102 protein-coding genes, 1 tRNA gene, 1 pseudogene and 1 riboswitch (2 of these 105 cut by a window edge) are annotated in these 115,343 nt (G+C 33.3%); of the genes and pseudogenes, 48 read left to right on the plus strand and 56 right to left on the minus strand.

Annotated features, from left to right (window positions below; genetic code table 11):
* Positions 1 to 313: the 3' portion of a M3 family metallopeptidase gene (locus tag BC961_RS00265; protein ID WP_121923865.1), read on the plus strand. The gene continues 1,835 nt to the left of window position 1, outside the view; 313 of the gene's 2,148 nt are visible here — the last part of the coding sequence; the start codon falls outside the window, past its left edge; the stop codon is at positions 311 to 313.
* Positions 314 to 395: 82 nt separating this feature from the next.
* Here BC961_RS00265 and BC961_RS00270 read toward each other — a convergent pair whose 3' ends face one another.
* The 6 genes from BC961_RS00270 to BC961_RS00295 form a co-directional block, all read right to left on the minus strand.
* A complete protein-coding gene (locus BC961_RS00270; protein ID WP_121923866.1) occupies positions 396 to 758 on the minus strand; it encodes a nuclear transport factor 2 family protein in 363 nt (120 codons plus the stop codon).
* Positions 759 to 841: 83 nt separating this feature from the next.
* Entirely contained in the window at positions 842 to 1,750 is a 909-nt protein-coding gene (locus BC961_RS00275; RefSeq protein ID WP_121923867.1) for a pseudouridine synthase, read from the minus strand.
* Between the two features lie 271 nt (positions 1,751 to 2,021).
* Entirely contained in the window at positions 2,022 to 2,975 is a 954-nt protein-coding gene (locus BC961_RS00280) for a geranylgeranylglycerol-phosphate geranylgeranyltransferase (protein ID WP_121923868.1), read from the minus strand.
* A 112-nt stretch (positions 2,976 to 3,087) separates the two neighbouring features.
* Entirely contained in the window at positions 3,088 to 4,026 is a 939-nt protein-coding gene (locus tag BC961_RS00285; RefSeq protein WP_121923869.1) for a mevalonate kinase family protein, read from the minus strand.
* A gap of 50 nt (positions 4,027 to 4,076) precedes the next feature.
* Positions 4,077 to 4,271, minus strand: coding sequence for a hypothetical protein (locus tag BC961_RS00290; RefSeq protein ID WP_121923870.1), 195 nt, complete (start codon positions 4,269 to 4,271; stop codon positions 4,077 to 4,079).
* A 36-nt stretch (positions 4,272 to 4,307) separates the two neighbouring features.
* On the minus strand, positions 4,308 to 5,411 hold the full coding sequence (locus BC961_RS00295; RefSeq protein ID WP_121923871.1) for a diphosphomevalonate/mevalonate 3,5-bisphosphate decarboxylase family protein: 1,104 nt from the start codon (positions 5,409 to 5,411) through the stop codon (positions 4,308 to 4,310).
* 247 nt (positions 5,412 to 5,658) lie between these two features.
* Here BC961_RS00295 and BC961_RS00300 point away from each other — a divergent pair, with 247 nt between their 5' ends.
* Positions 5,659 to 6,138 (plus strand): TspO/MBR family protein, encoded by a 480-nt coding sequence (locus tag BC961_RS00300; RefSeq protein ID WP_121923872.1) that lies wholly within the window; start codon positions 5,659 to 5,661, stop codon positions 6,136 to 6,138.
* 50 nt (positions 6,139 to 6,188) lie between these two features.
* Here the strand turns inward: BC961_RS00300 and BC961_RS00305 are convergent, their stop codons facing one another.
* The 12 genes from BC961_RS00305 to BC961_RS00360 all read right to left on the minus strand — a co-directional run bounded on the left by BC961_RS00305 (position 6,189) and on the right by BC961_RS00360 (position 20,421).
* Positions 6,189 to 6,920: a carboxypeptidase-like regulatory domain-containing protein gene (locus BC961_RS00305; RefSeq protein ID WP_121923873.1), complete on the minus strand. Its 732-nt coding sequence runs from the start codon at positions 6,918 to 6,920 to the stop codon at positions 6,189 to 6,191.
* A 178-nt stretch (positions 6,921 to 7,098) separates the two neighbouring features.
* A complete protein-coding gene (locus tag BC961_RS00310; RefSeq protein WP_121923874.1) occupies positions 7,099 to 7,374 on the minus strand; it encodes a Txe/YoeB family addiction module toxin in 276 nt (91 codons plus the stop codon).
* Positions 7,356 to 7,577, minus strand: a complete 222-nt coding sequence (locus BC961_RS00315; protein WP_121923875.1) for a DUF2683 family protein — start codon at positions 7,575 to 7,577, stop codon at positions 7,356 to 7,358. The genes BC961_RS00310 and BC961_RS00315 overlap by 19 nt, the downstream gene beginning before the upstream one ends.
* A gap of 155 nt (positions 7,578 to 7,732) precedes the next feature.
* A complete protein-coding gene (locus BC961_RS00320; protein WP_121923876.1) occupies positions 7,733 to 8,941 on the minus strand; it encodes a BaiN/RdsA family NAD(P)/FAD-dependent oxidoreductase in 1,209 nt (402 codons plus the stop codon).
* A gap of 220 nt (positions 8,942 to 9,161) precedes the next feature.
* Complete coding sequence (locus tag BC961_RS00325) at positions 9,162 to 9,569, minus strand: GxxExxY protein (RefSeq protein WP_121923877.1); 408 nt, start codon at positions 9,567 to 9,569, stop codon at positions 9,162 to 9,164.
* Positions 9,570 to 9,861: 292 nt separating this feature from the next.
* Positions 9,862 to 10,539: a glycerophosphodiester phosphodiesterase gene (locus BC961_RS00330; protein ID WP_121923878.1), complete on the minus strand. Its 678-nt coding sequence runs from the start codon at positions 10,537 to 10,539 to the stop codon at positions 9,862 to 9,864.
* A 91-nt stretch (positions 10,540 to 10,630) separates the two neighbouring features.
* Positions 10,631 to 12,304, minus strand: a complete 1,674-nt coding sequence (locus tag BC961_RS00335; protein WP_121923879.1) for an alpha-amylase family glycosyl hydrolase — start codon at positions 12,302 to 12,304, stop codon at positions 10,631 to 10,633.
* 112 nt (positions 12,305 to 12,416) lie between these two features.
* Complete coding sequence (locus BC961_RS00340; RefSeq protein WP_121924487.1) at positions 12,417 to 14,531, minus strand: glycoside hydrolase family 97 protein; 2,115 nt, start codon at positions 14,529 to 14,531, stop codon at positions 12,417 to 12,419.
* Positions 14,532 to 14,564: 33 nt separating this feature from the next.
* Positions 14,565 to 16,862 (minus strand): glycoside hydrolase family 65 protein, encoded by a 2,298-nt coding sequence (locus BC961_RS00345; protein ID WP_121923880.1) that lies wholly within the window; start codon positions 16,860 to 16,862, stop codon positions 14,565 to 14,567.
* Positions 16,863 to 16,968: 106 nt separating this feature from the next.
* The gene (gene pgmB, locus BC961_RS00350; RefSeq protein ID WP_121923881.1) at positions 16,969 to 17,616 is read right to left on the minus strand and encodes a beta-phosphoglucomutase; all 648 of its coding nucleotides are present in this window, start codon (positions 17,614 to 17,616) and stop codon (positions 16,969 to 16,971) included.
* Positions 17,609 to 19,138, minus strand: a complete 1,530-nt coding sequence (locus BC961_RS00355; RefSeq protein WP_121923882.1) for an MFS transporter — start codon at positions 19,136 to 19,138, stop codon at positions 17,609 to 17,611. The genes pgmB and BC961_RS00355 overlap by 8 nt, the downstream gene beginning before the upstream one ends.
* Before the next feature lie 260 nt (positions 19,139 to 19,398).
* A complete protein-coding gene (locus BC961_RS00360) occupies positions 19,399 to 20,421 on the minus strand; it encodes a LacI family DNA-binding transcriptional regulator (RefSeq protein ID WP_121923883.1) in 1,023 nt (340 codons plus the stop codon).
* A 232-nt stretch (positions 20,422 to 20,653) separates the two neighbouring features.
* Here BC961_RS00360 and BC961_RS00365 point away from each other — a divergent pair, with 232 nt between their 5' ends.
* The 4 genes from BC961_RS00365 to BC961_RS00380 all read left to right on the plus strand — a co-directional run bounded on the left by BC961_RS00365 (position 20,654) and on the right by BC961_RS00380 (position 29,009).
* Positions 20,654 to 23,590, plus strand: coding sequence for a SusC/RagA family TonB-linked outer membrane protein (locus BC961_RS00365; protein ID WP_121923884.1), 2,937 nt, complete (start codon positions 20,654 to 20,656; stop codon positions 23,588 to 23,590).
* Between the two features lie 10 nt (positions 23,591 to 23,600).
* On the plus strand, positions 23,601 to 25,208 hold the full coding sequence (locus tag BC961_RS00370) for a RagB/SusD family nutrient uptake outer membrane protein (protein ID WP_121924488.1): 1,608 nt from the start codon (positions 23,601 to 23,603) through the stop codon (positions 25,206 to 25,208).
* 28 nt (positions 25,209 to 25,236) lie between these two features.
* A complete protein-coding gene (locus tag BC961_RS00375) occupies positions 25,237 to 26,058 on the plus strand; it encodes a SusE domain-containing protein (protein WP_121923885.1) in 822 nt (273 codons plus the stop codon).
* Positions 26,059 to 26,132: 74 nt separating this feature from the next.
* The gene (locus tag BC961_RS00380; protein WP_121923886.1) at positions 26,133 to 29,009 is read left to right on the plus strand and encodes an alpha-amylase family glycosyl hydrolase; all 2,877 of its coding nucleotides are present in this window, start codon (positions 26,133 to 26,135) and stop codon (positions 29,007 to 29,009) included.
* A gap of 193 nt (positions 29,010 to 29,202) precedes the next feature.
* Here the strand turns inward: BC961_RS00380 and BC961_RS00385 are convergent, their stop codons facing one another.
* Positions 29,203 to 29,634: a tellurite resistance TerB family protein gene (locus tag BC961_RS00385; RefSeq protein WP_121923887.1), complete on the minus strand. Its 432-nt coding sequence runs from the start codon at positions 29,632 to 29,634 to the stop codon at positions 29,203 to 29,205.
* A gap of 178 nt (positions 29,635 to 29,812) precedes the next feature.
* Here BC961_RS00385 and BC961_RS00390 point away from each other — a divergent pair, with 178 nt between their 5' ends.
* From BC961_RS00390 to BC961_RS00400, 3 genes and pseudogenes are all read left to right on the plus strand, one after another.
* Positions 29,813 to 30,406, plus strand: coding sequence for a HupE/UreJ family protein (locus BC961_RS00390; protein ID WP_121923888.1), 594 nt, complete (start codon positions 29,813 to 29,815; stop codon positions 30,404 to 30,406).
* Positions 30,407 to 30,408: 2 nt separating this feature from the next.
* Complete coding sequence (locus BC961_RS00395; protein ID WP_121923889.1) at positions 30,409 to 30,840, plus strand: deoxycytidylate deaminase; 432 nt, start codon at positions 30,409 to 30,411, stop codon at positions 30,838 to 30,840.
* A 69-nt stretch (positions 30,841 to 30,909) separates the two neighbouring features.
* Positions 30,910 to 32,478, plus strand: a pseudogene (locus BC961_RS00400) (S41 family peptidase).
* Positions 32,479 to 32,707: 229 nt separating this feature from the next.
* Here BC961_RS00400 and BC961_RS00405 read toward each other — a convergent pair.
* The 3 genes from BC961_RS00405 to BC961_RS00415 all read right to left on the minus strand — a co-directional run bounded on the left by BC961_RS00405 (position 32,708) and on the right by BC961_RS00415 (position 34,215).
* Positions 32,708 to 33,313 carry an FAD-dependent oxidoreductase gene (locus tag BC961_RS00405; protein WP_121923890.1) on the minus strand — a complete coding sequence of 202 codons (606 nt, stop codon included), beginning with the start codon at positions 33,311 to 33,313 and terminating at the stop codon, positions 32,708 to 32,710.
* A gap of 5 nt (positions 33,314 to 33,318) precedes the next feature.
* The gene (locus BC961_RS00410; RefSeq protein WP_121923891.1) at positions 33,319 to 33,519 is read right to left on the minus strand and encodes a hypothetical protein; all 201 of its coding nucleotides are present in this window, start codon (positions 33,517 to 33,519) and stop codon (positions 33,319 to 33,321) included.
* 117 nt (positions 33,520 to 33,636) lie between these two features.
* Complete coding sequence (locus BC961_RS00415) at positions 33,637 to 34,215, minus strand: MarC family protein (RefSeq protein WP_121923892.1); 579 nt, start codon at positions 34,213 to 34,215, stop codon at positions 33,637 to 33,639.
* 595 nt (positions 34,216 to 34,810) lie between these two features.
* On the opposite strand from BC961_RS00415, the gene BC961_RS00420 reads away from it, so the two are divergent.
* From BC961_RS00420 to BC961_RS00440, 5 genes are all read left to right on the plus strand, one after another.
* Positions 34,811 to 35,383 (plus strand): DUF3109 family protein, encoded by a 573-nt coding sequence (locus tag BC961_RS00420; protein ID WP_121923893.1) that lies wholly within the window; start codon positions 34,811 to 34,813, stop codon positions 35,381 to 35,383.
* Between the two features lie 256 nt (positions 35,384 to 35,639).
* Positions 35,640 to 36,617 carry a ribonucleotide-diphosphate reductase subunit beta gene (locus BC961_RS00425; protein WP_121923894.1) on the plus strand — a complete coding sequence of 326 codons (978 nt, stop codon included), beginning with the start codon at positions 35,640 to 35,642 and terminating at the stop codon, positions 36,615 to 36,617.
* A 325-nt stretch (positions 36,618 to 36,942) separates the two neighbouring features.
* Positions 36,943 to 39,357, plus strand: coding sequence for a ribonucleoside-diphosphate reductase subunit alpha (locus BC961_RS00430; protein WP_121924489.1), 2,415 nt, complete (start codon positions 36,943 to 36,945; stop codon positions 39,355 to 39,357).
* A 160-nt stretch (positions 39,358 to 39,517) separates the two neighbouring features.
* Entirely contained in the window at positions 39,518 to 40,540 is a 1,023-nt protein-coding gene (locus tag BC961_RS00435; RefSeq protein ID WP_121923895.1) for a toll/interleukin-1 receptor domain-containing protein, read from the plus strand.
* Positions 40,541 to 40,701: 161 nt separating this feature from the next.
* Positions 40,702 to 41,448, plus strand: a complete 747-nt coding sequence (locus BC961_RS00440; protein WP_121923896.1) for a hypothetical protein — start codon at positions 40,702 to 40,704, stop codon at positions 41,446 to 41,448.
* A 75-nt stretch (positions 41,449 to 41,523) separates the two neighbouring features.
* Here the strand turns inward: BC961_RS00440 and BC961_RS00445 are convergent, their stop codons facing one another.
* The 3 genes from BC961_RS00445 to BC961_RS00455 form a co-directional block, all read right to left on the minus strand.
* The gene (locus BC961_RS00445) at positions 41,524 to 41,823 is read right to left on the minus strand and encodes a type II toxin-antitoxin system RelE/ParE family toxin (protein WP_121923897.1); all 300 of its coding nucleotides are present in this window, start codon (positions 41,821 to 41,823) and stop codon (positions 41,524 to 41,526) included.
* The gene (locus BC961_RS00450; RefSeq protein ID WP_121924490.1) at positions 41,823 to 42,068 is read right to left on the minus strand and encodes a type II toxin-antitoxin system ParD family antitoxin; all 246 of its coding nucleotides are present in this window, start codon (positions 42,066 to 42,068) and stop codon (positions 41,823 to 41,825) included. Before BC961_RS00450 ends, BC961_RS00445 begins: the two co-directional genes overlap by 1 nt.
* A 147-nt stretch (positions 42,069 to 42,215) precedes the next feature.
* On the minus strand, positions 42,216 to 42,914 hold the full coding sequence (locus BC961_RS00455) for a carbohydrate-binding family 9-like protein (protein WP_121923898.1): 699 nt from the start codon (positions 42,912 to 42,914) through the stop codon (positions 42,216 to 42,218).
* A 259-nt stretch (positions 42,915 to 43,173) separates the two neighbouring features.
* Between BC961_RS00455 and BC961_RS00460 the strand changes: the two genes are divergently transcribed.
* Together BC961_RS00460 and BC961_RS00465 are read left to right on the plus strand one after the other, a co-directional pair.
* A complete protein-coding gene (locus tag BC961_RS00460; RefSeq protein WP_121923899.1) occupies positions 43,174 to 43,521 on the plus strand; it encodes a hypothetical protein in 348 nt (115 codons plus the stop codon).
* Positions 43,522 to 43,694: 173 nt separating this feature from the next.
* Entirely contained in the window at positions 43,695 to 44,168 is a 474-nt protein-coding gene (locus BC961_RS00465; protein ID WP_121923900.1) for an RDD family protein, read from the plus strand.
* A gap of 68 nt (positions 44,169 to 44,236) precedes the next feature.
* On the opposite strand, the gene metE is transcribed toward BC961_RS00465, so the two are convergent.
* On the minus strand, positions 44,237 to 46,561 hold the full coding sequence (gene metE, locus BC961_RS00470; RefSeq protein ID WP_121923901.1) for a 5-methyltetrahydropteroyltriglutamate--homocysteine S-methyltransferase: 2,325 nt from the start codon (positions 46,559 to 46,561) through the stop codon (positions 44,237 to 44,239).
* Between the two features lie 155 nt (positions 46,562 to 46,716).
* Between metE and BC961_RS00475 the strand changes: the two genes are divergently transcribed.
* Together BC961_RS00475 and dgt are read left to right on the plus strand one after the other, a co-directional pair.
* Positions 46,717 to 47,178, plus strand: coding sequence for an Lrp/AsnC family transcriptional regulator (locus BC961_RS00475; RefSeq protein ID WP_121923902.1), 462 nt, complete (start codon positions 46,717 to 46,719; stop codon positions 47,176 to 47,178).
* A gap of 104 nt (positions 47,179 to 47,282) precedes the next feature.
* The gene (gene dgt, locus BC961_RS00480) at positions 47,283 to 48,626 is read left to right on the plus strand and encodes a dGTP triphosphohydrolase (RefSeq protein ID WP_121923903.1); all 1,344 of its coding nucleotides are present in this window, start codon (positions 47,283 to 47,285) and stop codon (positions 48,624 to 48,626) included.
* 59 nt (positions 48,627 to 48,685) lie between these two features.
* On the opposite strand, the gene BC961_RS00485 is transcribed toward dgt, so the two are convergent.
* From BC961_RS00485 to BC961_RS00500, 4 genes are read right to left on the minus strand one after another with little or no spacing between them, the layout of a single operon-like run.
* A complete protein-coding gene (locus BC961_RS00485) occupies positions 48,686 to 49,723 on the minus strand; it encodes a DUF3078 domain-containing protein (protein WP_121923904.1) in 1,038 nt (345 codons plus the stop codon).
* A gap of 37 nt (positions 49,724 to 49,760) precedes the next feature.
* Complete coding sequence (locus BC961_RS00490) at positions 49,761 to 51,542, minus strand: 1-deoxy-D-xylulose-5-phosphate synthase (protein WP_121923905.1); 1,782 nt, start codon at positions 51,540 to 51,542, stop codon at positions 49,761 to 49,763.
* 59 nt (positions 51,543 to 51,601) lie between these two features.
* Positions 51,602 to 51,976 (minus strand): hypothetical protein, encoded by a 375-nt coding sequence (locus BC961_RS00495; RefSeq protein ID WP_121923906.1) that lies wholly within the window; start codon positions 51,974 to 51,976, stop codon positions 51,602 to 51,604.
* A 6-nt stretch (positions 51,977 to 51,982) separates the two neighbouring features.
* A complete protein-coding gene (locus BC961_RS00500) occupies positions 51,983 to 52,552 on the minus strand; it encodes a hypothetical protein (protein ID WP_147440523.1) in 570 nt (189 codons plus the stop codon).
* 94 nt (positions 52,553 to 52,646) lie between these two features.
* Here BC961_RS00500 and BC961_RS00505 point away from each other — a divergent pair, with 94 nt between their 5' ends.
* The gene (locus BC961_RS00505) at positions 52,647 to 53,090 is read left to right on the plus strand and encodes a nucleoside deaminase (protein ID WP_121923908.1); all 444 of its coding nucleotides are present in this window, start codon (positions 52,647 to 52,649) and stop codon (positions 53,088 to 53,090) included.
* 152 nt (positions 53,091 to 53,242) lie between these two features.
* Here the strand turns inward: BC961_RS00505 and BC961_RS00510 are convergent, their stop codons facing one another.
* From BC961_RS00510 to ahcY, 3 genes are all read right to left on the minus strand, one after another.
* The gene (locus BC961_RS00510; RefSeq protein ID WP_121923909.1) at positions 53,243 to 56,011 is read right to left on the minus strand and encodes an outer membrane beta-barrel protein; all 2,769 of its coding nucleotides are present in this window, start codon (positions 56,009 to 56,011) and stop codon (positions 53,243 to 53,245) included.
* A 365-nt stretch (positions 56,012 to 56,376) separates the two neighbouring features.
* Positions 56,377 to 56,709, minus strand: a complete 333-nt coding sequence (locus BC961_RS00515) for a DMT family transporter (protein ID WP_121923910.1) — start codon at positions 56,707 to 56,709, stop codon at positions 56,377 to 56,379.
* A 144-nt stretch (positions 56,710 to 56,853) separates the two neighbouring features.
* A complete protein-coding gene (gene ahcY / locus BC961_RS00520; protein ID WP_121923911.1) occupies positions 56,854 to 58,170 on the minus strand; it encodes an adenosylhomocysteinase in 1,317 nt (438 codons plus the stop codon).
* Positions 58,171 to 58,422: 252 nt separating this feature from the next.
* On the opposite strand from ahcY, the gene BC961_RS00525 reads away from it, so the two are divergent.
* Positions 58,423 to 59,055: a 4'-phosphopantetheinyl transferase family protein gene (locus BC961_RS00525; RefSeq protein ID WP_121923912.1), complete on the plus strand. Its 633-nt coding sequence runs from the start codon at positions 58,423 to 58,425 to the stop codon at positions 59,053 to 59,055.
* 654 nt (positions 59,056 to 59,709) lie between these two features.
* On the opposite strand, the gene BC961_RS00530 is transcribed toward BC961_RS00525, so the two are convergent.
* The 3 genes from BC961_RS00530 to BC961_RS00540 form a co-directional block, all read right to left on the minus strand.
* Positions 59,710 to 60,099 (minus strand): group III truncated hemoglobin, encoded by a 390-nt coding sequence (locus tag BC961_RS00530; RefSeq protein WP_121923913.1) that lies wholly within the window; start codon positions 60,097 to 60,099, stop codon positions 59,710 to 59,712.
* Positions 60,099 to 60,386: a hypothetical protein gene (locus BC961_RS00535; RefSeq protein ID WP_121923914.1), complete on the minus strand. Its 288-nt coding sequence runs from the start codon at positions 60,384 to 60,386 to the stop codon at positions 60,099 to 60,101. The genes BC961_RS00530 and BC961_RS00535 overlap by 1 nt, the downstream gene beginning before the upstream one ends.
* A 162-nt stretch (positions 60,387 to 60,548) precedes the next feature.
* The gene (locus tag BC961_RS00540) at positions 60,549 to 61,145 is read right to left on the minus strand and encodes a Crp/Fnr family transcriptional regulator (protein WP_121923915.1); all 597 of its coding nucleotides are present in this window, start codon (positions 61,143 to 61,145) and stop codon (positions 60,549 to 60,551) included.
* 95 nt (positions 61,146 to 61,240) lie between these two features.
* Here BC961_RS00540 and BC961_RS00545 point away from each other — a divergent pair, with 95 nt between their 5' ends.
* From BC961_RS00545 to BC961_RS00565, 5 genes are all read left to right on the plus strand, one after another.
* Entirely contained in the window at positions 61,241 to 61,978 is a 738-nt protein-coding gene (locus BC961_RS00545; protein ID WP_121924491.1) for a geranylgeranylglyceryl/heptaprenylglyceryl phosphate synthase, read from the plus strand.
* Between the two features lie 6 nt (positions 61,979 to 61,984).
* Entirely contained in the window at positions 61,985 to 62,608 is a 624-nt protein-coding gene (gene pnuC, locus BC961_RS00550; RefSeq protein WP_121923916.1) for a nicotinamide riboside transporter PnuC, read from the plus strand.
* Positions 62,569 to 64,680: a DUF4301 family protein gene (locus BC961_RS00555; protein WP_121923917.1), complete on the plus strand. Its 2,112-nt coding sequence runs from the start codon at positions 62,569 to 62,571 to the stop codon at positions 64,678 to 64,680. Before pnuC ends, BC961_RS00555 begins: the two co-directional genes overlap by 40 nt.
* A 14-nt stretch (positions 64,681 to 64,694) precedes the next feature.
* Positions 64,695 to 65,096, plus strand: coding sequence for an alternative ribosome rescue aminoacyl-tRNA hydrolase ArfB (gene arfB / locus BC961_RS00560; RefSeq protein ID WP_121923918.1), 402 nt, complete (start codon positions 64,695 to 64,697; stop codon positions 65,094 to 65,096).
* 248 nt (positions 65,097 to 65,344) lie between these two features.
* Positions 65,345 to 67,555: a TonB-dependent receptor gene (locus BC961_RS00565; RefSeq protein ID WP_121923919.1), complete on the plus strand. Its 2,211-nt coding sequence runs from the start codon at positions 65,345 to 65,347 to the stop codon at positions 67,553 to 67,555.
* 54 nt (positions 67,556 to 67,609) lie between these two features.
* Here the strand turns inward: BC961_RS00565 and BC961_RS00570 are convergent, their stop codons facing one another.
* Positions 67,610 to 68,023 (minus strand): Rieske (2Fe-2S) protein, encoded by a 414-nt coding sequence (locus BC961_RS00570; protein ID WP_121923920.1) that lies wholly within the window; start codon positions 68,021 to 68,023, stop codon positions 67,610 to 67,612.
* Between the two features lie 162 nt (positions 68,024 to 68,185).
* On the opposite strand from BC961_RS00570, the gene greA reads away from it, so the two are divergent.
* From greA to BC961_RS00590, 4 genes are all read left to right on the plus strand, one after another.
* Positions 68,186 to 68,662: a transcription elongation factor GreA gene (greA, locus tag BC961_RS00575; RefSeq protein WP_121923921.1), complete on the plus strand. Its 477-nt coding sequence runs from the start codon at positions 68,186 to 68,188 to the stop codon at positions 68,660 to 68,662.
* A 34-nt stretch (positions 68,663 to 68,696) separates the two neighbouring features.
* Positions 68,697 to 69,086 (plus strand): HIT family protein, encoded by a 390-nt coding sequence (locus BC961_RS00580; RefSeq protein ID WP_121923922.1) that lies wholly within the window; start codon positions 68,697 to 68,699, stop codon positions 69,084 to 69,086.
* A gap of 78 nt (positions 69,087 to 69,164) precedes the next feature.
* Positions 69,165 to 70,061: an SH3 domain-containing protein gene (locus tag BC961_RS00585; protein WP_121923923.1), complete on the plus strand. Its 897-nt coding sequence runs from the start codon at positions 69,165 to 69,167 to the stop codon at positions 70,059 to 70,061.
* 169 nt (positions 70,062 to 70,230) lie between these two features.
* Positions 70,231 to 71,403 carry a transglutaminase domain-containing protein gene (locus tag BC961_RS00590; protein ID WP_121923924.1) on the plus strand — a complete coding sequence of 391 codons (1,173 nt, stop codon included), beginning with the start codon at positions 70,231 to 70,233 and terminating at the stop codon, positions 71,401 to 71,403.
* On the opposite strand, the gene BC961_RS00595 is transcribed toward BC961_RS00590, so the two are convergent.
* Positions 71,395 to 72,549: a sensor histidine kinase gene (locus BC961_RS00595; RefSeq protein WP_121923925.1), complete on the minus strand. Its 1,155-nt coding sequence runs from the start codon at positions 72,547 to 72,549 to the stop codon at positions 71,395 to 71,397. The genes BC961_RS00590 and BC961_RS00595 overlap by 9 nt on opposite strands.
* Positions 72,550 to 72,724: 175 nt before the next feature.
* Between BC961_RS00595 and BC961_RS00600 the strand changes: the two genes are divergently transcribed.
* The 3 genes from BC961_RS00600 (at position 72,725) to aat (ending at position 74,801) form a co-directional block, all read left to right on the plus strand.
* A complete protein-coding gene (locus BC961_RS00600; protein WP_121923926.1) occupies positions 72,725 to 73,600 on the plus strand; it encodes a flavin reductase family protein in 876 nt (291 codons plus the stop codon).
* A gap of 28 nt (positions 73,601 to 73,628) precedes the next feature.
* Positions 73,629 to 74,006: a DUF3127 domain-containing protein gene (locus BC961_RS00605; protein ID WP_121923927.1), complete on the plus strand. Its 378-nt coding sequence runs from the start codon at positions 73,629 to 73,631 to the stop codon at positions 74,004 to 74,006.
* A 153-nt stretch (positions 74,007 to 74,159) separates the two neighbouring features.
* Complete coding sequence (gene aat / locus BC961_RS00610) at positions 74,160 to 74,801, plus strand: leucyl/phenylalanyl-tRNA--protein transferase (protein WP_121924492.1); 642 nt, start codon at positions 74,160 to 74,162, stop codon at positions 74,799 to 74,801.
* A 244-nt stretch (positions 74,802 to 75,045) separates the two neighbouring features.
* On the opposite strand, the gene BC961_RS00615 is transcribed toward aat, so the two are convergent.
* The 13 genes from BC961_RS00615 to rplM all read right to left on the minus strand — a co-directional run bounded on the left by BC961_RS00615 (position 75,046) and on the right by rplM (position 85,819).
* On the minus strand, positions 75,046 to 75,756 hold the full coding sequence (locus BC961_RS00615; protein ID WP_121923928.1) for a HesA/MoeB/ThiF family protein: 711 nt from the start codon (positions 75,754 to 75,756) through the stop codon (positions 75,046 to 75,048).
* A gap of 54 nt (positions 75,757 to 75,810) precedes the next feature.
* The gene (thiH, locus tag BC961_RS00620) at positions 75,811 to 76,968 is read right to left on the minus strand and encodes a 2-iminoacetate synthase ThiH (RefSeq protein ID WP_121923929.1); all 1,158 of its coding nucleotides are present in this window, start codon (positions 76,966 to 76,968) and stop codon (positions 75,811 to 75,813) included.
* A gap of 116 nt (positions 76,969 to 77,084) precedes the next feature.
* Positions 77,085 to 77,861 carry a thiazole synthase gene (locus BC961_RS00625; protein WP_121923930.1) on the minus strand — a complete coding sequence of 259 codons (777 nt, stop codon included), beginning with the start codon at positions 77,859 to 77,861 and terminating at the stop codon, positions 77,085 to 77,087.
* Positions 77,842 to 78,480, minus strand: coding sequence for a thiamine phosphate synthase (locus tag BC961_RS00630; RefSeq protein WP_121923931.1), 639 nt, complete (start codon positions 78,478 to 78,480; stop codon positions 77,842 to 77,844). The genes BC961_RS00625 and BC961_RS00630 overlap by 20 nt, the downstream gene beginning before the upstream one ends.
* On the minus strand, positions 78,470 to 79,228 hold the full coding sequence (locus BC961_RS00635; RefSeq protein ID WP_121923932.1) for a hydroxymethylpyrimidine/phosphomethylpyrimidine kinase: 759 nt from the start codon (positions 79,226 to 79,228) through the stop codon (positions 78,470 to 78,472). Before BC961_RS00635 ends, BC961_RS00630 begins: the two co-directional genes overlap by 11 nt.
* Complete coding sequence (locus BC961_RS00640) at positions 79,201 to 79,830, minus strand: thiamine phosphate synthase (RefSeq protein WP_121923933.1); 630 nt, start codon at positions 79,828 to 79,830, stop codon at positions 79,201 to 79,203. Before BC961_RS00640 ends, BC961_RS00635 begins: the two co-directional genes overlap by 28 nt.
* A gap of 17 nt (positions 79,831 to 79,847) precedes the next feature.
* Positions 79,848 to 81,671 (minus strand): phosphomethylpyrimidine synthase ThiC, encoded by a 1,824-nt coding sequence (gene thiC / locus BC961_RS00645; RefSeq protein WP_121923934.1) that lies wholly within the window; start codon positions 81,669 to 81,671, stop codon positions 79,848 to 79,850.
* Between the two features lie 192 nt (positions 81,672 to 81,863).
* Positions 81,864 to 82,070, minus strand: coding sequence for a sulfur carrier protein ThiS (gene thiS / locus BC961_RS00650; RefSeq protein WP_121923935.1), 207 nt, complete (start codon positions 82,068 to 82,070; stop codon positions 81,864 to 81,866).
* A 77-nt stretch (positions 82,071 to 82,147) separates the two neighbouring features.
* Positions 82,148 to 82,245: riboswitch (TPP riboswitch) on the minus strand.
* Between the two features lie 102 nt (positions 82,246 to 82,347).
* A complete protein-coding gene (locus BC961_RS00655) occupies positions 82,348 to 82,908 on the minus strand; it encodes a DNA-3-methyladenine glycosylase I (RefSeq protein WP_121923936.1) in 561 nt (186 codons plus the stop codon).
* A gap of 113 nt (positions 82,909 to 83,021) precedes the next feature.
* Positions 83,022 to 83,846 carry a translation elongation factor Ts gene (tsf, locus tag BC961_RS00660; RefSeq protein WP_121923937.1) on the minus strand — a complete coding sequence of 275 codons (825 nt, stop codon included), beginning with the start codon at positions 83,844 to 83,846 and terminating at the stop codon, positions 83,022 to 83,024.
* A gap of 140 nt (positions 83,847 to 83,986) precedes the next feature.
* Positions 83,987 to 84,802, minus strand: a complete 816-nt coding sequence (gene rpsB, locus BC961_RS00665; RefSeq protein WP_121923938.1) for a 30S ribosomal protein S2 — start codon at positions 84,800 to 84,802, stop codon at positions 83,987 to 83,989.
* 175 nt (positions 84,803 to 84,977) lie between these two features.
* Positions 84,978 to 85,364 (minus strand): 30S ribosomal protein S9, encoded by a 387-nt coding sequence (gene rpsI, locus BC961_RS00670; protein ID WP_072987959.1) that lies wholly within the window; start codon positions 85,362 to 85,364, stop codon positions 84,978 to 84,980.
* Positions 85,364 to 85,819, minus strand: a complete 456-nt coding sequence (gene rplM / locus BC961_RS00675; protein WP_121923939.1) for a 50S ribosomal protein L13 — start codon at positions 85,817 to 85,819, stop codon at positions 85,364 to 85,366. The genes rpsI and rplM overlap by 1 nt, the downstream gene beginning before the upstream one ends.
* Before the next feature lie 342 nt (positions 85,820 to 86,161).
* Here rplM and BC961_RS00680 point away from each other — a divergent pair, with 342 nt between their 5' ends.
* Entirely contained in the window at positions 86,162 to 87,187 is a 1,026-nt protein-coding gene (locus tag BC961_RS00680) for a LacI family DNA-binding transcriptional regulator (RefSeq protein WP_121923940.1), read from the plus strand.
* Positions 87,188 to 87,336: 149 nt separating this feature from the next.
* Here the strand turns inward: BC961_RS00680 and polA are convergent, their stop codons facing one another.
* Complete coding sequence (polA, locus tag BC961_RS00685) at positions 87,337 to 90,180, minus strand: DNA polymerase I (RefSeq protein ID WP_121923941.1); 2,844 nt, start codon at positions 90,178 to 90,180, stop codon at positions 87,337 to 87,339.
* 335 nt (positions 90,181 to 90,515) lie between these two features.
* Between polA and BC961_RS00695 the strand changes: the two genes are divergently transcribed.
* Both BC961_RS00695 and BC961_RS00700 read left to right on the plus strand, forming a co-directional pair.
* On the plus strand, positions 90,516 to 91,751 hold the full coding sequence (locus BC961_RS00695; RefSeq protein ID WP_121923943.1) for a metallophosphoesterase: 1,236 nt from the start codon (positions 90,516 to 90,518) through the stop codon (positions 91,749 to 91,751).
* A gap of 76 nt (positions 91,752 to 91,827) precedes the next feature.
* Positions 91,828 to 92,124: a thioredoxin family protein gene (locus BC961_RS00700; RefSeq protein WP_121923944.1), complete on the plus strand. Its 297-nt coding sequence runs from the start codon at positions 91,828 to 91,830 to the stop codon at positions 92,122 to 92,124.
* An 8-nt stretch (positions 92,125 to 92,132) separates the two neighbouring features.
* Here the strand turns inward: BC961_RS00700 and BC961_RS00705 are convergent, their stop codons facing one another.
* Both BC961_RS00705 and BC961_RS00710 read right to left on the minus strand, forming a co-directional pair.
* Entirely contained in the window at positions 92,133 to 92,774 is a 642-nt protein-coding gene (locus BC961_RS00705; protein WP_121923945.1) for a polysaccharide deacetylase family protein, read from the minus strand.
* A gap of 123 nt (positions 92,775 to 92,897) precedes the next feature.
* Positions 92,898 to 96,209, minus strand: a complete 3,312-nt coding sequence (locus BC961_RS00710; RefSeq protein WP_121923946.1) for a DUF2723 domain-containing protein — start codon at positions 96,207 to 96,209, stop codon at positions 92,898 to 92,900.
* Between the two features lie 237 nt (positions 96,210 to 96,446).
* Here BC961_RS00710 and BC961_RS00715 point away from each other — a divergent pair.
* A tRNA-Gln gene (locus BC961_RS00715) sits at positions 96,447 to 96,517 on the plus strand.
* 60 nt (positions 96,518 to 96,577) lie between these two features.
* Here BC961_RS00715 and BC961_RS00720 read toward each other — a convergent pair.
* Positions 96,578 to 97,402, minus strand: a complete 825-nt coding sequence (locus BC961_RS00720) for a universal stress protein (protein WP_121923947.1) — start codon at positions 97,400 to 97,402, stop codon at positions 96,578 to 96,580.
* 178 nt (positions 97,403 to 97,580) lie between these two features.
* Between BC961_RS00720 and rimP the strand changes: the two genes are divergently transcribed.
* From rimP to infB, 3 genes are all read left to right on the plus strand, one after another.
* Positions 97,581 to 98,045, plus strand: coding sequence for a ribosome assembly cofactor RimP (gene rimP / locus BC961_RS00725; RefSeq protein ID WP_121923948.1), 465 nt, complete (start codon positions 97,581 to 97,583; stop codon positions 98,043 to 98,045).
* 13 nt (positions 98,046 to 98,058) lie between these two features.
* A complete protein-coding gene (gene nusA / locus BC961_RS00730) occupies positions 98,059 to 99,312 on the plus strand; it encodes a transcription termination factor NusA (RefSeq protein WP_121923949.1) in 1,254 nt (417 codons plus the stop codon).
* A 112-nt stretch (positions 99,313 to 99,424) separates the two neighbouring features.
* Positions 99,425 to 102,340 (plus strand): translation initiation factor IF-2, encoded by a 2,916-nt coding sequence (infB, locus tag BC961_RS00735; RefSeq protein WP_121923950.1) that lies wholly within the window; start codon positions 99,425 to 99,427, stop codon positions 102,338 to 102,340.
* Between the two features lie 848 nt (positions 102,341 to 103,188).
* Here infB and BC961_RS00740 read toward each other — a convergent pair.
* Complete coding sequence (locus tag BC961_RS00740; RefSeq protein WP_121923951.1) at positions 103,189 to 103,578, minus strand: SPOR domain-containing protein; 390 nt, start codon at positions 103,576 to 103,578, stop codon at positions 103,189 to 103,191.
* Positions 103,579 to 103,793: 215 nt separating this feature from the next.
* On the opposite strand from BC961_RS00740, the gene BC961_RS00745 reads away from it, so the two are divergent.
* From BC961_RS00745 to ruvB, 9 genes are all read left to right on the plus strand, one after another.
* The gene (locus BC961_RS00745) at positions 103,794 to 105,122 is read left to right on the plus strand and encodes a c-type cytochrome (RefSeq protein ID WP_121923952.1); all 1,329 of its coding nucleotides are present in this window, start codon (positions 103,794 to 103,796) and stop codon (positions 105,120 to 105,122) included.
* A 29-nt stretch (positions 105,123 to 105,151) separates the two neighbouring features.
* Positions 105,152 to 108,208, plus strand: a complete 3,057-nt coding sequence (locus BC961_RS00750; RefSeq protein ID WP_121923953.1) for a TAT-variant-translocated molybdopterin oxidoreductase — start codon at positions 105,152 to 105,154, stop codon at positions 108,206 to 108,208.
* Between the two features lie 37 nt (positions 108,209 to 108,245).
* Positions 108,246 to 109,649, plus strand: coding sequence for an NrfD/PsrC family molybdoenzyme membrane anchor subunit (gene nrfD, locus BC961_RS00755; protein ID WP_121923954.1), 1,404 nt, complete (start codon positions 108,246 to 108,248; stop codon positions 109,647 to 109,649).
* Positions 109,642 to 110,166, plus strand: coding sequence for a DUF3341 domain-containing protein (locus BC961_RS00760; RefSeq protein WP_121923955.1), 525 nt, complete (start codon positions 109,642 to 109,644; stop codon positions 110,164 to 110,166). Before nrfD ends, BC961_RS00760 begins: the two co-directional genes overlap by 8 nt.
* Before the next feature lie 7 nt (positions 110,167 to 110,173).
* Entirely contained in the window at positions 110,174 to 110,719 is a 546-nt protein-coding gene (locus BC961_RS00765; RefSeq protein WP_121923956.1) for a c-type cytochrome, read from the plus strand.
* 27 nt (positions 110,720 to 110,746) lie between these two features.
* Complete coding sequence (locus tag BC961_RS00770) at positions 110,747 to 112,222, plus strand: quinol:cytochrome C oxidoreductase (protein ID WP_121923957.1); 1,476 nt, start codon at positions 110,747 to 110,749, stop codon at positions 112,220 to 112,222.
* A 19-nt stretch (positions 112,223 to 112,241) separates the two neighbouring features.
* Positions 112,242 to 113,402, plus strand: coding sequence for a cytochrome c oxidase subunit II (locus BC961_RS00775; RefSeq protein ID WP_121923958.1), 1,161 nt, complete (start codon positions 112,242 to 112,244; stop codon positions 113,400 to 113,402).
* 30 nt (positions 113,403 to 113,432) lie between these two features.
* A complete protein-coding gene (locus BC961_RS00780) occupies positions 113,433 to 115,229 on the plus strand; it encodes a cytochrome c oxidase subunit I (protein ID WP_121923959.1) in 1,797 nt (598 codons plus the stop codon).
* Positions 115,230 to 115,307: 78 nt separating this feature from the next.
* Positions 115,308 to 115,343, plus strand: partial view of a Holliday junction branch migration DNA helicase RuvB gene (ruvB, locus tag BC961_RS00785; RefSeq protein ID WP_121923960.1) — the 5' end (the start) only. It continues 987 nt past the right edge of the window; the window shows 36 of its 1,023 coding nt (coding positions 1-36); it begins with the start codon at positions 115,308 to 115,310; the stop codon falls past the right edge of the window.

A 115,343-nucleotide genomic window follows, 5' to 3' on the forward strand; every position in this document is an offset into this window, starting at 1 on the left:
TGATGCAATTATTCCAAGATACCGAAGCACTTATTTCAACCATGTCTTCGCTGGTGGATATTCTTCAGGATATTACAGTTATATATGGTCTGGAGTTTTAGATACAGATGCATTTGAAGCATTTAAAACAACTAATTTGTTTAATCCAGAGAAAGCGAAGTCATTCCGTGAGAACGTATTGGAAAAAGGAGGTACAGAAGATCCTATGGTTTTATACAAACGTTTTAGAGGAGCAGAGCCAAGTATCGAGCCGTTATTAAGAAAGCGCGGATTAGAGAAAAAGCAAGAGACTTTGAAAAAGGTAAGAGGATAATATAAAATCTATTCTATAAACAAGAAACCCTACATCAAAATTTTATGATGTAGGGTTTCTTGTTTTATTTGTATTGTAATTATTATCCGTGATATACTCTAGAGGCGATTATCTTTCCGTCTCTTACATCTAAGACTTCAGCGACAAGTAAATCTTGTTCTCCTACAACAGTTCTTGTATACTCCATAAAAACGCGATCTCCATTTGCAGTTAGCGATTTTACTTTGTAATTCAAACTCGGTAAGCGCTCAAAGGCATCTTTCCACCATGCTCTCAATTCTTGTTTACCAGTTACAAATCCTTCAGATTCTGGCTTGTAAATTTTCAATTTAGGACTAAAATGTACAGCGTCATCATCGTACAAAGACAATAATTTTTCTAGTTCTTTATTATTGAAAGTCTCAAACCATTTAAAAGCAATCGACTGTAATTTTTCAGGTGTCATATAATTTAGATTGGCGTTAAAATAAAAAATCCCATTCCGCATAACGGAAGGGATTTTCGTTTTTTTCTAATTTTCAGTTCGTATTATACGTTCTTCAAATTAATAATTTCTTGATCAGTAAGTAACCTCCAGTTTCCTCTTGGTAAGTTTTTCTTTGTCAATCCAGCAAAAGATACTCGGTCAATTCTTAAAACATCATAATCAAAATGTTCAAAGATGCTACGAACTACCTTTACGTTCGAAGAACGCAATTGTAAACCTATTTCACTTTTAGCTTCACCATCAATATAACTTACGTCTTCTACAAAAACGCGATGTCCATCAAGAGTTAAACCTTTATTTATTTTTTCTAAATCTTCATATTTCAAGTTTTTATCTAAGGAAACTTGGTATATTTTAGATGATTTCTGACTAGGTAAAGTAAACTTACGAATCATATCTGTGTCGTTTGTGAACAATAACAAACCAGTCGTATTCTTGTCCATTCTTCCTATTGCACCTATTTTTGCAGTAGTCGAACCTTTAACTAATTCTAATACATTGCGATATTCTTGACCTTCGTCCATCGCAGTTGTAAAGTTTTTTGGCTTGTTTAAAAGAATGTATACTTTTTTCTCTGGAGTCAATGTAGCTCCATCAAAGTTTACTACATCGCCTGGTTTTACCATATATCCCATTTCTGTAACTGGAATTCCGTTTACTTTTACAGTTCCGGATGTAATGTAAATATCTGCATCACGACGCGAACAAGCGCCAGAATTAGCTATGTATTTATTCAAACGAATTTCGTCTTTTACTTTTGGTCTCTTAGGTGCTTGATTCGGTTTTTTCTCCACTTTATCAGTAACAACTTCTGCAACCTTAGTATTTGGTTTATCCTTTTTTGGCCCTTGTGCCCGTTTTTGCATCGCAGGTTTTGGCTTGTTAGAACTTGGTCTTGAGCTATTTGCTCTTGGGCCACTTCCTTTATTGTTGCCTTGCTTATTATTCATAGTATTCCTTAATTTGCGCAAAGGTAGTATTTATATAATTGACAATCAATACTTGAGGAATATAAATAGGTAACTATCTAGCTAATAAGTCAATTAATAATTTGAGTTTAATTTTTTGGAGCTGCTTCCTGCTTTTCACTATATCTTTTTCTTTCGGTAAAAAAGCCTCAAGAAAAAGGATGCCGTTGCAATCAGGGCTAGGGGAGTTTTACAGTAAAAATCTTCCTGAAATTATAAGATTTAATATTTTAGAGGTATTAATTGACAGTATTTAAATCGTCAGCAGCATTCTTTTTCCATGCCATAACACGCTTGGATCTATCAACACAATACAAAATACCCCAGCTACAATTAAAAATTTCAATACATTATGTAGTAATAGGAATTGTGATTTACTATCTGATTTCCACAAGTATAACAAAAAGAATATCAATATAATAAGACAGGAATAAAAGTAGATATCCATAAATCCTACATCTGAAATTTCGATTAAAACATAAACGGGTAAAATAATTAGAACCGTTAAAACTGTTATAATTACTTTCGAAATTCGCTCTCCGTATACAATCGGAATTGTCTTATAGCCGTTTGCTAAATCTCCTTTTAGATTTTCTAAATCTTTAATCATTTCGCGAATAAGTAGCAGTACGAATAGGAATGAAGCATGCGAAAAAATAACTGCAAGTTGTCTTTTATAATTTTCAATATCTTCAAACGGTATGCGCGTGTAAAAATAAAGTAGAATAGCAAAAAACGGTAAAACAGCTAACAAAGCTGCCATCAAGTTTCCTATGATTGGGTATTTTTTTATTTTATGAGAATAAAACCAAATGAAAAATATATATCCAGAAAAGAATAAAAATACACGCCAAGAAACAAATAGAGCCATTAAGGCTACGATGAAATTAAGCGTAAAGTACACACTCAACTTCGTTTTTTGACTCACTAATCGATCGAGCATCGATTTATGAGGTCGGTTTATTAGGTCTTTTTGACTATCGTAAAAATTATTAATGATGTAGCCAGAAGCTATGGTCAATGATGAAGCGAAAACAAGTATAAATAAATTGAAATCCAGTAGAATGTCTAATGCTCTCTTTTCAGGAGCAAGAATAAATATGGCAGAAAGATACTGCGCTAAGATAATTATTGGAATGTTGTAGCCTCTAACCACAGAGAACAAACTTGCAATTTTCATTATAAGAAGTTTGTCCTTTCTGTTCATTGAAACATCTTTTTACCCACAAAGCCACAAAGGTGCTAAGTTTTTTATCTGTTAGTTATTAAACTACTATTTTTTGAAGTCTAGTGATTCGTGAATTAAGCAATCAGCGTTACTAAAATTGGTAAACAACTTCCAACTTATAGTCGCTTAAAGATAATCTAGCTTTTTCTAAATCTTCAGTAAAACCTAATATATAGCCGCCACCACCTGATCCACATAACTTTAAATAATAATCATTGCTGTCGATTCCTTTTTGCCAAATCCCATGAAATTGTTCTGGAATCATTGGTTTGAAATTGTTCAATACGACTTTTGATAATTTTTTAGTATTCATGAACAGCGATTTCATATCTCCACCTAAAAAGTTTTCTACACAAGCGTCAGTATGTTTCACGAATTGGTTTTTCAACATTGCACGAAAACCTTTGTCTTTTAGATTTTCCATGAAAATATTTACCATTGGAGCAGTCTCACCTACAATTCCTGAATCTAACAAAAACACAGCTCCTTTACCATCAAAACTTTGGGTTGGAATTCCAGTTGCTTCAATATTATCTTTAGAATTGATTAAAATAGGAATACTTAAATAGCTATTTAAAGGATCTAATCCTGAACTTTTCCCATGGAAAAAACTTTCCATCTGAGAAAATATATTTTTTAATTGTAGTAATTTTTCGCGAGTTAAATTCTCTAAAACTGTGATTTTATTTTGAGCATACTTATCATAGATAGCTGCTACAAGAGCACCACTACTTCCTACACCGTATCCTTGAGGAATACTAGAGTCAAAGTACATGCCCGTTTCAACATCATCATTTAAAGTGATTAAGTCAAAATTCACTAACTCTGGTTGTTCTTTTTGTAAATTTTGTAAATAAATTACAAAACGTTTTAAGTGACCGTTTGATTTTACAGCTTCTTCAGATGGGTTGTCCTCTTTTTTCAAAGCACCATTATAGAAATTATAAGGAATTGACAAACCCTTTGAATCACGGATAATTCCGTATTCTCCAAAGAGTAATATTTTAGAATAAAATAAAGGTCCTTTCATATGAGGTAGGTAATTAGCAACTTGGGATTGTTAATCTGGTTTTATATATTTTAAAAATCAGCTGTATCAGCTTGATTTTCTTTTTGTATTTCGATGTTTATTGCTGCTTGTTGTTCAGGCGATAATTTCCTCCAAGCTTCTTCCTTCTTCTTGTCAAAAATCGTCTGTAAAGCATCGATTATGGTTTGGTCATTAGTATCTACTACCAACTTTATCAATTCTAATTTCTGTAATTGAATATCCATAATCTAATATTGAAAAATAAAGGTATTGAAAAATTTCTAATTCTCAACCGCACCTTGTCCAATTTCGTCACAAATGTACTGACCATTTTGGCAAAAGCCAACTAATTCGTCCTGAATAAATTGCAATACGATTCCTTTGTCTTTATTTGGGTACAAAACATGCACATTTGCTCCCGCATCTAATGTAAAGCAAACAGGTATTTTAGTCTCAGTTCTAAACTTCCAAATAGCGTTTATGATTTCTAATGTATTTGGTTTCATCAATATAAAATACGGCATCGAAGTCATCATCATTGCGTGTAAAGTCAAGGCTTCACTTTCTACAACTTTGATAAATTCTTTTAGATTTCCGTTTTCAAAAATTTCAATCAATTTATCTAAATTTTCATGAGCCTGTGCAAATCGTTGTTCAGCAAATGGATGATTGTGCATTAATTCATGACCAACGGTGCTAGAAACTTGTTTTTCGCCTTTATCAACTAATAAAATAGTGTCTTGAAAATTTTTAAAATTATCATGAACGGCGTGTGGAAATTCTACTCCAAATAAATCAGAACTTCCAGGAATGTTTTGTTGATTTCCCCAAACTACTATTTCTCCTTTTATACTTCGGCAAGCGCTTCCGGAACCCAAACGAGCAAGCATAGATGCCTTCTGGAAAAAATAATCATCCGTGATTGCTGGATTTAATTCTTTTTCTAAACGCATCAAGTTCATTGCTAAAGCTGCCATCCCTGAAGCTGAAGATGCAATTCCTGAACTATGAGGAAACGTATTTTCAGTATCAATAGTAAAATGGTAGTCTTTAATGAAAGGCAAGTAAATCTCAATTCGCTCTAAGAATTTCTGAATTTTAGGTTTAAATTCTTTTTTAGGTTTACCTTCAAAAAGTAAATCAAACGAAAAATCATTTGATGTCGCATTAAGCGAAATTGAACTTTCTTTTTTGGCGAAAGCCAATTTAGTAACAGTTTTACAATTATTGAGTGTAAAACTTACCGATGGATTTGCAGGAATCTGATTGTCTTTTTTACCCCAATACTTTACTAGAGCGATATTGCTAGGAGCACTCCACTGGAAGTTGCCACTTTCAACAGTATTCGTATAGTTTGATGGAATAAAATCCTTTGCTGTAAACATGATTGATAAAATTTGTGCAAAGATACTCTATTTTTGACTTTAGATTTAGAGATTTTTTGAAGCGGTAAATCATGAAATTTTTTGAACTAAATTGTCGCGTTTCTCCTTTTCTAGCATATAAATATAATGCAGAGAGTTTTTATTTATTTTGAAAACGCTACCTGGAAGTTTTGGAATCGTCCTTTTTTATTTGTTGCAGATATAGATTTGTTTTTTCGTAAATTTGTGGATCTTAATACATCTCAAAATGAATAATGTTACCAGAATTTTATCTATTGTAGTTGGTTGCCTTGTTATCGGTTATTTTTCAGGAATCGTGACGAGATCTGCTATTACAGATTGGTATCCAACATTGATAAAACCAAGTTTTAATCCACCAAATTGGATTTTTGCACCAGTTTGGAGTGCTCTTTACATTATGATGGGAGTTGCTGCAGGTTTAGTGTGGAATAAAATAGAATTTCAAAAAGAAGCAGTCAAAAAAGCGCTAATCTTTTTTGTAATACAATTAGGTTTAAATGCACTGTGGTCGTATTTATTTTTTGGACTGCACAATCCTATGCTAGCTGGTTTAGAAATTATTGTTTTGTGGTTGATGATTTATGAAACGTATGTTCAATTTAGCAAAATCAATAAAATTGCAGGCTATTTGTTCTTGCCATACATTGCTTGGGTAAGTTTTGCTGCTGTTTTGAATGCTAGTATTTGGTGGCTGAATAAAGGATAGATTTTAGCGCGTAATTTACATTGTTTAGCGACTAGAGATTAATGGAAGATTTATAATTTTTTAAATTCTTTATTTTTAGTCATTAAGAAATCCATCATTGATAGAACGTTTACTTCTTTTAAAACCGATTTTGATCTAGGATCAGCATCACAAAATTGTAGAAAAAGTTCTATTTCGCTTGGCTTTAATTGCAACGTTTGTGTAAAAAATTTTTCTTCGCAAATGTTTAAAGCGACTTCTTTAAAATTAACTTCGATTACTTTTTCAGTTGGCCTTTCTTTTACTAAAAGATTAAATAAGGTTTTTCCAATTCGAGCAATATCAAGTCCTTTATCAATGGTTAAATCATCGATTCTTGTATTTTTGAGTCGTCTTTCCGCTTTATCAGCAGCCAGTTCGTCTCTCTTAATTTTTTCGTAATTAGTGTCAAGCTTCCAGTCAATTGCCACTGCTTTTTTAATAATAACTTCGTCTAATTCCTCAGCTCTTTTAGTCAATTGAACTGAAATTAAACTGTTTAAAAAGTTATTTATAGTCAGTTTTATTTCTTTTAAAAAATAATCTTTTTTGTAAAAAATTAATGTGTCGCCCAATTTTGAATCTATTGAAAATAGTCCTTGATCATTAGTTGTTGTACTTTTCTGAGTGTTTTTATTAATAACATCGACACTTTGTAATGTAAAATTCTCAGATGTTATTTTTCCGCTAATCAACTTCTCTGACTGAGAATAACCAGAATATAGGAATAGAAAAAATAAGGCAACGAGTAATTTTACTTTCATATAATCGTACTTAATTGAAAGTAAATGTATTTAAGTTATCTAAAGTAAAATATAATAAATACTTAAATTGTCGTTAATTGTAATTTTTATTATCTGGTAAAGAATAGGAAAAAGTTGGATATAGTTTCTTTTGAAAACAGATTTTTATTTTTTTTGAGGATGGGAAATATTTTTCAGTTTAATCGTAATGACCCATTGCAGATAAAACATAAACGGTCACTATATCTTCTTGAATTTCATAGATTATTCTGTCTTTACTATTAATTCTTCTAGACCAAAAACCTTTTAACTCATATTTTAATTCTTCAGGATTTCCAGTTCCAGAACGAGGATGTTCTTGTAGCTCTGACAGGATTTTCAGTATTTTTTTTATAGATGATATACTTCCCGCTTTTTTATGTTTTGATAAATCTTTTTCGGCAGTTGATTTAATGATTACTCGATACTTTCCCATAAATTTTCAGCATTGATCATTTCACGGCCTTTTTCGGCACTTGCCTTTTTAATTTTAGCGACAAAATCAGGATTGTAATGACTGTTATCCTCTTCTTCGATAAGTATAATTTCTGTAGAATTTTCAAAAAACACACGAGCCATTTCTAGAAATGCCTTTCCTTTTTTAGTGTTCTCATTTATTTTCAATGTTATCGTTGTCATAATCTGTTTTTTACAAATTTACGAAAACTTTCAATCTGTTATTGTTTCGCTTTGTGATTTTATAATAAGGTGATTTTCTGCTAGTTTTATTATTTATAGTTTTTTATTTTAACTATTAACTAAGATGATTTTTAAACACTATTTTTAATGTATGTTTAAACCGCATTAGCCACAATAAAGCCACTCGTCCAAGCATTTTGGAAATTAAAACCACCAGTAATCGCATCAATATTCACAATTTCGCCAGCGAAGTATAGATTTTCATGCAGTTTGCTTTCCATAGTTTTGAAATTGATTTCCTTTAAATCAATTCCGCCTGCAGTTACAAATTCTTCTTTGAAAGTACTTTTACCATTTACTTGAAAGTTTCCATTAATTAACTGATTTACTAAATTTGTTAATTGAATTTTAGACAAATCAGCCCATTTCGTTTCAGATTCAATTCCCGAGGCAAGCACTAAACTTTCCCAAAGTCTATTAGTTAACTCAAAGGGAGATTTTTTAGAAACCGCTTTCTTAGCATGTTCTTGTTTTAAGTCCTTTAATTTCTTCTCCACTTCTTCTTTTTCGAAATCATTTAGCCAATTAACGAAAATTGTAAATTGATAATTCTTGTCGTGCAAGATTCTTGCTCCCCAAGCGGATAGTTTTAAGATTGCCGGTCCACTCATTCCCCAATGTGTAATTAGCAAAGGTCCTGACGACGTTAGTTTAGTATCTTTAACTTTTACAGTTGCATAAGTAGCAACTCCTGGCAATTCTATTATTCTAGAATCTTTGATATTGAAAGTAAATAGAGAAGGAACAGGGCTCACAACTGCGTGTCCATAATTTTGCAACATTTCCCAAATTTTTGGATTACTTCCCGTCGCTAAGATTAATTTTTCAGTAATGTAATTTTCTGTTTGAGTTTCTATTTTCCAATGCTTTTCTTGTTTGAAAATAGACTGAACGCTTTGAGCAGTTAGAACCGCAATGCCTAGTTTTTGAGTGGCTAGAAGAAAACAATCTATAATAGTTTGAGACGAGTTAGAAACGGGAAACATGCGTCCATCTGCTTCAATTTTTAATTCTACGCCGTGTTTTTCAAACCATTCAATAGTATCTCCAGAACAAAATTGATAAAAAGGACCTCGCAATTCTTTTTCGCCGCGGGGATAAAACTTTACCAATTCATTTGGTTCAAAACAAGCATGTGTCACATTGCATCTTCCTCCACCAGAAATCCGAACTTTTTGTAATACTTCATTACCACGTTCTAGAATAGCGACTTTTAGTTTTGGATTTTTCTCTACAATATTAATTGCTGAAAAGAAACCTGCTGCACCACCACCTACTATTATTATGTCAAAATTTGAATTCATTTTTTTTTAACCATTAAGGGAGTTAAGGTTTTTTATATTTGTAATTTTCACAAAACGCTACTTTTTTTAAACCATTAAGAGAATTAAGTTTTGTTAAGTTTAGTCGTACGGTAGCATTGAAAATTTTTGGTTTTTTAAAATTTTTAAGTTTTGGCTAAATTTGTGTTTGTCAAAATCACACTCATTTTTTAAACATAAATAGCGCTAATATTTATTAATTTTATTCGTCTGCTAGCCTCTGAAAATATTCGTTAACCAAAGGTTTGCATGATTTTGAAATGTTAGTAGTATTAAAATTAATTAGCAATCCTTGTGGAACACTCATTAGTTTCATATAAGTCAATAATTTGGCTTCGTCAATTGGGTGAAATTTTTCAACTGTTTTTAACTCGACAATAATACAATCATTAACTAATAAATCTAGCCGTAGCGGATTCACTAATTGTATATCATAGTACTCAACTTCTACATTTAATTGCTGCTTTACATTATATCCATTTCTCTCTAACTCATATTTTAAACACTCTTCATAAATCTTTTCTAACAAACCGGGACCTAGCTTTTTATGAACTTTTATTGCGTAACCTATGATTTCGTATGATAATTGAGTTATTTCTTTTTTTGTCATAATCGAAACTATTTAGATTGCTGCTTTATTATCTTAAATTACTTTATGGTTTAAAATTAAATCTTTATCTAGAAAGAAAAGCTTAAAACTACTTAATCCTATTAATTTTTAATTTATCATTGGGAGAGGTAATACTTATCGTCCAACTAGGTTCAATACATATTCGCTAATAAAAACACTTCGAGCCATTTATAAAAAGCTACATACATCATTGCTTAATTAACTTAACTAACTTACTGGTTTAAAATTAAATTATCAATTAGTGATGCCGAACTGTTATTAAAATTTGTATTCATATTCTATTTGGGAAATCACTAATGATTCCGTTTACGTTATATCCTTTTATTTTTGCAATATCCTCTACTTCATTCACTGTCCATGGAAAAACTTGAATTCCTTTTTCCTGAATTTTCAAAACATTCTCTTTATTTAACAAATGAAAATGCGGATGAATGGATTTTGCCTTAATAAATTTAGCGAAAGCGAAAGCCAAGTCTAAATCGGTTTCTGTTAAAACACCAAGCTGAATTTCATCACTCAAAAACCGAACTTGCTGCAAGGCATTCCAATCAAAACTCGAAATTAAAAAATGGCTGTAATTCCAGTTTTTTTCTGAAACATGTTCTTCAATTAATTCAACTACTTTATCTGCCGTTTCGTAAGTTTTTAATTCGATGTTCATAAAACAGTTTTGGTTCACCAACTCAAAAACTTCTCTTAAAGTTGAAACCTGATGCTCCTCATTAATTCTTAAAGCTTTTAGTTCTCGACAAGATAATGCGTTTACTAAGCCAGTTCCATTTGTAGTGCGGTCTACGGTTTCGTCGTGAATTACAATGATCTCACCGTCACTGCTTAGATGCACATCTAATTCAATTCCATCTACTTCCATATCTAATGCTTTCTGGAATGAAATTAGCGTATTTTCAGGCTCAGAGCCTTTTGCGCCACGATGTCCTATTTTAAGCATTCGAAATTATTTTTGGCAAAGATAGAAATAAAAAAAACGCCTTTATTTCTAAAGACGTTCCTGAATTGTACTATTTCAAACTAGTTTAGTTTTACTTACTTCTAAATTCTAGTAAAACAATGTCAAATGGGGTATCGATAGCTATTATACCATCTTGCACCACAACTTCCTTATCAGAGTAGGTGTCATGCAAAGTAGTTCCATTTTCGAAAATGGTGCCAACAGTAATTTCTTTAACTCCAATAGGTAAATCTAAACCTACGATTACTTTATCTTTAAAATCATCTTTAGAAAAAATTCTCGAAAAAGTATATGGAAATGAAGCAATCTGCTGGTGTATTCCTGCGCCAATCGCGGGATGATTTTTTCTAAACTGTCCTAATTTTTGCCAATGGAGCAAAGTTGCTTGAGTTTCAGGATTTGTTTGGATTTGTTCCCAATTCATAAAAGATCGTAAGGTAGCATCTCCTTCAGTTCCGTCAATTATTAATGATCTTGCACTTTCGTCACCATAATATACTTGAGATTGTCCTGGAGAAAGCAGCAATTTAGTTGCTGTTTCTTTACTTCTCTCGCGCTTAGCATCAAATGGGCTTCCATCATCGTGAGACGATAAATAGTTTAATACGCTGAGACCTTTAAATTCATTGTTTAATTTCTCCGAATATTTAGAAAATATAAATTCATAGTCCTTTTCTGAGTCGTATTTGAATTCAAAATTGATCATACTATTAAAACCATTTTTGAAATAGTTTACTTTTTTATCTCCAAAATCAAATTCTTGACCACCACCAATTCCGTAATTATAAACCTCTGCAACTGTAAAAAAAGAATTGTTATCTAATACTTTAGTAGGATTGTTTTTCTTCCAAGTTGCGAATGCGTAATCGCATTGGTTTTTAAAATCAGCCCAAACATTTGCTTCAGTATGTTTTACCGTATCAGCTCGATAACCATCAATTCCATACTCTGAAATATAGTCAGTTAACCATTTGATGATATAATATTTTGGTGCTCTAGGATAATTTGTTCTAGCAAAAAAAGCATCTAGTTCTTTGATTTCTTGTTCGTAGCGACCTTCTTTTTTCCATTTTTCTATTAAGAACGGTGGTAAAGCAACATCTTGATTGTTCTCAGTTTTAATATCTGGAAGGTTTGCTACTAGTGTGCAAGCGGTAGTACTTTCAAAGGATTTATAATCGCAAGCAGGTCCTGTTCTAACCCACTCATTTGGCCAAACGCTATCTTGAGCAGTAACAGGTCCAGTGTGATTGATCACAGCGTCAAGTATAATGCGGATTCCATTTGAATGTGCTTTTTGAACTAATTCTGCTAAATCTTCTTTAGTTCCAAAGTTGGGATCTAAACTTGTCCAGTCCCTTGTCCAGTAACCGTGATAACCATAGCTCATGCCCGTTCCTTCATCAACGCCATCATGGATTTGTTCTACTATTGGTGTAAACCAGATTGCGTTGATTCCTAATTTATCAAAATATCCTTCGTCGATTTTCTTTATAATTCCTTTAATATCCCCACCTTCAAAACCACGAAGTTTGCCCGTTTTTTTAGTTCTGTTAAAGTTGAGGTCATTTGAAGTATCTCCATTATAAAAACGATCCGTTAAAAGGAAGTAAACAGTGGCTGCTTCCCAAACAAATGGAGTTTTAATAGATTTTTGGTTTTGATCTGTCATCTTTTTTGAACTGTTACAACTTGTTGAGATTGTCAATATAACTAATAAAAGAGCAATTGAATATTTATTCATTTTTATTACTTTTAATTAAGAGCGATTTGGTACCGCAGTTTACATGAAAATTTAAAAGAGTAATGAGAAATACAACTAATGATCTTTACAATCATTAGTTGTATTATTTCCTTTATTTATTCTCAATGATACTTATTGCATAACCGCCACCAGGAGCTGAAAGTTGAGACAATTTTGTCTTATTAGTAACTTTTATTTTTTTGATAGTGTAGGCTTGTGGATTAGTTTTGAAATGCGCGTCTTTAGCATCAGCGTAAATAGTGGCAGTATAATTTTTGCCTTTTTCTAAGAAATCAAAATTGATTTTTGAAGTACGACTATTATTTCCATTGACATTCCCTACAAACCAGTTGCTTTTACCTTTTGCTTTTCGGGCAACAGTAATATAGTCGCCAGGTTCAGCTTCTAGGTATTTACTCTCATCCCAGTCAATAGCAACATCTTTGATGAATTGAAAAGCATCTGGAAATCGATCGTAATGTTCAATTAAATCGGCTGCCATTTGTAATGGGCTGTACATTGTTACATAAAGCGCTAATTGATTTGCAATAGTGCTATTTACATGTGATTTATTATCAGGATTTAATTTACTGATATCCATTTCGAAAATACCAGGAGTATAATCCATTGGGCCTCCAATTAATCGTGTGAAAGGCAAGATTGTTACATGGTTCGCTTTTGAACCCCCAAAAGATTGGTATTCAGTTCCTCTCGCAGATTCATTTCCTATTAAGTTCGGATACGTTCTTGAAATTCCTGTTGGACGAACTGCTTCGTGTGCGTTAACCATAATTTTATAATCAGCTGCTTTTTCAAGCGCATATTGATAGTGATTGACTACCCATTGATTGTAATGATTTTCACCGTTTGGCAAAATTGCGCCAACATAACCACTTTTTACAGCGTCATATCCATTGTCATTCATAAATTGATAAGCTTTATCCATGTGACGTTCATAATTACGAACAGACCCAGAAGTTTCATGATGCATAATCATTTTTACGTTTTTTGATTTGGCGTAAGCGTGAATTCCTTTTACATCGAAATCTGGATATGGTGTTACAAAATCAAAAACATAATCCTTTGAATTTCCAAACCAGTCTTCCCATCCTTCATTCCATCCTTCAACTAAAACTGCATCAAAACCGTGCTTTGAAGCAAAATCAATATATTCTTTCACGTGCGCTGTATTAGCCGCATGCGTTTTATTTGGTTTTACTTTTGTGTAATCAGTAACGCCAAGTTGGATAGACGGAAGTTCATTTGTATATGCCCAAGAGCTTTTTCCAGTAATCATTTCCCACCATACGCCAATGTATTTCACAGGTTTAATCCATGAAGTATCTTCAATTTTACAAGGATCGTTTAAGTTTAGAGTCATTTTAGAATCTAAAATTTGTCGTGCATCATCGCTTACAATTACAGTTCGCCATGGTGAATGATTGGGAGCTTGCATATTTCCTTTGTCACCGTTTGCATCTGGTGTTAACCAAGATTCGAAAATCATAGTTTTATCATCTAAATTCAAATGCATACACGAATAATTAATTAAAGCTGCTTCGTGCAAGTTGATGTACAATCCATCTGCTGATTTCATCATTAAAGAAGTTTGCACTCCTGTAGTTGAAAAAGATGTTTGTGAAACATTTTCTGTATACGCTTTTTCAGATAATCCTCTAATTTCAGAAAGTTTAGATTCAGTATAATCGTACTCTTGTGTGTCATAATCGCCTGGAATCCAAAAAGCGTTGTGATCACCTGCCATTGCAAATTGCGTTTTCTCTTCCTTAATTATAAAATAAGTAAGATTTTTTTGAGTTGGAAATTCATAACGGAAACCCAATCCATCGGCAAATAATCGAAAGCGAATTATAACGGTTCTATCGGTCTCTTTTTGATTTAAAGTAACTGCAAGCTCATTATAGTGGTTGCGTATTTTATTAACTTCACCCCAAACTGGCTGCCAGGTTTCGTCAAAAGTTGAGGTTTTACTATCTACAATTACAAAATCATTTAGCAGTGATTTTTTGTCATTTTTTAATTCGAGTCCTAACTTACTAGGTTTAATAACTTCCTTGTTTTTATATTTTAAGTTATATGTGGGAGTTCCATCTTGCAGTAAAGAAAATTCCATTGTAAAATTTCCTTCTGGTGATTTGAGTTTTTGCGCGTTAGTGTTGCTGCAAATTGCAAAAAATAGTATTGCTGTAAGAAGTAAGTTGTGCATAGTTTTTATTTTAAAAAAATTATAGGTCATTATTTAATCATTTTCAATTTTTGTAGCTACAATTGGCTTTCCGTTCACTACGATTTCCAAGTCACTATCTCCATTTATAGAAAAGCTTGTTCCACTTTGTGTGACGGCTACTTTTAAAATTTGATTTCTGAAATTAATTTTGAACGAGTAGGCTTGCCATTCTTTCGGGATTTTTGGAGAAAAATGAAGTTTATTATCTTTTACTCTCATTCCTCCAAAACCTTCCACTATACTCATCCAAGTTCCAGCCATAGAAGTAATGTGACATCCTTCCTCTACTTCTTTATTGTAGTCGTCAAGATCTAATCTTGAAGTTCGTAAATAAAAAGTATATGCCATATCCATTTTGTCTAGCAAAGAAGCTTGTATGGCATGAACACAAGGTGAAAGTGAACTTTCATGAACAGTAAAAGATTCATAAAACTCAAAATTATTTTTCAACTCTTCTTTTGTAAAATGATCTTCAAAGAAATAGAAACATTGCAATACATCAGCTTGTTTAATATATGGAGAACGTAAAATTCGATCCCATGACCATTTTTGATTGATTGGTCTTTGACTTTTATCCAAGTCAGCTACCTGAACTAATTCTTTGTCTAGAAAACCGTCTTGCTGTAAATATACATTATACTCTTCTGAAAACGGAAAGTACATATTGTCTGAAACTTTTTTCCAAGATTGTAATTCTGAATCCGTTATTTTTACTTTTTCGGTAATTCTTTTATGGTCTAAAGGGTATTCAATAGATACTTTTTTGATTTGGTCGTAAGTATATTCAAGACACCATTTTGCTATATAGTTAGTGTAAAAATTATTGTTAACGTTGTTTTCGTATTCGTTAGGTCCTGTTACTCCCAGAATTACATACTGATTTTTATCGGTCGAAAAATTCGCTCTCTGATGCCAAAAACGAGCAATTGATATTAGCACTTCTAATCCTTTTTCAGGAATGTAACTGTAATCACCAGTGTATCGGTAGAAATTATAAATAGCAAATGCAATTGCGCCATTTCTATGAATTTCTTCAAATGTTATTTCCCATTCATTGTGACATTCTTCGCCATTCATTGTAACCATCGGATATAAAGCTGCACCATTAGAAAAACCTAATTTGGTAGCATTTTCAATTGCTTTCTCCAACTGATTGTAGCGATACGTCAGTAAGTTTCGAGCAACTTCTTGGTCTTTGGTAGCCATGTAAAATGGTATGCAGTACGCTTCGGTGTCCCAATAAGTGGAACCTCCATATTTTTCACCAGTAAAACCTTTTGGACCAATATTTAAGCGAGAATCTTTTCCTAAATAGGTTTGGTTCAACTGAAAAATATTAAAACGAATTCCTTGCTGCGCTTTGATATCACCTTCGATTGTAATATCTGACATTTCCCAAATTTTTACCCAAGAGTCAATTTGGTCTTGTAACATTTTATTGTATCCTATCGCTAAAGTGGACTGAATCACTTTTTCGGCAGCACTTTGTGTGTTTTCATGATTTAATGAAACAGTGTAGCCTCCTATTTTCTGTATTGATGATTTTTGGCCTTGAGCCACAATCACATCGTAACTAAACTGTATTTTGGTATTATTAGCGTCAATATTAGAAGGAGAAATAGCAGTTTTTTCACCATTTGATAAAATGGTATTTTGCATAAAAGTGGTTACTTTAAAATGCGTTTTAAAAGTTTGAGCAGTTACAAAAGCTTGATTTACTGATTTTTTAACCTCTAAAGGTTCCCAGAATTTTTCTTCCCAGTTTGCGTCTTCATTAGTGACACCTGCATCGATGTACGGTTTAAAAACTATTTTTGAATCCTTATTAAGTGGAGTAATCTCATAATTTATCAAACCAACCTCATCTAAAGTAAGGGAAAGAAACCGACAAACTTTTACTGAAATTTCGGTACCATTTCTTAGAGTAGCTTCAAAAGACCGAGTGTATAAACCATCTCTCATGTTCAAAACACGTTTGAAATTCTTAATAGAAGAACACGTATTTAAATCTAATTTTTCTCCGTTTATTTCGACATCTATTCCAATCCAATTTGGTGCATTCAACACCTTTGCGAAATATTCAGGATAGCCATTTTTCCACCATCCTACTTTAGTTTTATCTGGATAGTAAATTCCGGCAATGTAACTTCCTTGAAACGATTCTCCGGTATACGTTTCTTCAAAATTAGCGCGTTGTCCCATGGCACCGTTGCCAATGCTAAACAAGCTTTCAGATGATTTGACGCGTTCTTTGTCAAATCCTTCTTCGATGATGCACCAATTATCTGGTTTTATATAATTCTGATTCATTTGTTTTATCGTTTAAAATTGCTTGCTTTTACAAAATATTAAAAGTTATGTAAAGTGAGGCGCTAATTATAGTTCTTAATTAGTCTTGCGTTTAAAAGTTTCGGGGCTATAATCCTTTTAAAAAGTGTTCGCTGATAGCTGTAAAATTGTCAAAAACATATTTTGCTTCGTGCAAAATATTTTTATCTCCAATACCGATGCTTATCATATTTGCAATGTTTGCCGCTTGAATTCCTGCAACTGAGTCTTCAAATACAATAGCATTTTCTGATTTTACGTTTAGAAGTTTAGCAGCGATTAAAAAAACTTCGGGATCTGGCTTCGCATTAGTCACGTCATTTCCGTCAACAATTGCATCAAAATAAGATAGAATTCCTGTTTTTTCAAGAATAGGTCTAGCATTTTTACTTGCTGATCCTAACGCTATAGGTTGTTTATTACTCTTTAAAAATTGTAAGACATCAAAAACACCAGGAAGAATTTCTCTATGATCCATATCAACTAATTGAGATAGGTAATCTTCGTTTTTTTGAGTCAACCATTTATCTTTATCTTCTTGCGAGGCTGCTTTATTTCCTAATTCTAAAATAATATCGAGAGAGCGAATGCGACTAACTCCTTTTAAAAGCTCGTTGTTTTCCTCTGTAAATTCTATTCCTAATTGATTTGCAATTTTTTTCCAAGCTAAAAAATGATATTTAGCGGTATCAACAATTACTCCGTCTAAATCGAATATGAATGCTTTGTTATCCATTTACTGTGATTTTAGAGTTTTCAGAAATAGTTAGTGCAAGTACGCCTGCGATAATCATTGAAACGCCGCCAATTAAAAGCGCATAAATAGGTTCGCTATTAAAAAAAGTAGCGATTAGAAAACCTAATATTGAAGCAGCAACTAATTGTGGAATTACGATAAAGAAGTTAAAAACTCCCATGTAATAACCCATTTTATTGGAAGGGAGTGATCCTGATAACATCGCATAAGGAATAGATAAAATACTAGCCCAAGCAATTCCAACACCTATCATTGGTAGCCATTCCATTGTAAAAGTGGTCGGTTCTTTAATAAAGTAAATCGAAATTAGCCCAAGTCCACCGCAAACTAAAGCGACGAAGTGCGTAAATTTTGCGCTAGTGTATTTAGCTAGAACGGGTAGTAGAAAAGATGCAATTGCCGCAATCAAATTGTAATTAGCAAACATTTCACCTACTTGATTTGCTCCCGTATTATAAGCAAGTGATGTAGTGTCAGTGGTGCGATAAATATGCTGTGTAACCGCTAGAGTGGTATAAATCCACATCGAAAATAATGCAAACCAAGAGAAAAATTGTACCCACGCTAATTGCTTCATGATTTTTGGCATAAACTGAAAATCATTCATTATCGTTACAAATCCATTGCTCGTGCGATTTCCCTTTTGCAATATTCCAGAGATTAGCATTGCTATTCCACCAACACCTAATAGTCCTATTGATAAAACATAGAGATCTTTTTTTAGATCGTAGTGATAGATGGCAAATGAAAATATTAAACTGATAACGATAAAAAGCATTCCTTTAGAAAGATGAGATTTTGCATTATTTGTAAACCAATCTGTAGAATGTTCTTCTTTTACATACGCATTTTCATTGTGCTTTTCAAAAGCAGCTAATTCTTCTGGAGAATACTCTTTTGAGCGGAGTACAGTCCATAACACGGTTAAAAAAAACACTATTCCACCTAAATAGAATGAGCATTTCACCGAGTCTGGAATAATACCTAAAGGCGCCGTGTTCTGCACACCGTAATAGGTAAAAATCAAAGGTAATTTTGAAGCAAAGTAAGCACCAATACCAATAAAGAAGCTTTGCATGGCAAAACCTGCGGTGCGCTGCTTTTCAGGTAAATTATCTCCAACAAATGCTCTGAAAGGTTCCATTGAAACATTAATGGAAGCATCCATAATCCAAAGCATTCCAGCGGCAAACCACAATACCGGTGAATTTGGCATTATGAATAACGCAGCTGAAGCTAAAATAGCTCCAATTAAAAAGTAGGGTTTTCTACGACCCAATTTGTTCCACGTTCTATCTGAAAAATAACCAATGATTGGTTGAATAATCAAACCAGTTAACGGTGCTGCGACCCACAAAATAGGTATGTCGTCAATATTAGCGCCGAGAGTTTGAAAAATTCTGCTGACATTTGAGTTTTGCAATGCAAAACCCATTTGTATTCCTAGAAAACCGAAACTCATGTTCCAAATTTGCCAGAAACTTAACGTACGCTTTTCCATTATCGTAATTTAAAATTAATACGATAAGCGCTATGCTTATCAAAACTTGCCTTATTTTTCGAAGTAAAAGTCAATGTTTTGAATCGTAAATATAAAAAGATATTTTAATTTCCGATTTTTTAGATATGAATTACACCAGACTTTTTTCACTACAAGGTTGTAGTGAAAATTAAAGTAGGAAAATAATTATATAAAAATCATTTATCGAATGGATTAATAGTAATCTCTTTGTGTTTTAAAACTATTAGTTTGTAGTTTATCTATACAGTAGACTCTCTTTCAATTAAATGAGTTTCAATTACTTCTGTTGTATAGTTTTCGTTTTCTTGATCCTCTTCCTGTTCTAATCTATCAATTAACATTCGGGCAGCTTTGTTTCCCATTTTTATACCACTTTGACTGACCGTTGTTATAGTGGGAGTGGAGTACTTAGAAATTATACCATCGGTGAATGCAATTACAGCTAAGTCTTTTGGTACGTTCAGTCCTATTTTGTTGGCGGTTTTAATAATAGTCACAGCAAATAGTTCGTTAACAGCAAATACAGCGTCTATGGCTTTGTCTTCCAGCAGTTGAGCTATTGTAATTTCGCAGGTATCGATATCTTCAATCTTAATAATTAATTTCTCGTCAAAAGCGATGTCGTTGTCAAGTAATGCTTTTATGTAACCGTCTGTGCGAAGTTTGCCAACACTTACATAATCAACGGTAGTTACTAATGCGATTTTTTTACGTCCTTTATCAATCAAGCTTTGTACTGCCTCATAAGCTGCGGCTTTGTCATCAATGATTACTTTGTCACATAGAATTTCATTAGTCACTCTATCAAACAGCACCACTGGCATTCCTTGATTAATAACTTCAGTAATATGGTGAAAATCGCCTTTGAACTGCGTTTCCTTAGATAGTGACATGATAAAACCATCGATACTTCCATTTGCAAGCATCTCCATGTTTAAAACTTCCTTGTCAAAAGAATCGTCAGAAAGACAAATGATGACACTATAACCATTTTCATTAGCTACTTGCTCAATTCCGTTGATTACAGTAGAAAAGAAATGATGTACTATCTCTGGAATTATAATACCAATAGTTTTTGTTTTCCTGTTTTTAAGGCTTAATGCGATGTTGTTGGGCTTGTAATTATAGAATTTGGCAAAAGCCTGAACCTTCTGCCTTGTCTCTTCACCTATTTCTGGACTATTACGAAGTGACTTAGAAACCGTTGAAATGGAAACGTCTAATTCTTTTGCGATTTGTTTAAGAGTAACTTTCCTTTTCATGGTGCTTGGCGTAAAAATTTATTTCGTAATAAAGATAAAAATTTATTTCATAATTGGTAATTATATTGGTTAAAACCGAAATATTATAGAAAGTTTTCAACACTATTACGTTTTCGTAACTTCTAATAAAATGGAGCGTGTCGAATGATACAAAATTTACATAAATTTAACATTCGAAGTAAAAGTTAAGCTGTAAATGTTAAATTAAATTTAAATAACTTAAACAAAAAGTATGAAAACAATTTATAAAAAGTTGTTAATTTTACTCCTACTGCTCCCTTTTAGCGCTATCGCTCAGTCTGTTGTAAGCGGAAGAGTTTTAGACAAAGTATCAGGACAGCCTATTCCTGAAGTAAACGTAAATGTGCAAGGCAGCACTACAGGTGTCTCTACTGATTTTGATGGAAAATATCAGCTTGGGAATATAAAAAATGGAGATAAAATTGTTTTCTCGTACATTGGTTATACTAATGTTGTGGAAACGTATAATGGTCAAGGTGCAGTAAACGTAAGTCTTTCAGAAGATGCAAATCAATTGAAAGAGGTTGTCATCCAAGTGGGTTACGGTACTGTTAAGAAAAAAGACGCTACAGGAGCGGTAACAGTATTGACCACAAAAGATTTTAATAAAGGCGCAAACGTAACTGCTGAAAACTTATTAAATGGTAGAGTTGCTGGTGTAACTGTAAATACAAGCGGTGCTCCAGGTTCTGGATCTCAAATTAGAATTCGTGGAGGTTCGTCTTTGTTTGCTAGTAACGATCCGTTAATTGTAATTGATGGTTTACCTATCGAGAATACTACGGGAACTGGTTCTACCTCAGTTTTAGCATCGTTAAATCCAAGTGTTATTGAGTCGATGACTGTTTTAAAAGATGCTTCCGCAACTGCCATTTACGGTTCGCGCGCCTCTAACGGTGTGATTATTATAACTACAAAAAAAGGGGGTAAAACGCTTGCTGTGGATTATAACTTTCAATACGGAAGTGGTAAAATTGTAAAAACAGTAAATGTATTTGATGCAACAGGTTTTAGATCTATAATTGCTGATAAACGACCAGATGACGTTTCAAAATTAGGTACAGCAAACACAGATTGGCAAAAAGAAATTTACAGAAAAACAGATTATGTAGATAATAACATTTCGATAAGAGGTAGTTTGTTCAATGCAATTCCTTCTCGTTTGACTGTTGGTAATACATATCAAGAAGGTTTACGATTAACAAATGCATTCAATAGAACAACGGTAGGTTTAGCAATGAATCCTTCGTTTTTAAAAGATCATTTGAAAGTAAAATTAAATGCAAATTACTCGAATGAGAGAAATAGATTTGCTGATGGAGTGGAAGGTAATGCACTTAGATTTGATCCTACTCAACCAGTTTATCAAGCTGGTTCAATTTATGGTGGTTTTTTCGAATACTACAATCAAGGAACTAAAAAACTAACACCACAGACTCCAAGAAATCCAGTAGCTCAGCTGTTGCAAACATTTGACAATGGTAAGAACAATCGCTTTTTTGGAAATTTCGAACTAGACTATAAATTTCATTTCTTCCCTGAATTGAGAGCAGTTGTTAATGCTGGATTTGATCAAGCAGACGGTGAACGTTCAAAAGTAGCTTCTAATTTTGCAGCTAGCTCTGGAAGTAACAATGATATTCCTTTTGGTACCAATGAGTTTTCTAGAAGTTTAAGAAAAAATAAATTGCTAGATGCTTATTTAGCCTACAATAAAACATTTGATCAATTAGTAGTAGATGCAACTGTTGGTTATTCGTATCAAAAATGGGATTCTTATAATTTTAATACAGGTAATACAAACGATCCAAATTTACCAACAGGTTTGACTGGATTTCCTCAGACAAATATTGATATTGACAGAGTAAATATTGGGTTTTTTGGAAGAACAAATTTGACTTTTAACGACAAGTATATATTGACTATGTCTTTAAGAAGAGATGGATCTTCAAAATTCAACAAACAAAATAGATATGCAAATTTCCCTGCAGCAGCTTTTGCTTGGAAAATTAAAGAAGATTTCTTTGCTGATAATGCAACAATTTCAGATTTAAAACTAAGACTTGGTTACGGTATTACTGGACAACAAGATGTAGGTAATAATAATGATTACTTACAGCAGTACAATCTAGGTAGCGGAAGTTCTCAATACTTTTTTGGAACAGTTGCTTTACCTATTGCAGTTTCGGCGAGACAAAGTTCAAACTTGAAATGGGAAGAAACAACGACTTATAATGCTGGTTTAGATTTTGGATTGTATGACAATAGAATTAGTGGAAGTTTAGAAGTTTTTTACAAAGATTCAAAAGATTTATTAGCTGATGTAGCTACTGCTGATGGAAGTAATTTCTCTAATAGATCATGGCAAAACATAGGTAGTTTTACAACAAAAGGAATAGAGTTTTCATTGAGCACTGATGTTGTTAGAAATGATAATTTAAATTGGAATTTAAACTTTAACGTAACTGCTTTTGATCGTAAGATAACCGAATTGAATTCTGATTTTATTAGAGTTGGAGATAATCTAGCGGGAACTGGAACACAAGGTCAAGTTCACAAAGTAGGTTTTGCACCAAATTCTTTTCTACTATACAAACAATTATATGATGTAAGCGGAAAACCAATCGAGAATGGATATGCTGATTTAAATGATGATCGTGTGATTAACTCTAGCGATAAGTATGTATATAGAAATCCAGATCCTAAAGCAACATTTGGATTAGCTTCGACATTAAATCATAAAAATCTTGACTTCTCTTTCAATTTAAGAGCAAGTGTTGGTAATCGTGTGTTTAATGCAGTAGATGCAAGTAGAGCACAGTATAATTTCTTGACTACAGGAGGAACTGTTGGAAACATTCCAACATCAGTTTTAGAAACTAACTTTAACGCTACCTCTAATGTTGTACTATCTGATATGTTTGTTGAAAATGCTTCTTTCTTAAGAATGGACAATATTACATTAGGATATACTTTTCCTAAATGGTTAGAAGGAAAAGCTTCACTTCGATTATTTGCAGGAATGCAAAATGTATTTGTGATTTCAGATTACTCTGGTTTAGATCCAGAAATTGCAAACAATGGAGTTGATAACACCATTTATCCTAGACAGCGTTCTATTTTAGGTGGGGTAAATGTTAAATTTTAATACTTATAAAATGAAAAAGATAAATCTTATTTACATATTTATTGCTGCCACGGTTTTTCAGTCGTGTACAAACGATTTAGATGTAGTTGCAGAAGATCCTAGAGTGTTGACTCCAAACGAATTGTTTTCTACACCTTTAGGGTACAAACAAGCATTAGCTGGCGTTTATGGTAATCTTAGCTTAACAGGAACTGGTGACGCTGGATCTTCATTCTTACAAGGAATTGATGCGGGTACAAGTCAGTTTGGAAGATGTATGTGGTATCTGCAGACATTAACTACTGATGAAGCAGTGTGGACGTATGAAAATGATGAAGGAGTGGCGGAATTACAAAGAAACACTTGGACTTCATCTAACCCTATTTTGCTTGGAATGTTCAGTAGAACTATGGCGGAAGTCGCTATTGCGAATGATTTTTTAAGACAGTCAACTCCAGAATTATTAAGTTCAAGAGCAATTAGTGCTGCAGATGCTACTGAAATTGCTTTTTATAGAAATGAAGTGCGTGTTTTAAGAGCGTTTGCTTATTACAACATGATGGATCTTTTTGGGAAAGCACCGTTTATCAAGGAAACTGATCCATTAAACTTTAAAGGACCAGAATATGACAGACAGCAATTGTTTACGTTCATAGAAACAGAATTAAACGAAGTTATTCCGAATTTGAAAGCAGCAAGGACAAATGAGTACGGCCGTTTAGATAAAGCAATGGCTCAAATGATTTTAGCTAAAATGTACTTAAATGCTCAAGTATATATTGGAACTCCTAAATATGCGGAGTGTATGGTAAAATGTTCAGAGGTTATTGCTGGTGGTTACACGTTGAAAACTAATTATTTAGATAATTTCAAAGCAGATAATAACAATTCTTCTGAGTTAATTTTTACATTACAATCTGATGGTGTTAAAACTCAAAACTACGGCGCAACAACAGTGATCATAAATGGTCAAGTAGGTGGAGTAGAATCAAATGGAGCTGATTTTGGAGTAGGAGGCTTTGGTGGAGCATTAAGACTTAGAAAACAAATAGTTGAAAAGTTTGATGGATCTCAATTTGACACTGATGCTAGAAAAACATATTTAGCGGGTGCAAGACCTATTGATATTACAGAATTATCAAATGGTAGCCAAGGATATATTTTAGCTAAATTTTCAAATAAAAGCACAACGGGAGTTGCGGGAGTGAACTCTACATTTGTTGATACTGATTTTCCATTATTTCGTTTGGCAGATGCTTACCTGATGTATGCTGAGGCACAAATGAGAAAAGATGGAGCTACTAACGGTAGTACTTTAGCTTTGGCTTCAGCCCAATCTTTAACGTATATCAATGCATTGCGCTCGAGAGCTAATAACGGTTCTGCTGTTGCAAATGTGCCTAAGGTTCAAGTGACATTAGATTTCATGATTGACGAAAGAGCGAGAGAATTGCACTGGGAAGGTCACAGAAGACAAGATCTAATTCGTTTTAATAAATATGGCGGAGGAAATTACAACTGGGCTTGGAAAGGTAATATTGCTAATGGAACATCTTTTGGATCTACTTTAAATGTTTTTCCACTTCCAACATCTGCGATATCTTCTAACCCTAATTTAACTCAAAACACTGGATATTAAATAATTGTTTAATTAAATAATTTTAAAAATGAAAAATATTAATAAAATATTAATTGCTTTTTTAAGCATAGTTGCGTTTTCTTGTACAGATGATATTCAAGATACAAACAGAGAGGCAGTAACGGCTGCAACAGCACCGGTATTATTAACTCCAAAAGGAGATTTTAATATTGTACTTTCAAAAGCTACAGAAAAAGACATTGCTACAACAATGATTTGGGATGACGCTGCATACACTGGAAGTGCAACGGTTGTAAATTATAGTATCGAGGTTGCTAAGCCAGGAACAAATTTTGCAACTCCTACTTTAGTTACTACAACTACTAGCCGTTTTAAAAGTATTACGGTGGCTGAATTAAACGCTGCTTTAATTAATGGTGGATTTATCGAAAAGCAAGAGAACTTAGTTGACATTCGTGTGAAATCATCCGTTGGCGCTACAGGAAGCGTTGGACAATTTTCTAATTCTTTTACAATCAAAGTTACTCCTTACCGCACACCGCTTGCGAGTTCATTATGGCTTGTTGGTGCAGCTACTCCAGGAGGATGGTCTTGGAATAACGATGCTGAAACTGAATTACCTTTGATTGTTGGAAAAACTAATGTGTACCAAGTATCATTAATTCTTAATGGTGGCGAAGCTTTTAGAATATTCTTAGGAAATAACTTTACTAGCGATGGAAACTGGGATGCAAGTCGTAACTATCCATTTTATGCAAATGCTGGTTACACAATCACACCTGAATTAGTGAATTCTAATGATGGAGACAGTAATTTTAAATACACTGGACCAACAGGAATGAGAGTTTTAAAAATCGATGGTGCTGCAAAGACGATTACCTTAAATTAATTCTTTCTAAAATATTGAAAAGGCTACTGTAATAAGTAGCCTTTTTTATTTCTGAAATTAAATAAAATCTAATCATGAAAAAAAAACTACTCTTACTATTATTTTTCTACTCAATATTACTTACTGCTCAGCAACAAAATATTCCTAGTTCAGTCAATCCAAATCCTTTTGAGGAAAGTACTTCTATTACGATTACCGTAAATGGTGCCGATGTTAATGAAGCAGCGTGGGGAATTATAGACAACTCATTGTATCTATGGACATGGTCTTTTGATACTAATGATATGAATATACTAGATTGCCCAACAAATGGTAATTGGACTTTTTCAAACGAGGCAAATAAATTTGTTTACAATTCGATTTCAGACACTTATACTAAAACTTTTACTCCTTCAACTTTTTACAATAGAAGCGGAATTGGTAGAATAGGATTTCTGATTAAGGCAAAAGACGGTACTAACGACAAAAAATCGCAAGATAATTTAGTTGAGGTTGGAACGTTCCAAGTTACTTTAAGCTCACCTTTGGAAAAAAGTATTGTGCTAATTAATTCTGGCGCTAGCATTACTATCGCTGCGACTAATACTGGTGGAAACGCAAATTATAATTTGAAATCAAATGGCAGCACAATTAACTCAAATGCTGCAACTGCAATTTATATTTTTACTCCAACAAACATCACTTCTAATCAAAATTATGAATTGGAAATTACACAAGCAGCAACGACTACAATTAAGAAATTCTCTGTAATTGTTAATTCGGTGCCAGAGTCAGCTGCCTTACCTGCCGGTTTAGTGGATGGAATTAATTATAATGCTAGTGACGCTGCTAAAGCTACTTTAGTACTAGAAGCTCCACTAAAAGATTTTGTTTATGTAGCAGGAAGTTTTAATTCATGGTTGCCAGGTGCTAATTATGCTATGAAAAAGGATCCAATTTCAGGGAAGTTCTGGTTGGAGTTAAGTGGGCTTACCTCTGGGTTAAATTACACTTATCAATATTGGGTTGTTGACGCATCGCCTTTTGCTAATTCACCGTCTGTAGTAAAAACAGCTGATCCATATTCTACATTGGTTTTATCACCATTTGATGACTCAGGGATTTCTGCGACTTCTTATCCTAATCTTCCTTTATATCCCGTTGGACAAGAAAGAGAAGTGACCGTATTACAAACTGGACAAGTTCCTTATGCGTGGAGTTCTGCTACTACTAATTTTGTCAAGCCAGAAAAAGAAAACTTAGTAGTTTATGAACTTTTAGTCAGGGATTTTGATGCTGCCAGAAGTTATCAAAGCATTATTGATCGCATCGATTATTTCAAAAATCTAAAAATAAATGCGATTGAATTAATGCCAGTAATGGAATTTGAAAATAATGACAGTTGGGGTTACAATACTTCCTTTCATTTGGCTTTAGACAAGTTCTACGGTACTTCAAGTAAGTTTAAAGAACTTGTTGATGTTTGCCATCAAAACGGAATTGCAGTAATTCTTGATGTAGCGTTGAATCATGCTTTTGGACGAAATCCCATGGTGAGAATGTGGATGAACGATGCTGATGGTGATGGATGGGGAGCACCATCTGTTGAAAACCCCTATTTTAATACGACTGCTAAACACAGTTATAGTGTAGGAGAAGATTTTAATCATCAATCACCTCTTACTCAAAATTATGTAAAAAGAGTCATTCAACATTGGATTCAAGAGTATAAAATCGATGGTTTCCGCTGGGATTTGACTAAAGGATTTACTCAAAATTGTGAGGCAAGTGATGAAAATTGTACCAATGGTTATCAACAAGATCGGGTGGATGTCTTGAAGCAATATGCTGACTATTCTTGGAGTTTGGACCCTAATCATTACGTTATTTTTGAACATTTAGGCAATAATGACGAAGAAAAGCAATGGGCAAATTATAAAATCGAAGAAACACCAAGTAAAGGAATAATGATGTGGGGAAAAATGACCGATTCGTACAACGAGTTGTCTATGGGTTATCCTGCAAATATATCAGGAATGACAAGTGCAAGCCGCGGATTTACAGCTAAAAGACTGATAGGTTATGCAGAAAGCCATGATGAAGAGCGATTGGTTTATAAAAATATCCAATTTGGTAATAGTAACAACACCGCACATGATGTAAAAAATCTAGAGGTTTCGTTGTCTCGAATGTCAGCTATTGGAGCCGTTTCTTTATTGGTTCCAGGACCAAAAATGATTTGGCAATTTGGAGAACTTGGTTGGGATTCTTCTATTTTTTCTTGTTCAGATGGAAGTGTAAATACTACTACTGATGCAGCAGCCGGAGATTGTAAATTAGCAACTAAACCGCAGCCGCAATGGACGAGTAATTGGCTCGGAAATAATAGTAGAAATAAAATTTATACGGATTGGTCAAAGATGATCACTATGAAAACAACGGAACCCGTTTTTTTAGGAGCAGAGACAATGACAAGTGGATCTTCTTTATTGCAAACAATAAAAATATCAAATCCGGCATTAAGCAATTCACAGCTTAAGGATGTTTTAGTGTTCGCTAATTTTAGTGTCAATACTGCATCAGTGCCAACAGGTTTTCCATATTCAGGCACTTGGTATAATTTGATGGATAATTCACCAATACTAATTACTGATGTTTCAAATCCAATGACTATCGAAGCGGGTGGATTTAGAATCTATGGAAATAAGGTAGCCGCTCTAGCCATTGCTAATTATGAAGATATAAGTAATATTCAGCTGTATCCAAATCCAGCTTCCGATTATTTTAAGCTAGACATAGCAACTTCTAAAGTCGAAATTTATTCGATAAGCGGAAAGTTAGTAAGCAGTTTCGATAAAAATCAAGAAGTAGGATTTCAATTTTCAGTAAATAATTTAGAAAATGGACTCTACCTTATAAAGGTTAACGGTCAAAATAAAGAGCAAAAGGTTTTTAAACTTTTTAAAAATTAAGATTGATGTGATCGATTAAAAAGCTGTCTGTAAAGGATGGCTTTTTTTATATCACACTAATAGAGAATAGCAACATGATTTATAGACTATAGAATAAAAAAAATAGCGATTACACAAAAATCGATTTTGTGTAATCGCTATAATTGAAAGTTTTAATAAGCAACGTTTTATAGCGCTACTATTTAAAATATTTTTATTTATTCATGTTTTGCATTTCGAATAAAAAAGTCTCTAAATCAACTTCTTTATCAGCTAATTTCAATGATTTGTTTACGATGTAGTCAACATTATCAATGTTAAAGCCTAATGCAACACAAATTTTTCTAAGTAGAAATTCTTGTTTGTCTCCTAAGTGATGGTCAACATGAACCATACGCACTAAATCATATAAACGCTCTAATCTTTGCTCGTGTGAATAAGGTGCATTGATTGGATAATTTAAAGGATTTTCTAAAATCTCTACATATTCTGCAGAAGAAATTTCTAATTTTATTGCTAGTTTGTCTAAAAATGCTTTTTCTTCTGGAGAAACTTTTCCATCAGTAAGTGCCACACGAACAATAGCTGAAAAATGACCTTTATTTCTTATTTTAAATCCGCTATCAAATAAATCTGAAAATGACATAGTTTTTGTTTTTTAACTGACAAAGATAAATCTATTTTTAAATTTATTGATTTTAAATTTTTAAATTTTTTACTAGCAATATCTTCCCATTTGAATCGTACTAATTTAGATAATCAAATCATTCTTTTTCAAAATTAATCGTAAGTTTACATCCCTTTATCAACTTAATAAAATACTAATGTCAGAATTTTGGATTTACTTTCAAATAGGTTTAAAACATGTGTTAGATATAAATGCCTATGATCACGTTTTATTTCTAATTGCGCTTGCTGTACCATTTTCTTTTAACGATTGGAAACGAGTGATTTTGCTAGTTACGCTGTTCACAATTGGTCATACAATGGCTTTGATGCTTTCGGTTTTTGGGATTGTGACTATTAAAGTTGATGTTGTAGAATTTCTAATTCCAATAACGATTTTGTTAACGGCGTTATTTAATCTTTTTACTGCAGGGAAATCCAGTAAAAAAGAAAATATAAATCTAGTTTTTTTTATTACACTTTTCTTTGGGATCATTCACGGCTTAGGATTTTCAAATTATTTTAAGTCAATTTTAGGAGGGACTGCAAGTTCGAAAGTATTACCTTTAAGTGAATTTGCATTAGGCATCGAAGCAGCTCAGATTGTAGTTGTTTTTGTTGTATTAGTACTATCTTATATTGTACAAACCATCTTTAGATTTTCTAAGAGAGACTGGACGTTAGTCATGTCAGCTTTTGTTATCGGGATTGTGGTGCCAATGATTATAGAAAGTGAAATTTGGAATAAATAAAAATGAGCAAAAAAAAATTAAATAAATACGATAAAGCATATCTTCGAATTGCTAAAGAATGGAGTCTGTTATCGTATTGTAAGCGCAAGCAAGTAGGTGCGATTATTGTTCGTGATCGAATGATAATATCAGATGGTTATAATGGAACTCCCTCTGGTTTCGAAAACTGTTGTGAGGATGAAGAAGGTTTAACGCGTTGGGATGTCTTGCATGCAGAAGCTAATGCAATATTAAAAGTGGCAAAATCAACACAGTCATGTGAAGGAGCTACTTTATATATCACACTTTCGCCTTGCAAAGAATGTAGTAAACTGATTCATCAATCTGGTATAAAAAGAGTGGTGTATCATAATGGATATCGAGATGATTCAGGAATTCAATTCTTGATCAAAGCGGGAGTAGAAGTAGAGCATATTCCTGTATTAGAGGAATAAAAGCAATCGTGAGTTTTGAATTTTTAAACAAACTTTTATTCGTACAGTATGAAAAAATTAAATCTTTAAATGAAATTGAACAATAAATACTTCCCTATTCTTTTATTTTCAGCACTCGCTTTGGGGGTTGTGTTAGGTGGTATGTTGAATTTCCCAAACACGTCAGAATACTTAGTAAAAAACAATTCTAAGAGTAAACTCAATAAGCTTATCGATTTTATTGACAAGGAATACGTTGATAATGTCAACACAGATTCTATTGTAAATTTAACTGTTGATAATATTCTTGCAAAGCTAGATCCACATTCTGTTTACATGCCTGCTAGTGAACAACTTCAAATTGCAGAAAGCATGAAGGGGAATTTTGTTGGGATTGGAGTTAATTTTTACATGTATAAAGATTCTGTTGCGGTTATAAAACCAGTTGCTAACGGCCCTTCGGCGAAAGCAGGAATCGAGTCTGGTGACCGAATCTTATATGCAGATAAAACTAAATTATTCGGACGAAAATTACCCAGCGACAGCTTATTTTCTAAGTTGAAAGGAACAATTGGTTCAGATATCGAACTTACTATTTATAGAAAATCTGAGGATAAAAAATTAAAAATTAAAATTAGAAGAGATGTCATTCCTATAAAGAGTGTCGATGTTGCATTGCTTTTAGACCAAAACACGGGTTATATAAAAATTAATCGATTTGCCGAAACTACCTATAAGGAGTTTATGGAAGGTTTAATAAAATTGAAAAAAGAGGGTGCAAAATCACTTGTGATTGATGTTCGTGATAATGGCGGTGGCTACATGGAGGAAGCAATTGCTATTGCTGATGAATTATTACCAAACAAGCAATTAATCGTTTTTACTAAAAATAAAAACGGCAATGTAGATAAAACATTTGCTACTGAAAAAGGTAGTTTTGAAAAAGGCAATGTGTTTGTTTTACTGAATGAGAACAGCGCTTCGGCTAGTGAAATTTTAGCGGGAGCAATTCAAGATAATGATCGGGGAACTATTGTCGGTCGTCGCTCTTTTGGAAAAGGATTAGTACAACGCGAAATGGATTTTGCAGATGGTTCAGCCGTGCGATTGACTATTGCGAGATATTACACGCCAACTGGCCGTTCGATTCAAAAACCGTACACTAAAGGGAATGAAGCTTATTTTAAAGAAACAGATTCTCGTTTTACTAACGGCGAACTCTATGAAAAAGACAGTATTAAAGTTGAAGATAATATAAAATTCAAAACTAAAAAAGGTAAAGTTGTCTATGGCGGAGGCGGTATTGTACCGGACGTATTTGTTCCACTTGAATTAGAGCATGGAAATGAAGGGACCGCTTACTTGCTACAATCAGGAATTGTGGGAAATTTTGCTTTCGAACAATTGGATAAAAATAGAAGGGTGTTTAAAGGATTGACTTTCGAACAGTTTCAAGAAAAAATGACTGCGACGGATGTATATTTCAATGCTTTCCAGAAATTCATTTTCGGCAATGGACTGGACTTGAATTTTGGAAAAAGCAAAGCAGTTGTAAAGCGTTTCCTTACCGCAGAGTTTGCGAGATAACTTTATGGAGAATCATACTATTACGACATCATATTAAAGGAGGACGCGATGATAAAAGCAGTTTTGAAGTAAATTCAAGTTAACTACTCCATGAAAAGTAAGTATCTAGGAATGACGGTCAGTGAACGTCTTTAACTAAGAGAATTAATCACTTATCTTGATTTTTATTTAAAAATAAGAAGACGTTGAAGAAATTATAACTATCTCACTAAAAGTCGAATTATAGGAAAGTTCAATTTCGGAACGTGTGAATAGTTTAATTCTTTTGATTCGAAGGTAAGTTTGTTTATATTAATAGAAACTATCGAATACTATCATGAGCATGAGTTTGTACACCGTTGTTCCACAAAGTAAGAATGTCAGTTGCAACAGCTGCTCCACTTCCGGCTGCAATTGCTAATTGACTTCTCCAGCCCGCTAAAGTTCCCATCACATAAATGCCTTCTGCGATTTTATGGTCGTTGTTTCTTAACTGAATTCTGTTTTTCTCAGGAAGTGATTTTTGATGTGGTTCGATATACTGCATTAAACCTTCGATTGCAAAAGTGTTAGCAGCGCCAATACCTATTACAACTATTTTAGTTTTGTAAGCGGACTTATTTGTTGTGACAGTAAATTCTGGAAATTCTCCTTCGATTTTAAGTACTTTTTCTTGAGGAATTTGAGAAATGTGCGGATAGCTTGTAGAAAGTTGAGATACGCTTTCTCCTAGTAATTCAGAACCTAATTTACCAGCCGGAATTCCGTATGCATTATTGAATATTGCTTCTTGTAATGAAGATATTTTTTGATGGGTGAATATGCCAATTATCTTGTCAGATACAAAGGGTTTCTTTTTTGCGGATCCCAAAACTAAAGCGCATGACATTCCTGAAACACCACCACCAATGATTAATACATCAAACATAACGATTACTTTCCGTTAGTTTTCTCTTCGATTCTTTTAGAAACTTTAAAAATCAGTAAAATCATTACTGCGCAAAAAGAAGCTGCTATTCCAATAAAAGCAACAACGCTATCTCCTTGAAATGGATTTCTAAAGTCAAGTAAAGTAACATTAAATATGATTAAAGCGATTGCTAAAAGCACCAATATGTTAATAAAAATTTTCATAATATGTTATTATTTTAAAAGTAACAGATAACTGATTTTATACTCAAATCAGAACTCTAAGAAAGTCTAAATTGTTTTATTGTATAACATTAGGGAGTAAATTTAGGTAAATTTATTTTAGACAAACAAACCTTTAACATTCGCAGCGAATAATTTAACAGCTATGGCAAGCAATACAACTCCAAAAGTCTTTCTGATGACTCCAAGTCCGTTTTTTCCTAGCATTCTTTCAATTTTCGAAGAGGATTTAAGGACCACATATACCAATATAATGTTTAGAATAATAGCGATAACAATATTTGCGGTGTGGAATTGAGAACGCAATGACAGTAATGTTGTCATTGTTCCTGCACCTGCAATAAGCGGAAATGCGATAGGTACAATCGAGGCGGAACTAGCTTCTTCATCTCTGTAAATTCGGATTCCTAAAATCATTTCCAATGCTAAAAAGAATAAAACAAAAGAACCTGCAACAGCAAATGAATTGACATCAATTCCTATCACTTTTAAAAGCTCTTCCCCTACAAAAAGGAAAGTAATCATAATTACTGCAGAAACTATAGATGCTTTTTCAGATTCTATAATCCCGAATTTAGCTCTTAATCCAATGATAATTGGAATAGATCCAATGATATCAATTACGGCAAAAAGCACCATTCCTACAGTAATAATTTCTTTGATGTCTAATCCTAACATAGCTTTTAATTTTTTGCAAAAGTATTGAATTAAGTTTGGTTGTGGGCTATGTTAGTTTTTAATTTCTGTTGAAATTTCCTATTACGTTTTAAGTATCATCTGTACTTGAGTTGACGTCTAACTATATGATGTTCAAGGAGTAGATTTAATTGTTAGTTTTAAAGTAGGTAAAAAGATGGTGTGCGTTTTAGCAATAGTGTTTTTGTTTCTACTTGCTATAAATGTATAAGCATAGATCTAAAATGAATTGTCTAGAAAAATTTAGGAAAAAGTGCTTTAAAAACGATTTCTTTCTTACGCTGTTAAAAGATTCATTTTTAGATTTATTTCGAATTAAAAAAGAATACGGATAAAAGTGTTTGAAAATATTTAGAGTTAATGTGCAAATTTTGAAAAAGAAGTATAAAATGAACGATTAAAAAATAGAAGTTGGATTAATGACTGCGCAATAATTAAAATTGATAAAAAGTATAAATTCATTTATTAAATCCCATGATCAATTCATGTAGTTTGGTTATCAATGGATTCTGTTTTTGTTTTGGAATTTATGATTTGCTGAGGTGCTTCATTGGATAACTTTGAATACCTTTGCAAAATGTTTCAACTAGGAAAAACCATCGTATCAGAAGACTTGCTCGAAAAAGATTTTGTATGCAATTTGACCGCTTGTAAAGGCGCTTGCTGTGTAGACGGCGACGCTGGAGCGCCATTAAGTCTTGAGGAAACTCTAATCCTCGAATCTATTTATCCAAAAGTAAAACCATTCTTGCGCAAAGAGGGAATTGCTGCTATTGAAGCGCAAGGGACTTGGGTAACAGGTGTAGATGGCGAACTTGAAACACCATTAATTGACGATAAGGATTGTGCTTATGTTATGTTTGATGGTAAAACTGCTTTGTGCGGTATCGAACAAGCCTACAATCAGGGAATCATTGACTGGAAAAAACCAGTTTCCTGTCATTTATATCCCGTACGTGTAAAAGATTTCACTGAGTTTGCTGCCGTTAATTATGACAAATGGGATATTTGTGATCCTGCTTGCTCATTAGGTCAAGAACTCGAAGTTCCAGTGTACAAGTTTGTAAAAGAAGCACTAATTCGTAAATTCGGTGAAGACTGGTATATGGAATTAGAACAAGTTGCCCAAGACTTGAAAAACCAAAAATAAAAATAAACTTTACTGTGTTATTTTAAATCTCAAAATTCTATATTTTGCGGTGCTTCACACTTGCGCCTCTATTTTAAGTATTTGATAGTCAGTATTTTAGAAAACATAAGAAAAATATTTGTAATTCTGTCCTTTGTTCAAAACTAGGGCTGATTGTGGATAAGTTTGGCTTTTAATTATGGCAATATTTCACAACCTTTGTAAAGCTGAAAAAGTATTAATTTTCATTAAACGGATAAAAAAATAAACACTCACAATGACACATCTAGAGCCAATCTTACAAGAGAATAAAAATCGTTTCGTAATTTTCCCTATCAAACATCATGATATTTGGGAGTTTTATAAATCAATGGAAGCTAGTTTTTGGACTGCTGAGGAAATTGATTTATCTCAGGATTTAAATGACTGGAATAATAAATTGAATGATGACGAAAGGTATTTTATAAAACATATTCTTGCGTTTTTTGCTGCTTCGGATGGAATTGTGAATGAGAATTTAGCGGAAAACTTCGTGAATGAAGTGCAATATGCCGAAGCTAAATTTTTCTATGGTTTCCAAATCATGATGGAGAACATCCATAGTGAAACCTATTCTCTATTAATTGACACGTACGTGAAAGATGAAGCAGAGAAAGATGATTTATTTAATGCTTTAGAGGTTTTTCCAGCGATTAGAAAAAAAGCAGACTGGGCTTTAAAATGGATCGAGTCGGATTCTTTTGCTGAGCGTTTAATTGCTTTTGCAGCGGTTGAAGGAATTTTCTTTTCAGGAGCATTTTGTTCTATTTTCTGGTTGAAAAAACGTGGATTAATGCCAGGATTAACTTTCTCTAACGAGTTAATTTCTCGTGATGAAGGTGTTCACTGTGACTTTGCAGTGCATTTACACAACCACCACTTAGTAAATAAAGTTCCAAAAGAAAGAATTAGAAGTATCATTGTTGACGCTTTGAATATTGAAAGAGAATTTATTACCGAATCACTTCCTGCGAGTTTGATAGGAATGAATGCGGTATTGATGACTCAATATTTAGAGTTTGTTGCGGATAGATTATTAGTGGAACTAGGTTGTGAAAGAGAATACAATACTTCAAACCCATTTGATTTTATGGACATGATTTCACTTCAAGGAAAAACAAACTTCTTTGAAAAGAAAGTTGCTGAATATCAAAAATCGGGTGTGATGAACACTGATGTTGATGCTCAAAAAATATCTTTTGACGCTGACTTTTAGTCGATAGCCACAAAGACGCTAAGCCGCAAAGAAAAATATTGTGTTTTTCTAAAGTTTTTAAAGTTAAAATTTTCATTTCCAAAGGTTACATCTTGATTTTAGACTGAATTTCTCCCTGCTACTGAAGCTTTAGCCCAGATAGTAGTGGAAATCCTTTATCTTTTTTTTGAAAAAAAAAGATAAAGATTGCAGCGGATAGCTGGAAACAGCTCCAAAAAAAAATGAGGAAAAGATGTGCTGTTACAATGCTTCTTTCCTCGCAACAATTTACAAACAAACAAAAATAGCAAAGGGATTTGTTGTTTTAAAAAAACCAAAAAAAATTATGTACGTAGTAAAAAGAGACGGTCGCAAAGAGCCTGTAATGTTTGACAAAATCACAGATAGAATTAAAAAGCTATGCTATGGTTTGAATGATTTGGTAGATGCTGTAAAGGTAGCCATGCGAGTGATTGAAGGACTTTATGACGGAGTTTCTACGTCGGAATTAGATAATTTAGCAGCTGAAACTGCGGCTTCGATGACGATTGCGCATCCTGATTATGCACAATTAGCTGCAAGAATCGCGATTTCAAATTTGCATTCGAATACAAAAAAGGCTTTCTCGGAAACAATGAACGATATGTTTCATTATGTAAATCCAAGAAATGGTCAAGACGCTCCTTTATTATCAGAGGAAGTGCATAAAGTGATTATGGACAATGCGGAATTTTTAGATTCGCATATTATATACAATAGAGATTTCAACTACGATTATTTTGGTTTTAAAACACTAGAGCGTTCGTATTTGCTTAAAATAAACGGTAAAATTGTAGAGCGTCCGCAACATATGTTAATGCGTGTATCGGTTGGAATTCACTTAAATGATTTGGATTCAGTGATTGAAACCTACGACTTAATGTCTAAAAAATTCTTCACGCACGCTACACCAACATTGTTCAACGCAGGAACTCCAAAACCGCAAATGTCTTCTTGCTTTCTATTAGCGATGCAAGATGATAGCATTGACGGAATTTACGATACATTGAAACAAACCGCTAAAATCTCGCAATCAGCGGGTGGAGTTGGTTTGTCAATTCATAACGTTCGTGCAACTGGATCTTACATTCGTGGAACTAATGGAACTTCAAACGGGATTGTTCCTATGTTGAGAGTTTTTAATGACACGGCAAGATATGTAGATCAAGGTGGTGGAAAACGTAAAGGTAGTTTTGCGATTTACATCGAAACTTGGCATGCTGATATTTTCGAATTCCTAGATTTGAAAAAGAATACTGGAAAAGAAGAAATGCGTGCTAGAGATTTATTCTTCGCGATGTGGACTTCTGATTTGTTCATGAAGCGTGTGCAAGATGATAGTTACTGGACGTTGATGTGTCCTAACGAATGTCCTGGTTTATATGATGTACATGGTGAGGAATTTGAAGCAATGTACATCGATTATGAAAAAGCGGGGAAAGGTAGAAAAACCATCAAAGCACATGAATTGTGGGAGAAAATTCTAGAATCGCAAATCGAAACTGGGACGCCATACATGTTGTATAAAGATGCAGTCAATAGAAAATCAAACCAGAAAAATCTAGGTACCATTCGTTCATCGAATTTGTGTACAGAGATTATGGAGTTTACTTCTAAAGATGAAATCGCGGTTTGTAACCTAGCGTCTCTTTCGTTACCAATGTTTGTAGATGGTAAGAAATTCGACCACGACATGTTGTACACGGTGACGAAACGCGTAACAAGAAACTTAAATAAAGTTATTGATAGAAATTATTATCCTGTAATTGAAGGAGAAAATTCTAATAAACGCCACAGACCTATTGGTCTTGGAGTACAAGGATTAGCAGATGCATTTATTATGTTGCGTTTGCCTTTTACATCTGACGAAGCTAAAAAGCTGAATCAAGAAATTTTTGAAACGCTTTATTTTGCTGCTGTAACTGCTTCTATGGAAATGGCAAAAGAAGAAGGTCCGTATTCAACTTTCGCAGGATCGCCAATGTCTCAAGGGGAATTCCAGTACAATATGTGGGGAATGAAAGATGAGGATTTATCAGGTCGTTGGGATTGGGCTTCTTTGAGAAAAGAAGTAATGGAACACGGTGTGCGTAACTCGTTATTAGTGGCGCCTATGCCTACAGCTTCAACTTCTCAAATTTTGGGTAACAACGAAGCATTTGAACCGTATACTTCTAATGTGTATACACGAAGAGTACTTTCAGGTGAGTTTATTGTGGTAAATAAGCATTTATTGCATGATTTAGTAGAGCGTGGCTTGTGGAACGAAACTTTGAAACAAGAATTAATGCGTAATAACGGATCGGTTCAAGATTTGAATATTCCGCAAGATCTGAAAGAATTGTACAAAACAGTTTGGGAAATGTCAATGAAAGATATTATTGATATGTCACGTCAACGTGGGTATTTTGTAGATCAATCACAATCATTGAACTTGTTTATGCAAAACGCAAATTACTCTAAATTGACTTCGATGCATTTCTATGCATGGCAATCTGGATTGAAAACAGGAATGTATTATTTGAGAACAAAAGCTGCGGTTGATGCGATTAAATTTACATTAAACAACGATAAAAAAGCAGAACCTATCCAAGAAGAACCAAAACCTATTCAAGTTGCAGTTCCTGCTGCTCAAGTAGAAATGAGCTCAGAAGAATACAGAACGATGATCGAAATGGCCAGAAATTCTGATCCTGATGATTGCGAAATGTGTGGATCTTAATTTCACACCTTTCAAGAACGACGATTTTATATTTTTAGAAAACTGCCGTTCTCCTTATTGTGAGGAGAATGGCTTTTTTTTTGAGAATTTTTCAAAAATTTTAAATCTGGCATGTTCACTTACTTATTAATATTTATAAATTATTTAAAATATAAAAAAAATGAAAATTTTTATATCTCATGCTTCTGCTAATAAAGAATATGGCGATTTATTTGTTGAATTGTTAAGAGGAATAGGATTGAATGAGCATGAGATTGTTTATACAAGCAACGTTGCATACGGCATTCCAATTGGTCAAAATATTTTTAGTTGGCTAAAATCGCAAATAATTAAAAAGCCATTTGTTTTATATTTACTCTCAAAGGAATATTATTCAAGTGTTGCTTGTTTAAATGAAATGGGAGCTGCATGGATTGTTGAAAATGAACATGCTGTTATTTTTAAGTCGAATTTTGATGTTAATAGCAAAGAATTTCAAAATGGTGCTCTAGATCCTAGAAAAATCGGATTTCGTATTAATGATGAAGATAGATTACTTTCATTTATTCATCAGTTAGGTTCTAATTTTACAATTTCAAAAAACTCGGTAATTATTAACCAAAGATTAAAATACTTCTTAAGTCAAATAAAGTTATTGGAAATAGAGGACAAATCAAATAATGAATCATTCGGTGTTTTAGAAACTCCAAATGGAGTTAAAACAAAACAAAATATTGAAAATGAAAATGATTCAATATTTAAACCACAAATTATAGAAAAGAAAATAGACGAAGTAAGAAGTGGTATTTATCCAAAATTTGTTGATGAAATTATAGCTGGGAAATTAAAGGATGAAGAATTAATACTTTTAAGCTATATTATAGAGACTAGCAAGGTTAAATTAATGACTGGATGGCAAGAAGAAAATGAGCTTCGTAGCATAAAAGAATGGGAAAGAACTAATAAAATAAATAAAACACTATACAATAATTATGGTGCGGTAATTAGAAGATTTGATTTGCGTGGTTACACAGAAGTTTCTGCAGTGACTAGTGGCGGAAATCCTAAAGAAGTAAAATTAAAAGATGATATTGAATCCAATATTTTAGATCTTCCGAAAGTAATTTTGGATCTTTTAGATGATGTTTTAAACAAATATAAAGTTAGCGAAGCACAGAAAGAAAATGATGTTTTGCCATTTTAAATATAGATTGCATTGAAAGGACATCTCTAGTGCTCATAAAATAAACAAGCTAAAGCCAAAAGAAAGTCCCTAAAAAGACTTTCTTTTGGCACTATAACTTTTTCAGCAATAACGAAAGAATTTATTTAAATTTACTCTACATCTTTTTTAAAACTTCTCAAATGAAAATAAACAAACTACTTCTAATAGCTTTAGTAATTTCTAATCTTTGCATGGCACAGCAATATGATGGAGTTAAAATAGAAAAAAGCAAAGTAGATAAGAATAATGTTATTTATCAAATTGGTAAAACATTTATGTATTCTTATTCTATTCAAAAGAATGAAAATAGATATTTTCTCGTCAATAATACAGAAGACAGTTTAACTACGAACGAGTTGGACAAAAATAAAATTGATGCTATTAAAATTTCCGTTATAAAACCAAAGATGTTTCAAAGGACAAATAAAAATCAAACTGAAATCCGCTATAATTTTGAACCCAATCCTCAATCTTGGAGTTCAACTGGCGTAGTTGAAAATAAAGAAAATGTTTGGATTCATCCTCCCAGAATGGGATTTTTAAATGCATTAGAAACCTGTCCCTTCCCTTATATTAAATTAAATAAACCTGTTGGATATACTTGGACTGACAAGATGAGCATTGGCGATCATTGGTCAAACAAACAATGGGGAGAATGGAAAGGTAGACTTCTTCTAGATTATACTTATGAAATTGTAGGGAAAGAAGCAATCAAAGCTAGTCTTGGAAGTTTAGATTGTTATAAAATTGAGTCTACTGCAAAATCTAATATTGGAGAAAGTAAATTGGTGTCTTACTATAACAATAAATATGGTTTTGTAAAACTAGAATATACTTTAATGACAGGAACCCAGATTGAAATTAATTTAGTTGAAGTTAGTGAGTAATCGTAATTGCTAAAAAGCTTTACTGTTACTTTTATGTAGACTTTTTTATGTAAAATAAAATAGGAAAAGAAATACTTATTCCGTTAATCTACTTCCAATCTCCATTCTTTCGTGTAAGATTCTAATGACTTCAATTTCGTTCATTTTATCTTTTTTAAAGAAAATTAAATGCGATTTTACTTTAGAACATTTATACGATTTTCGAATTTTACCAAAGTCGCGAGCCATATCAAAATTATTAACGATGTATTCAATCTCGTCAAAAATTAAGTTATAATATCTGTCTGCTTGTGCAACAGACCAATTTTCGGCTGTGTAAATCCAGATGTTATTAATGTCTTCTACTGCCTTTTCACTAATTACATATTCTGACATTATTTTTGAAAATTAGCTTTAAGCATTTCAAGATTTTTGTCACGATCAAAATTCCTAATTTTAGTACTCTTTTCTCCAACTTTTAGTTCGTGGATCAGCGATTTTGTTTTGTTTTCTTCCTGCTCGAAAACTCTTAATGCAGTTCTAACCACTTCACTAACTGAACTATATTTCCCTGTAGAAATTTGTTCATTAATAAAATTTTCAAAATAGTCTCCTAATAATATTGAAGTATTTCGTGCCATAATTTTTTTATCAAAGATACCAATAATTGGTATTAAATTCAAATTCCTTCTTTTTTTAAAAGAGTTAATTGATGGAAAATATTTTCTAGAATCTATTAATAATATAGTCACACTCTCTCTCTCTCTCTCTCTCTCTTTTTAATCCCATCACTTCACAAATTGTAATTCTGCGAATTCGGCTGGTTGATGAAAACCATGTTTTTTGCTTTGGTACTGTTTTAACGATTGATATTCTTTGTTTTGTCCGTAGTCAATTCGAAATAAATTTCCTTTCCAAGTAGTTCCAATTTTTGGAGTTTTAAAATCACCATTTGTAATTTCGTTTAAACTCGAGAAAGGAATAGCAATTTCAACGGAATAGCCAGAATCAGTTATTTTAGAAGCTGTTTGCAATCCTTTTATACTAATTGATAAATTAGATTTTCGTTTTGCGCAATCACTTCTAATACATTGAATAAGGACATCGTAATTACTGCTGAAAGCATTTACTCCAATTTCAATATAACTTTTAACTTCCGCAATTGGACTAATAAAAATCTCCACTAAATCATCAGTTTCAAACAGATGAGAATCTTGCTTCCTCGCTTTGCCTATAATTTCAGAATCCATACACTTGTAAGCGATATATAAAAAGTTTTTATCCCAAGAAAGAGAGGCAACGGTTGATTGCTTTGCTTTATCTCCAGAGTTATGAATCACAAATTCCTTCGAGAAAGGGCTGTGCCAGTCGGATAAATTACCATCAATAATTATAGGCTGCTTTGTCTTATGAATTAGAAGAGCTTGTGATTTAATTTGCTGCACTGTGCAAACTAATAGGAAGAAAACAATACTATTAAATTTCATTTTTATTGAAGTAGGTTAATCTGATGAGAGCTTTTAAAATAGGGAGCTTCTGCGCTATTATCGGCAGTTCAAATATATCTGTTTTCTGTAGAAGTAATTTATTTAAGTTTAAAAGAGTTGTTATACTTAATCCATTTTATTTTTTGGATAGCAAGTATTACAGTCCTACTCATATTTGAATTTCATAAATCTCTATTAAAATAGTGTAAACATAAAGCGCTCAACCTGAGATATATTTGTAACATCAAAGGATGTAATTATGAAAGCAATTCAATATACTACAAAAGTAAGCACGAATATTTTACGTTTATTTTATTCAACGTGTACCAATGATTTAGTTATTAATTCTAAACAAGCAAGTGTGATCGAGGATTTCCTTTTAGCATTTTGCATAGAATTTAATCGTTTGTTTATTGCGGATAGTCTTGTGATGAATCTTTTGCAAAAGCATTGTATTGCAAAAGCTAAGATGTGTATTGATAACATTAAACAGGTTTGTAAAGATAATTTTCTAGAAGATAGAAATGCTGTACTTGAATTTTTCAGTACAAATGAAAATTATAGTATTTTAAATAAAATGCGATTATTTGAAAAAACGAGTACTTAAAACCTCGTTTTTTGAAAGCGTCTTTTTACAATCCATAAAAATAAAATTGTTTAAGTTTTAAGCATATTTACATTAAGAATACCAACTCCTTTTCTTACTAATCCCATATTTAATCACTATATTTGAGAAAGTCGCATCATATAATAGAGGCTTTTCTAAACTAAAAAACAAAAATGGAAACTAAAGAATTTATGATTACCGACGATTTATTAGCTTCTAAAGGACAACGGTTCCTAAACATGATTATCGATTTATTTATTGTTTATGTTTTGACAATGGGTATTGGCGCAGCCATAAATATTCTAGGAGAAGTTACCGGAAATTTCAAATTATCAGAGTGGATTATCTCTTTAACGCTAGTTGAAAATATACTTTTTGGAGTGGTAGTTTTGTTCTTTTACTATTTAATTATGGAAACGTATTTGTCTAGAACATTTGGAAAATATTTTACTAAAACAATTGTAGTCAAGCATAATGGTACGAAACCAAAGGTAAAAAGTACTGTAATTCGAACTTTAGTTCGTTTAATTCCCATCGAGGCATTCACTTTTCTTAATGATGATGCAAGAGGATGGCACGATACTTTATCAGTAACCTATGTTGTAAATAAACATGAGTTTATGACAAAAATCAAATCAATCATTTAAGATTTTTTTGGAAGTCAGGAAATACAAAGCCGTAGTAAAAAAATACTACGGCTTTTTTGTATTTAATTTTAAGCAAAAGCATCAGTTTCTACAGCTATTCTCATCTGTTTTGCGGCAGCAACCATTTCAATAAGCGCTTTTTTAGTTTCATCCCAATGTCTGGTTTTTAAACCACAATCAGGATTCACCCACAGTTGATCTATCGGAATTACTGCTGATGCTTTTTCTAGTAATTTAACCATCTCTTCTTTTGCGGGAACGCGTGGAGAATGTATATCATAAACACCAGGTCCAATTTCGTTAGGATATTTAAAATTGGCGAAAGCATCCAATAATTCCATTTGAGAGCGCGAACATTCAATCGTAATTACATCGGCATCCATATCGGCGATATTCTGGATGATATCATTAAATTCGCTGTAGCACATGTGCGTATGGATTTGAGTGTCATCTTGAACTCCGCTTGCTGAAATTCTAAACGCTTTAATCGCCCAGTCTAAATAGTTTGACCATTCTTCTTTGCGCAATGGTAATCCTTCTCTAATGGCTGGCTCGTCGATTTGAATAATTTTTATTCCTGCTTTCTCTAAATCCATTACTTCATCTCTTATTGCTAATGCGATTTGAGTGCAGGTTTCTGATCGAGCTTGATCGTTTCTAACAAAAGACCATTGTAAAATTGTTACTGGACCAGTGAGCATTCCTTTTACCCATTTTGGCGTCAGAGATTGTGCAAATTGCGCCCATTTAACTGTCATAGGATTTGGTCGAGAAACATCTCCATAAATAATTGGTGGTTTTACACAGCGGCTGCCATAACTTTGTACCCAGCCATTTTTTGTAAACGTAAATCCTTCTAATTGCTCTCCAAAATATTCTACCATATCATTGCGCTCAAATTCTCCATGTACTAAAACATCTATACCTGATTCTTCTTGGAAACGAATGGTTTCTTCTGTTTCTTTTTTTAGTAAATCATCATACTGTTGCTGAGTTAATTCTCCTTTTTTAAACTTTGCTCTCCAGCTACGAACCTCAATAGTTTGGGGAAAAGAACCTATAGTTGTTGTGGGAAACAAAGGTAATTTCAAAACCTCAATTTGTTTTTCTCTTCGAATTGAAAAAGGATTTTGCCTGTTATCATCGTTTGTTGTGATACTAGCTACACGGTTTTTAACAGTGTCATTGTGGATTAATTTTGATGATTTTCGGTTTTCGTTAGCTATGATGTTCTCTTGAAAGTGTAATGAATTGGTTGTATTGATTTCATTGTAAGCGAGTTGTTTTAATACGACTACTTCATTTATTTTTTGTTTGGCAAAAGCGAACCACTGCTTAATTTCGGGTGTTAATGTAGCGTCATTACTTTCTAAGTCTAAATCGCATGGACTATGAATAAGTGAACAAGAAGGAGCAATTAATATTCGGTTTGCTCCAAATGCATCTGTCGCTTTTTTTATTAATGCTAATGAATTTTTGAAATCATTTTTCCAGATATTTCTTCCGTCAATTACTCCAAGGGACAGATTTACATGACTTAGTAATTTCCCAGATTCTATAATGTCATCTAACTGTAATTTGCAACGCACTAAATCTAAATGGATCGTATCTACAGGAAGTGCTAAAACGGTTGCTAGGTTTTCTCCAAAACAATCAAAATAATTAGCTAGTATTAATTTTATTTTAGGAAAACGCTTATTTATAGCGTTATAAACATAGGTAATTGCATTTCTTTCCTGATCTGTCAAATTTAAAGCTAGGAAAGGCTCGTCAAATTGAATGTATTCGACATTCTCATTTTGTAGTTTTTCTAGAATGTCAAAGTATACAAGAAGCAAGCGGCCAATAAGATCTATTCTATGAAATCCCTCTTCTTTTTCTTTTCCTAGAAGTAAATAAGAAACAGGACCTATGAGCACGGGTTTAGTTTTGATGCCTAAATCATTAGCTTCCTTAAATTCATCTATTATTTTTTCAGAAAACAATTTGAATTCTTGGTTTTTAGTAAACTCCGGAACGATGTAGTGATAATTCGTATCAAACCACTTGGTCATTTCCATGGCAACAACATCTTGACCGTTTTTTTGAGCACCTCTAGCCATTGCAAAATACAAATCAGTGCTTGAGTTTGTTTTGGAAATTTCTTCATATCTGCTAGGAATTGCTCCTACAGTTAATGATAAATCTAATACTTGGTCATAAAAGGAAAAATCATTTGAAGGTATTAAATCGATTCCGGCGTTTTGTTGCAATTGCCAGTTTTGTTTTCGAATATTTTTCCCTGTAGCTGTAAGTTCTTCTATAGAAATTTTTCCTGCCCAGTAGGATTCACATGCTTTTTTTAACTCTCTGTTGTTGCCAATACGTGGATAACCAAGGTTGTTTGTTTTCATTTTTATTTAGTATTTTTTACTATACAAAGATATGCTAGTAGTATTTAATACTTAAATTAGCCGTTATTTTAAGTAAAGATAATTGTCAGAGTAATAATTAATAGTTTTTTGTTCTGAATATTTTTTTTAAACGTATTTTAACAGTAAAAAGTACTATGGAAAATTTAGATAAAATTGATTTGCAAATTTTGAAACAACTACAGGATAACTCAAATATTAATATAAAAGAACTCGCGGCTAAGTTGTTTTTGACAGCAACGCCAGTTTACGAGCGTATTAAAAGGCTAGAACGTGAAGGCTATATTATGAAATACGTAGCGCTCTTAGATAAAGAAAAAATGAATAGAGGAATGATTGTGTTTTGCAATGTGAGATTAAAGGAACATGCTAGGAATGTAGGTGCTAATTTTGTTAAAGATATTGTAGCGCTTCCAGAAATTATTGAATGCTATAATATTGCGGGAGATTACGATTTTATGTTGAAAATATTAGTGGCTAATATGAACAGTTATCAAGATTTTGTCATGAATAAGTTATCAACTATAGAGAATATTGGCAATACTGAAAGTATTTTTGTAATGGGGGAAATTAAGCATAGTACCGCATTGACCTTTTAATTTAATAAATGGAGTAGGGAGTAATTAAGATTTTTTCTTATTTTGAATGGCTTCTTTTCTTTATATTCGCTTCATAAAAATTCAGAATAATACAATTTATAAAAATGAACTGGGAACAACTTTTATCATTAAGAAGGCAAGGCGACAAAGGCAAAAGATTGCGTGTAGAACAAGATGATACGCGTTTGGGTTTTGAAGTAGATTATGACCGAATCGTTTTTTCGGCACCATTTAGAAGTTTGCAGGACAAAACACAGGTGATTCCACTCTCTAAAACTGACTTTGTTCATACGCGTTTGACGCACAGTTTAGAAGTTTCAGTTGTGGGACGTTCATTAGGTAGATTAGTTGGTAAAAAAATTATTGAAAAATATCCGCATCTTAAAGAAGTACATGGTTTTCACATGAATGATTTTGGTGCTATTGTAGCTGCGGCTTCACTGGCACATGATATTGGAAATCCACCTTTTGGACATTCAGGTGAGAAAGCGATTGGTGAATATTTCTCAATTGGGAACGGACAAAAATACAAAGGCCAAGTTTCTGATAAAGAGTGGCAAGATTTAATAGATTTTGAAGGAAATGCGAATGGCTTTTCTGTTTTAACAGCGAGTCGTCCTGGAATTGAAGGTGGTCTCCGAATTTCATATGCAACCTTAGGTGCTTTCATGAAATACCCAAAAGAAAGTTTGCCTAAAAAACCAACCAGAAATATAGCTGATAAAAAATATGGTTTTTTTCAAACAGACAAAAAGTTTTTTGAAGAAGTAGCCGCTGATATGGGTATGATTCCAAATAAATCTGAAGGTGATATTGGTTTTGAGAGACATCCTTTAGCTTATTTAGTTGAAGCTGCCGATGATATTTGCTACACAATAATTGACTTTGAAGATGGTATAAACTTAGGATTAGTGTCTGAAGATTTTGCTTTAGAATACTTGATAAAATTAGTAAAAGACAGCATCGACACATCAAAATATAAAACGCTAACTACTAAGGAAGATAGAATTAGTTATCTGCGTGCTTTGGCAATTGGAAGCTTAATCAATGATGCTGTTAGTGTTTTTGTAGCTAATGAAGAAGCAATCCTAAATGGCAAATTCCCTCATTCTTTGACAGATAAGAGTAAGTACAAAGTTCAAATGGACGATATAATTAGCATCAGCGTTAATAATATTTATCAAAGTAGGGAAGTTATTGAAAAAGAGATTGTAGGTTATCAAATTATTCAGACACTTTTAGATAAATTTATCACGGCTTACAATAATAAATATGATGGAAACGAATCTAATTATGACTCTTTGATACTTAAATTGTTACCAGAGAAACATCATTTAGAGAAAGAGACTTTGTACGAGCGATTGCTGCATATTTGTCATTTTATTTCTATGCTTACAGATGGAAACGCTTTATTATTTTATAAAACAATTACTGCAGTTAAGAATTAAGACAATTTATATAAGACAAAAAAAAAGGCCTGAAAAAATACTTTTCAGGCCTTTTTTTATTAGAAAACGTATTCTAATCCAACTCCGATTGCTTGTCTTACTTGCGTCTTCGGGCCTTCAGTCACTTGGACTCCTGCGATTTCTCTTTTTGACTTAATATCATCATCATAAATAATGTGAGCGCCAATATTTGCTTTCACATATTGATTGACAATCAATTCTAATTGTAAGTCACAATTTACATCAATGTTACCAAAACGATTGATATAATCTGAATACAAGCTAATGCGATTTTCTAAATTGATGTTTTTAAGAATCTCCTTTTTAAATTTATTTGTAATAAGGAAACCCAATTCCATTTTAGATTTTTTACCTTCTTCAATGATGTTTTTGTCGGCATCATAAATTGCTTTTGGAACACCAAAAGCACCTTGATTTGCTAATGTTTGATCTAAAACTAGAGTTGTTTTAAATGTAAAAGGAGAAACATAAAAGGTTCTATTTTTTTCTTTATTGATGTTTTCAGCACCCATTCCTAGAAAGATGTATGCTGGCGCAAATGTTTTAGAAATAGCCTTGCTTGTATTTGGATAAGCGTAACCATTTGTAAATTGTGTGTTGAAATTAAATTTCACAGAGTGGTACCAGTTTGATTTTGGATTATGTCTGTAGCCAAAAGACGAGTTGATTTGTAATGCATCATCTGTTTTCTTAATCGATTGTCCGTCTTGCTTATTAACGCCGTATCTAAATATCAATTCATTTGACCAGTTAGAATTAAGACTACTATAATTTCTTAGAAATTTTCCTTTTAACAATCCTGAAATCGAACTTGTTCCTCCCGCATTCCAGTTTACAAATGCAACTTCAGAAATATCAAAACCTAAAGTATTTTTTTGACTCCAATGCGAAAAAGGAAGATAATGTGTTTTTGTTCTTATTTTAAAGGCTGGAACCCGCGGCTGCGCTACAACGAATTTTTTAGTTGCAGGTACTAACGAGTCATATAAGTAGGTAACTGTTTTTGTTTCTTGAGCAAAAGAATTAAAGCTGATTGTAAAAGCAAGAAGAAAGAATGTGTAGGTTAATGATTTCATTTTAGCGTAGTTATATTTAAAGGGCAAAATAATTATTTTAATAGGTTGAAAAAAGTATTTCAAGACTTTTAACGTCAATTTTACAGTATTGTTGTAATTCAGTTACTGTTCCATGCTCGATAAATTCATCTGGAATTCCTAAAACTGTAATTTTTGAGGTATAATTGTGAGCGGCGGCAAATTCAGTTATAGCACTTCCAAATCCACCTTTTACAACTCCATCTTCAATTGTAATAATATTTTTAAAGGTTTTAAAAATAGAATGTAATTGATTTTCGTCTAATGGTTTCACAAAAGGAAAATCGTAATGCGCAATATTATCTGGATTTGTTATTTTGGCTACAGCCAAAGAAATATTGTTGGAAATCGTACCGTTAGATAAAACAGCAACATTTGAACCGGTTTTTATTTCGATACTTTTTCCGATTTCTGTTTTTTTGTATTTACTAAAATGCTCTGTCTGCCAATTGGCAATTACTCCTCTTCCACGTGGATAACGGATAGCGATAGGATGTTGCAATCCTAATTGAGCGGTATATAGTATGTTTTGTAGTTCGATTTCATTTCTTGGCGCATAGACAATCAGATTAGGGATACAACGTAAATAAGCGATGTCAAAAACGCCGTGATGTGTCGCACCATCTTCTCCAACTAATCCAGCTCTATCAAGACAAAAAATAACGGGTAAATTTTGTAGAGCCACATCGTGAATTACTTGGTCGTATGCTCTTTGTAAAAAAGTAGAATAGATTGTGCAATATACAATCATTCCTTGAGTGGCCATTCCTGCTGCTAGCGTTACGGCGTGTTGTTCAGCAATTCCAACATCAAAGGCACGCGCTGGGAATTCATTCATCATGAAATTCAACGAACTTCCAGAAGGCATCGCAGGAGTGATTCCTATTATTTTTTCGTTTTTTCGAGCTAAGTCCAAAACGGTTAAGCCAAAAACATCTTGGTATTTTGGAGGAAGGTTTTCCTCTATTTTTTTATGAATTTCGCCAGTACTTGCATCAAATTTTCCAGGTGCATGATATTTCACTTGATCTTCTTCTGCTTGTTTTAATCCTTTTCCTTTTGTAGTTATGATGTGAAGGAATTTTGGACCTTTTATTTTTTGTAAACGCTTTAATTCTTTAATGACTGCAAAAATATCATGACCATCAATAGGACCTGAATAATCAAAATTCAAAGACTTTATCATATTGTTCTGCCTTGGATTTTTTCCTTCTTTAACAGCAGTAAGGTACTTTTTAAGCGCTCCTACGCTTGGATCAATTCCTATGGCGTTGTCATTTAAAATCACTAATAAATTAGCATCAGTAACTCCCGCGTGGTTTAATCCTTCAAAAGCCATTCCTGACGCTATCGAAGCATCACCAATCACTGCAATATGTTGTTTCTCAAAGTCTCCTTTCAAATTAGAAGCAATTGCCATTCCTAATGCTGCTGAAATCGAAGTAGAGGAGTGACCTACGCCAAAAGTGTCGTAATGACTTTCACTTCTTTTTGGAAAACCAGAAATACCTCCCAATTGTCTGTTAGTGTGAAAATTGTCTCTTCGGCCAGTTAGGATTTTATGTCCGTATGCTTGATGTCCTACGTCCCAAACTAATAAATCATTTGGCGTGTCAAAAACATAATGTAGCGCAATGGTAAGTTCGATTACACCTAAACTAGCGCCTAAATGTCCTTCTTTTACTGAAATTATATCAATTATAAAATCACGCAATTCCTTGGCTACCAATGGAAGTTGGTCTTCACTCAGCAAGCGTAAATCTTCCGGACTGTTTATATTTTGAAGTAATTTGCTTTTCATTTCTTTTGTAAAAAGCAAATTTAGGGTTTTAATGTTGAAATGTTGTTTTCTAACGTCGCTTAATACTTCACAACTGTAGAATCAATTGTGGTATAATGCTTAGTTCTAAAAACAGATTTTTCTAAAATCTCCGTTTTTATGTAAAGTGTAATAGATAACATATTGCTTGTTAGTTTTCCATTTTGAGTTCCCGAAGTCCATTTTTTAGATTTTTCTAATAGTTGAATCAGTTGTTTACCCATTTCATTATCGGTGTCTTTTAGTAGTTGTGCATCAGTTAAAATTCCGTTTCTATTAATTACAAACGAAGCTTGAATGGTGTCATTTACATTGCCGACTTTTTCTGGAAACTTAAAATTTGTTTTGATATAATTTTTAAAACTTTCCATTCCGACTTCAAATTCTGGATTAGTATAGATCGCTATTCCACCCATGTAGATTTATTCTTCAATTTTAGTTTCGACCCGCATTGGTTTACCAACAATAATAGGCTCAATAATGCTGTCCTTTTTAGTGATTTTTATCGATTTTATTTTTTTAGTTTGCTTCGGAGTGCTTGAAACATTTGGAAATTTATTTACTGTGTCTAAATTTTTAGAAGGCAATTTCATTCCTAGAATTGTAGAGTTAAGTTTTGTGCTGTCTTTTACTAACTCAACTTTTTCAATTTTTTGTTTGACACCATTTTCTTGTTTGCAACTAAACAGTGTAGTACCCATGCAAACAAACAATGCTAAAAGAAACATTTTATGAAAATTCAATTGTGAAAATAATACTTGAGTAGGAATCTGGATCGTTATTGTATCTAGTTGTTTCAATTGAAATCGACCACAAATGTTTTCATCAGTATTTGTAATAAAGAATTCTTGAACCGCTTGCGGAAGCATTTTAGTGAAGTCAACAACACTTTTAGAGCAGCTGTTGCAAAATCTACCACTTTGTTCATGAGTCATAAGATTCCAGTCTTCATGACAAGGTTCTGGAACCGAAATTTGATATTTTTTAGTCATACTCATTTGAAATAGAATATAAACGTAACAAAATTTCCTTTCAAAAATGTATTTTTGTGAGGAAATTATAAATTCCCATCTGTAAATAAATAGTATGATAAATCCTTTTACCGACGAGTATTTTATGAAAAAGGCCTTGCAAGAAGCCGAAGCAGCTTTTGATAAAGGCGAAATTCCTGTTGGTGCTATTATTGTAATTGATAATAAAATAATTGCTAGAAGTCATAACTTAACGGAGCTATTAAATGATGTAACAGCTCATGCCGAAATGCAATCTATTACTGCTGCCGCTAATTTTCTAGGAGGGAAATATTTAATAGGATGTACGCTTTATGTTACGCTTGAACCTTGTCAAATGTGTGCTGGCGCTTTGTACTGGAGTCAGATTTCAAAAATCGTTTATGGTGCAACAGATGATAATCGTGGTTACGTAAAAATGGGAACACAATTACATCCTAAAACTAAAGTTGTAAATGGTATCCTAGCTGATGAAGCTGCTGATTTAATGAAGCGATTTTTTGCAGAAAAAAGAAAGTAAATTTTATTAATGTAGAAACTCCTAAATTCAATTACCTGAAAAATAATTGTCATCTCTAAATATTTGACTTAATCGAATTGCAAAGACCAAACCTATAAAACAAAGCCCTCTCTACTAACAGTAAGGGCTTTGTTTCAAATTGTTTTAAATTCTTAATCGATCGACATTCTTCTATTTCCTCTATTATTTTTACCGCCTGGAGGATTTTTCATTCCGGAGAAGTCTTGAATTTTATAAGTCAACGAGAAAATAGCATAGCGTTTTAAGATTGTATTTTCGTCATCCCGAATTGTAGTTGCCGTAATAGTTCGGGTTGCACTCTGGTTTTGATTTAGTAAATCGTAGACTTTCACCTTAGCAATAATATTATTTTCGAAAAAACTATAGGATAAACTCGTATTCCATAAGTAGAAATCCTTTTTGAAATCAGATGAAAGTTTTGAATTATAGGTGTATCCAAAATCATTTCCCCATGTCCAGTTTTTTGGCCAATAACTAGTGGTTTGTAAGTTCAGTCTGTGAACGACATTAGAACTTGATTTAGTTAAATAATTGTCATACTTCGTCTCGTTATAAGAGAAACTATATGATGGAGCGACTGTGAAAAACGCTCCGTAATCGTAATTTAAATAGATATTTGGTCTTATTCCAGCTGAAGTAGCGTCAAATAAAACACCGTCAGTGAAACCTTTTGATGTGGAGAGATTTGTATTTAGTGACAAACCGTAACGCAGTAAATTTGATTCTTGTTTTACTGATTTATTCCAGCTTCCGCCTCCAGTAATGGAATACGTTCCAGAAATGTTTTCATAAGTTGTTGTTGCTTTCCGACTATCGTCATAAATCGAGGAAGCGATAATTTCGCTAGAATAAAAATCGCTATTCACATAGAAAGTATAACCGGAACGGGTACGGAAATCAAAGTTTCTATAATTGATATTAGCGCTATGTTTTTCGTTTGGTCTTAAATTTGGGTTTCCAATAATTGTATTTAAAGGATTTGCTAAATTTGTAACAGGCAATAGCTGATTAGAAGAGGGTAAAGAAACGGAATAATTGTATCTAGTTGTAAGCGATTTAGAACGGTCAATACGATAGCGAATTTGAGCTCGTAAATTTGGTAAATTATATTTTTTATTTAAATCAGTTGCTTGATTTAGATAATCAGAGTGATTGTCATACTGCACAATTGCAGTTGAGGAATTTATATCAACAACAAATTTATTTTTCTCAAAACGAATTCCTGCCGTTGGTGCAAAACTGCTTTGAGTGGAGGAAGTATAATTCGATTGTAAAATGTTTAAATTCGAATATAATTGATCGGTTGGGTTAAAATTAAATGTTTTATTATCATTTATTGAATTTTTGTAATTGTACTCAGCGCCTATTTTGAAACGTATAGAATCAGTGATTGGTTCTGTATATTCAATTTCAGCAGAATATGAGTCGCTCGTATTTTCACTGTTATTTTTTTGATTTCGGCTATCAGTTGTTTGTGTTGAAAAATAGTTTGTTTCTGATTTTGTAATTCCATTTGAACTTGACTTAGTGTTGTTGTTATTTATCACTACACTTAAATTCCGAGCTCTTTTTTCGAAAGATTTGTTGAAATTAATGGAGTTTCCAAAACTATTATTCTCATTTTGTTTGTTTGATTTCGAATTCGAAGCATTTTTTAAAGTGCCATTTTCTTCACGAGAACTACTTTCCGATTCAGAGAAATTATTCGATTTTGTATTTGAAAATTTTGGAGCAGCAAAAATTCTAATACTTGGAATTGCTTTATACTCTAGTTCAACGCCGGCTTTGTTACTTGTAGTTTCTCTACTGGTTTTGGATTGCGATTCAGTAGTGAAATTTCCTGTTGGCAAGAAATTAATGGTTTTTGATTTGTAAAGATTATCTGTTTCTGTATTTGAAAAATTATAATTTCCAGATGCTTGTAATCCTTTTAGCCATTCGTCAGAATAATTAAGGCCGAGCAAATTTGATTTGGTTATTCCCTTCGAATTATTATTTGTGCTTCCACCGCGAATGTTTCGTCCACCTCCCATATTGTCAAAAACCTCATCCATAGAAAAACCGGGGGCATTGATGTTATTTGAAGATCCTAAAAGACTTATCTTTCTATTGTTATTAAACAAATTGACGATAAAACTAGATTCATAGCGATCATCGGTGCCGTAACCACCCAAGATTTTACCAAAATATCCTTTGTTTTTGTCTTTATCGATGGTAAAGTTGATGCTGGAATTATCAGAAGTTGACTCTGACTTCGAATATTCCTCTTTTTTAGTTTTGTAATCTGAAACTTGAACTTTATTAATTATATCAGCAGGGAGGTTTTTTAAGGCCATCGCGCCATCTCTATCAAAGAAGGGTTTTCCGTTCACTAAAACTTGGTTTACTTCTTTGCCATTCACAGTGATTTTTCCGTCGCTGTCGACTTCAAAACCAGGCAATTGTTTTAGTAGTGTCTCTACATTTGAATCAGGGCGAACTTTAAACAGAGAAGCTTTGAACTCGATAGTATCATTTTTAACTCTTATAGGTGGTTCTTCAGTAATAATTGTCACGCCAGAAAGCATATTTGCTGATTCAATAAGCGAAATAATTTTAAAATCTTTATTACTATTGATTTCCTGAACTACCTCTTTATGAGTTTCAAAACCCATATAAGTCACTTTTAAAAAAACGGGTTTTTCTTGCTTTTTTGCGGCAAATATAAAATCTCCGTTTTTATCAGTTAGTGTGTATTCTAGCATGACAGAATCTATTGCCGTTGTCAAATAAACAGTAGCTGACTCTAAAGGGAAATTGTCATTAGCGCCTATTACTTTACCTTTTATGGTGAATTTTTCCTGAGCGTTTGAGCATAAAGAGCAAATTAAAAAGAAAAAAATAAAATGGTATTTTGACATGCTGAATGGAGTTGATTCCTTGTTAGATGTCAAATGCTTAGAAAGGTTTAACCATGCGTATAATGATTTGTTGCGCTTTTATTTTATTTAGGGTAGTTTTTTCACGAAGAAAGCGTATTCTTTAGTTGCTCAGGAAGGACGAGTCAATTACACAATGACAAATAAAAGGGTGTAATTTAAAGATAAGTTGCATATTTATTGGCTGATTCTTTATGAAGCATGAGGGATAGCAGCGGCATCCTTTTGTGAAGCTTTAGCGGAACAAAAGATACAGCGAATAGCCCGACCCGCAGTTTTTACGTAGGGTCATGCCCAAAAAAACGCAATAGTAATGAATCTTAAACTTTGTTGTAAGACATTTACAATCAATGTCCTGTAGTTTTTGAAAAAACATTGATTACGGTTACGCCAATTAAAATTAACGATAATCCGATAATTGCGGGTAAGTCTGGAATTTGTTTAAAAAAAACAGCACCAATTATAGTAATTAAAACAATTCCAACACCAGACCAGATTGCGTAAGCAATTCCAATTGGAATGGTTCTTATAGCAAAACTCAAAAAGTAAAATGCACCACAATAACCAACAATTGTAATGATACTTGGAATCAACTTAGTGAATTCTTCCGATTTTTTTAATGCTGAGGTTGCAATAATCTCAAAGATAATAGCAATACCTAAAAATAAAAAGTTTTTCATAAAATCAGCTTTTATATGTTGTTACGATTTGTTTCTGTAGTTGTAAAAATATAAACCCTCACAATCAAACTGAATTTAAGTCAGTTTACTGTGAGGGTTTAAATCTAAAATGAGATTCCTACTTTGTCGGAATGACAAATCGGACTAGTATCTGTAATATTCTGGTTTGTAAGGACCTGATACTTCTACACCAATGTAAGCTGCTTGATCATCACGCAATGTTTCTAATTCAACGCCTAATTTAGCCAAGTGTAAGAAAGCTACTTTTTCATCTAAATGTTTAGGTAACATATACACGTCATTGTTGTATGCTGCGCTGTTTTTCCATAATTCGATTTGAGCTAAAGTTTGGTTTGTAAAAGAGTTACTCATTACAAAACTTGGGTGACCTGTAGCACAACCTAAGTTTACTAAACGTCCTTCAGCAAGGATAAGAATATCTTTTCCAGCGATAGTATATTTGTCAACTTGTGGTTTGATTTCAACTTTAGACGCACCGTGGTTTGTATTCAACCAAGCCATATCAATTTCGTTGTCAAAGTGCCCAATGTTACAAACGATAGTTTTATCTTTCATTTGCTCAAAGTGAGATCCTAAAACGATATCTTTATTTCCAGTTGTAGTGATTACAATATCAGCATTCCCAACAACAGTATTTAATTGTTTTACTTCAAAACCGTCCATTGCAGCTTGTAAAGCACAAATTGGGTCAATTTCAGTGACTGTTACAATAGATCCTGCACCTCTAAAAGAAGCAGCAGTTCCTTTTCCTACGTCACCGTATCCACAAACAACAACTCTTTTTCCAGCAAGCATAATGTCTGTCGCTCTTCTTACAGCATCAACAGCACTTTCTTTACAACCGTATTTGTTGTCAAATTTCGATTTAGTAACCGAGTCATTAACATTGATTGCAGGCATTGGTAAAGTTCCCGCTTTTACTCTTTCGTAAAGTCTGTGAACTCCAGTTGTAGTTTCTTCAGACAATCCTTTGATTCCAGCAACTAATTCTGGGTAACGATCGATAACCATGTTTGTTAAATCTCCACCGTCATCAAGAATCATATTCAATGGTTTTCTATCTTCACCAAAGAATAATGTTTGCTCAATACACCAGTCAAAATCCTCTTCGTTCAAACCTTTCCAAGCGTAAACTTGAATTCCAGCAGCAGCAATAGCAGCAGCAGCTTGATCTTGAGTAGAGAAAATGTTACAAGAAGACCAAGTAACCTCAGCTCCAAGAGCGATTAATGTTTCGATTAAAACTGCAGTTTGGATCGTCATGTGCAAACATCCTGCAATACGAGAACCTGCAAGAGGTTGTTCGTCTTTATATTCAGCACGAAGTGCCATTAAACCTGGCATTTCAGCTTCAGCTAGTTCAATTTCTTTTCTTCCCCAAGCCGCTAGAGAAATGTCTTTTACTTTGAAAGCCACAAAAGGCATAGTTGTAGTACTCATTTATAGTATATTTGTATTGTAAATTTTTTGCAAAATTACGTAATAAAGTTATGATTTTAAAAGGATTCCTAAATATTTATGAATTGTTTAATTTTGTAATCTTTTAAAAATCAGTAAAATAATTTTTTTAAACTGAATTATTTTTAGTTTAAGGAGCTATTTCCCGCTATCCGCTACAATCTTTTTTTCATCGCAAGGGCGACTTAAAAAAGGATTTCCACTATTATCGGGGCTAGAGATCACGATACTAACATGCCATTATTCAAGACCATACAATTTAATGCCACCACACAAATTCTAGTTTGGAAGATTACGGAATCTTTTGAAGACCTATTTGATGCCGTTGTTTTATACGAAAAAAATAGCATCCGACTTGCCGGAATGAAGTCACAATTACACCAACGCGCTTTTTTGAGCGTACGTAAATTATTCTACTTGGCAGGCTATACGGATTTTGATTTGTATTATGATGACTTTGGAAAACCGCATCTAAAAGATGGTAAGCATATTTCCATTACCCACTCCCATGATTTTTCTGCAATTATTCTCAGTGACGAGACCGTAGGAATCGACATTGAACTGCAACGAGAGAAAATCATCAAAATCGCAGATAAGTTTTGCGATTCTGAATTTCAATATTTAACGAATAACGAAGAGTATATCCGAAAGCTCACAGTAATTTGGGGCGCAAAGGAGGCTATTTTCAAAATTAGGAATGAAAAAGGAATTAGTTTTAAAAATCATATTAGAGTCAATGCTTTTGACTTAGAAACTCAAGAGACTACTTCAGAATTACATTATGATAGCTTAGTTAAAAGTTTCAAAATCTATTTTGAGGAAATTGAAGGTTTTACATTGGTATATGCTTTTCAAGAAAGTGTTTAAAATAGTTACGTTGCTTTTTTTGCCGCAAAAACTCAAAGACGCAAATTTTTTTTCTACCAACTCAATCACATCTAATTGTCACGCTGGAATTGTCACGTCTTTAAAAACTTTTTAATAGACGCTTCCAGCGTGACAAAGTTATACTAAAGTGTAATAATTTATTTATGTAATGAAATAATAAAAAGCTTAGTGGCTTTGATACTTCGTGGAGTTTTCTTTAAGTTTTAGATATTTTAAAGAGTATAATTATTTCTCCATTTTTTTTTACCAACTCAATCACAGCTAATTGTCACGCTGGAAGCGTCTCACCTTGAAGAGTTATTGTAATAGTCGCTTCGAGCGTGACAAAGTAACACTAAAGTGTAATAATTCATTTATGTAAAGAAATAAGCAAAAGCTTAGTGTCTTTGATATTTCTTGGCTTTTTTTGCTGCAAAGGCACAAAGGCACAAATTTTTTTCCACCAACATAATCACAGCTAGCTGTCACGCTGGAAGCGTCTCATCATCAAGAGTTTTTCTAATAGACGCTTCCAGCGTGACAAAGCAATACTAAAGCGTGATAATTTATCTATTAAAAGAAATAAGCAAAAGCTTATTACCTTTGAGACTTCGTGGCAATATTTCTTCTCAAATAATCGATAGCTGAAAGCAATTAAACTTTCCCACGGCTTTCAAAAATATTCATAAATAGAAAAGTACTCATTTTTTGAGCTCTTCGTTTTAAAATTTCTGCATTTTCACCTTCAAAAAGTTCGTCGATTGTGGCAAACCAGTGATTCAACCAAATTCCAAAAATATTTGAAGTTATTTGTTGATCAAATTGCTTGTCTACTGCATTGTGAGCTATAATTGGATTTCCGTGATAATTTTTTGTGCCAAAAACATTCATGTCCCAGAAGTCAGTTAACTTTTCTAAATGCTCTTCCCAGTCGGTTATCGTTTCATTAAAGAAAAAACCGATTTCCTGATCTGCCCTAATTTTAGCGTAAAAGGTCCTAACTAAAAGTTGTAGATCGGAACGGTTTTCAATTTGCTTTTTCATTAGATGATAATCTTGTTTATAAATAGTAGGGAAATGCTTAAAATTACGCTTAAAATAGTAAGGTTAAAAATTACCTTATGTTTCATTTGAGCTAAAATGGAAGTGTTAACTAGCATGCAAATTAAAACAATTATTCCTAATTGAAACATTTGTATTAAACTTGTTCCGTTGCGAAGGATATTCATTGCAGCAGCTGATCCTAAACAGCTTTGTCCAATAACGATTAATGTAGCAAATCCAATAAAATTGTTGTTGAAGTCAGTAAGGGTTTTGTTATATAGTGTCATGATAGTTGAGATTTTTGTTATTACAAATTTACAGCCTCTTCAATTCAACTTTTTATGACCTATATCATAATGACCCCAAAGGGATAATTATGTTTTTAATTTTTTGAGAATTTGTTATCTGATGTTTTTAGTGCTGTCAGATATCCCAAAGATTTTCTACGCTTAACGATATACTTTTCTATTGACAATTTTTACTTCTGATTTTTTTTCCAATGTTTTGATAGTTCTAATTACTGTCTCGACACGAAGTCCCGTCAAGTCTCCCATTTGTTGCCGAGTCAAATCAATATGAAAACCTTCTTGCTCCTTTTTAAAATTAAAATAGGTGATTGAATAATCAAATAATTGTAACAAGCGATGCTCTGAGTCTTCTGTTGATATTTCAGCGGCCATAACCGATTTGTAATGCAGACGTTGCGCTAAATTTTTAATCATTATTATTGAAACACTTGGGTTTTCAGCGATTAGTTTCAAAAAGTTTGGTTTTGAAACACAAATTAGCTCGGAGTCTTCAACAGCTTCGGCATTAGCGGGATACGTTCTTTCTAAAAACAATGGAGGTTCGCCAAAACACTGATGTACTGTAAAAAATCCTTGAATGAATTCTCGACCTTCGTCATTGAAGTTATTCATTTTGACTGATCCTGAAATGATTTGGTAATAATGCGTAGCAAAACTATCCTTTTCAAAAATTATTTCTGATTTTTTATAAAACCTTCGCACTGCATCATATTTTTCGATAATTTCTATTGGGATCATGCGCTTTTTACTATTAGATTAGATATCTACAAACAAAGATAAGTTTTCTTAAAGTAATGCTAACTTTCACAAAAAAGGATACTTTTACGCCAATTATGAAAAATAGAAAGGAGAATATATACAACCAGATACTAAATGCTAAGCTAAACAGGCAAAAGTTACTGGCAATTCTACTGGATCCAGACAAGATTATTTGGTCAGAAATAGATAATCTGATTGCTAAAATAAATCAATCACCTGCTTCACATGTTTTCATTGGCGGAAGCCTCGTTCAAAATAATATTTTAGACAAATTAATATTGAAAATAAAAGAGAGCTGCATTTTGCCCGTTGTTCTTTTTCCAGGTAATCCGTCCCAAATTTCTAATCAAGCTGATGGAATACTATTTTTATCCTTGCTATCCGGGAGAAATTCTGATTATCTAATAGAACATCAAGTGCAGGCAGCGCCAATTTTAAAAGAAACCGATTTAGAAATTATTTCTACGGGTTATATATTGATAGAAAGTGGAAGCGAAACTGCGGTGCAACGTGTTAGCAAAACCAAACCATTAGATAGGAAAAATGATTCTTTAGCTTTGGCAACAGCTCAAGCAGGTGAGATGCTTGGTAAAAAATTAATTTATCTAGAAGCTGGAAGTGGAGCTAAACAAGCGGTTCCTTTAACAATGATTGACTTAGTTTCTAGAAATATAGAAATTCCTTTAATTGTAGGTGGCGGAATTGTAAGTTTACAAGGGATTCAAGATGCGTATGAAGCGGGAGCTGATCTAGTCGTAATTGGAACTGCTTTTGAAAATAATATAGAATTTTTTAATTTGGATAAAATATAAACTTTTATGTTTGATTATTTTTTTGCTCAATATAGTACGTATCCACTTCATGAAGTTTACTTAGAGCTTATTGCAGTGTTTTTTGGATTATGTAGTGTTTGGTATGCTAAAAAAGATAATATTTTAGTTTTTCCTACAGGATTAATAAGCACTTCGATTTACGCCTATTTATTATGGCAGTGGAGTTTATTAGGCGATTCAATGATTAATGTGTATTATTTTATAATGAGTATTTACGGTTGGTATCATTGGACTCGTAAAAAAGATAACGTTGAAGAGTTTCCTATATCGATTATGACGTTAAAAGAGAAAAAGATGGCCGTAATTATTTTTATAGCTACTCTTGTTTTTGTTATACTAGTCTATTTGTATTTTAATAAGTTTACAAGTTGGTATTCCTATTTAGATACGTTACTGACGGGAATTTTCTTTGTAGGAATGTGGCTTATGGCCAAGAGAAAAATAGAAAACTGGATATTTTGGATTGTTGGAGACATACTTTCTATCCCACTGTATTTAGCAAAGGGATATACTTTTACTAGTTTTCAATATATAGTATTTACAATTATTGCCATTTATGGCTATTTAGAATGGAGAAAAATCTTAAACAAAAAAAATCTGCCGTTATAAAAATTGCATTGTTTGGTCCTGAAAGTACAGGCAAAACAACCTTAGCAAAACAACTCGCGGCGCATTATGAGACGGCTTGGGTTCCTGAATTTGCGAGGGATTATCTTCAGCAAAAATGGAATGGAGGGAATCAAACTTGTGACATAATTGATATTTTACCTATTGCTTACGGCCAGGTGAAGTTAGAAAATGAGAGACTGGCTGTTGCCAATAAATATCTTTTTTGTGACACTAATATTTTGGTAACAAAGGTTTATTCTGAAGTGTATTATAACTTTTGCGAACCTATACTTGACGCTGCTGCGAAAGAGCATGAATATGATTTGTTTTTTCTTACTGATATTGATGTGCCTTGGGAAAAAGATGACATAAGAGACAAAGCCGAAGGTCGTGAAAGTGTTTTTAAGATATTTAAAAAGTCACTAGTTGACAATAAAAAACCTTTTATTAAACTAACTGGTAATAAAGAATTACGGCTAAAAATGGCAATTGCTATTTTAGAAGATTTATCTATCGCTAAAAGTTTAGGCTTTTCATCTACTGATTTTGTCCAAATCTATAATCATGGTATTGCAATAGCAAACATTCAAAAGCAACTGGAATTTCTAAAAACTGGAATTTCTAAAACGGTTTTAATCAGTCCAGCTTCTATCGATAATGGAATTTTGAAGCTTTCTGATGCTGATTTAAAAGACAAAGCTGATCTGTTCACTAGTAAGAAGCAATCTTTAACTTTATTAAAGTTTGTGCCTGCATCTGGCGCTGCAACTAGAATGTTCAAGTTCTTAATCACCTTTATTGAGGAATATAAGTTAGAAACAGAATCGATCAACGCATATATCAATAGGAAGAAAGACAGTGATTTGTCCCTTTTTATTATTGCTATGAACAAGTTTCCTTTTTTTGAGTTAATTGATCAAAAGCTAAGAACAGAGTTAGTGGATTTTGATTCTTTAGAAAATGATTGTAAGAATTATTATTTTATTAAAGAATTACTTTCCTCTACGGAATTTAATTATGCTAATAAGCCAAAAGCAATACTACCTTTTCATAAATATAAAAATACAATAGCAACTCCTGTTCAAGAACATTTGTATGAGTGCGCTTACTACGGAACTTCTAATGATAAGTCGCAGTTGCATTTCACAATTTCTGAAGAACATCAAAGTCAATTTGAGGAGATTGTCGGCTTGGTGAAAAATGACGTTCAAGAAAAGTTCAACACTAATATAAATGTGAGCTATTCTTACCAAAATAAGAGTACTGATTCCATAGCAGTTGATTTAAATAATGAAGTACTTAGAGATAGAAATGGTACCTTGGTATTTAGACCTGGAGGTCACGGTTCGTTAATACAAAACTTAAATGATTTATATGCTGATATTATTTTTGTTAAAAATATTGATAACGTAATTCATAATCATAGTGATAGAATTGCGCTTTACAAAAACGCATTAGCAGGAATACTTCTAGAATTGCAGCAGCAGATATTCACTTATTTACATTTAATAGAAAGTAAAGAATTAACAGAAAAAGAGATAGAGGAGATTTGTTCGTTTATGAGCTTGCAGTTGAATATTAAAGTTGCTCTAAGTAGTTTACCGTTGAGTGAAAAACTTCAATATTTAAAAACCATGTTAAATAAACCAATTCGTGTATGTGGAATGGTGCAAAATGAAGGTGAGCCAGGAGGCGGACCATTCTGGGTTTTAGATAAAAACGGAATAGTATCCTTGCAGATTGTTGAAAGTTCGCAAGTAGATTTAAATAATGAAGATCAAAAATATATTTTAAATACATCTACTCATTTTAATCCAGTGGACTTAGTATGTGGAGTCAAGAATTATCAAAACGAAAAGTTTAATTTGGTTCAATTTGTTGATACTAATGCGGGCTTTATTGTCGAAAAAAATACTTTTGGCAAAAATATAAAATCCTATGAGTTACCTGGCTTGTGGAATGGAGCGATGGCAAACTGGATTAGTATTTTTGTTGAGGTGCCCTTAGTGACTTTTAATCCTGTTAAAACAGTCAATGATTTGTTGAAACCAGGACATCAGATTTCTAAATAAAAAATTTACATGCAATGGAAATAGATAAAATTTTATCTGAAGTTACTTATAAAGCGGTTCGAAGCAGCGGAGCGGGAGGGCAGAACGTAAACAAAGTTTCTTCAAAAGTGGTACTGAGTTTTGATTTAAAAAATTCTCAAGCACTTTCTGATGAAGAGAAGTTGCTTTTAGAAACTAATTTGTCGTCGAGGTTAACTAACGATTTAGTCTTAATTTTAAATTGTGACGAAGATAGAAGCCAACTGAAAAATAAAGAAATTGTAACAAAGCGCTTTTTGGCTATTGTGAAAAATGGCTTGATAATTCCCAAGGAACGAAAACCAACAAAAATTCCTAAATCGGTAATTAGAAAGCGAATAAAGTATAAAAAAACTATTTCTGAAATTAAGAAGACAAGAAGAAAGCCTGACTATTGATTTTTTTAGAATTTGTATTTGGATTCTTGGAATTTATAGGTTTATCTTTGCGCCGTCTCAAAGGGGTGCTTAGATTCTGAAAATTCAGAATGACAGGCTGAGATCATACCCAACGAACCTGAGCAAGTAATGTTGCTAAGGGAAAAAACGATATAATGTTAGCGTGCACACTATATTTATATCGTAGTAAACAATCAATAATTTAAAAAAAGAATAATTCCCCCTTTTATTCGTAATCTTTTTTACGGATGAAAACTATTTACAATTTTTCTAGCCGAAAAGGCACAAAGGCACAAAATGTAACTTTTTTAGTGTCTATCTTCTTTTCTTTATCTTCTATCGGATCTTTTGCGCAAGTAAAAGACACTACTAAAGTCAATCAATTAGATGAAGTTCTAGTTTCGGCTGTTCGTGCCAATTCTAAAACACCAGTTAGTTTTAGTAATCTAAGCAAGAAAGACATCAAATCTCGCAATCTTGGTCAAGACATTCCTATTTTAATGAATTATTTACCATCAGTTGTAACCACTACTGATGCGGGAAATGGAGTAGGCTACACAGGAATTCGCGTGCGTGGAAGTGATGCCACTCGTGTGAATGTAACTATTAATGGAATTCCTTATAATGATTCTGAAAGTCATGGAACCTTTTGGGTTAATATGCCTGATTTTGCTTCTTCGGTAGAAAGTCTGCAGTTGCAGCGTGGAGTAGGAACTTCAACAAACGGTGCAGGTGCTTTTGGTGCTAGTTTGAATATGCTGACTGATACTTACGCTAAAGAAAGCACTGGTGAAATATCTAATTCTTTTGGTAGTTTCAACACTAGAAAACACACTGTGAAATTTAGTACGGGTTTGATGAATGACCATTTTGAAATCGCTGGTCGTCTTTCCGCACTAAAATCAGACGGGTATATTGACAGAGCTTCTTCTGATATGAAATCCTATTTCTTGCAGGGAACTTATCTTGGGGAAACGACTTTAATCAAAGCTTTAGCTTTTGGTGGAAATCAAAAAACGTATCAATCTTGGAACGGTTTAGAAGATTTGGATAAATTAAAAAATGACCGAACATTTAATCCTGCTGGTAAGTATAAGGATGAATTTGGACAACTTCGATTTTATGAAAACGAAACTGATAATTACCAACAAGATCATTACCAATTGCATTGGAACGAAAAAGCTAGTGAAAATTGGAGTACTAATTTAGCTTTTCATTACACTAAAGGGGAAGGGTTTTATGAAAATTATAAAGAGAATCAGAAATTTGCGGGTTACGGATTAACTCCAATTGTTATTAATGGAACAACTATAAATAGGACAGATTTGATTCGTCAGAAATGGTTGGTAAATGATTTTTATGGAGCTACTTTTTCGGCAAATTATAAAGAGGAAAAGCTTAATATTATTTTTGGTGGAGGTTATAATAAATATGAAGGAAATCACTTTGGAAGAATTATTTGGGCGCGCTATGCTTCAAAATCAGAATTAGACGATCATTATTATGATGATTCTGCTACTAAAACTGATGAAAATATTTTTGCAAAAGCAAACTATCAAATCACTGAAAAGTTAAATTTATACGGAGATTTGCAAGTTAGAAATGTTCATTATAAAGCCAATAATGCCGAAGCTGGTTTAGTCAATGACAACTTCAATTTCTTTAATCCTAAAGCGGGTTTAAATTATGAACTCAACCCTAAAAACGCCTTGTATTTTTCATATGCAAGAGCGAATCGCGAACCAAATAGAAACGATTATGAAAACGGAAGTCCGAGGCCAGAAAAACTAAATGATTTTGAATTAGGAATGCGTCATGTGGATTCAAAATTAAAATTGAATGCTAATGTGTATTACATGGCTTACAAGGATCAATTGACCGTTACTGGAGCTTTAGACGATGTAGGAGCACCAATTCGTGAAAACAGTGGCGATAGTTACCGTTTAGGAATTGAACTTGATGCGACAATTTCGATTTTAAACAATTTATTTATTAGACCAAACGTAACCATTAGTTCGAATAAAAATAAAGATTTTTTCTTTAAAAGAGATGGTGTCTTAACATCATTAGGCGATACTAATATTGCTTTTTCACCTGATTTTATTGCAGGAAATATTGTGAGCTTTGTGCCAACAAAAAATCTTCAAATATCATTTTTATCGAAATATGTTGGTGAGCAATACATGGCAAATATTGATGCCGAAGGCTCTAAGCTTAAATCCTATTTTACAAATGATTTGAATGTTTCGTATGAGTTTACTCCAAAAGCGGTTTTCAAATCAATTTATCTTTCAGCTTTAGTGAACAACATCTTTGACTATAAATACATTTCTAATGGTTTCTTCTATACTTTCGATGATGATGAATCTAATCCTCCAGCTATTGCTACATTTGAAGGAGCAGGTTATTATCCTCAAGCAGGAATTAACTTTTTAGTAGGATTAACTTTGAAATTTTAATTGAAAATTTTTATTAAAAAAAAGGCTGAAAGAATTATTCTTTCAGCCTTTTTTTTAATTATAAACTCGTAAAACTGTACCGTTAACTTCTACTCGATATTGTTTCAACGGATATTGTAATTTTCCTTGTCCGGTAAATAAACTGTATTCTTCACTATCGCATGCACAGACAGCATTTATTCCTTTAATAGTCATTGTGGAGCAAGATGCTAAAGTTTGATTGGGACATGCGGCATCAAATGCATTGTAACCGCTTCCAGTATTAAAAACGATGACGCCACGAACTCCTTTCCCAGTTATTAAAACAGCATTGCTAATAAATTTTAAATTGGAGTATTCTGGTAAATTTAAGTTGAGGTCTATAAGCACAGAGTAATTAGGTAAGTAAGGATTAGTATTCTTAAAACCAGAATCGCTGCACGAAAAAAGTAGAGGGAAAATTAAGAAAAAGAAGGAATATTTTTTCATTTTAAAATAGTGTCAAAGTATTAGCGAAACAAATTTAATTTATTTAACTTTGAATTATATATGATTAACATATATTTATAGACGAAAAAAAAATAATAGTATCTTTGTGGAAACAAATCCCGTCCCGATGGGATTTTTTCTATTTATATAAATAAGGAAGTTATGAGTACAGTATCGTATTACAGCGCAGATGGGTTAAAGAAATTAAGGGAAGAGTTGGATTATTTGAAGAGTGTAATGCGTCCAAAAGCCTCTGCAGATATTGCTGAAGCAAGAGATAAAGGTGATCTTTCTGAAAATGCTGAGTACGATGCAGCAAAAGAAGCTCAAGGAATGCTAGAAATGCGCATTGCTAAATTAGAAGAGGTGCATTCAAATGCTCGCTTAATTGATGAAACGCATTTAGATCTTTCTAAAGTGTTAGTTTTATCGATTGTGAAGATTAAAAATCAAACTAACGGCATGGAGATGAAATATACTCTTGTTGCTGAAAATGAAGCCGATTTAAAAGCTGGAAAAATCTCAGTTACTTCACCTATTGGTAAAGGTTTACTTGGAAAATCTGTGGGAGAAGTTGCTGAAATTACAGTTCCAAACGGAGTTTTGAAATTTGAAATTTTAGAAATTACAAGAGACTAAATAGCTTTATTTTAACCAAAAAATTATTTTTTAAATGTCAAGTATTTTTACTAAAATAGTCAATAAAGAAATTCCTTGCTATAAGATAGCAGAGGATGATAATTTTTTAGCATTTCTTGATGTAAATCCGAATGCCAAAGGACATACGCTTTGTATTCCAAAAAAAGAAATCGATAAGATTTTTGAAATGGAAGAGGATTTATATGTTGGATTGATGCAATTTTCACGAAAAATTGCTATTGCTTTAGAAAAATCAGTTCCCTGCAAGCGAGTAGGAATGGCGGTCGTTGGGCTCGAAGTGCCACATGCTCATGTACATTTGATTCCATTAAATGAAATGGATGAAATGCGTTTTCAAAATAAAGTATCACTGACAAAAGAAGAATTTGAAGCGTTAGCTCAAAAAATCAAAGACAATTTATAAATAAAAATTTATTTTTTTAATTCCACAAATTTGGTAATCATTTATCTGAGTTTGTGGAATTTTTTTATTTTGAACATTATGAAAAAGCTATTATTTTTAGTTTTTATATTAATTTCTTTTTTGGCATTTAGTCAAGAAAAGAGTAGTCATAATTATTACTGGAATGAATACGAAGTGCATGAAGCAATAGTTGGTGCTGCTAATTGCTATGTTAGAGAATTGCCCTCTGTACAATCGCGATCATTAGATTCTTTGCAAGTGGGTAAAAAGATAAAAGTGCTAAAAACGACAGGCAATGATTTAAATATTAAAGGTCTAAATGTGTCTTGGGTCGAAATAGAATATGAAAATAATTCAGGAAAATTAACTAAAGGATATTTGTGGAAAGGCTTTGTAGCACTTGGATATTTTAAAAAAGACAATTTTACTTATCTCACGCTGATAGATAAAATTGAAACTAAAAAGGAATCGGAAGATTACGAAATTAGTAATGTTACAATTTCAGTAAAAATTTTAGACGAAAACAATACTCTTGTCGGTCAAAAAACCGTATTAAAACCTCTTGGAGGAAGCTTTTACTTTCAAAATAAAACTATTGGAAATTTAGGTTTAGCTAATTTATTAGATATTTATAGGATCAATTTTAGCGGCGAAGCTTGTGGTATTCCAACACTATACTACTATTTTGGTTGGAACGGAAATGCTTTTTTAGAATTACCAGAAAAAAGAGAAGTAAGTGATGCAGGTGTTTATTACTATGTTGAAAATTTTATATTTCCAAAAGAAGCTGGTGGAAAACCTGATTTAATACTTAAAAATATTGAAGAAGGTGAATACGATCAAAATGAAGGTGAAAATAATAATTATGTTTTAGATGTTTCTAAGTGGACAGAAACTTTCAAATGGACTGGCGAGAAAGCCGTTTTTATTTCAAAATCAAAGCCAATTAAATCGAAAAGTAAACAAACTAATTAAAATTTACTTCTATGTATCTACTTCTTTTCAATACGAATGGTGAAAATAGAAACTCGAAATTTTAATTCCTAGGGTCGAGATTTAGCAAATAAAACAAACTGGTATGGTTTTCGTTTAAAGGAATAAGGTATGTAATTTTTGCATTTTAATTTTTAGAATACTCTTCTACATGAAAAAGACTTTAATACTCTTTACTTTATTATTTACTATTTTAAGCTTTGGGCAATCTCCAAATAAATTTGAAGCAGTTGATGCTAAAATGATTATTATTCCGGCTCGTTCAGCAGTAAGAACTGATGGAATTGCTAGTTATATTAATGATAATTTCAAGTCAGAAAGTGATAAGATTAGAGCAGCTTTTTTTTGGACTGCATCAAATATTAGTTACGATGTTTCAAATATGTACTCCGTGAAGTATGATGAAACCGTTCAAGATAAAATTGCACGCACATTAAAATCTAAAAAAGGAGTCTGTTCTAACTACGCTGAAGTTTTAAATGATATTACAAAAAAGATTGGGATTCAATCTCATATAATTGAAGGTTATAATAAACAAAACGGTAAGATAACAAATCTAGCTCATGCTTGGACGGCAGCAAAAGTTGATAATAAGTGGTGTTTATTTGATGCGACTTGGGGTTCAGGATATGTTAATAATGGACGATTTTCCAAAAAACTAAATGATGCTTATTTTAAAGCGGATCCTAATCAATTAATTTCATCACATATTCCATTTGATTATTTGTGGCAATTTTTAAATTATCCTATAACTAATAGTGAGTTTTATGAAGGAAAAGTTCAAATTAATAAGTCTAAAAAATATTTTGATTTCAAAAATGAAATCACCAAATACAATTCTTTGCCAGAGACAGACCAACTATTTGAATCCGCTCAAAGGATAGAGAAAAACGGTTTAAAGAATGCAATGATTGTCGAACGTTATGAATTTAAAAAGGGCAAATTAGCGTCTATTCGGAAGAATAATAATATTGAAAAGTTAAATGCTTTAGTAAACGAAATGAATTACGCTGTTGCGATGCTGAATGATTTTATACACTATAGAAACAATAAATTCAAACCTACTTTTTCTGATAATGAAATCAGTAATATGATTGCTGCGCCAAAAGAAAAACTTTTGAAGTGCCAAAAAGAAATTTACGAAATAGGGGATGTTGGTAATGCAAACGCAGCGAACTTTTCATTAATAAAGAAAACATTGAATAAGACTTTGGCGCAAGCCGAAGAACATGATGCATTTGTAAAAGAATATTTGGGCAAGTCAAAATTAATTAGAAAAACAATGTTTTCTAAAATGTCTTTTGCTACGAGTAGATTAAAATAATTCATTTTTTTTCAGTCTTACTTGGAATGTTGTGCCTTTTCCAATTTCGGAATGTAGAACTTTGATAGTTCCTTTATGATATTCCTCAACAATTCTTTTTGTTAATGAAAGTCCTAATCCCCAACCTCTTTTTTTAGTGGTAAAGCCAGGTTCAAATATGCTTTTAAATTGTTTCTTGTGGATTCCCGCGCCCGTGTCAGTAACTTTAATATTTACATAATCAGCTTCGTCTTCAATTTCTAAAGCTAATTTACCTTTTCCCTTCATGGCATCAATTGCATTTTTAACTAGGTTTTCAATAGTCCAACTGTGTAATGTGGGATTCAAAGAAACTAGTATGGGAGATTGCGGTGCTTTAAACGAAAACTCAATTTGTTTAGAAAAACGAGATTGTAAATAATCGTAAGACTGTAGCGTTTCTTCAACGATATCCTTAGTTTCTAATTTTGGTTCTGATCCTATTTTAGAGAAACGATCGGTTATGGTTTGCAAGCGCTCAATGTCTTTCTCAATTTCCAGTGTGGTGCTTTCATCCACATCTTCAGATTTTAGTATTTCGACCCAGCCTATTAGTGATGATAAAGGTGTTCCTATTTGGTGTGCTGTTTCTTTAGCCATTCCTGCCCAAAGTTTGTTTTGAGTGGCCATTTTAGTACTTCGATAAAAGTTATAAACTAAACTACCAAAAAGAACTATAATAAGCACTAAAGCAATGGGATAATATTTTAGTTTATTGAGTAATGCTGAATTGCCGTAATAGAGTTTTTGAAACTTACCAGCAACGTACTCTATAACGATTGGTTCGTTTTCACTTTTTAAATCGTGCAGGAAGTTCATTGCTTTTTGATTGTCCTTCACAATGACCTCATCTACATTTACGGTATTTATTATGCTGTCATTCTCCGTAAGGATGATAGGAATAGAAGTATTATTACTGAAAATTTGAAGCGGAAGCTCCACATCTGTATTTTCTCCAGCATTAATGAAAGTTTTTTGTGCTTTAGCCCAAAGATTCATTTTCAATCGCTCTTCATTTTTGAAAATTTGAAAAAAGGTGTAAGTATTCCAAAGAATTAGCGAAATGATTAAAAAAGAGGCGAAAATAATAGCCCAGCGGGTTGTGTCTCTTCGGTCAGAAAACTGCATAAATAGAATTTTGAGGTATAAATATAACGAATTTAATACGGAAGTATTTTAGTATCAGTTAAAGTATTTTATTTTGGAAAAAAGGAATAAATTTTTAATTCGATTTGTGACTTTGGACCTCTTAAATTTAATTCATTTGCCTACTTTTGTAACCCTAAGCGCTAAATTTAAAAGTATGATTACAGTTGATCCTAAAACTATAGAAACGGCAAAATTACAAGGATATTTGCAAGGATCTGTTGGCCCTAGACCTATTGCTTTTGCTAGTACAATGGACGTTAATGGGAATCCAAATGTATCTCCTTTTAGTTTTTTTAATGTGTTCAGTGCAAATCCGCCCATCCTTATTTTTTCGCCGGCTCGACGCGTTCGCGATAACTCTATTAAACACACTTTAATAAATGCTGAAGCTACTGGCGAAGTGGTAATAAATGTGGTTAATTATGATATGGTACAGCAAATTTCACTTGCGAGTACGGAGTATGCTGAAGGGATTGATGAATTTATAAAATCAGGTTTAACGCCTGTGCCTTCAGAAGTTGTAAAACCTTTTAGAGTAAAAGAATCGCCTGTTCAGTTTGAGTGTAAAGTAACGCAGATTATGGCTCTTGGTACAGAAGGTGGAGCAGGAAATTTAATCCTTTGCGAAGTAGTACGAATTCATATTGATGAAAGTGTTTTAGATGAAAAAGGAGGGATTGATCAACATAAAATTGATTTAGTGTCCAGACTAGGAGGAAATTGGTACTCTAGATCGAATCAAGGACTTTTTGAAGTGCCTAAACCTTTAACTACGTTAGGTATTGGCGTTGATGCTATTCCAGCTCAAATAAAGCAAAGTAAGGTGTTTGACGGAAACGATTTAGGTATGCTTGGAAATGTAGAAGCCTTGCCAACTGCCGAAGAAATTACTATATTTGTAAAAGAAAATTTTGAAGTAAAAGGGGTGTTGAGTGCTGATGATGAAGAGAAAAAATACCAGTTAGCGAAAGAATATCTGAATAAAAATGAAGTGATAACTGCATGGAAAGTGCTTTTATCTAAAAAATAATTAGAGCCAAACAATTAAAATAGAGAAGATGGAAGTTACAGGAAAAATTAAAATGATTGATCAAACTAAAGAAGTTGGATCTGGAGGTTTCAAAAAAAGAGACATAGTTGTTACAACTGATGAGCAATATCCACAGCATATTCTAGTTCAATTTGTTCAGGACAAATGCGATTTATTAAATGGTTTCCAAGTAGGTCAACCAGTTAAAATCGATATCAATTTAAGAGGTAGAGAATGGACAAATCCACAAGGAGAAACTGTTTATTTTAATACCATTCAAGGATGGAGAATTTCGCAAGCTCAAGGTGATGCACCAGCTGCTCAAATGCCTCCTATGCCTGCAGCACAAGCATTTGCTCCAGCAACAAATTTAAATGAAGAAGAAGCAGACGATTTGCCATTCTAATATAAAATTTGTAGAAATTTATAGAAACCAAATTCCATATTTAGCTTGTCTGAAAATGGTATTTGGTTTTTTTTTCGTTTTGATAATCTTTACAATTGTGATTGCTATTGATTCTCATATTTTTAATTATGGTTACTGCTGAAAATGAGTAAATTGTATTACTTAACTACTGATTTATTTTTCCCTCCCGTTTCTCAAGCGAATCGCGACGGGATTTTAGCCGTAGGCGGAGATCTCTCTGCTGAAAGATTATTACTCGCTTATAAAAGTGGTATTTTTCCTTGGTTTGAACAAGATGATCCCATACTTTGGTGGTCACCTAATCCTAGAATGGTTTTATTTCTACAGGAGTTAGTTGTTTCTAAAAGCATGCGAAACATACTAAATCGGAATAGTTTTACCGTCACTTTCAATCAAAAGTTTAGAGACGTAATGTCGCATTGTCAAAAAGTGAAACGAGATGGTCAATCAGGAACGTGGATTACAAATGATATGATTGAAGCGTATTGTAAACTGAATGAAAGTGGAATCGCAAAGTCAATTGAAGTATGGCAAAATGATGAATTAGTTGGTGGATTATATGGAATTGATTTAGGCCATGTATTTTGCGGTGAAAGTATGTTTTCACTAGTTTCAAATGCCTCCAAGGTTGCTTTTATAGCTTTAGTAGAAAAATTAAAAACAGACAAATACAAATTGCTGGATTGCCAAGTATATAATCCTCATTTAGAAAGTTTAGGATGCCGCGAAATTAATCGCTCTGAGTTTATAAAAATTTTACATAATTCTCATTAGGGCCTATTCCAGCTGTTCGTTACAAGTCCTCCTTAAAAATACTTTTTTTCTAAAGTCATAAAAGGAGCTTCCTGCCGGTCGCTCTTTTCTGCCTAAAAAAAATAGCCTTTTTCAGTCCGGGCTTTCCACTACCATCTGGGGCAAAAGTATGTATAATTTGATTTTTAAACCTTAGGAGAGAAATGATAGGTTTTAAAAATGTGTTTAGTCGAAAGCAAAAATATCCTGGTTCGAACTCCTACGTTTAAAAATCAAGCTTTGTAAAACTCCAATCCAAGGTTTTGAATAGAATTAGTTCATTTTTTAAAGTTGGTAAACCAATGATCAATTTCAAAGTTTCGTGCGCCATCATAAGTCCAATCATTCCAGGCAATGTGCCTAAAACTCCATTCAGACTGCAATTTGGTGCATCTTTAGAATTGGGTGGTTCTGGAAATAAGTCACGAAGATTTTTACTTCCTTTATGATTAAAAACGGCTAGCTGACCCTCAAAACCTAATATACTGCCATAAACTAATGCCTTTCCTAGCGCAACGCAAGTGTCATTGACGAGGTATCGAGTAGCAAAATTATCAGATCCATCTACCACCAAATCAAAATCATTTATAATTCCCGAAGCATTCTCAGTAGTTAACTTTTCCTCAAAAGATAAGACTTTTATTAAAGGATTTAGTTTTTCAAGTATGGCTTTCGCCGTTGGCGCTTTTAATAAACCAATTTGCGCTTCCGTATATAAAATCTGCCTGTGTAAGTTGTGAATTTCAATCTTATCAAAATCTATAATTCCAATAGTTCCCAAGCCAGCCGTTGCTAAATATTGTAGAATAGGACATCCCAATCCACCAGCACCAATTACCAGAACTTTTGCATTCTTCAGTTTTTCTTGCCCTTCATCACCTATTTCTGGCAACATGGTTTGTCTGTTGTACCGTAAAAATTCTTGTATAATGCTCATTTTGATTAAGTCTTAAAGTTTTTAAAGTCGAAAGTTATAAAGTCAATGAAATACTTAATTAAGAATCGAGCTGTCTTTAAGACTTTCGACCTGCGACTTTTGACTAAAGGTTCTGTCCCAATCTTTCCAAATGGGTTCATATCCTTTTTGCGTAATTATCGCTGCGATTTCTGCTGCAGAGCGTTCATCGCTAATTTCGAACTGCTCTAAAGATTGCAGGTCTGCGGCATAACCACCGGGATTAGTTTTAGATCCCGCACTCATACTTGTAGTTCCAATAGCTATAATATTATTTCTAAATTTTTCATTCTCTCTAGTCGAAATGGAAATTTCTAAATCCTCGTTCCACAAGCGATACGCACAAATAAGTTGCGTCAAATCTTTATCATCCATTATAAAATTAGGTTCGATAAAACCTTCGGCTGGACGAAGTCGGGGGAATGAAACGGAGTATTTTGTCTGCCAATACGCTTTTTGTAAATAATCTAAATGCAAAGCGTTAAAAAAACTATCGGTGCGCCAGTCTTCTAAACCTAATAAAACGCCCAAACCTATCTTGTGAATTCCCGCTTTTCCAATACGGTCCGGAGTTTCCAATCTATAGTCAAAGCTTGATTTTTTACCTTTAGTATGATATTTCTTGTAAACTTCTTGATGATAGGTTTCCTGATACACTAATACCGAATACACGCCAGCTTGATGCAGACGTTTATATTCCTCTTGTGAAAGTGGTTGCACTTCGACTGAAATTATAGAAAAATCCTTTTTTATTTGATCAATTGCATTCAAAAAGTAATTGATATTTACAGTGTAATTCGCTTCACCAGTAACTAACAAAACGTGATCAAAGCCTGCCTTCTTTAAAACTGCTATTTCAAGCTCTATTTCTAGAGCAGACAGAGTTTTTCGATTAATTTTATTATCCAGACTAAAACCGCAATAAGTACAGATATTTTGACATTCATTGCTTAAGTATAAAGGAGCATACATTTGGATTGTTTTTCCAAAACGTTGCTTGGTTAATTTATGACACTGCTGCGCCATTTGTTCTAAATAGGGTTGCGCAGCTGGAGAAATCAATGCTAAAAAATCAGCTAGATTTCTTTTGGTTTTGCTAAGTGATAGCTCTACTTGATCAGTAGTACTTGCATAAATCTTAGATTGGATATCGTCCCAATTGTACTTTTCAAAAACAGAATTGAATGTTTTCATATTTTATTTTTTGCATTGAAATTTTAACAGTAAAGGATATAAAGCTTTCGTTAAGTTCACAAGAGTTTGCATTTCTTTTTTGTCTCCTTCTCCTTTGTAGAGGGTTTGGGAGAGGACTATTCATATAAAAAAGCAGTCAACGGACTCGAAGCGACAGCGTAATTGTATTGCTTTCCTAATTTAGCTTCAAATGCTTTTCTACCTGCGATTACAGCTAATTTAAAAGCTTCTGCCATCATTGCTGGATTGTGTGCAACTGCAATTGCAGTATTAACTAAAACGGCATCAGCACCTATTTCCATCGCTTTTGAGGCATCTGATGGAGCACCAATTCCTGCATCGACAATTACAGGAACATTGCTTTGTTCAATAATAATTTCTAAGAAGTCAATTGTCTTTAGTCCTTTATTAGTTCCTATAGGTGAACCTAATGGCATTACTGCCGCGGTTCCTACATCTTCCAGTCGCTTACATAAATTGGGATCAGCATGAATATAAGGCAAAACGATAAACCCTAATTTTGCTAATTCTTCAGTTGCTTTCAGAGTCTCAATTGCATCTGGCATTAAATACTTGGGATCTGGGTGAATTTCTAGTTTGAGCCAATTTGTTTCTAAAGCTTCTCTCGCTAATAACGCTGCAAAAACTGCTTCCTTAGCATTTCTCGCTCCTGAAGTATTGGGTAATAAATTGATTCTTGGATGCTGTAAATGTGCTAAAATAGCATCGGTATCTGTTTCTAAGTCTATTCTTTTTAATGCAACCGTAACTAATTCGCTACCTGATGCCAATATCGCTTCTTTCATTATTGCATTCGAACCAAATTTTCCTGTTCCTAAGAATAAACGTGATTCAAAGCTTTTATCTCCAATATTAAATAATGACAGTCCCATATAATTTTTCGTTTAGTTGTATAATAAGTTCGTCTTCTATACTGCTTTGTGTAATTAAGCTAGACGATGCTACTCCATAAATTCCAGTTGCTAGTAGCATTTCTATATCATTCAAATTTATCCCCCCGATAGCATAAATAGGAATTGAAGTATTATAAGTTCTCAATTCCTTCATAATGGTCTGATATCCTTCCATCCCTATAATTCGACTTAAGTTTGCCTTAGTATTTGTAAATCGCAGCGGACCTAAACCAATATAATCACAGCCATTTTTAGTTTGACTGATAACTTCTTCGAGAGTGTTTGCAGTACCACCAATAATTTTATCAGTACCTAAAATCTCCCTTGCTTTTGATATTGGCATATCGTTTAATCCTAAGTGAACGCCTTCAGCATCAATAATTTTTGCTAAGGATACATTATCATTTACTATAAAATTTGCATCATATTGATGACAAATCTTTTTTACAGATTCGGCTAGAGCAAAAGTTTCTTCAAAAGTTCCATTTTTAAAACGCATTTGGATCCAGTCGCAACCTTGGTCGAGAGCGTGTTGTATGTTGAGCAGTTGTTCCTGAACAGTGTTACCTTGCGATATGTATTGTAATTTACTGAGCATAATGGTAGCCTAATTTTGATGTGTTTGATAATAGAAATTTTTCAGTGTAGTTTTTAGCATTCACACAAGCATCAAAAAGATTTTGTTTTAATGCTAAATTTGCTACTATTGCTGCTGAAAGTACACAGCCTGATCCATGTTTTGAATGTATTTTATTTGTCTTTGGCGGCAGCTTAAAAGTCACTTCTTTTGTTGTTAAATAGTCTATTCCTATTTCGTTAGGATTGTGACCGCCTTTTAAAAGGATGGCACAATTTTTAGCTAGTCGTTCATTTATGCTTGTGTGTGGTTCATTGGGTTTTCCTAATTTTAAAATTTCGTCATAATTAGGAGTTATAATTTCTATTTTGTCTAATAAAGAAAGCAACTCAGTTTCATCCTCAATTTTTAAAAATTCAAATGTTGTAGTAGATTTTAAAACAGTGTCCCAGACAATTTTTAAATTGGGTGAAAGTTCCTTGAGTAGAAAAACTATTGCTTTTAAATATTCTAAAGATGGAACTATACCAATTTTGACTGCTTTAATTGCGTAACTATTGAACAGCATTTCGATTGATTGTAAAACAAAATATAAGTCGGTCCACTGAATGTCTTTAAAACTAGTAGCAGTCTGCATTGTGTTAGCAGTGCTAATAGCAAGTCCATACACATGATGTTGTTCGAATGTTTTTATATCAGCCAGTATTCCTGCACCTGCTGAAGGATCAAATCCTGCAATAGTTAATACGAATGGACGATTTGTTGGCATGTTTTAAAATTTTCAAGTACATTAGTGTTGTTCCAAATAGCTCCCAAAAGCGCATAATCATCAAATCCTTGGTTTACTACTTTTGCTATAGTATCAAATTGAATTCCACCTAAAGCAATCAATTTAGTATCGAAATTTGTCCTTTTTTTTATCTCTTCAAGCAAATTTGATTTTGCGCTATAATCTTCTTTCGAAATTGAAGGGAATACTGGGCTTAAAAAAGCGTATTCAAAACTTGAATCTATAGTGTTAAATTCCTCAATTGAGTGCGTGGACGTTGATACCGTAAACCCATCAGTCTTAAAGTCACTAAAAGAATATTCAAAAGATTTTTTATATCGAGAATAGAATTTAGAAATGACGTTTCTATTTTTTTCTGTGAAATGAATTCGTTTGATGTCAAATTCAAACGCTAAATGAAGATGACTATGTAATACAAGTTTGCTTCTATGCTCAGGAGCTATAGTTGATAGAAAAATCTGCATTTCTCTTTCAGAAAATGCTGGCTTTCTTACGTGCAATAATTCCATTCCTTCCTCAAAAAGTGTATGAATGGTTTCAACTTCATTTGGTAAACCTATCGGATTCGAGATAATAATCATAAGATAAATTGTTTTTATTAACTGTAAATCTCTCTGCCTTGTTCAATAAATTCCTCTGATTTTTCTTTCATTCCTTTTTCGGCTTCAGCAACATCTCTAATTTCTTGTGAGATTTTCATAGAACAGAATTTAGGTCCACACATTGAGCAAAAATGTGCGACTTTAGCACCATCAGCTGGTAGAGTTTCGTCGTGAAACTCTCTTGCTGTATCTGGATCTAATGACAAGTTGAATTGATCTTCCCATCTAAATTCAAAACGTGCTTTACTTAAAGCATTGTCTCGATATTGTGCACCGGGATGTCCTTTTGCTAAATCGGCAGCATGAGCTGAAATTTTGTAGGTTATCACGCCGTCCTTAACGTCTTTTTTGTTGGGCAATCCAAGGTGTTCTTTTGGAGTTACATAACATAACATCGCACATCCGTACCAGCCAATCATCGCTGCTCCAATCGCGGAAGTAATATGATCATAACCTGGAGCTATGTCTGTAGTTAATGGACCGAGCGTGTAAAATGGAGCTTCATCACAATGCTCTAATTGTTTGTCCATATTTTCCTTGATCATGTGCATCGGTACGTGACCTGGACCTTCAATAAACACTTGAACGTCGTGCTTCCACGCAACTTTTGTCAATTGGCCTAATGTTTCTAACTCAGCAAACTGAGCGGCATCGTTTGCATCAGCGATTGATCCTGGACGTAAGCCATCTCCTAATGAGAAAGCCACATCGTATTGTTTCATTATTTCGCAAATGTCTTCAAAGTGTGTGTATAAGAAATTTTCCTTATGGTGAAACAAACACCATTTTGCCATTATAGATCCACCTCGAGAAACAATTCCAGTAACACGATTTGCGGTTAAATGAATGTAACGCAGTAAAACTCCGGCATGAATTGTAAAATAGGAAACTCCTTGTTCCGCTTGTTCAATCAATGTATCACGGAATACTTCCCAGGTTAAATCTTCGGCTACTCCATTTACTTTTTCTAGTGCTTGATAGATAGGAACGGTTCCAATAGGCACGGGAGAATTACGAATTATCCACTCTCTCGTTTCATGAATATTTTTACCAGTAGACAAATCCATAATGGTGTCAGCGCCCCAACGGCAAGCCCAAACGGCTTTTTCTACTTCTTCTTCAATGCTAGAAGTAACTGCGCTGTTTCCAATATTTGCGTTTATTTTGACCAAGAAATTACGTCCTACAATCATAGGTTCGCTTTCAGGGTGGTTGATATTGTTTGGTATAATAGCTCTCCCTCGTGCTACTTCACTACGAACAAATTCAGGAGTAATTTTTGATTTTGGTGTGTTTGCTCCAAAGCTGTAGCCCTCATGTTGGCACTGCATTGCTTTAGTTTGAGTCTCTATTTGTTCAATGCGTTGATTTTCACGAATGGCAATATATTCCATTTCTGGAGTAATAATTCCTTGCTTGGCATAGTATAATTGTGAGACGTTTGCACCTTTTCTAGCACGCATTGGTTTATGTAAATACTCAAAACGCAAGTGATCTAATTTTTCGTCTTCCAAACGTTTTTTACCATATTCAGAGGAAATTTGGGATAGTTCTTCAACATCATTGCGATCTAAAATCCATTGTTCCCGTATTCTAGGTAATCCTTTTCGAATATCAATTTCAATGTTAGGATCAGTGTAAGGGCCAGAAGTGTCGTAAACAGTCAACGCGGGATTTTTCTCAACGCCACCTTTAGATAGTTTAGTGTCAGCTAAATGTATCTCACGCATTGCTACTTTAATGGGATGAATGTTGCCATCAATGTATATTTTTGTAGAATTAGGAAAAGGTGTTCGAGAGATTTGTTCTTCTTTATTCATGTTTTTTAATCTATAGTTAGAATATTGTGTTGTATGTCGTTGTTGTGCTAGGGATAGGAATAGAAAGCTCGCAAAGTGTAAAACGTAGAAAAACAAGGAATAAAAAAGCGACCACAGGAAGCTATTTTTATGATTTTGTTTTTAAGTTTTTAACTGCGAACTTGAAATGGATAGCCCGCTCGAGCAGCCAAATTAGCCTCCTTGAGTAGCTGAAATTATTAAAATAGTATCGGAATCCGTGAGTAGATGTGAATTCCAATTCGATTTTGGAATCACTGTATTATTAATTGCAACGGCAATACCGTTTTGTTTTTGTGGAATTTCAATATCGAGCATGTCTTGGATGTGAAGTACATCTGCTTGAAATTGTTTAATTTGATTGTTGATTTTTAGTTCCATTCCTTTTAAATTTAGTCCCGAAATTTCGGTATAATTAAACTTTAGGAATGGCTACAAGTACACACAGAAGTGCGTGATGAAGTCATCTTACTTTTCCCTACGCTAGTATGAACTAGATCAGGTTCAGAGGGTAAAATCTCAGCCTACAATTTTGTAGACACCCCTAAAGTGAGCGACAAATGTAACAATTTATTTTAGTTAATTGCAAGTCAAGAGCAATATTTGGCATTTAGAGGTGAAGAGATTGAGAAATTTTGGATGATTTTAATTTGGGTTATTAATCCTTAATCCAGCAATTCTCTAAGTGATCATTGACTATTCCGGTGGCTTGTAAAAACGCATAAACTACTGTTGAACCAACAAATTTAAATCCTCTTTTTTTTAAATCTTTGCTAATTTTATCGGAAAGTGGAGTAGTGGAAGGAACATCAATTAAGGATTTTGGTCGATTAATCACAGATTTATTTGATGTAAAATACCAAATGTAATTCGAAAAGCTTCCAAATTCCTCCTGTACTTTGATAAAAGAATGTGCATTCGAAATTGCTGAACGAATCTTTAATTTATTTCTAATAATACCTGTGTCTTGTAATAACTCCTGAAACTTATCTTCGTTATAAATAGCTATTTTTTTGTAGTTAAAGTGGTCGAAAGCTAATCTGAAATTTTCTCTTTTTTTTAAAATAGTGTGCCAGTTCAAGCCAGCTTGAAAAGTTTCAAGAATTATGAATTCAAAGAAAGTAGCATCATCGTGAACTGGTTTTCCCCATTCTTGATCGTGATATTTTCGATATAAATCATCTTTTTCGCACCAGGCGCAACGCACTTTGTCTTCCATTTCTTAGTCTATAATTCAAATGTAAATGAAAAAACTCCATTTCAAATGAATTTGAAATGGAGTTTTTATATAAATATGAAATCAGATAGAATATATCTGAAAACAATTATGATTTATCCTAGAGCAGCTCTTTTGAAACCAGTAACAGTAAGATTACTGTCAACAGATTTAACATAAGCAGCAACGTTCATAGAACTATCTTTAATATAATCTTGATTTACTAAAGTGTTGTCTTTGTAAAAACGTTGAATTTTTCCTTTAGAAATGTTTTCCAACATTGCTTCTGGTTTTCCTTCTTGACGCAACAAATCTTTAGCAATTTCGATTTCTTTTTCGATAACAGCAGCATCAACTCCAGCTTCGTTCAAAGCGATTGGGTTCATAGCAGCAGCTTGCATAGCAACGTTTCTTGCAGCTTCTTCAGCACCTTCTACGTTAGCAGAAAGAGCAACTAAAGTAGCAATTTTGTTACCTGAGTGAATGTAAGATCCAACGAAAGCACCTTCTAATTTCTCAAAAGTTCTGATTTCTAATTTTTCTCCAATAACTCCTGTTTGCTCAATTAATTTTTCAGCAACAGTGATTCCGTTGAAATCAGATGCTAAAAATGCTTCAATTGTATCGTAGTTCATTGCTTGATTAGCCATTTCAGTAGCCATCTTTACAAAGCTTTCGTTCATCCCTACGAAGTCAGTTTCACAGTTTAGTGTGATAACAACTCCAGCAGTTTTGTCAGCATTAACAACAGCAATTGCAGCACCTTCTGTAGATTCTCTATCAGAACGGTTAGCAGCTACTTTTTGTCCTTTTTTACGTAGGTTTTCGATTGCTAAATCAAAATCTCCGTCAGATTCAACTAAAGCTTTTTTGCAGTCCATCATTCCTGCGCCTGTAGCTGTTCTTAATTTATTTACGTCTGCAGCAGTAATTGTTGCCATGTTTTTTATATTTTAAATTAAAAAATAGTTTTAATAAAAAATTCCAAACCCAAAATTCCAATTTCCAATTAATAAATTAAATCATTGCTGAGTCTAATTTTTGGAATTTGGAATTTTAGAATTTGGAAATTCTTTTTGTTTTATTCTTCAGTTGCAGTTGGAGCAGCAGCTTCAACAGCAGGAGTAGCTTCAGCAACTGTAGCAGCCTCTACCGTTTCAGCGGCAGGAGCAGCAACTTCTGGAGTAGCTTCACCTTCTTTATCAGAACCTCTATCAGAAAGTCCTTCAGTGATAGCAGCTGTAACTAAAGTTAAAATTTTGTCAATTGATTTAGAAGCATCATCATTTGCAGGAATCACATACTCTACTTCACGTGGATCAGAGTTAGTATCAACCATTGCAAAAACTGGAATGTTTAATTTTTGAGCTTCTTTTATTGCGATATGTTCCGCTTTAATATCAACTACGAACAAAGCAGCTGGTAGTCTAGACATGTCAGCGATTGAACCTAAGTTTTTCTCTAATTTAGCACGAAGACGATCAACTTGTAAACGCTCTTTCTTAGAAAGTGTCATGAACGTACCATCTTTCTTCATTTTATCAATAGTAGCCATTTTTTTAACAGCTTTACGGATAGTTACGAAGTTAGTTAGCATTCCACCAGGCCATCTTTCAGTGATGTAAGGCATGTTTGCAGCTTTTGCTTTTTCAGCAACGATGTCTTTTGCTTGTTTTTTGGTAGCAACAAATAATATTTTTCTACCTGATGCAGCGATTTTTTTCAAAGCTTCATTAGCTTCTTCAATTTTAGCTGCAGTTTTATATAGATTGATAATGTGAATACCATTACGTTCCATATAGATGTAAGGAGCCATGTTTGGATCCCATTTTCTAGTCATGTGTCCAAAGTGAACACCTGCTTCTAGTAAGTCTTTAACTTCTATTTTGTTTGCCATTTTTGTTCTAGTTTACGTTCTGTTGATTAGCAATGTGTAAATGGCGGTTTCCCGGCTTTATACATTTAGATGCTAAACTATTTCCTACCTCGATAGGAGAGCAACAACAACTGTGTTTTTTAATTTCAATAAATAATTGATGATGTCTTGTCCTATTTGAACAACACGGGTAATATTAACGTTTAGAGAATTGGAATCTCTTACGAGCTTTCTTCTGACCGAATTTCTTACGTTCAACCATTCTTGGATCTCTTGTTAATAAACCTTGTGGTTTCAATACAGCTCTGTTTTCAGCGTTCACTTCACACATAACACGTGCTAATGCCATTCTTACAGCTTCTGCTTGACCAGTTGAACCACCTCCGTAAACGTTTACTTTAACGTCAAAGTTAGTTACATTTTCTGTCATAGACATTGGTTGTAATACTTTGTACTGTAAAGTTGCAGTTGGGAAATAAGTTTCGAATGCTTTTTTATTTACAGTGATTACTCCTGTTCCTTCCGAAACATAAACACGTGCAACAGCGGTTTTTCTTCTACCGATTTTGTGAATAACTCCCATTACTTAAGATCGTTAAGGTTAACTGTTCTCGGTTTTTGTGCACCTTGTTTGTGCTCAGAACCTACAACAACATTTAAATTTCTGAAAAGTTCAGCTCCTAATTTGTTTTTAGGTAACATTCCTTTTACCGCTCTTTCTACTAGTAATGCAGGGTTTTTTGATTGCAATACTTTAGCAGTTAAAGTTCTTTGTCCTCCTGGATAACCTGTGTGACGAATGTAAGTCTTCTCGTCCATTTTGTTTCCTGTAAGGTTGATTTTTTCTGAGTTGATAACAATTACGTTATCTCCACAGTCAACATGTGGTGTATAACTTGCTTTGTATTTACCTCTAAGGATCATTGCGATCTTTGAAGCCATACGTCCTAAGTTATGCCCATCAGCATCAACAACGATCCACTCTTTTGTAACAGTGGCTTTGCTTGCTGATTGTGTCTTGTAGCTTAATGCGTCCATAATATTATTTTAATTAAACATTCCATCCCCATAAAGGGGTTGCAAAAGTACAATTAATTATTTTAAATGCAAATAGCTTAAAAGATTATTTTTAACTTGTTTTAGTGCTGATTATCAAATGTATATTTAAATTTTGTTTCTGTAATCAAAATTATGATTTTCATTTCTGTTCAGTGGTGCTCGCAATTAATCTTTGTTTTTTTTGTTTTCTTGAATTTTTCACAATTTTATGTGACAAATTCGATATTTTAAAAGCTATTTTTGTCAGTAATGGCACTATTATTCTAATTATCTCTATCTTGTGCCGCCTTACAACATATCAATTATAATAAATTTTTCTTTATGAAAGCCAAAGCTACATTAAAACAGATTGCAAAAGAACTTAACGTGTCTGTTTCTACAGTCTCAAAAGCGCTTAATGACAGTCCAGAAATTAGTGAGTCGACCAAAGTGAAAATCAAGGAATACGCGAAGCTTAAAAACTACAAGCCAAACGTAATTGGTCTTAATCTTAAAAATAGAAAAACTAAAACAATTGGTGTAATTATTCCTAACATTTTAAATTCATTTTTTGCTAAAGTTTTTAGTGGCATTGAAAAGGTAGCTGATGAAAAGGGATACAATGTAATTATGTGTATTTCGAATGAATCTCTAAAGAAAGAAACTCATACACTAGAAATGCTGAGCAATGGAACAATTGATGGATTTATAGTATCGGTTTCTGAAGAAGCACAAAAGAAGCATGAATACGAACATTTTTCAACTATCATAAATGACGGTACTCCCATAGTAATGTTTGATAGAATTGCTGAAGGTGTTGATTGTGACAAAGTAATTGTGGATGATTTTGACTCCGCTTTAAATTCGACGCAACATTTAATAAATCTTGGTTGTAAAAATATTGCCTTATTGTCTTCTATTGACAATTTGAGTGTTGGTAAATTAAGAGCTGCAGGATATTTGAAAGCTCTGGAAATTAATAATATCGCAGTTAATACTGATATTATTCTTCTAACTGATTCTGAAGAAGATTTAAATGACAAAATTGAAGTTATTTTGGATAAAAATACTGTTGATGGAATTTTTGCTTTAGAAGAAACTGATTCTGTGGCTGCATTGAAAATCGGTTTAAAGAAAGGATATAAAATCCCAGAAGACTTATCAGTAATAGGTTTTGCTGATGGTATATTAGCTTCAAGAAGGCTTTCGCCAAGATTAACCACGGTAAGCCAACACGGAATAGAAATAGGCGAAGTCGCAGCCAAATTGCTAATTGAAAGATTAGAATCAAAAGAGGAACATCTTCCTTATGAAACGAAGGTCATCAAAACTAAATTGAAAGAAAGAGAATCTACAAGAAAATTATAAAAAGCAAAAATCCATTCGCCGCGGCGAATGGATTTTTTTTGAATTATGGTTATTGCGAGGAACGTAGCAATCACACTAACAATGATTGAGAATGCGTCATTCATAGTAATGACTTTCTGAACACTATCTACTGAAGACTGACCACGGTTTTAATGCGCTTCCAGCCAGTTTTTTCCCATACCAATTTCGACGTCTAAAGGAACATCTAGTTTAAATGCATTTTCCATTTCGAATTTGATCATCGGTTGAATTTTTTCTAATTCAGAGTTGTGAACGTCAAACACCAATTCATCATGTACTTGTAAAAGCATTTTTGATTTCCAATTCTCTTCACTTAACTTTTTGTGAATATTAATCATTGCAATTTTGATAATATCAGCGGCACTTCCTTGAATAGGTGCATTTACAGCATTTCGTTCAGCGCCACTTTTCACCATCATATTAGCTGAATTGATGTCTTTTAAATAACGACGCCTTCCTAAAACTGTTTGCACATAACCATTCTCTCTGGCAAAATCAACTTGTTCTGCCATGTACGATTTTAACTTTGGATAAGTTGCATAATAAGCTTCGATCAAATCAGCACTTTCCTTTCGCGAAAGCGAAGTTTGATTAGAAAGCCCAAAAGCAGAAACACCATATATAATACCGAAGTTTACTGTTTTAGCATTACTTCTTTGCTCTTTACTAACTTCTTCTAGTGGAACATTAAAAACTTTTGCAGCCGTACTTTTATGAATGTCTTCATTATTTTTAAAGGCTAGAATCATATTTTCTTCTCCGGACAAAGCCGCAATGATGCGCAATTCAATTTGAGAATAATCGGCTGAAAGTATAGTGTAGTTTTTGTCTCTTGCAATAAAGGCTTTTCTGATTAAACGTCCTTTTTCTGTTCGAATAGGAATATTTTGTAAGTTAGGATTAGTAGAGCTTAAACGACCTGTAGCCGCAACTGTTTGCATGTAATCTGTGTGCACGCGACCCGTTATTTCATCGACTTGATTAGGTAAAGCGTCAATATACGTACTTTGCAGTTTTACCATTTGGCGCCATTCTAGAATATCACGAACGATTTCATTATCGTTTGCTAGAAAACTTAACACTTCTTCGCCAGTCGCATATTGACCCGTTTTGGTTTTCTTTTGCTTTGTTCCACCAATCTTCATTTTGTCAAAAAGAACATCGCCTAATTGTTTTGGCGAAGCCAAGTTGAATGTTTCGCCAGCAGTTTCATATATTTTTTGTTCAAGTGCGTTACTTTCTTTAGCCATCTCATCAGACATTGCTGCTAGAAATGGAACATCAAGATTAATTCCCTCTAATTCCATTGCTGCCAAAACGGGAATCAGCGGAATTTCGATTTCGTCAAATAGCTTTTTGGTTTCGGCTTTATCTAAAATTGGACTAAAAACAGTTGAAAGTTGCAAAGTTACATCAGCATCTTCAGCAGCGTATTCTTTTACTTCCTCCAATGCTACTTCTCGCATCGATTTTTGATTTTTCCCTTTTTTTCCAATTAAATCTTCGATTGATTTTGGTGCATATTTTAAATAAGTTTCACTTAAAATATCCATATTATGTCGCATATCGGGATTGATTAAGTAATGCGCAATCATTGTATCAAATAATTTTCCTTTAATTTGAATGCCATATTTTGTTAGCACTTTCAAATCATATTTTATATTCTGCCCTATTTTTTCAATACTTTCATTTTCAAAAAACGGTTTGAATTTATCTGCTAAAACTTGAGCTTCTTCTTGATTTTCTGGAAAAGGAATGTAAAATGCTTTTCCTTTCTCCCAAGAGAATGAAATTCCAACTAATTCAGCATGCAACGCGTTTAAACCAGTAGTTTCTGTATCAAAACAAACTGATGTTTGATTTTGTAAATTCTTGAGTAATAATTTAATTCCTAAATCTCCTTGAATTATTTGGTAAGAATGCGTTGTATTTTCTAAAGTGTCATAAAATGAAGTTCTCGTTTCTGTAGTATTTTCATCGTCTGTAGCTGTTGCAAACATGTCAAATTGCTCTACATTTTTTACTGGATTTTTTTTATACAATCTAGGATCAGTGGTGTCATCACTTTTTACTACTTCTGTAACGGGAGCATTAAAAATTTTGTCGAACTGCGCTTGCATTTGTCTAAATTCTAATTCGTTGAATAACGCGTCAGTCTTTTCGATATCAGGAGTTGATAATTCGTAATCATTTTCATTAAAAACAACAGGACAGTCAATAATGATCGTCGCTAAAGTTTTTGATAATATTCCTTTTTCTTTATTCGCTTCAATATTCTCTTTCATTTTTCCTTTTAGCTTATCTGTATTTGCTAAAAGATTTTCCATGGTGTCAAATTCTTTCAAGAATTTTTTAGCGGTGACTTCGCCCACACCTGGAAGGCCTGGAATGTTATCTGCTGCGTCGCCCATCATTCCAAGGAAATCAATTACCTGATCTGGTCTTTCAATTTCAAATTTTGCTAAAACTTCAGGAACACCCCATATTTCTATTCCGTTACCCATTCGAGCCGGTTTGTACATGAATATATTTTCAGATACTAATTGAGCAAAATCTTTATCAGGCGTTACCATAAAGACTTTATAATTTTCCTTTTCAGCTTGTTTTGCTATAGTTCCTATTAAATCATCTGCTTCAAATCCAGCAACTTCAATGATAGGAATATGCATTGCCTTCAATAAATCCTGTATGTATGGAATGGCAATTTTTATTGCTTCGGGAGTAGCGTCTCGATGCGCTTTGTACTCAGGGAATATTTCATTTCTAAGTTGGCTTCCTCCTTTATCAAACGCAACTGCTAAATGGTCTGGCTTTTCTCTTTTAATAACGTCCATTAATGAATTCATAAATCCCATAATGGCCGAGGTGTCCATTCCTTTAGAATTAATACGTGGATTTTTTATAAAAGCATAATATCCTCTAAAAATTAAGGCGTAAGCATCAAGTAAGAATAAGCGTTTTTGCTGTGACATGAGTATTATTTTGTATGAATTTCAAAAGTACAAAATTGCTGAGATAAAGAATAGGGCGGTTGCTTTATTTATGAAAAATCCTTTAGTGCAAATTTGTTTTATTCTAAATTATAGCTTTCAACAAAATAACGTGATCGTAGTTTTACTTTTAAAAGTTTGTTTAACCTTCAACTCTTAGTTGTTTTGATATTTTGCTCTCTAAATGGCTTTAAGCCAAAGATTTTGATTTCAAACTGTAGGAAGGTTTATATAAAAGGTTACCATTAGTTAAATTTAGATTAATAAAAAGGGATAGTATTTTCTTAATTTGTTATTTTGTCGAAAATTTATTTACAATGATCTTTCGCTTTATATTTCTTTTTTTAATTCTTTTCATTGTTGAGCTTTATGCTTTTCAGGTTTTAAAGACGCTTATAAAATCCAGACCTGTACTTTTTATAATTGAAGGTCTTAGTTTGCTGTTTTTGGTTTATATCGCTTATTCATTAATGCAATTTGATAGAAGCGTTGGTCAAACTCATAAAACAATGTTTACTATGGCGTTGTTATTAATCGTTTATGTTCCAAAATTAATTTTAACCTTAGTTTTAATAGGAGAAGATATATTTAGATTAGGTGCTGGAGCCGTCAACTATTTTGCTAATTATGATAAAGGCGCTGAATTTTTAAACTCAAGAAGAAAGTTTGTTAGTCAAGTAGGTTTAGGAATAGCTGCAGTTCCTTTTTTATCTTTGATATATGGAATAACTGTTGGTAAATACAACTACAAAGTAATTAAGCAGCGCATTTTCTTTCCAGATTTACCTGCGGGTTTTGATGGTTTTACAATTACTCATATTTCAGATGTTCATAGTGGAAGTTTTGACAATGCCGAAAAAATTAATTATGCAATTGATTTAGTAAACGAACAAAATTCTGACATGATTTTGTTTACAGGAGATATTGTTAATACGCACGCTAACGAAATGCATCCCTGGATTGAGACATTTAACAAAATTAAAAAACATGAATATGGTAAGTATTCCGTCTTAGGAAACCATGATTACGGTGAATATGTTACTTGGCCATCAGAGAAAGATAAGGACAATAATTTTAATGCTATTAAAAGTTTGTATGGAGAAATAGGTTTTAATTTATTGCTTAACGAACATACTTTTATTCAGAAGGGCGATGATAAAATTGCCTTAGTAGGAGTAGAGAACTGGGGACATAATTTCAAACAAGCTGGTGATTTAAATAAGGCTGCAGGCCAATTAAAAAAAGAGGATTTCAAAGTATTGATGAGTCACGACCCGTCTCACTGGGAGCACGTTGTACAAAACGATGAAAAGCATTATCAATTAACGCTATCTGGACATACGCACGGAATGCAATTTGGGATTGAAATCCCAGGATATTTTAAATGGAGTTTAGCACAATACGTGTACAAGCAGTGGGCTGGACTTTATGAGAATATGGGAAGATATGTATATGTAAACAGAGGTTTTGGTTTTCATGCTTATCCAGGGAGAGTTGGTATTATGCCAGAAATCACAGTAATCGAACTAAAAAAGGGTGATAAAGTAGCTTAATAAGTTAAAAATGCTACATTTGTAAAATAAATAGCTCTGTTTAGTGTATTTTTTTAAAAATTAAATTCTTAGTTTTATGTCAAAATTTGGAGAACTTATAAATACTCAATTACCAGTGTTAATTGACTTTTACACAGAGTGGAACGAACCCTCAGTTTCTATGCATCCTGTCATTAGAGATGTAGCAGCTGCTCTTGGAGATAAAGCTAAAGTTATAAAAATTGATGTTGATAAAAATCAAGAATTAGCAGAGGCTCTGCGAATCAAAGGTTTGCCAACCTTAATGATTTATAAAGCAGGAGAGATGATTTGGAGACAATCAGGTGAATTAGATGCTAATACATTGATTGGAATTGTTCAAGAACAATTATAAATTTTATTTTATAAAACTTCGCAAGTAAAATCATTTGCTTTTAAATATTCTAGTGTTTTTGGTAATGCATATTCAAGATTTTTAAATCCTTTGATGCTGTCGTGAAAAACAACAATACTTCCAGGTTTAATGTTAGATAGTACATTATCTAGACATTTTTCGTTCGTTATTTCAGTGTCAAAGTCGGCACTAAGAACATCCCACATTACTATTTCGTATCCTAAACTTCGCAATGCTCTTGATTGCGATAATTTTATTTTTCCGTAAGGAGGGCGAAATAGCTTTTTAAGCAATGAAATGCTGTCTTTTGGATAAATTTCATCTTCACATCTTTTTATATTCTCTAAATACGTTTTCGTTGGAGTGTTCCATCCATTCAAATGATTGTAAGTGTGATTTCCCACTGAATGTCCTGCTTTCTTGATTTTTTGAAATAATTCTGGATGCTTTTGAATATTATCACCTATGCAGAAAAATGTCGCCTTTGCATTATATTTTAGTAATTCTTCTAAAACCCAAGATGTTGCTTCTGGAATAGGTCCGTCGTCAAAAGTCAGGTATACTTTTTTTTCATTATTGGAAACATCCCATTTATAATTGCGGAATAATTTTTTAATGAGCCAATTTGTTTTTACCCAGTAGAGCTTCATAATCAGGAAATTGAAGAGGAATTTTACTATAAATTAAAATGAGTTAAGCGAAAAATTTATTTTGCAATAAATAATTCACTCAACTCATTTTAGTATTAATTAATTACTATTTTTTTTCGAAAATTATTCTTCGTCACGCTCAAAACGCTCAAACATTTTGATATACGTATTAAAAGTAATTTTATGCTTGTTGTAGAAAGCTGTATCGTCATTTTCTTTCATCACTTGCAGTAAGCTTCTATAACGCTCGAGATCAATAATTATAGGCGTTGCAATACTGCTTTGCTCAGAAGCTTTAAGCTTTCCGTAATAGTTCAGATTGTCTTGGTATTTACCAATAAGTTTTTCTAATAATTGTTGAGCTTTTACTTTCTCATCAATTTTGTAATATCCAGCAGCAAAAGGTTCTACTAATGAATAATAGCCAAAATAGTCGACTGGCATTTTAGCCATTGCTAATTCGATTATATTTTTAGCTTTTTCTTTCTTGCCTTCAGCAATCAATTGATTCATTAATCTAGATAGATTTGATCGATAGGTAATACTATTTCTTCTAGTTTCAGGATCGTGGTATATTTTTGCACTATCGCTATTTCCCCAATCCCATTTCATCACTTTGTCGTACATCTTGTCACTATCAATTTGTCCCATTTCAAGTGGTCCACCTTCTTTAGGTATTGCAGTTTTTACCGGTACTAATTTATAAACCATACCTTCTAACTGAAGATAGTCTTTCATCCAGATATAGTCTTCATTGTCAAAAGCACCTCCACTGAAATAGATAGGTCGCTTCCAGTTGTTGTTAGCTACGATATCAAGCATCATTAATCTATTTTTATACAATGCACCTCCCTTAATATCTACATCGATGTAAGGAACGATAGAGTCGTTGTATTTAGGAGAAACCACTTTATTCTTAATGATAATATCCTTGTCAACTGGAATTCTAATTTTATTAGTCGGATAGAAATGAATCGTTTGACCATTTTGCATTCCTACTGTTGATTTTGGATTTTTAATGAAATCCATAAAATCTTTAATATCCCATCTGCTTTCAACTTTTGGAATATGAGCGACATAATCTAAATTATCACCTACATATTGATCGTGAGTGAAAGAAATAGGTAATGGATCTGATTCGTACGTTTTGGTTTTCATCTGATCGATATACCAGTCAGTCATAAATAAACTTGTATTTACAATTTTAACGTCAGTTCGTATTCCTTCAATTTCTTGTGCGTACCAAAGTGGGAATGTGTCATTATCACCTATGGTAAATAAAATAGCATTTGGATCACAAGAAGTAAGGTATGCTTTTGCCATTGACAAAGCTGTGTACTTACCAGAACGATCATGGTCATCCCAGTTTTGTGACGCCATAAGTACAGGAGCTGCAAGTAAACTGGCTGCAATAATGATAGGTCCTGCTATTTTTGGAGCTAAATACTTTTGAACACTTTCGTATATCGCATAGACGCCAAAACCAATCCAGATGGCAAAGACATAAAAGGAACCAACTAGTGCATAATCTCTTTCCCTTGGTTCGAAAGGTCTTTCATTCAGATATATTTTTAATGCAATACCTGTGAAGAGAAACAGTGCTAGCAACACATAGAAGCTTTTTAAATCTTTATTGGCGTGATACATTAAACCGATTAAGCCGAGAATAAATGGTAAAAAGAAATAAACGTTTCTTCCTTTATTGTTTAACACATCTGCAGGCAAATTGTCTTGACTTCCTAAATGTAAACTGTCTATAAAAGATATTCCACTTAACCAGTTTCCGTCTAAGTAATCATATCGGCCTTGAACATCATTTTGACGACCAACGAAATTCCACATTAAATACCTCCAATACATATAGCCAAATTGGTACTCAACCATAAAGCCAAGATTATCTGCTGTAGTAGGTTTTTCGACAATTAAATAATCGCCGTAACTTTTAAGAAATTTTACATAGCCTTCGTTATCAATTTGTTTTTGAGCGTACGCTTGTCTAAACTCATTGATTGTTTTCTCTGTTTCTTGCTTAAGTTGCGCAATAGCTTTGTTGTAATCTTCCTCTGTTAATTCACTTGGATCAATACCGTATTTCGCTAAATCATCTTCGTATGGATAATTAGGATTAAGTCTGAACGCTGGTGGATTTGTGAAATTCATATAGTTTTCGATATGTCCGTCACTCCACATCCTTGGCAAAATCGTTTTCTGATTGTCGTCCGTGTTTTGAGAAGCGTTTTTGAAGTTATTTACAATAACATATTTTCCAGTTTTATAATCTCTTTCATAATTGGGAGCTTTGTCGTGGTACGGATTGTTTTTGTCTAATCCAGCAAAGTTCTCAGTGTATTGTGGTCCGTAAAACAAAGGATTTACACCGTATTGCTCTCTATTATAATAAGCTAATACTTCACGCGCATCCGAAGGTTTGTTTTCATTAATTACCGTATTTGCATTTGCACGAACAGGCAACATAATCCATGTAGAAAATCCAACCAAAATAAAAAGAATACAAAGAATTAAGGTGTTGTAAGTTACTAAGCCTTTACTCTTAGTGTACTTTAATCCAAAGTAAAATAATGCAATTAGTAAAGCGGTCACAAGTATTGTCCCAGAGTCAAATGGTAGTCCTAAGCTATTTACCATAAATACTTCGGTTTGACCAAAGAATCCCATAGTAAGAGGTAATAATAATTTAAAGATGAACAGTAAAACTCCAACCACAACAATATTCGCAATGACGAAACTCTTTATTGTAACTACTTTATAATGTTTAAAGAAATATAAAAATCCTATTGCAGGAATCGTCAATAATGCCATAAAGTGCACTCCAAAAGAAAGTCCAATGACAAGCGATATGATTAACAACCATCTATTTCCTCTAGGTTTGTTCATATCTTGCTCCCAGCGTAAACCGAGCCAAAACAGTAACGCAATAAATAAAGAGGCCATGGCATAAACTTCGGCTTCAACAGCATTAAACCAAAAACTATCAGAGAACGTGTACGCTAAAGCTCCTACAAAGGAACTTCCTAATATTACAATTTCATTACTTTTATTAATTTGTGTGTCTAAATTATTTTCAACATCTGCAGTTTTAAATCGAATAACTAATTTTCTTAAAATTATCGAAGAAGACCAAAACAAAAATAAAATGGTGAATGCACTTGAAAATACAGACATCATATTTACCATCAAAGCAATTTTTGTGTCATCCGTCGCGAACATCGCGAAAAAAGCACCTATCATTTGGTATAACGGAGCTCCAGGAGGGTGTCCAACCTCTAATTTAGCAGCGGTGGCAATGTATTCTCCACAATCCCAAAAGCTCATGGTAGGTTCAACGGTTAAAGTATAGGTTAATAATGCTATCCCAAATGTAAGCCAACCAATGATTGTATTCCATTTATTGAAATTGAAACTTGCTTTATCCATGTCAAAAATTAAATTTAAATGTAAGTTGCAAAGAAAATCTTTTTTTGTTTATAGATGTAGTCATTAACAAAAATTTCTCGAAAAGTACTATATATTATTAAAGTATTGATAGTGAATGTCTTTGCTGATCTTTAATTTTGACTTTAAAATTAATTTGATTTTTTTTTGACAAAAAGGCTTAAAAAGTTTGCGCAAACTAAAATTTATTCTAAATTTGCACTCGCTTAGCAGCAATGCTGGTCTATGGTGTAATGGTAACACAACTGTTTTTGGTGCAGTCTTTCTAGGTTCGAGTCCTAGTAGACCAACAGAAAACCCCTCATTTATGAGGGGTTTTTTTATGCATTTTATTTTTTTGATGATTCGTTTTATATTTTAAATGTGATAACGGGTCTTGGATTATGATTTACTAAATCTTGGGTTACGCTTCCATTTATAAAATGAGCTATTCCTGTTCTTCCGTGAGTGCAGATTGCGATTAAGTCAGCTTCCATTTTAGTTGCAAAATTTGTAATACCATTTTCAATCGTGCTGTCATTAAAGATATTTAAAGTGTAGTTTTTAAAGTTATACTTTTGAATGAATTCCTCCATTTTTATTTCAGATTCGATTGTAGTCTTAAAGCTGTTAGGAGTTGAAATTACTACTAGATCTATTTGAGATTTAAAAATAGAAGCAAATTTGAGTAAGCTTTCAAATGGTGCATGCGCTTCATTAGAAAAATCAGTAGGAAACACTATTTTTTTAAAAGTTGAAGTTCCAATGTCGTCTTTAACGATTAAAACAGGTTTGTCTGAAAGTCGAACTATTTTTTCAGCATTCGACCCAATTAATATTTCTTTTAAACCTGAAGCGCCATTAGAACCCATAACAATCAAATCAATTTCATTTTTTTTGGTATATGATAAAATCCCGTCAAACGCAGTTTCAATTTGGACAGCAATAAAAACCGAAATGCCTTCTAAGTATGAATTTTGTGCTATGGTTTGTAGAGTTTCATTTGCTTTATCAATGAAGAGCATTGCTTCAGGAATTAGGCTTTGTGCTTTTATTCCAGTGTCTATGTGGCTGGGTAGTTCTATTAAGTGCAATAAATATATTTGGGAATCATTTTCTCGAGCAATAAGAGCTGCGGTTCTAAGTGCATTTTCTGCATACTGGGAAAAATCGGTTGGAACTAAAATACGTTTCATACAGTAAAAGTGTTAATTTATTAAAGAAAATACTTATTTAAATCATCTATTAAAGGTAAGATTTTTTTTTAGAGCAATCGATTATTTTAGTTTATAAAAAAAACACTATATTTGCACCGTTATTTATTAAAATCTAGATAATGAGGGGACTAATATGTCCCCTCTTTTTATAAAAAATATGACATTTAAAGAAAAAGTAAATACGTTGCTGATAGAATGCCTTTTAGAAAAGCCATCTATTTTTTTGATAGACCTTATTATCACTGATGCTTTCAAGGTTATTGTGAATCTAGACGGGGATGATGGAGTAGCGCTTCAGGATTGTATTGATGTGAGTCGTTTTATAGACGCACACTTGGACCGTGAGGAACAAGATTACTCTTTAGAAGTGGCGTCAGTAGGGGTTGGGTCGCCACTGAAGTTAGTTAGACAGTACAAGAAAAATATAGGTAGAACATTGATTGTTAAGACAGAAGCAGAAACAATAGAAGCAGAATTAGTGGAAGCTGATGATGATTTTGTAGTTTTGTCTTGGGAAGCAAGAGAGCCTAAGAAAATTGGAAAAGGAAAAGAAACAGTTCAAAAAGAATTGAAACTTCCTTACGGAAATATTAAAGAAGCAATTGTTACAGTAACATTTTAATTAAAGAATTCGCATGGAAAACTTAGCATTAATCGATTCATTCTCTGAGTTTAAAGATGATAAACTTATTGATCGTGTAACGCTTATGGCAATTTTAGAAGATGTATTTAGAAATGCATTGAAAAAAAAATACGGATCAGACGATAATTTCGATATTATTATAAATCCTGATAAGGGAGATATGGAAATTTGGAGAAGGAGAGTAATCGTTGCTGATGAGGATCTGGATTTTGAAAACGAAGAAATTACATTAACAGAGGCTAGAAAAATCGAATCTGATTTTGAGATTGGAGAAGAAGTTTCAGAAGAGGTGAAATTAATTGACTTAGGTAGAAGAGCTATTTTAGCTTTACGCCAAAATTTAATTTCTAAAATTCATGAGCATGACAATACAAATCTTTACAAGCAGTTTAAAGATTTAGTTGGAGATATTTATACAGCGGAAGTGCATCACGTAAGACCTAGAGTTGTTATTTTAGTTGATGATGAAGGTAACGAAATTGTATTGCCAAAAGAAAAACAAATTCCATCTGACTTTTTCCGTAAAGGAGATAATGTAAGAGGAATTATTGAAAGCGTTGAATTGAAAGGAAACAAACCTCAAATTATTATGTCTAGAACTTCTGAGAAGTTTTTAGAAAAATTGTTTGAACAAGAAATTCCAGAAGTTTTTGACGGTTTAATTATGGTTAAAAAAGTTGTAAGGATACCTGGTGAAAAAGCAAAAGTAGCTGTTGATTCTTATGATGATAGAATTGATCCAGTAGGAGCTTGTGTGGGAATGAAAGGTTCTCGTATTCACGGAATTGTTCGTGAATTAGGAAATGAAAATATTGACGTTATCAATTATACTAGTAATATTCAATTGTTTATTACTAGAGCATTAAGTCCAGCAAAGGTTTCTTCTATTAAAATTAATGAAGAAACTAAAAGAGCAGAAGTTTTCTTGAAGCTTGAAGAAGTTTCGAAAGCTATTGGTCGTGGTGGGCATAATATTAAATTAGCAGGTTTATTAACCGGTTATGAATTAGATGTTATTCGCGAAGGTGATGTTGCTGGTGCAACTGCCGATGAGGATGATGTTGAATTAACTGAGTTTTCAGATGAAATTGAAGACTGGGTTATTGAAGAGTTTGCAAAAATTGGTTTAGATACAGCAAAAAGTATTTTGAAACATGATGTAGATGATTTAGTGAGAAGAACAGACCTAGAAGAGGAAACGATTCTAGATGTAATGAGAATATTGAAAGAAGAATTTGACAATTAGTCAGTAGTTCTTCAACGATAAACACGCCGCTTTACAATGAATTCTTATTCGATAGGTATCGAGTCGGGAGTAAAGCGAGGAATAACAAAAAAGATAATAATAAAAAGGTTTTATGTCTGAAGAGAGAATTATTAGAATAAACAAAGTTTTAAGGGAATTGAATATTTCTTTGGAAAGAGCTGTGGATTATCTAAAAGATAAGGGAATTGCTATTGAGTCAAATCCAAACACAAAAATTTCTGATGATGTATACAAAGTCTTGTGCGGTCAATTTGCTGGTGACAAGGGGAATAAAGAAGCTTCTAAAGAAGTAGGAGAAGAAAAAAGAAAAGAGAAAGAAGCTTTGCGTTTAGAGCGCGAAAAGGAAATTGAAGACAAGCGTAAAGTTGAGGAAGATCGCCTTAAGCAACAGGAAGTGATAAAAGCGAGAGCGGTTATTGCAGGTCCAGTTCAAGTAGGTAAAATTGATCTTAATCCTAAAAAGCCTTCAATCATTGCACCGGTGAAAGCAGTTGAAAAAGTTGAAACTCCAGTAGCTAAAGTTGCTGAAGTAAAACCAGAAATTGCAGAAGCTAAGGCTGAAAAAGTTGTTGCTGAAAAGCCTATTCAGGAAAAGCCTTTAGAAGAAAAAGCTGTTGCAGATAAAAAAGTAGTTAAATCGATTCCTGGAATTAAAGAAGTTAAAGTAGAAGCTCCGAAAGAAGTTGCTGCTGAAACTGTAGCTGCGCCAAAAGCGGATGCTGTTAAGTCTGATGAAGCTCCAGTGGATGAAACTATTGCTACACAATATCAAAAGTTGTCTGGTACAACTTTGACAGGTCAAATAATTGATTTATCTCAATTTAATAAACCTAAAAAGAAAAAAGAAGAGCCTAAGATTACTCCTAATAAACCAGGAGCTCCGGGATCTGCTGCTGCTGCAAATGCAAATAAAAATAAGCGTAAAAGGATTGCTCCTAAACCAGGTGCTCCAAGACCGCCTGCAATACCAGGAGTTCCAGGTGCGCCAAATCCTAACAAGATTACACCTAATGTAGGTGGTGGTGGATTTAACGCTAATAGAAGTTCAAGACCGGGATTTGTTAAAGGAAACCGACCAGCAATTGTTGCTAAAGTTGAGCCGACAGAAGAAGAAGTTAAAAATCAAATTAGAGAGACTTTAGAGAAACTACAAGGTAAAGGTGGAAAATCTAAAGCTGCTAAATATAGAAGAGATAAAAGGGATACACACCGTCAGAAATCTGATGAGGAGCAAAGAGCTATTGACGAAGGAAGTAAAACCATTAAGGTTACTGAGTTTGTAACAGTAGGTGAAATTGCCATCATGATGGATGTGCCAATTACTAAAGTTATTGGTACGTGTATGTCACTTGGAATCATGGTTACCATGAACCAAAGATTAGATGCAGAAACTTTAACTATTGTAGCAGATGAGTTTGGCTACGAAGTTGAGTTTATTACTGTAGATATTGAAGAAGCAATACAAGTTGTAGAAGATAGAGAGGAAGACTTAGTTTTTAGAGCTCCTATTGTAACTGTGATGGGTCACGTCGATCACGGTAAAACATCTTTACTGGATTACATCCGTAAGGAAAATGTTATTGCAGGTGAATCTGGAGGAATTACACAACATATTGGTGCCTACGGAGTAACATTAGATAACGGACAAAAAATTGCATTTTTAGATACTCCTGGTCACGAAGCGTTTACCGCGATGCGTGCACGTGGAGCGCAAGTTACAGATATTGCTATTATTGTAATTGCAGCTGATGATGACATCATGCCGCAAACGAAAGAAGCAATTAGCCACGCACAAGCTGCAAATGTTCCTATTATTTTCGCAATCAATAAAATTGATAAGCCTAACTCTAATGTAGAGAAGATAAAAGAGAAATTAGCAGGTATGAATTTACTTGTTGAAGACTGGGGTGGTAAAATTCAATCACATGATATTTCTGCAAAAGTAGGAACTGGTGTGAAAGAGTTATTGGAGAAAGTATTACTAGAAGCAGAATTGCTTGATTTGAAATCTAATCCAAATAAAGCGGCACAAGGAACAGTTGTTGAAGCATTCTTAGATAAAGGAAAAGGATATGTTTCTACAATTTTAGTTCAAAACGGAACACTGAAAGTAGGAGATTATATGTTAGCTGGAAAACATCATGGTAAAATTAAAGCCATGCATGATGAAAGAGGAAATATAGTTTCTGTTGCAGGTCCTTCAACTCCAGTATCAGTTTTAGGTCTTGATGGAGCAGCTACTGCAGGTGACAAGTTCAATGTATTCGAAGAAGAAAAAGAAGCAAAACAAATTGCATCTAAACGTTCTCAATTAATGCGTGAGCAATCTGTTCGTACACAACGTCACATTACTTTAGATGAAATTGGACGTAGAATCGCGTTAGGTCAATTTAAAGAATTGAACATTATCCTTAAAGGAGATGTTGATGGGTCAGTTGAAGCATTATCTGATTCATTCTCTAAATTGTCTACTGAAGAAATTCAAATCAATATTATACATAAGGGTGTTGGTGCAATTACAGAAACTGACGTAATGTTAGCTTCTGCATCTGATGCAATTATTATTGGATTTAACGTTCGTCCTGCTGGAAATGCTAGACAATTAGCTGATAAAGAAGAAATCGATATCCGTTATTATTCTATTATCTACGCGGCGATTGATGACTTGAAAGATGCAATGGAAGGAATGTTAGCACCTGAAATGAAAGAAGAGATTCTGGGTACTGCAGAAATTAGAGAGATATTCAAAATTTCTAAAGTTGGTTCAATTGCTGGTTGTATGGTTATGGATGGTAAAATTGTTAAAAATGCCAAAATGCGTATCATTAGAGAAGGGGTTGTTGTATTTACAGGAGAGTTGTTAGCGTTGAAACGTTTCAAGGATGATGTAAAAGATGTAGCTAAAGGATATGATTGTGGTGTTCAAGTGAAAGGATATAATGATATCGAAGAAAGAGATATTATTGAATCGTACCATGAGGTAGCAATCAAAAAGAAATTGAAATAGTATTTCAGATAAATAAATTAAAAAATCCCGATTCGTCGGGATTTTTTGTGTTTTAGAATAAGGGTTTTTATTCTTATGACTTAAAGTTAACATCGAAAGTAAGAACTAATAGATGTAATTTACAATTTTTGAGCAAAAATAAATTTAGGGTTACAAAAATGCCTTGTAATTGACGTTGGTAAAAATCTTAGTTTGAAATTTTATTCAAAGTTTTGTAATTGTTGTTGAATTTTATGGAAATAATTTGATAAGACAGTCTTTCTTGAAATCTTATTTATTGAGCTTAAAAACGTTTAGTAGAGATCTCAGATTGATTATTTCGAATTTCCTTCATTGCGAAAAAAACACTTTAATAAAGTTGATTTGAATATCAAAATACTGAAAGTGTTTGATCTCATTTCGTGGAATGAGAAAAATTGGTTTAGGTTTAATTAAAACTACCTATTCGTATAAAAATCAAACTCCTTTTAATTTGAATTACTATTAGTGTCTTAAAACAATCAAGCATGTAGAATTTGTTTATTAAATATTGCTGATGAATGCTATAATGCACTGAGGCAAATTAGGATCTGTTGTGTTAATTTTGATAACTATCACTAACATAAAATTTTTCTTTAATGATTAGCGCTTTATCATAGTTTTAATCATTAAGTAACGTAATTGATATGATGGTTTTGGTTTAGTGCTTATGATTTCCGTAGTTGTCGAAGAACTGCGCATTTCATACAATAAATCATTTTCGAAACTTAATTACATTATTATTTAAAATCCTTTGTGCCAAACTTCATAAAAACAAGAAAGACCACTTAGTTACAGTGGTCTTTCTTGTTTCTACAAAATGTGAAAATCTATTTAGTTGGTTTTATCAAATGAACGTTGTTATATCTCTTTCTAATTTCAATTAAATTTCGCTCTGCTTCAATACGAGTTTTGTAATTTCCAACCCAAACTTTGTAATTTGGTGTGAAAAAAAAGATGGTTCCATCGGTGTCTCTAAATTCTTGTCGAAATTCATTTAAAGTACTTTTCGCCTTTTCACTGTCGCCACTAAAGATTTGAATTTGATATCTCTCATTTACAACATTTGAAAAGTTGCTTTTTCTCTTTTCGTTGAGCAAATTTTCGAATTTAGAGTCTTGTCTTACAGTAATGTTTCCACGTTGCGCATTTGCATAAATGCTACAAACTAGTAATGTCAATGTTATATAAAATGCTTTTGTACGGGCTAAAATTCTCATAATGTGATTGTTTTTGTGCAAAAATAATATTTAATGGCTGATGCCAAACTGTAATTGTTATTTAGAATTGATATAAATTGAAATTAAGACTATTTTAAGGTTTTGAGAATAGTTCTTAAGTCGTATTTTTGTCGAAGTTTTAAAATAAAGGACTAGTTTTTATAAATCACTTAGAAAAAACTGTGCCAATTTTTATTAGATAATCATTATATAATATGAAAAAGGTGGGTAACCATAATTCGATCGCAAAGAAATTATTTATAGGCTTAGCCTTATCGTTAATTTTTTCTTTAAATTCATTCGCTCAAGACGCTGCTCCGGTAGCTGATGACGCTGCGGCTCCTGCTGCAACAAGTGGTGGAGATGCTGTAAAAGGTAAAGAATTGTTCAATGCAAATTGTGCGGCATGTCACAAAATGGATGCTAAAGCTACTGGACCCGCACTTAGAGGTGTGGCTGGCAAATATGACACTCCATGGCTGTACAAATGGATTAGAAATAGTTCTGAATTAATTAAATCTGGAGATGCTCAAGCAGTAAAGGTTTACAATGAAAACAATAAAGCAGTTATGTCTGCTTTTCCACAATTGTCTGATTCAGATATTGATAATATCTTAGCATATACATCAGAACCTAAAGTTGAAGCTCCTGCTGCAGCTGCTGGAACTGTTGCTGTTCCTGGAACTTCAGTTTCTGATAGTGGAATTTCAAACAACATTATTCTAGGTGCTTTAGCACTTGTTATGGTTGTTTTAGTTGTTATGTTATTCTTGGTAAATAAAGTTTTATCTAAAGTAGCAAAAGTAAACGGAATAGAGGTAGAGCCAAAAACGGCTACAACTCCTATTTGGAAAGCATTCGTAAGAAATCAATTTTTAGTATTAGTAACTGCGATATTCTTGTTGTTAGCAAGTGCATATTTCGTGTACGGTTTCTTAATGCAGATAGGTGTTGATCAAGATTACGCTCCAATACAGCCAATCCATTACTCACACAGGATTCACGCTGGTGATAATGAGATTAACTGTAAATATTGCCACTCTGCTGCTAGAGTTAGTAAGAACGCTGGAATACCTTCGTTAAATGTTTGTATGAACTGTCATAAGAACATTGGTGAAGTTGCTGAAAGTACTGCTACACCTGAGTACAGCAAAGCTTTTTACGATGAGCAAATCCAGAAACTATATACAGCGGTGGGTTGGGATCCAGCAAGCCAAAGTTATACTGGAAAAACACAACCTGTTAAATGGGTTCGTATCCATAACTTACCTGATTTTGTATACTTCAATCACTCTCAACACGTAACTGTTGCTGGAATTGAATGTCAGACTTGTCACGGACCAGTTCAAGAGTATGAAATTCAGAAACAATTCGCTCCATTAACTATGGGTTGGTGTATTGATTGCCACAGAAAGACTGACGTTAAAATGGAAGGGAATGAATATTACACTAAAATTCATGCTGAACTTTCTAAGAAATACGGTGTTGAGAAATTGACTGCTGCCCAAATGGGAGGTTTAGAATGTGGTAAATGCCATTATTAATCAAATTATTAAGTTTTTAATATTTATATATGTCATCAAACAAAAAATACTGGAAAAGTGTTGAAGAACTAGACAAAAATAGTTCTATTGTTGAGGCGCTTAGAAATAACGAATTTGTTGAAGAAATTCCTACTGATGAATTTTTAGGAAATGGTGATGCATTATCATCTTCATCAACATCACGTCGTGATTTTTTAAAGTACGTTGGTTTTAGTACTGCGGCGGCAACGCTTGCAGCTTGCGAGGGTCCTGTAAACAAATCGATACCTTACGTTCTTCAGCCAGAGCAAATCATTCCTGGAGTTTCAGATTATTATGCAACTTCAGTTTTTGATGGATTTGATTTCGCTAATCTTTTAGTGAAAACACGCGAAGGTCGTCCTATTAAAATTGATAATAATACGATCGATGGAGCTAAGTTTAGCGCTAATGCTAGAATCCATGCGTCTATATTGTCGCTTTATGACAGTATGCGTTTGAAGGAGCCTAAAGTAGAAGGTAAAGCTTCAACTTGGACTGCTGTAGATTCTAAAATTAAAACTAGTATAGCTGATGCTACTGCGACTGGTGGCCAAGTTGTTCTTCTAACTAACACTTTAGCTAGTCCATCAACTGAAAAGCTTGTCGCTGAATTTTTATCTAAGAATTCAAATGCTAAACACGTTATTTACGATGCAGTATCTGAATCTGAAGCTTTAGATGCTTTCGAATCAGTTTACGGTGAAAGAGCGTTAGTTGATTATGACTTTTCTAAAGCGTCACTTATCGTATCTGTTGGAGCTGATTTCCTTGGTGATTGGCAAGGTGGTGGATACGGTGCTGGATATGCTAAAGGAAGAAGTCCTAAATTAGGAATGATGTCACGTCACTTCCAATTAGAGTCTAATATGACTTTATCTGGTGCTGCTGCTGATAAGCGTTTGGCAATGTCAACTGCTAATCAAAAACAAGCATTAGTTCATATATATAATATTGTAACAGGTTCAGCTGTAGGCGTAACTTTAGATGCTGCTTTTAAAGCAGAGGTTACTAAAGCGGCTCAGCAATTAAAGGCAGCTGGATCTAAAGGTCTATTGGTTTCTGGTATTCAAGATAAAAACGCACAATTATTAGTTTTGGCTATTAACCAAAATTTATCAAGTGAGTCTTTTAGTACAGCAGGCGTTAGACAAATTAGAAAAGGTTCGAATGCTAAAGTAATGCAGTTAATTGCAGATATGAAAGCAGGTAGTGTTCATACACTAATGATGAGTGGCGTTAACCCTGTATATACTTTAGCAGACAGTAATTCTTTCGTAGAAGGAATTAAAAAAGTTAAAACAACAGTTTCTTTTTCTCTTAAAGAAGATGAAACGGCTTCGATTAGTACAATCGCAGCTGCAGTTCCTCATTATTTAGAGTCATGGAATGATGTTAGTATTACAAAAGGTACTTACGGAATTACTCAACCAACAATTCGTCCATTATTTAATACAAAACAATTTCAAGATATTTTATTGTCTTTGAATGGTGTTTCTGGGACGTTTTACGATTATATTAAAACGAATGCTTCTTCAATGATCTCTGGTTCATCTTGGAATAAAGTTTTACATGATGGTATATACGTTGGTGCTGCTTCAAGCCTTTCTGGTGGTTCAGCTGATTATAGTGCTGCTGCAAATGCTCTAGCGCAATCAAAAGCTTCACAAGGTCTAGAATTAGTATTGTATACTAAAACTGGAATGGGAGATGGTCAACAAGCAAACAATCCATGGTTGCAAGAATTTCCAGATCCAATCACAAGAGTTTCATGGGATAACTATGTTACTGTTTCGAATGCAGATGCGAAGAAATACGAACTTCATAATGAAATCGTTGCAAATGGTGGTCTTAACGGAAGTTATGCTACTATTACTACGGCTGACGGATTGAAATTAGAAAATGTTCCAGTAATTGTTCAACCAGGTCAAGCTGTTGGTACAGTTGGATTAGCATTAGGTTACGGTCGCAAGGCTGCTCTTAAAGAAGAAATGATGGTAGGTTTAAATGCTTACTCTCTATATAAAGGTTTCAATAATGTACAGTCTATTACTTTAGCTAAGGCTGGAGGAGAGCATGAGTTCGCTTCTGTTCAAGGGCAAAAAACATTAATGGGTAGAGGAGATATTATCAAAGAAACTTCTTTGGAAATCTTCAATACTAAAGATGCAAAGGTTTGGAATCCACAACCTATGGTTTCATTAGATCATAAAGAAGTAGAAGCTACTAAAGTAGATTTATGGACTTCATTTGATCGTAGTACTGGTCATCATTTTAATCTTTCGATTGACTTGAATTCATGTACAGGATGCGGAGCTTGTGTAATAGCTTGTCACGCTGAAAATAACGTTCCAGTTGTTGGTAAATCTGAAATTAGAAGAAGCCGTGATATGCACTGGTTGCGTATTGATAGATATTACTCTTCTGAAAGTACTTTTGCTGGTGATAACGAAAGAAAAGAAAATATTGAAGGTTTATCAAGTTCGTTATCTACGTTCAACGAGATGGAGAAAGCAGGTGATAATCCTCAGGTTTCATTTCAGCCTGTAATGTGTCAGCATTGTAATCATGCTCCTTGTGAAACTGTTTGTCCTGTAGCTGCGACTTCTCATGGTCGTCAAGGTCAAAACCAAATGGCTTACAACAGATGTGTTGGTACTCGTTACTGTGCTAACAACTGTCCTTATAAAGTGCGTCGTTTTAACTGGTTCTTGTATAACAAGAATAGTGAATTTGATTATAATATGAATGACGATTTAGGACGTATGGTTTTAAATCCTGATGTGAATGTTCGTTCTCGTGGTGTAATGGAAAAATGTTCTATGTGTATTCAAATGACACAAGCTACAATTTTGAAAGCAAAAAGAGAAGGAAGAGTTGTAGTTGATGGTGAATTCCAAACTGCATGTTCAAATGCTTGTTCTACTGGAGCAATGAAATTTGGTGATGTAAATGATTCTGAAGCTGAAATTACTAAATTAGCAGCTGATGAAAGAATGTATCATTTATTAGAGCATGTTGGAACAAAACCAAATGTGATTTATCACGTTAAAGTTAGAAATACCTAGTACAAAATAAATTAATTAAGAATCAATATAAAGGATTATGTCGTCTCACTACGAAGCAACCATTAGAAAACCCTTAGTTATAGGTGATAAAACTTATCACGATGTAACTGTAGATGTGGCTAGACCTGTTGAAGGTAAAGCAAACAAACATTGGTGGATTGTATTTTCAATCGCATTAATAGCCTTCCTTTGGGGACTTGGCTGTATTATCTACACCGTGTCTACAGGTATTGGTACATGGGGATTAAATAAAACTGTCGGATGGGCATGGGATATTACTAACTTTGTTTGGTGGGTTGGTATTGGTCACGCAGGAACGTTAATTTCTGCAGTACTTTTACTTTTCCGTCAACGTTGGAGAATGGCGATTAACCGTTCTGCTGAAGCAATGACAATTTTCTCTGTAATTCAAGCAGGTTTGTTTCCAATTATACACATGGGTCGTCCATGGTTAGCATACTGGGTTCTTCCTATCCCGAATCAATTTGGTTCGTTATGGGTTAACTTCAACTCTCCATTACTTTGGGATGTATTTGCTATCTCAACGTATCTTTCGGTTTCATTAGTTTTCTGGTGGACTGGTTTACTACCTGATTTTGCAATGCTACGTGATAGAGCAATTACTCCTTTTAACAAAAGAGTTTATTCTATATTGAGTTTCGGATGGAGCGGTAGAGCAAAAGACTGGCAACGTTTTGAAGAAGTATCTTTAGTTCTTGCAGGTTTAGCTACTCCACTTGTACTTTCTGTGCATACTATTGTATCGATGGACTTTGCTACCTCAGTAATACCAGGATGGCATACTACGATTTTCCCTCCTTACTTTGTTGCTGGAGCAGTTTTCTCGGGATTTGCAATGGTGAATACGTTGCTTATTATAATGAGAAAAGTTTCAAATCTTGAAGCTTACATTACGGTTCAACATATTGAGTTGATGAATATTGTTATCATGATTACTGGATCTATAGTAGGTGTAGCTTATATTACTGAACTGTTTGTTGCTTGGTATTCTGGTGTAGAATATGAGCAGTATGCTTTCCTTAACAGAGCAACAGGACCTTACTGGTGGGCATATTGGTCAATGATGACATGTAACGTTTTTTCTCCACAATTTATGTGGTTCAAAAAATTAAGAACAAGTATCATGTTTTCATTTATAATTTCAATTGTTGTTAATATTGGAATGTGGTTCGAAAGATTTGTAATTATCGTAACTTCGTTACATAGAGATTACTTACCATCTTCTTGGACAATGTTTTCACCAACGTTTGTTGATATAGGTACATTTATTGGTACTATTGGTTTCTTCTTTGTATTGTTTTTATTATATTCTAGAACTTTCCCTGTGATTGCACAAGCTGAAGTAAAAACAATTTTGAAAGGAACTGGAGATAATTATAAAAGAGAAAGAGAAGCAAATAAAGATTCACACCATGAGTAATAAAGTAATATACGCCATTTATAATGACGATGATATCTTGATGGATGCGGTTAAACAAACCAGAGCAGCTCATCATCATATTGAAGAAGTTTTTACTCCATTCCCTGTACACGGTTTGGATAAAGCGATGGGACTTGCACCTACAAGATTAGCAATTTGTGCTTTCCTTTATGGTTGTGTGGGATTATCATTTGCAACTTGGATGATGAACTATATTATGATCGAAGACTGGCCGCAAGATATTGGTGGTAAACCAAGTTTTAGCTACATTGAAAATATGCCAGCATTCGTTCCAATTATGTTTGAACTTACTGTATTTTTTGCAGCTCACTTAATGGTAATTACTTTTTACATGAGAAGTAGATTATGGCCATTTAAACAAGCAGAGAATCCAGATGTTAGAACTACAGATGACCATTTTTTAATGGAAGTTGCTGTAAGGGATAATGAAGAAGAATTAATTTCATTTTTTCAAAGTACCGGAGCTGTAGAAGTTAAAGTAATAGATAAGCATTAAATTAGATATGAAAAGCGTATATAAAATAACACTTTTATTTGGTATAACTATTTTAGTTTCATCTTGCCATAATACATCGGCACCAAACTATCAATATTTTCCAAATATGTACGAATCAGTAGGTTATGAAACTTACTCTGAATCGAATGCATTTAAAGATGGTAAAGAGGCTCAGCTTCCAGCAGAAGGATCAATAAACAGAGGTTTTGAACCGTTTGATTATGAAAATTCTACTGCAGGTTACGAGTTAGCTAAAGCTAATTTAAAGTCGCCTCTAGCTGTTGAAGATAGAAATCCAGAAAAAGGAAAAGAGCTTTATGATATTTACTGCATGACTTGTCACGGTTCAGCCGGGAATGGTAAAGGTAAATTAGTAGAGAGAGAGAAATTTTTAGGAGTTCCTAGCTATGCAGATAGAGTTATAACAGAAGGTAGTATTTATCATGTTGTAACTTATGGTTTGAATTCAATGGGTTCACACTCAAATCAATTGAATCCCCAAGAACGTTGGTTAGTTGCTGACTATGTTCTAAAACTAAAAAGCGAATTATAATTGTTGAACAAACTGATCGTAATAGATATGTATACATTTTCAAGTAAATTAAAAACTCTTTCATTCATCTTAATGGCCGTTGGTATATTAGGAATTGGATATGGTTTTTATACTGCACCAAAAGATATTCAAGAAGTTGAAGCGCTTCTTGCATCGGAGAGTCATGGTGGTCATGGTGAAGCAAAACACGAAGTTTCTGCGGAAGCGGGAGCTGCACATGATGCGACTGAGTCTCATAATGTAGCCGCAGCTGATAAAAAAGTAGAGGATTCTAAAGTTGTTATGCCTGTTGAAACAGACACTGCTAAAGTTATGAATGAAACTACAGTTGCGCCTGTTGAAGTGATTTCAAAAATTAATAGAGAAAAACATGTTGTTAATGCTGAAGAAGAGCATGCAGAACATTTAAATCATGTTTTACATCAATTACAAAACAAACCATGGGCTGCTTTTTATGTAGCGTGTATATTCTTTATGCTTGTTTCGCTTGGTGTTTTAGCGTTTTATGCTATTCAACAAGTAGCTCAAGCGGGATGGTCGCCTGTTTTATTTAGAGTAATGCAAGGTATTACGTCATATTTACCTGTAGGATCTGTTATATTCTTTATCATATTATTATTGTCAGGTTTTCATTTTAATCATCTTTTCGTATGGTTAGATCCTGCTGTAGTTGCTGCAGATAAATTGATTGCTAACAAGGCAGGTTATTTAAACTTTCCTTTTTGGATTATTAGAGCTGCAATTTTCTTAATTGGTTGGAATTTATATCAGTATTATTCTAGAAAAAATTGTTTAGCTCAAGATGAAGCTAACGACAATCTTAATTATAAAAAGAACTTTAATATTTCAGCTATATTTCTTGTATTCTTTATTGTAACTGAATCTATTATGTCTTGGGATTGGATTATGTCAATCGACCCACACTGGTTCAGTACATTATTTGGATGGTATGTTTTTTCAAGCTTCTTCGTAAGTGGTATTACAGTTATCGCATTGGTAACTTTATATCTGAAATCGAAAGGTCTTTTGGAACATGTTAATACAAGTCATATTCATGATTTAGCTAAATTTATGTTTGGTTTCAGTATTTTCTGGACTTACTTATGGTTTTCACAGTTTGTTTTAATTTGGTATGCTAATATTCCTGAAGAAGTTACTTACTTCATCACAAGAATAGAAATATATAACCTTCCATTTTTTACAGCTGTAGCGATGAACTTTATTTTTCCTTTATTAATATTGATCAATACAGATTTCAAGAGAATTACGTGGGTTTTAGTTATGGCTGGAGTTGTAATGTTGTTAGGACATTACCTAGATTTCTTCCTTATGATTATGCCTGGAACAGTTGGAGACAGATGGTTTATTGGAGTTTCTGAGATAGCTTCTATCCTTTTCTTCCTTGGATTATTTATATTTGTTGTTTTCACAGCATTAACTAAATCACCATTGTTACCAAAAAGAAATCCTTTCATTGATGAAAGTAAACATTTCCATTATTAATATTTAAAGTAGAAAACAGATGACAAGTTTGTTGGTAATTATAGTTTTAGTTTTATTAGCTGTTGCTCTATGGCAATTGACTAAAATATTCGACCTAACGCAAGTTGGTTCTAATAGAGATACATCAGAAGTAGCGACAGATGATGATAATAACGTTCAAGGTTATATCATGTTCACATTTCTTGCTTTTCTTTATATCTTCACAATATACGGATTGTTTAAATGGGGTCCTTTAGTTTTACATACACCAGCTTCTGAGCATGGCGAAGATGTTGACTTTTTAATGAACATTACATGGGTTCTTATATTCATTGTTCAGGCAATTACACAAGCGCTTTTACATTATTTTGCTTTTAAATACAGAGGTAAAAAAGATCAAAAAGCACTTTACTTTGCTGACAACAATAAGTTAGAGGCATTATGGAGCGTTATCCCTGCGGTTGTATTAGCTGGTTTGATTTTGTACGGTTTATATGCATGGACAAATATTATGTTTGTTGATGAAGATGAGGATACAATTGTTATTGAGCTTTATGCGCAGCAGTTTAACTGGAAAGCTAGATATTCAGGTGAAGATAATGTACTAGGTAAAGCTAACGTAAGATTAATTGAAGGTGTAAATAGTCTAGGTGTTGATATGGCCGATCCATATTCTCAAGATGATATCGTTGTTACTGAACTGCACATTCCGATAGGAAAGAAAGTTCATTTCAAAATGAGATCTCAAGATGTTTTGCACTCTGCTTATTTTCCTCACTTTAGAGCACAAATGAATGTTGTTCCTGGTATGGTTACTGAGTTTGCTTTTACTCCAGTATTTACTACTGCTGAGTATAGAGAGTTGCCTTATATGATTGAAAAGGTAGCACACATTAATGATTTAAGAGCGAAGAAAAGTGTTGAATTAGTTGCTAAAGGCGAAACAGCTTTAGATCCTTACGCTTTTGATTACTTACTACTTTGTAATAAAATATGTGGTGCATCTCACTACAATATGCAAATGAAAGTAATTGTTGACACTCCTGAAGATTATAAAAAGTGGATCAATGAGCAAGCACTTCTTGTAACTCAAGTTAAAGAAGCTAACGCTACTCCAGTTCCAGCAATTGACGGAGCTACTAAAATGGATTCGACAAAAGGCGCAGATACTGCGGTTGTTGTTAAAATGGCAATGAAATAATATTATTAAGAAAATTTAAAGTATACATATATGTCAGCAGAAGGTCACGATCACGCATTGGATCACGAACACGAACATCATCATAAAGAAACTTTTATTACTAAATACATATTTAGTATAGATCATAAAATGATTTCCAAGCAATACTTAATTACAGGTATTATAATGGGAGTTATCGGGGTGCTAATGTCATTGCTTTTTAGAATGCAATTAGCATGGCCTGAGGAATCTTTTAAAATATTCAATATTTTATTAGGTGATAAATTTGCTCCTAATGGGGTTATGGCTAATGATATTTATTTAGCATTAGTTACCATACACGGTACCATAATGGTCTTCTTTGTTTTGACTGCCGGTCTTAGTGGAACATTTAGTAACTTATTGATTCCACTTCAAATTGGTGCACGAGATATGGCATCAGGGTTTATGAATATGGTTTCTTATTGGTTATTTTTCATATCAGCTGTTGTAATGCTTAGTTCATTATTTGTTGAAGCTGGTCCTGCATCATCAGGTTGGACAATTTATCCTCCTTTAAGTGCGTTGCCACAGGCAATCCCTGGTTCAGGAATGGGTATGACTCTTTGGTTAATATCAATGGCTATATTTATTGCTTCTTCTTTATTAGGATCTTTAAATTATATCGTAACAGTTATCAACCTTAGAACAAAAGGAATGTCGATGACTAGGTTACCATTAACAATCTGGACATTTTTTGTAACTGCAATTATTGGAGTTGTGTCGTTTCCAGTTCTTTTATCTGCTGCGTTATTATTAATTTTTGATAGAAGTTTTGGAACATCATTCTTCTTATCTGATATTTATATAGCTGGAGAAGTTTTACATTATCAAGGAGGTTCTCCTGTATTGTTTGAGCACTTGTTCTGGTTCTTAGGTCACCCTGAGGTGTATATCGTTATTTTACCAGCAATGGGAATTGTATCTGAAGTTATGGCTACGAGTTCTCGTAAACCAATCTTTGGTTATAGAGCGATGATCATGTCTGTTTTAGCAATTGCATTCTTATCAACGATCGTTTGGGGTCACCATATGTTCGTTTCAGGAATGAATCCATTTCTAGGATCTGTCTTTACGTTTACCACTTTATTGATTGCGATACCATCTGCTGTAAAAGCTTTTAACTGGATCACGACTTTATGGAAAGGTAATTTGCAATTGAATCCAGCTATGTTGTTTTCGATTGGTATGGTTTCGACATTTATAACTGGTGGACTAACAGGAATTATTCTTGGAGATAGTACTCTGGATATTAATGTTCACGATACTTATTTTGTGGTTGCTCACTTTCACTTAGTAATGGGTATCTCTGCATTATACGGAATGTTTGCTGGTGTTTACCACTGGTTCCCAAGAATGTATGGTAGAATGATGAACAAAAATTTAGGTTATATTCACTTTTGGGTAACTGCAGTTTGTGCTTACGGGGTATTTTTCCCAATGCACTTTATTGGATTAGCGGGTCTTCCAAGACGTTATTACACAAATACTAGTTTCCCTTTGTTTGATGATCTTCAAAATGTGAATGTTCTTATTACTACTTTTGCTTTAATTGGTGGAGTTTTCCAACTTGTTTTCTTATACAATTTCTTTGCTAGTATTTTTTACGGTAAAAAATCAGTACAGAATCCATGGAAATCTACAACTCTTGAATGGACTGCTCCAGTAGAACACATACATGGAAACTGGCCAGGTGCTCTTCCAGAAGTTCACAGATGGCCATATGATTATAGTAACCCTAATCATGACGTAGATTTTGTACCTCAAAATGTACCAATGAAACCAGGTGAAGAAGAATTACATCACTAGATTTTAAATATATTAAAAATGCCTTTCTATTCTGAAAGGCATTTTTTTTTACTTGTAACTTTATTCTATCTTTGTTCTATGAATGAAAATTTAGATCCTACTACAAACGGTTAT

It is taken from the genome of Flavobacterium weaverense (assembly GCF_003688495.1).
In the GTDB taxonomy this organism is placed as follows: Bacteria; Bacteroidota; Bacteroidia; order Flavobacteriales; family Flavobacteriaceae; genus Flavobacterium; species Flavobacterium weaverense.

Excerpts from the sequence above, each read along its gene's own strand:
- BC961_RS00640 (WP_121923933.1), bottom strand. The coding sequence starts at position 79,830 with ATGATTATTATCTCGAATCCGATAGGTTTACCAAATGAAGTTGAAACC.
- BC961_RS00375 (WP_121923885.1), top strand. The coding sequence starts at position 25,237 with ATGAAAAATATTAATAAAATATTAATTGCTTTTTTAAGCATAGTTGCG.
- BC961_RS00310 (WP_121923874.1), bottom strand. The coding sequence starts at position 7,374 with ATGGGAAAGTATCGAGTAATCATTAAATCAACTGCCGAAAAAGATTTA.
- BC961_RS00320 (WP_121923876.1), bottom strand. The coding sequence starts at position 8,941 with ATGAATTCAAATTTTGACATAATAATAGTAGGTGGTGGTGCAGCAGGT.
- BC961_RS00590 (WP_121923924.1), top strand. The coding sequence starts at position 70,231 with ATGAAAAAGACTTTAATACTCTTTACTTTATTATTTACTATTTTAAGC.
- metE (WP_121923901.1), bottom strand. The coding sequence starts at position 46,561 with ATGAAAACAAACAACCTTGGTTATCCACGTATTGGCAACAACAGAGAG.
- BC961_RS00750 (WP_121923953.1), top strand. The coding sequence starts at position 105,152 with ATGTCATCAAACAAAAAATACTGGAAAAGTGTTGAAGAACTAGACAAA.
- BC961_RS00385 (WP_121923887.1), bottom strand. The coding sequence starts at position 29,634 with ATGTCATTTTCAGATTTATTTGATAGCGGATTTAAAATAAGAAATAAA.
- dgt (WP_121923903.1), top strand. The coding sequence starts at position 47,283 with ATGAACTGGGAACAACTTTTATCATTAAGAAGGCAAGGCGACAAAGGC.
- BC961_RS00545 (WP_121924491.1), top strand. The coding sequence starts at position 61,241 with ATGAAAAATAGAAAGGAGAATATATACAACCAGATACTAAATGCTAAG.
- BC961_RS00465 (WP_121923900.1), top strand. The coding sequence starts at position 43,695 with ATGGAAACTAAAGAATTTATGATTACCGACGATTTATTAGCTTCTAAA.
- rpsB (WP_121923938.1), bottom strand. The coding sequence starts at position 84,802 with ATGGCAAACAAAATAGAAGTTAAAGACTTACTAGAAGCAGGTGTTCAC.
- BC961_RS00305 (WP_121923873.1), bottom strand. The coding sequence starts at position 6,920 with ATGAAAGTAAAATTACTCGTTGCCTTATTTTTTCTATTCCTATATTCT.
- BC961_RS00460 (WP_121923899.1), top strand. The coding sequence starts at position 43,174 with ATGAAAGCAATTCAATATACTACAAAAGTAAGCACGAATATTTTACGT.
- thiC (WP_121923934.1), bottom strand. The coding sequence starts at position 81,671 with ATGAATAAAGAAGAACAAATCTCTCGAACACCTTTTCCTAATTCTACA.
- pnuC (WP_121923916.1), top strand. The coding sequence starts at position 61,985 with ATGTTTGATTATTTTTTTGCTCAATATAGTACGTATCCACTTCATGAA.
- pgmB (WP_121923881.1), bottom strand. The coding sequence starts at position 17,616 with ATGGATAACAAAGCATTCATATTCGATTTAGACGGAGTAATTGTTGAT.
- BC961_RS00695 (WP_121923943.1), top strand. The coding sequence starts at position 90,516 with ATGATCTTTCGCTTTATATTTCTTTTTTTAATTCTTTTCATTGTTGAG.
- BC961_RS00390 (WP_121923888.1), top strand. The coding sequence starts at position 29,813 with ATGTCAGAATTTTGGATTTACTTTCAAATAGGTTTAAAACATGTGTTA.
- BC961_RS00295 (WP_121923871.1), bottom strand. The coding sequence starts at position 5,411 with ATGTTTACAGCAAAGGATTTTATTCCATCAAACTATACGAATACTGTT.
- BC961_RS00380 (WP_121923886.1), top strand. The coding sequence starts at position 26,133 with ATGAAAAAAAAACTACTCTTACTATTATTTTTCTACTCAATATTACTT.
- BC961_RS00410 (WP_121923891.1), bottom strand. The coding sequence starts at position 33,519 with ATGAAAATTTTTATTAACATATTGGTGCTTTTAGCAATCGCTTTAATC.
- BC961_RS00315 (WP_121923875.1), bottom strand. The coding sequence starts at position 7,577 with ATGACAACGATAACATTGAAAATAAATGAGAACACTAAAAAAGGAAAG.
- BC961_RS00585 (WP_121923923.1), top strand. The coding sequence starts at position 69,165 with ATGAAAAAGCTATTATTTTTAGTTTTTATATTAATTTCTTTTTTGGCA.
- BC961_RS00475 (WP_121923902.1), top strand. The coding sequence starts at position 46,717 with ATGGAAAATTTAGATAAAATTGATTTGCAAATTTTGAAACAACTACAG.
- BC961_RS00355 (WP_121923882.1), bottom strand. The coding sequence starts at position 19,138 with ATGGAAAAGCGTACGTTAAGTTTCTGGCAAATTTGGAACATGAGTTTC.
- BC961_RS00370 (WP_121924488.1), top strand. The coding sequence starts at position 23,601 with ATGAAAAAGATAAATCTTATTTACATATTTATTGCTGCCACGGTTTTT.
- rpsI (WP_072987959.1), bottom strand. The coding sequence starts at position 85,364 with ATGGGAGTTATTCACAAAATCGGTAGAAGAAAAACCGCTGTTGCACGT.
- BC961_RS00655 (WP_121923936.1), bottom strand. The coding sequence starts at position 82,908 with ATGGAAGACAAAGTGCGTTGCGCCTGGTGCGAAAAAGATGATTTATAT.
- BC961_RS00270 (WP_121923866.1), bottom strand. The coding sequence starts at position 758 with ATGACACCTGAAAAATTACAGTCGATTGCTTTTAAATGGTTTGAGACT.
- BC961_RS00515 (WP_121923910.1), bottom strand. The coding sequence starts at position 56,709 with ATGAAAAACTTTTTATTTTTAGGTATTGCTATTATCTTTGAGATTATT.
- BC961_RS00555 (WP_121923917.1), top strand. The coding sequence starts at position 62,569 with ATGGAGAAAAATCTTAAACAAAAAAAATCTGCCGTTATAAAAATTGCA.
- thiS (WP_121923935.1), bottom strand. The coding sequence starts at position 82,070 with ATGGAACTAAAAATCAACAATCAAATTAAACAATTTCAAGCAGATGTA.
- BC961_RS00435 (WP_121923895.1), top strand. The coding sequence starts at position 39,518 with ATGAAAATTTTTATATCTCATGCTTCTGCTAATAAAGAATATGGCGAT.
- thiH (WP_121923929.1), bottom strand. The coding sequence starts at position 76,968 with ATGAAAACATTCAATTCTGTTTTTGAAAAGTACAATTGGGACGATATC.
- BC961_RS00775 (WP_121923958.1), top strand. The coding sequence starts at position 112,242 with ATGACAAGTTTGTTGGTAATTATAGTTTTAGTTTTATTAGCTGTTGCT.
- BC961_RS00330 (WP_121923878.1), bottom strand. The coding sequence starts at position 10,539 with ATGCTTAAAATAGGACATCGTGGCGCAAAAGGCTCTGAGCCTGAAAAT.
- BC961_RS00425 (WP_121923894.1), top strand. The coding sequence starts at position 35,640 with ATGACACATCTAGAGCCAATCTTACAAGAGAATAAAAATCGTTTCGTA.
- BC961_RS00430 (WP_121924489.1), top strand. The coding sequence starts at position 36,943 with ATGTACGTAGTAAAAAGAGACGGTCGCAAAGAGCCTGTAATGTTTGAC.
- BC961_RS00595 (WP_121923925.1), bottom strand. The coding sequence starts at position 72,549 with ATGCAGTTTTCTGACCGAAGAGACACAACCCGCTGGGCTATTATTTTC.
- BC961_RS00365 (WP_121923884.1), top strand. The coding sequence starts at position 20,654 with ATGAAAACAATTTATAAAAAGTTGTTAATTTTACTCCTACTGCTCCCT.
- tsf (WP_121923937.1), bottom strand. The coding sequence starts at position 83,846 with ATGGCAACAATTACTGCTGCAGACGTAAATAAATTAAGAACAGCTACA.
- BC961_RS00485 (WP_121923904.1), bottom strand. The coding sequence starts at position 49,723 with ATGAAATCATTAACCTACACATTCTTTCTTCTTGCTTTTACAATCAGC.
- BC961_RS00490 (WP_121923905.1), bottom strand. The coding sequence starts at position 51,542 with ATGAAAAGCAAATTACTTCAAAATATAAACAGTCCGGAAGATTTACGC.
- BC961_RS00505 (WP_121923908.1), top strand. The coding sequence starts at position 52,647 with ATGATAAATCCTTTTACCGACGAGTATTTTATGAAAAAGGCCTTGCAA.
- BC961_RS00340 (WP_121924487.1), bottom strand. The coding sequence starts at position 14,531 with ATGCACAACTTACTTCTTACAGCAATACTATTTTTTGCAATTTGCAGC.
- BC961_RS00525 (WP_121923912.1), top strand. The coding sequence starts at position 58,423 with ATGCCATTATTCAAGACCATACAATTTAATGCCACCACACAAATTCTA.
- BC961_RS00395 (WP_121923889.1), top strand. The coding sequence starts at position 30,409 with ATGAGCAAAAAAAAATTAAATAAATACGATAAAGCATATCTTCGAATT.
- BC961_RS00280 (WP_121923868.1), bottom strand. The coding sequence starts at position 2,975 with ATGAACAGAAAGGACAAACTTCTTATAATGAAAATTGCAAGTTTGTTC.
- BC961_RS00455 (WP_121923898.1), bottom strand. The coding sequence starts at position 42,914 with ATGAAATTTAATAGTATTGTTTTCTTCCTATTAGTTTGCACAGTGCAG.
- BC961_RS00415 (WP_121923892.1), bottom strand. The coding sequence starts at position 34,215 with ATGTTAGGATTAGACATCAAAGAAATTATTACTGTAGGAATGGTGCTT.
- BC961_RS00275 (WP_121923867.1), bottom strand. The coding sequence starts at position 1,750 with ATGAATAATAAGCAAGGCAACAATAAAGGAAGTGGCCCAAGAGCAAAT.
- BC961_RS00450 (WP_121924490.1), bottom strand. The coding sequence starts at position 42,068 with ATGGCACGAAATACTTCAATATTATTAGGAGACTATTTTGAAAATTTT.
- rplM (WP_121923939.1), bottom strand. The coding sequence starts at position 85,819 with ATGGACGCATTAAGCTACAAGACACAATCAGCAAGCAAAGCCACTGTT.
- BC961_RS00680 (WP_121923940.1), top strand. The coding sequence starts at position 86,162 with ATGAAAGCCAAAGCTACATTAAAACAGATTGCAAAAGAACTTAACGTG.
- BC961_RS00705 (WP_121923945.1), bottom strand. The coding sequence starts at position 92,774 with ATGAAGCTCTACTGGGTAAAAACAAATTGGCTCATTAAAAAATTATTC.
- BC961_RS00720 (WP_121923947.1), bottom strand. The coding sequence starts at position 97,402 with ATGAAACGTATTTTAGTTCCAACCGATTTTTCCCAGTATGCAGAAAAT.
- ahcY (WP_121923911.1), bottom strand. The coding sequence starts at position 58,170 with ATGAGTACTACAACTATGCCTTTTGTGGCTTTCAAAGTAAAAGACATT.
- BC961_RS00710 (WP_121923946.1), bottom strand. The coding sequence starts at position 96,209 with ATGGATAAAGCAAGTTTCAATTTCAATAAATGGAATACAATCATTGGT.
- BC961_RS00600 (WP_121923926.1), top strand. The coding sequence starts at position 72,725 with ATGATTACAGTTGATCCTAAAACTATAGAAACGGCAAAATTACAAGGA.
- BC961_RS00625 (WP_121923930.1), bottom strand. The coding sequence starts at position 77,861 with ATGGGACTGTCATTATTTAATATTGGAGATAAAAGCTTTGAATCACGT.
- BC961_RS00635 (WP_121923932.1), bottom strand. The coding sequence starts at position 79,228 with ATGCCAACAAATCGTCCATTCGTATTAACTATTGCAGGATTTGATCCT.
- BC961_RS00335 (WP_121923879.1), bottom strand. The coding sequence starts at position 12,304 with ATGAATAAATATTCAATTGCTCTTTTATTAGTTATATTGACAATCTCA.
- BC961_RS00530 (WP_121923913.1), bottom strand. The coding sequence starts at position 60,099 with ATGAAAAAGCAAATTGAAAACCGTTCCGATCTACAACTTTTAGTTAGG.
- BC961_RS00780 (WP_121923959.1), top strand. The coding sequence starts at position 113,433 with ATGTCAGCAGAAGGTCACGATCACGCATTGGATCACGAACACGAACAT.
- BC961_RS00570 (WP_121923920.1), bottom strand. The coding sequence starts at position 68,023 with ATGAAAAAATATTCCTTCTTTTTCTTAATTTTCCCTCTACTTTTTTCG.
- BC961_RS00605 (WP_121923927.1), top strand. The coding sequence starts at position 73,629 with ATGGAAGTTACAGGAAAAATTAAAATGATTGATCAAACTAAAGAAGTT.
- BC961_RS00495 (WP_121923906.1), bottom strand. The coding sequence starts at position 51,976 with ATGGGTGGAATAGCGATCTATACTAATCCAGAATTTGAAGTCGGAATG.
- BC961_RS00285 (WP_121923869.1), bottom strand. The coding sequence starts at position 4,026 with ATGAAAGGACCTTTATTTTATTCTAAAATATTACTCTTTGGAGAATAC.
- BC961_RS00630 (WP_121923931.1), bottom strand. The coding sequence starts at position 78,480 with ATGCTCAGTAAATTACAATACATATCGCAAGGTAACACTGTTCAGGAA.
- BC961_RS00770 (WP_121923957.1), top strand. The coding sequence starts at position 110,747 with ATGTATACATTTTCAAGTAAATTAAAAACTCTTTCATTCATCTTAATG.
- arfB (WP_121923918.1), top strand. The coding sequence starts at position 64,695 with ATGGAAATAGATAAAATTTTATCTGAAGTTACTTATAAAGCGGTTCGA.
- infB (WP_121923950.1), top strand. The coding sequence starts at position 99,425 with ATGTCTGAAGAGAGAATTATTAGAATAAACAAAGTTTTAAGGGAATTG.
- nrfD (WP_121923954.1), top strand. The coding sequence starts at position 108,246 with ATGTCGTCTCACTACGAAGCAACCATTAGAAAACCCTTAGTTATAGGT.
- nusA (WP_121923949.1), top strand. The coding sequence starts at position 98,059 with ATGGAAAACTTAGCATTAATCGATTCATTCTCTGAGTTTAAAGATGAT.
- BC961_RS00445 (WP_121923897.1), bottom strand. The coding sequence starts at position 41,823 with ATGTCAGAATATGTAATTAGTGAAAAGGCAGTAGAAGACATTAATAAC.
- BC961_RS00360 (WP_121923883.1), bottom strand. The coding sequence starts at position 20,421 with ATGAAAAGGAAAGTTACTCTTAAACAAATCGCAAAAGAATTAGACGTT.
- BC961_RS00765 (WP_121923956.1), top strand. The coding sequence starts at position 110,174 with ATGAAAAGCGTATATAAAATAACACTTTTATTTGGTATAACTATTTTA.
- BC961_RS00405 (WP_121923890.1), bottom strand. The coding sequence starts at position 33,313 with ATGTTTGATGTATTAATCATTGGTGGTGGTGTTTCAGGAATGTCATGC.
- BC961_RS00345 (WP_121923880.1), bottom strand. The coding sequence starts at position 16,862 with ATGAATCAGAATTATATAAAACCAGATAATTGGTGCATCATCGAAGAA.
- greA (WP_121923921.1), top strand. The coding sequence starts at position 68,186 with ATGAGTACAGTATCGTATTACAGCGCAGATGGGTTAAAGAAATTAAGG.
- BC961_RS00760 (WP_121923955.1), top strand. The coding sequence starts at position 109,642 with ATGAGTAATAAAGTAATATACGCCATTTATAATGACGATGATATCTTG.
- BC961_RS00565 (WP_121923919.1), top strand. The coding sequence starts at position 65,345 with ATGAAAACTATTTACAATTTTTCTAGCCGAAAAGGCACAAAGGCACAA.
- rimP (WP_121923948.1), top strand. The coding sequence starts at position 97,581 with ATGACATTTAAAGAAAAAGTAAATACGTTGCTGATAGAATGCCTTTTA.
- BC961_RS00420 (WP_121923893.1), top strand. The coding sequence starts at position 34,811 with ATGTTTCAACTAGGAAAAACCATCGTATCAGAAGACTTGCTCGAAAAA.
- BC961_RS00500 (WP_147440523.1), bottom strand. The coding sequence starts at position 52,552 with ATGACTAAAAAATATCAAATTTCGGTTCCAGAACCTTGTCATGAAGAC.
- BC961_RS00325 (WP_121923877.1), bottom strand. The coding sequence starts at position 9,569 with ATGACAAAAAAAGAAATAACTCAATTATCATACGAAATCATAGGTTAC.
- BC961_RS00580 (WP_121923922.1), top strand. The coding sequence starts at position 68,697 with ATGTCAAGTATTTTTACTAAAATAGTCAATAAAGAAATTCCTTGCTAT.
- BC961_RS00540 (WP_121923915.1), bottom strand. The coding sequence starts at position 61,145 with ATGATCCCAATAGAAATTATCGAAAAATATGATGCAGTGCGAAGGTTT.
- BC961_RS00440 (WP_121923896.1), top strand. The coding sequence starts at position 40,702 with ATGAAAATAAACAAACTACTTCTAATAGCTTTAGTAATTTCTAATCTT.
- BC961_RS00615 (WP_121923928.1), bottom strand. The coding sequence starts at position 75,756 with ATGAGCATTATACAAGAATTTTTACGGTACAACAGACAAACCATGTTG.
- polA (WP_121923941.1), bottom strand. The coding sequence starts at position 90,180 with ATGTCACAGCAAAAACGCTTATTCTTACTTGATGCTTACGCCTTAATT.
- BC961_RS00510 (WP_121923909.1), bottom strand. The coding sequence starts at position 56,011 with ATGTCAAAATACCATTTTATTTTTTTCTTTTTAATTTGCTCTTTATGC.
- BC961_RS00290 (WP_121923870.1), bottom strand. The coding sequence starts at position 4,271 with ATGGATATTCAATTACAGAAATTAGAATTGATAAAGTTGGTAGTAGAT.
- BC961_RS00740 (WP_121923951.1), bottom strand. The coding sequence starts at position 103,578 with ATGAGAATTTTAGCCCGTACAAAAGCATTTTATATAACATTGACATTA.
- BC961_RS00535 (WP_121923914.1), bottom strand. The coding sequence starts at position 60,386 with ATGACACTATATAACAAAACCCTTACTGACTTCAACAACAATTTTATT.
- BC961_RS00700 (WP_121923944.1), top strand. The coding sequence starts at position 91,828 with ATGTCAAAATTTGGAGAACTTATAAATACTCAATTACCAGTGTTAATT.
- BC961_RS00300 (WP_121923872.1), top strand. The coding sequence starts at position 5,659 with ATGAATAATGTTACCAGAATTTTATCTATTGTAGTTGGTTGCCTTGTT.
- BC961_RS00745 (WP_121923952.1), top strand. The coding sequence starts at position 103,794 with ATGAAAAAGGTGGGTAACCATAATTCGATCGCAAAGAAATTATTTATA.